This is a genomic window from Nocardia sp. XZ_19_385 (assembly GCF_015355755.1).
Lineage (GTDB): Bacteria > Actinomycetota > Actinomycetes > Mycobacteriales > Mycobacteriaceae > Nocardia.
Genome location: NZ_JACVEE010000005.1, coordinates 170,545 through 285,887 on the forward strand (window position 1 = coordinate 170,545; position 115,343 = coordinate 285,887).

Sequence of the window (115,343 nt, forward strand, 5' to 3'; positions counted from 1 at the left end):
TGATCGGCCTTTTCGTCGACGCCATCCCGGTGCGGATCCGGTTCACCGCCGACACCACGGTCGGTGCGCTGGTGGATTCCGTGCAGGCCGAACAGGTCTCGCTACTGGATCACCACCACCTCGGCCTGAGCGCGATCCAGCGCATGGCCGGACAGGGTGAATTGTTCGACACCATGCTGGTTTTCGAGTCCTACCCGGTCGATGTCGAAGGGCTGCGGCAGGCCGGGGGCGCGCTCGACGGACTCCGGGTCGAGGGCCTGCAGGGCGCCGACTTCACGCACTATCCGATCACCGTCCTGGTCTTCCTCGGCGCGCAGACGCTGGTACAGCTGAAGTACCGGCGCGATATGGTCGCCGACGCGACCGCCAAAGACGTGGCCGATCGACTACGCCGGGTGCTCGCGGGCATGGTGGCGCGGCCCGCGGCCCGGGTGATCGATGTGCCGTTGCTGGCCGGGAACGAGTACCAGCGGCTGACCCGGATGGGTGGCGGCACACCTGCCGATACCGGGTTGCTGCCCGAACTGCTCACTCGCGGAGTCTGTTTCGGGCAGGACCGGGTTGCGGTTCGCGAGACCGGGCGCTCGTACACCTACGGCGAGCTCGACGCGCAGTCGTCGCGTCTGGCGCGGGTCCTCATCGCGCGGGGGGTCGCGCCGGAAACCGTTGTGGCGCTGGCGCTGCGGCGTTCCTACGAGATGGTTGTCGCCGTGTGGGCGGTCGCAAAGGCAGGCGGTGCGTACCTGCCGGTCGATCCGGGCTATCCGGCCGATCGGGTCCGGTACATGCTCACCGATTCCACTGTGGCTGTGGGGATCACGACCGGCACGCCGGGTCAGCCCGATGCCGTCGATTGGCTGGTGCTCGACGACCCGTCGACCGAGCGGTTGTGCGCGGCACAATCTGCTGCGCCGATCTCAGATGCCGATCGCACTGCGCCCCTGCGGCTTTCGAATTCGGCCTATGTGATCTACACGTCCGGTTCGACCGGTCTGCCCAAGGGCGTCACCGTCACGCACGCCGGTCTCGGCGGCCTCGTCGCCTACTCGGCGAACCTCCTGGGGCTCGGCCCGGACCATCACATGCTGCACGTGTGCTCACCGAGCTTCGACCAGTCGGTGGAAGAGCTGTGCACTGCCTTCTACAGCGGCGCCACCCTGGTCATCTCGCCGCCGGACATCGTCGGCGGCGCCGAGCTGCACGACCTGCTGCGGGCGGAGCGCGTCACCCACACCATCATCACCCCGGCCCTGCTCGGCACCATCGACCCCGCCGGCCTGGACGACCTGGAAGTCGTCTCCGCCGGCGGCGAGGCCAGCACGCCCGAACTCCTCGCCCGGTGGCAGCCGGGCCGCCGCTTCATCAACGGCTACGGCCCGACCGAAGCGACGATCGGCGCCACTTACACCACGCTGGTTGCGGGACAGCGGGTCACGCTCGGCCACCCCGTGCCCGGGTTGTGGGCGGCGGTGCTCGATGCCCGGTTGCGACCGCTCCCCGCCGGTGCCACCGGCGAGCTCTACCTGGCCGGCCCGGCGCTCGCACGCGGCTATCAGGGGCGGTCCTGCGCGACCTCCGAGCGTTTCGTCGCCAACCCTTGGGGTGCTCCGGGGGAGCGGATGTACCGCACCGGTGACCTGGTGCGCTGGGTCGGTACCGACGCGGCCGCCTGGGAGCTGGAGTACCTGGGCCGCACCGACTTCCAGGTGAAGATCCGCGGTTTCCGCATCGAACTCGCCGAGATCGACGCGGTGCTCACCGCGCACCCGCAGGTCGACTACTCGGTGACCGTCGGCTGCGAAAACAACTGCGGTGCGACCGTTCTCGTCTCCTACGTGACCGGCGATGCGATCGACCCCGGCGAACTGGTGCGGTTCGCGGGCCGGACGCTCCCGCCGCACATGGTGCCCGCCACGGTCGTCGTCCTCGACGAAGTTCCGCTGACAGCTGTCGGCAAGCTCGACCGTAAAGCGCTGCCCGCACCGGCATTCGCGCCCCGGAACTACCGCGAGCCGGCCACGGCGGCGGAGCGGACAGTGGCTTCGGTCTTCGCCGAGGTGCTCGGCATCGAACGGGCCGGGGCCGACGACGACTTCTTCGCTCTCGGCGGTAACTCGCTGCTCGCGACCCGGGTGACCGCGCGCCTCGGCGAGGCAGTGCACGCCCGGATCCCGGTGCGCCTGCTCTTCTCCGCGCCGACCGTCGCCGAACTCGCGAGCCTGCTCGCCGACCGCACCGGGGGCCGCGAGCGCCGCGCCCTGGTGGCGGGTCCACGGCCGCAGCGCATTCCGCTCTCACCCGCGCAGCAGCGCATGTGGTTCCTCAACCGGTTCGACACCCAGTCGGCTGCCTATAACATTCCGCTCGTGCTGCGCCTGACCGGCGAGCTGAATGTGGACGCCCTGCGCCGGGCCTTCGCCGACCTGATCGAGCGTCACGAGGTCCTGCGCACCGTGTACCCGCAGACCGCCGACGGCCCGACGCAGGTCATCCTGCCGTCCGCGCACGCGGACGTGCCACAGCTGGAACTACGCACCGGTCCGCTCGACGTGGAATCCGCCGTAGCCGAACTGGTCTCGACGATCTTCGATGTCACCACGGAGGCGCCGCTGCGCGCGGTCCTGTTCCAGATCGACGAGCACGACCACGTCCTCGCTCTGGTCGTCCACCACATCAGCGGTGACGGCTTGTCAGGTGGCCCACTCACCCGCGACCTGGTGACCGCCTACGCCGCCCGCACGAAAGACGAAGCCCCACAGTGGGATCCGTTGCCGGTGCAATACGCGGACTACGCACTGTGGCAGCGCGAACTACTCGGCAGTGAGGACGACCCGGCCTCGGTGGCCGCCGAGCAGGTGGCTTACTGGCGTTCAGCTCTGGCCGACCTGCCCGACCAGCTGGAATTGCCGCGCGACCGGCCGCGCCCCGCCGTCCAGTCCTACGCCGGCGACCGCGTGGAACTCCGCGTCGACCCCGCGACCCACGCCGCGCTCGCGGAACTGGCTCGCGCCGAGGGCGCGACCCTGTTCATGGTTGTGCACACCGCGCTGGCCGTCCTGCTGGCCCGGCTCTCGGGTACCGACGACATCGCCATCGGTACCCCGATGGCGGGCCGCGGCGAGGCCGCCCTCGATGACCTCATCGGCATGTTCGTCAATACCCTGGTGTTCCGCACGCACTACGATCCGCACGCGGCCTTCACCGAACTGCTTGCTCGGCAACGGGAAGTCGACCTACAGGCCTTCGCCAACGCCGATGTCCCGTTCGAGCGTCTGGTCGAGCTGCTCAACCCGGCCCGCTCCACCGCCCGGCACCCGCTCTTCCAGGTCGGTTTGTCCTTCCAGAACCTGGACCGGTCGGCCCTGGCGCTACCGGGCCTGACCGTTGCGGGCCTGGACACCAATCGTCAACTGTCCCAGTTCGATCTGCACGCGATCGTCGCCGACGCCTACGACGCCGAGGGCGCACCCACCGGTATCCACGGTTTCCTCACCTACGCGACGGACCTGTTCGACCGCCGCACGGTGCAGGACTTCGCGGACCGTTTCGTGCGGCTGCTCACCGAGATCGTGGCTGCCCCGGGCACCGCCGTCGGCGACCTCGAACTCCTCGACGCCACCGAGCATGCGGCGCTGAGCCTGCGGAATGCGACCGCGCACCAACTGGATTCGGCGGCCACATTGCCTGCGCTGCTGGCCGCTGCGGTTGCCGCGGACCCGAAGGGGACCGCGCTGGTCACCGATGCGGGCACCCAGCTGACCTACGCCGAACTCGGCGCGCGGGTGAATCAGCTTGCCCGCCATCTGATCTCGCTCGGCGTCGGCCCGGAGTCGCGGGTTGCGCTGGCCATCCGCCGGTCTGTCGATCTGGTCGTGGCGATGTACGCCGTCAGCACCGCTGGCGGCGCCTATGTGCCGGTCGACCCGGATCAAGCCGCGGAGCGCACCGATTACATCCTCGAGGTCGCGGCACCGGTGTGCGTGCTGACCAACGCCGACACGGACTTCAGCACCGCCATGGTGCCGGTGGTGCGCCTCGACGAGGTGGACCTCTCCGCGTACGCCACTGCCCCGATCACAGACTCCAGGGCGGCGCAGCCGGAGCACACGGCCTACGTGATCTTTACCTCGGGCTCGACCGGTCGTCCGAAGGGTGTCGCGGTTACGCATGGGGCGATCGCGAACCAGTTGCTGTGGAAGGCAACCGAGTTCGGTCTCGATGCCGCTGATGCGTTCCTGTTGAAGACTCCCGCGACTTTCGATCTGTCGGTGTGGGAGTTCTGGTCGGCTGTTGTGTGTAGTGGTCGTCTGGTGATCGCGGTGCCGGATGGTCATCGCGACCCGGCTTACTTGAATGAGCTGTTGGCGCGGGAGTGGGTCACCACTTTGCATGTGGTGCCGTCCATGCTCGATGCCCTGCTCAGTGCCGGTGGGCTGCCGGATTCGTTGTGGCGGGTGCTGGCTATTGGTGAGGCTCTGCCGGGGGTGTTGGCTCAGCGGTTCCGGGGGGAGTTGCCGCGGGTGGAGTTGTTCAACCTGTACGGTCCGACCGAGGCTGCGGTGTCGATCACCAGCCATCGCGTCACCGATGCTGATGCGGTGTCGGTGTCGATCGGTGCGCCGGAGTGGAACAGTCAGGTCTATGTGCTGGATGCCCGCCTGCGGCCGGTGCCGGTCGGTGTGTCGGGTGAGTTGTACCTGGCGGGTGCGCAGTTGGCGCGTGGTTACTTCGGCCGCCCGGATTTGACTGCGGATCGTTTCGTGGCCAACCCCTTCGGTGCGGGTGAGCGTATGTATCGCACCGGTGACTTGGTGGCTTGGAACACCGCTGGTGAGTTGGATTATCGGGGCCGTACGGACTTCCAGGTGAAGGTCCGTGGTTTCCGGATCGAGCTCGGTGAGATCGAAGCCGCCCTGCTGGCGTTGCCGGAGATCGCGCAGACCGCGGTGCTCGCGAAGTCCGACCCGCGCACCGGTGATCGCCTGGTGGCCTATCTGGTGGGTACGGATATCGATGTGGCGCAGGTGAAGTCGGCGCTCAGTGCTGCATTGCCGTCGTACATGGTGCCCAGCGCTTTCGTGGTCTTGGACGCGCTCCCGCTCAACGTCAACGGCAAGCTGGATCGAAAGGCGTTGCCGGAGCCGGAGTTCGAAACGCAAGCCTTCCGTGCCCCGTCGACTCCGATCGAGGAGATCGTCGCGCAGGTCTTCACCGATCTGCTGGGCAGCGACCGCGTCGGCGCCGACGACGACTTCTTCGACCTCGGCGGCAACTCGCTGCTGGCGACCCAGGTCGCCGCGCGCCTCGGCGCAGCACTGGACACCAATGTTCCGGTGCGCACCGTCTTCGAGTCCTCCACCGTCGCCGGACTGGCCGTCAAGGTCGAACAGCACGCGGGCAGCGGACGCAAGGCCCTCACCGCCGGCCCACGCCCGGAACGCATTCCGCTGTCGCTGGCGCAGCAGCGCATGTGGTTCCTCAACCAATTCGATCCGGATTCGGCGGCCTACAACGTGCCGGGTGCGGTGCGTTTGATCGGTGAGCTGGATACGGCGGCTCTACAGCAGGCGGTCGCCGATGTCATCGCGCGCCACGAGACGCTGCGGACGGTGTATCCGGAACGTGACGGGATCGCGTACCAGGTGATCCTGCCCGCCGATCAGGCGGTGCCCGACCTCACTCCGGTGCCCGTGACCGCCGGCGAACTGGGTGCCGCGATCGGCGGCATGGTCGGCCTCGGGTTCGACGTGACCTCCCAGGTCCCGTTGCGGGCGAAGCTGTTCCAGGTCGCCGACGGCGAGTACGTGCTGGCGTTCGTGGTGCACCACATCAGCGCGGACGGCTGGTCCATGGGCCCGTTGACGCGGGATGTGGTGCTGGCATACGCCGCTCGCGCCGCGGGTACCGCGCCGGGCTGGGCGGCACTGCCGGTCCAGTACGCCGATTTCGCGCTGTGGCAACGCGAGGTGCTGGGCGCGGAAACCGATCCGGACAGCCTCATCTCGGCCCAGGCCGAATACTGGCGCAGCGCCCTCGCCGGGCTGCCCGACGAGCTGAACCTGCCCGCGGACCGGCCGCGGCCGCGGCTGGCCTCCTTCGCGGGCGGACAGGTGCAATTCGCTATCGGTAGCGAGCTGCACCAACGGCTGAAAACGGTTGCGCGCGAGCAGAACGCGACCCTGTTCATGGTCCTGCACACCGCGCTGGCGGTATTCCTGGCGCGTATGTCCGGCACCGCGGACATCGCTATCGGAACGCCGGTGGCGGGCCGCGGTGCGGCCGAGATCGACGATGTCATCGGAATGTTCGTCAACACGCTCGTGCTGCGCACCCAGGCGCCGGGGGACCGGTCGTTCGGCGAATTGCTGAGCGCCACAAAGGAAGCCGACCTGCAGGCGTTCGCGCATGCGGATCTGCCGTTCGAGCGACTGGTGGAACTGCTCAACCCGGAACGTTCCACCGCGCGCAACCCGTTGTTCCAGGTGTCGCTGGCGTTGCAGAACGTGCCGGAAAGTAGCTTCGAGCTGCCCGGGCTGCGGGTCGAAGCGGTCGAATCCGGCGTGCTGCCCGAGCAATTCGACCTGTCGCTGACGATACGGGAAACCGAATCCGGATTGTCGGCGCTGCTGACCTACGCGCGCGACTTGTTCGACGAGTCGACGGTCGAGGTGTTCGCCGAACGGTTCGTGCGCCTGCTGGAGGCGATCGTGCACCGGCCGGAACTTCCGGTCGGCGAACTGTCGCTGCTGTCCGGCGACGAGCATGCCCGGCTGACTCCGATCAGCGGCCCCGAGCCGATCGACCGTGGCCTGCTGCCGGACCTGCTCGCTCGCGGGCTGCGACTGGGCCCGGACCGGATCGCCGTGCGCTATCAGGGCCGTTCGATCAGCTACGGCGAGCTCGACGACTATTCCTCGCGGCTGGCGCGGGTGTTGATCGCGCACGGTGTGGGGCCGGAAACGGTAGTGGCCCTGGCGATCGCGCGTTCCTACGAGATGATCGCCGCGATCTGGGCAGTGGCCAAGACCGGCGGCGCGTTCGTGCCGGTCGACCCCGCCTACCCGCCGGACCGGATCCAGCACATGCTCACCGATTCCGGCGCGGTACTCGGTCTCATCGCGACCGCCGACAGCTCCGGACTCCCGGCGGATCTCACGTGGCTGACGCTCGACGATCCCGCGACCGAGCGGCTGCTGGCCGACCGGTCCGGCGCGCCGGTCACCGACGCGGAACGTACTGCGCCGCTTGATCTTCGGCATCCGGCGTACCTGATCTACACCTCCGGTTCCACGGGCCTGCCCAAGGGCGTCACCGTCACTCACAGCGGGCTCGCTGGTTTCATCGGCTACCTGGCGACCGAGGCCTATCGGATCGGCCCGCACCATCGCATGTTGCAGGTGACCTCGCCGAGTTTCGATCAGTCCGTGGAGGAGTGGCTCACCGCGTGCTACGCCGCCGCGACCTTGGTCGTTGTGCCACCGAGCATCATCGGTGGCGACGAGCTGTCCGAACTGCTGCGCGCCGAGGCGGTTACCCACGCGGTGATGACCCCGGCGCTGCTGGGCACCGTCGACCCGGACGGCCTCGATCACCTGGAGTTGGTGGCGGCCGGCGGCGATGTGACGGGTCCGGAGTTGCTGGCGCGCTGGCAGCCGGGCCGCCGGTACATCAACGGTTACGGCCCCACCGAGATGACGATCGGCGCGGTCTACGGCCCGCAGCAGGCCGGTACTCCGGTGACCATCGGTGTTCCGGTGCACGGTATTTCGGCGTTGATCCTGGACGCCCGCATGCATCCGGTGCCGCCGGGCGTGGCCGGTGAGCTGTACCTGGCCGGTGCCGCGATGGCGCGCGGCTACCACAATCGTCCGGGGCTGACCTCGGACCGGTTCGTAGCGTGCCCGTGGGGCGCCGCGGGCGAGCGCATGTATCGCACCGGTGACCTGGTGCGACTCGTTCCCGGCGCCGCCGGCGGCGATTGGGAGTTCGACTACCTGGGCCGCACCGATGCGCAGGTGAAGATCCGGGGCTTCCGCATCGAGCTGGGTGAGATCGACGCCGTCCTCGGCGCGCACGAGGATCTCGATTTCGTCACCACTATCGGCCGCGAGAACGACTCGGGTGCAACGGTTCTGGTTTCCTACGTGCTGCCCGTACCCGGTCGCGCCGTGGATCCGGCCGCGTTGACCGCCTACGCGGCGCGACGTCTCCCGCAACACATGGTGCCCGCGGCGATCGTTGTGCTCGACGAGATCCCGCTGACCCCGGTAGGCAAGGTGGATCGTAAGGCGCTACCGAAGCCGGAACTGGCCGAGCGGCACCATCGCGCGCCCTCGACCCCGCTGGAACAAGCCATCGCCGACGTCTTCGCCGAGGTCCTCGGCGTGCCGCGAGTCGGACTGGACGACGACTTCTTCGCCCTCGGCGGCACCTCCCTGGTGGCCACCAAGGCGGTCAGCAGGCTGCGCCGGGTGACCGGCACACAGATCCGCGTGCAGTGGTTCTTCACCGATTCCACCGTCGAGGCGCTGTCCCGGCGCATCACGGCTGCCCGCGTCGGCGACGACGCGGACGGCCTGGGGGTCATGCTGCCGATTCGCGCCGAAGGCGACCGGCCCGCCCTGTTCGCCATCCATCCTCTCTACGGATTGTCCTGGTGCTACGCGGGTTTCGCGCAGTACCTGGATCGCCCGATCTATGGCGTGCAGTCCCCGGTGCTGTCGGAACCGGACTATCTCCCGTCCGCGCTGGCGGACATGGTGCACCGCTATGTCGCCGAAATCCGCGCGGTGCAACCGGACGGCCCGTACCACCTGCTCGGCTGGTCCCTCGGCGGTGTCCTGGCCCACGGTGTCGCCGTTGCCCTGCAAGCCTCCGGCGCCGAAGTCGCCTCGCTGGTCATGCTGGACAGCAGGATCGGCGACGACATCGGCGACCTGCGCACCGCCCTCGCCGCCCTCTTCACCGAAATGGGCCTCACCGACTCCGCCGTGGTGGCAGACGGCGAATCCGATGACCTCACCGACGAGGCTTTGGCGGCTCTGCACGCCGCCATCCCCCCGGAACTGGCCGCCATCACCCCGGACCACCTGCGCACCATCTACCGCAGCGCGCTCCGCTCCGCACGTTTGGAATCCACCGCCGACTTCGGCGTCTACCGCGGCCGCCTGGACTTCTTCAGCGCCCAGGGCGCCGGCCTGGCCGCCAGCTGGGCCGAATATGTGGACGGCGAAATCGTCGACCACCCGGTCGACGCCCCGCACGACCTGCTCACCACCCCGGAAGTTCTGCGATCCGTGGGCCCGCGGATCGCGAGCCTGCTCGACTCAGGCGAGGAATCCCGGAGCAGTCGGAAGTCCCCGCACCGCGGCTGATTCGGGGCCGATGGCGAGGTCCGGGATGTGCTCGACGATGGTGCGGATGTCGGCGAGGTGGTCGGCGGTGGCGCGGAGTTGGTGTTCGGTGTGTTCGCTGGTCAGGAAGAAGCGCAGGCGTTCGGTCCCGGCGGGGACGACGGGGGAGAGGATGGCGCCGGCGTTGTAGCCGCGTTGCAGCATGGCGGCGGCGGCGTAGCCGGCGCGGACCTCGCCGGGGACGATGACCGGGACGATGGGGGTGGATTGGGAGTCGGCGAGGTCGAGGCCGTGGGCGCGCAGGGCGTCGCAGAAGAGGCGGGCATTGGACCAGAGGCGGGTCAGCCGGTCGGGTTCGGCGGCGAGGACGTCGAGGCCCGCGAGGACCGCTGCCACGTTCGAGGGTGACGGGCCCGCGGTGTACAGCGCCATCCCCGGTGCGGCGTATTTGATGGCTCGCACCAGGTCGGCGTCGCCGGCGATGAAGCCGCCGGTGCTGCCCATGGCCTTGGACAGGCTGCCGGCCCAGATGTCGACGAGATCGCCTGGGATGTCGAAGTGTTCGCGGCTGCCCAGGCCGTTCGGGCCGAGCACGCCCAGCGCGTGGGCCTCGTCCACCAGGACGGCGCAGTCGTATTTGCGTGCGACCTCGGCTATTTCGGCGACGGGACCGAGGTCGCCGTCCATGCTGTAGTGGCCTTCGATGATCACCAGGGCGCGATCGAACTGGTGCCGGGAGGCGCGCAGCAGGGCGGCCAGGGCTTCGGGGTCGTTGTGCCGGAAGGTGACCCGGCGGCAGCCCGCCCACTGGGTGCCCGCCACCAGGCTGGCGTGGGCGAGCGAATCGCACACCGCCACATCGCCTTCGGCGAGCAGGAACCCGATGACCGCGGCGTTGGTGAGGAACCCGCTGGCGGTGACCAGGGCGTCGCCGGTGTCGTAGATGCCGGCGAGCCGGCGCTCCAGCTGGGCGTAGAGCGGGATCTCGCCGGTGACGATGCGGGTCGCCGACGCCGAGGTGCCGTACTGCTCGGCGGCGGCGTTGGCGGCGGCGATGACGCGCGGGTGCTGCGCCAGCTCCAAGTAATTGTAGGAGCTGTAGTTCACCAGTTCCCGTCCGCCGGAGCGGATCACCGCGCCATTGGGCCCTTCGGGGGAGAGATACAGCGGATGCGGGAGCCCGGTGGTATCGACCAGATGTTGGATGGCGGCCTGCTTGCGCAGGGCGTCCACCACGGCGGGATGATCCGCGAACTGGCGGCCCGGCCCACGTCGCGATCGGGACGCCCGCACCGGAACCGGTTGCCGCCGCGTCGGTCCCGAGGGGGTCGGGATCCCGTTGGCGAGCAGGCGGCGAGCGATACCGCGTTCCGGCTCGGTCATCCGAGCACCTCCCGCTGCGCCGTGTCGCCGACGATGATGTCGGCGATTCGCGCACCCGCCTGCCCCAGGCTGAACGAGCGGCCCAACTGCATGCTGTTGAGCTCCACGCCGAGCGTCTTGGTCACCAGTGCACCCCATTCCACGGCCATCAGCGAATCCAGGCCCAGTTCCGGTAGCGGTACATCCAGGGCGATCGAATCGGCGGCCACCCCCATCACCTCGGCCAGTTGCTCGGCGAGCAGGTAGCCGACCACGGTGGACCGCTGCCCCTCGTCCAGCGCGCTGATTTGCTCGCGAAGCTGTGCTGCCGCCGAATTATTCTGTGCGGCAGCGGCAATCAGGTCGGCAACGCGCGCGGTGTAAGCGGCTTGCGGCGCGGCGAGCACGACCTTGCTCCAATCGACCGGAATGATGGCGGCCTGCCGGACCCCGAGTCGCAGTGCCGCACCGAGGTATTCGGTGCCTTGATCCATATCGATGGCATCGAAACCGGCGATGCGCAGATAGCGCTGCACCGTCTCGTCGGCATCGACCATGCCGCCGCCCGACATTGCGCCCCAGCCGATGCACAGTACTCGCTCGCCCCGGCGGGCCAGCTGCTCGGTGAACGACTGGAGCGCGAGATTAGCAGCGGTATAGGAGTATTGGCCGATTCCGCCCATGATGGCGCTGCCGGAGGAGAACAGCACGAACAGGTCGAGGCGGACACCGGCGCCGGTGAGCGCGTCCGACAGGGTGCGCGCGCCGTCGAGCTTGGGCCGGAACACCTTGGTGAGGCTGCCTCGATCCATGGTGGTGATGCGCTGATCGTCGAGCACGCCGGCGGCATGGAACACGCCACGTAGCGGATGCCGATCGGTGTGCACCCGATTGACAACGGCGCGAATGGATTCGGGGTCGGTGATATCGGCGCGCTCGGCCGAGACCTCGATCCCCTCGGCGCGCCACTGCGACAGCTGCCGCAGGGCCAGCTCGGTGGTCGCGCCACTGCGGCCGACCAGCACGAGATGCCTTGCGCCCCGGCCGATCAGCCAACGGCCGGTCGCCAGCCCGAACGCCCCGTACCCGCCCGTGATGAGATAGCGTCCGTCCGGGTCGATCGCCACCTCGGTGGGTTGTGGTCGCACCGACGGGTTTTCGTCGCCCAGGTGCAATGCGATACGGGCGAGCCGGGTCGAACGCAGCGCCTCCTCGAAGGCGCTCACCACGTCGTCGGTACCGAAGGACTCGACCGCCACCGGCCGGTAGACCCCACCGGCGAGCTTCCCGAACACCTCGGAAACTCGCGCCATGACCTCGGCGGTTCGCATGCCCAGCATGCGGTCCAGATCGAAGGAGTAGTAGCAGACGTTCTTGTCGAAGTTGCGCAGCTCCAGTACGCCACCGGAATAGATGTCGGCCTTGCCGATCTCGACGATCCGGCCGAATTCAGCCACCGCCTTGAAGTTCTGGTGGATGACCTCGCCGGGCGCGGTGCTGATGACGATATCCGCGCCGCGTCCAGCGGTCAGCCCGAGCACGTCGTCGACGAAGTTCAGCGACCGCGAATCCACCACCGCGTCCGCGCCCTGGTCCAGCACCCAGGCGCGGCGTTCGTCAGAGCCCGCCGCGCCGATCACGGTGGCGCCGTGCAGTTTCGCCACCTGGATCGCGCAGCTGCCCACACCGCCGGCGGCGCCGTGGACGAGCACGGTGTCACCCGCCCGCACGCGGGCCAGGTCGAGCAGCGCGTATTCGGCGGTCACCATGGACACCATCGAGGTGCACAGTTCCGGGCGGATGCTGTCGGCCACGGCTCCGATGAGCGCGGCATCGGCCACGTGATAGCGCTCGACCATGCCCGGCGACGCCAGGCCGACCCGGTCGCCGACCTGGAAAGCCTCGACCCCGGCGCCGACGCGGACCACGGTGCCCGCGCCTTCCATGCCCGGCGCGACACCGAAATGTGTGGCGCCGAGCTCGTTCTCGCCGAGCACGCCGAGAATCTTGAGCGGGTCCTTGAAACCGAGGCCGATGGCCTCCATCCGCACCTCCACCGCACCCGGCCCGGGCGCACGGCGCTGGGTGCGCCGCCAGCCGAGCTGGGACAGCAGCCGGGAACGGGGGATGTCTAGTGCGAAATTGGCTTCCGGATCGCCCAGCGGCTCGGGCTCGTCCAGCGCGGCCAGCCGCTCCGCCAAGGCCCGCGTCACGACGATCGACCAGCGTAATCCGTTGCGCAGGAACACCTCATCGGTGTCGCCGGGGGCAAATGCCCCGGGCACCGCGAGCTCGTCGAGCAGTTCACTGACCGTGGTGTCGGGATCGGTGTCGACCAGACGCCAGCGCACCGGCGGCTGTTCGTTGAGCAGCACGCGCCGGGCGCCGGCGAGGGCGGCGTGCTCGGGGTCGGGTTCGGCGGGGTCCTCCGGATGCACGATCGCGCGCTCGGTGACCAGCGTCGCGTAGAGCGAGCCGTCCCCCGTCAGCGGCAGCGGTTCCGGATTGACGCTGTCGGCGAATCCTTCGACAGCCAACGCGAGTTGGCTCAGCGTCCACAGTCTGCCGACGATATCGCCGGTACCCGCCACGACACACAGGTGCAGACGTTCGATGCCCGGCGCGGCATGTGCCGCACGCAGTGCCTCGAGCACCGGAGCTTCGAAACCCGGTGCACCCGAGTCGATTGCGACGAACCGCGCGTGTGGGAGCGCTCGGGTGATCTGCTCGGCGCGGCCCCCTCGTGCCGCGCCGAGCTCGACCACAACCGTCGCCGTCGTCTCGGCCGGGACCAGTGCAACCCGTTCGAGTGGCGCCCGGAGGACCCATCTCTCCTCGTAGTAGATCTGCTCGAGCCGCCGCAGCAGCCCGCCGCCGAACGGCACCGCCTGGAACCGCGCGTCCACGATCCGCAGCACCGGATTGTGATCGGTATCGAGGATGTCGATGTCGGCATGCAGCGCCTCGGTCAGCCGCGCCACCACCAGCACCTCGTCCGGGAGCGCCGCATAGCGCCGCACCGACTCCGCCCCGATGGGAATGACAGCGCCGTCCCGCGCGGGACCGCCCGCGTCGCCGAGTGAAACGACCTGCCAGGCCGCGTCGAGCACGCAGGGATGCGCCAGATGCCCGGAGCCCGCGGCCATGCTCGCGTCGATCCGGGCGACCACGGTGTCGCCGTCCACCCACGCCTGCCGCACCAGCTGGAACGACGGACCGTGCTCGACGCCGGTACCCGCGAGCTCCGCGTACAGCGCGGCCGGTTCGACCTCGGTCATCGCATCGAGGGCCGGAAAGTCGGTCTTGCCGGGTTCGTACCTGCCGTCGACCAGCCGGCCGGTGGCGTGCACCGTCCAGCTGCTGCCCGTGGCGGTGCGAGACCGAATCGTGAACCGCCGAGTCGAATCCTCGACGGTCAGCTCCAGTACCGGCACGTCGCCGGACTCGATGACCAGCGGTGCGACGAAGCGCACTTGCTCCACGGAAGTGCAGGGGCGCGAACCGAATTCGAGTGAGGCGGCACTGAGGGCGGCATCCAGGTAGGCGGCACCCGGCAGGATGCGGGTGCCGTCGACCACGTGATCCTCGATCCAGGGCAGAGTGCCCACCGCGATATCGACGGTCCACCGGCGTGGCTGCTCCAGATCTGGATCGCCGAGCATGGCGGGGATCTCGGAACTGCCGTAGCGGTGCTGACTGAATACCGGTATGTCGGAACGCAATCGAGTGCGTTGCCAGGGATAGCGCGGCAGCTCCTGATGCGGGCTGGTGACCGGGAACAGCGCCGCGATGTCCAGCGTGCCCGCGGCGTACAGCCCCGCGAGAAACTGCCGCATGCTCACCGGGTCAGGCTGCTTGCGTCGCAAAGTGGCTACGGTGGTGCCTTTTTCGCCCGCTTCGATCAGGATTTCCCGAATGTTGGCACCCAGCACCGGATGCGGGCCGACCTCCACGAAAACCCCTGCGCCCGAAGTGACGAGCGTACCGATGGCGTCGGCGAACCGGACGGGTCGGCGCACATTGGCACACCAGTATTCGGCGTCCCACTGCCCATCGGTCAGCGCCCCAGTCACGGTGGAGTACAGCGGAATCGATGCGGGCCGGGGCGCGAGCTCGGCTAGGGCGTTGTGCAACTCCTCGAGAATCGGGTCCATCAACGAGCTGTGATAGGGCACTTCCACGTGCAGCTGCTTGGCGAAAATGCCACGGGCGGTGAGGTCCTCGGCGATCTCGGCGAGGCGGTCCAGATCGCCGGAGAGGGTGCACGCATTCGGGCTGTTGACCGCCGCCAAATCGACGCCGACGTCCAGCCATGCCGCCGCCTCGGCAGCGGGCAGGCCGACCGCGAGCATCCCTCCGGTTCCCGCGGTGCGAGCCTGCAACCGCGCGCGGTGGTAGGCCACGGTCAGTGCCTCGCGCAGCGAGAGAACACCGCTGACATAAGCCGCGGACACCTCGCCGACACTGTGCCCGACGATCGCCGACGGTGTGACGCCCAGGGCGGTCAGCTTCTCGTACAGCGCCACCTGGATCAGGAAATTCGCGGGCTGAGCCACCTCGGTCGAGGTGACGCGCGACAGCTCTTCGGGTTTGCGCAGTTCGTCGAGAATCGACCACCCCGCGATCTCGGTGAACACGTCATCGATGCGGTGCGCGGTGGCCGTGAACTCGGGATCGGAGCCCAGCAGCTCGCGTCCCATGCCGAACCACTGCGGCCCCATCCCGGTGAAGACGAATACCGGTCCGTTCGAGGGGCTCGCGACGGTCCGAGTCGCGTCCCGTCCCGCGCCGTCCGCGAAATCGTCCAGGGCGTCCAGCAATTCGCCGGGGGAGCCGAAGGGGATGCCGATGCGGAACTGATGGTGATTGCGCCGAGTCCAGGCGGCAGCGGCGAGGCGATCCGCGTCCGCGCCACCGCGGAGCAGTTCGGCGTAGGCACCCGCGAGCTCACGCACCGCGCGTGCACTGCGCGCCGAGAGTGGCAGCACCCCGAAATGCGGTACCCCCGTGGTGGTTTCCGGCAGATCGGACCGATACTCCTGCACGATCGCGTGCGCATTGGTCCCGCCGTACCCGAAACCGTTGACCGCCACCGTCATCGGATCACCGGGGCCGAGCGCGCGGGCCTCGGTTTGGATTTCCAAGCCCAGCTCGTCCAGTCCCAGTTCCGGATTCGGCTCCTCGTCCAGCCAGCCCTGCGGTGGCAGCGTCCGGTGGTACACCGCCAGCGCCGACTTGATCACGCCGGCGATACCCGCTGCGGCCTCGGTATGGCCGAGCGTCGACTTTAGCGACCCGACACCGACCCGATCCGCGCGCCCGGTCGCGGCGCCATAGGCCCGGCCGATTGCCCTGAGCTCCAGCGGATCTCCGACCGGCGTACCGGTGCCGTGGGCCTCCACATACCGCACCTGGATCGGGTCGATGCCCGCCCGCCGGGTGACCGACTTGGCCAGCCGCTCCTGCGCGTCGGCATTGGGCACGGTGATCGCCGTGGTCCGCCCGTCCTGATTCGATCCGGTCGCCTTGACCACCGCGTACACCCGATCACCATCGCGCTCGGCATCGGCGAGCCGCTTGAGCAGCACCATGCCCGCACCCTCACCGCGCCCGTATCCGTCCGCGGACGCACCGAAGGACTTGCTGCGCCCGTCCGCGGCTAGGAACCCGCCCTTGCACATGGAGATGAACGTTCCCGGCTGCAGCATCAGGTTCACCCCACCGGCCAGCGCGGACTCGCAGTCGCCGTTGTCGAGGGCCGAGCAGGCGAGATGCAGCGCCACCAGCGAGGAGGAGCACGCCGTGTCGACGGTGTAGCTGGGCCCGGCGAGGTTGAGCGCGTAGGAGATTCGGTTCGACAGCATCGTGTAGGACGTGCCCGCCGACGAATGCATATCGATGTGCGCCAGCGCCGCACCCGTGAATCCGACCGCGAGTTGATCGAGCGTGAACGCACCCACATACACGCCGATCGGCGCACCGGAACTGCGTCCCGCGACGCCCGCGTCGTCCAGCGCTTCCCACGCGACCTCGAGGATGAGCCGCTGCTGCGGATCCATCGCCGTCGCCTCGCGGGGCGAGATGCCGAAGAAATCGGGATCGAAGGCCCACGGATCCCCGGTCAGGAATGCGGCCCGTTTGGTGTACATGCGTCCGGGCGTGCGCTGCTCCGGATCGTAGAAGCGCTTGTAATCCCAACGGTCCGCGGGGATCTCGGTGACCGCGTCCCGCTTGTCGAGAACGAAATTCCAGAAGGACGCCGGTGAATCGATGCCACCGGCGTACCGGCACCCGATGCCTACGATCGCGATGTCGGACAAGGGAGTGCTCCTAATCGAATGTCCCGTCGCGCAAACTGGACGGCAGCCACATCATGACGTTGACCTCGGGCCCCGACCGCCCGATCCGGACCTTGCCGAGCCGCTGACCCCCGAAAGCGGCGTAGAACCCCAGGTTCCCGTCCTTACACAGCCCCAGCAGCGGGACCCGGGCCCGTTCGACCTCCCCGAGAATGAACAGCGACAACGCTTTTCCCACACCGGACCCCTGGAACCGGGGATCGACTCCCAGGGTGATTCCCAAGAAGTGCGGTAGCCCCGGCGCCAGCTTCGCGAGCGCGGCCTCGGTCGAAAGCACCCGGGGCCCAGCCGAACCCATCGCCCAGGTGAACTCGGGTATGGAGCCGAGGTAGCGCAGCAGCCCCACCCGGTAACCCGGCGGCTGCCACAGCAGCGCCCCGGCCACCTGCCCGCCGACGACCGCGACCTGCGCGCCGCCCAGCGGCAGATACTGGTGCCGGATCATCGCCCGATACAGCCGGGGCTGAGCTCGCTTGCGCCGCTCCGGATTCGGGAACCAGTACTCCCCGAACGGATCGTCGGCGCCGAACGCCTGATCCAACGCCACCGTCATGCCCGGAATGTCCCGCCTGACAGCCGAGCGGACCTGCACCCTCGTCTCGATCTCAGGCACGGGCACTGATCCGCATGCGCAGGGGCTGCTCCGGCGAGCCGATGAACGACATCTGCCGGCGGATCGGCTCGTCGGAGGTGACGTCGAGCCGGAACCGCTGCGCGATGGTCGCCAGCGACAGCACCACCTCCATGGTGGCGAAGCTCTGGGCAACGCAAATCCGTTTGCCCGCACTGAAAGCCAGCGAAGCGTGCCGCCGCTCGGTGGTCATGTTCTCCGGGAGATACCGGCTCGGATCGAACTGCTCCGCCCGGTCCCACACACGCCGGTTGTAGTGCACCCCGTGCACGCTGACCACCACGGTGGTGCCCGCCGGCACGCGATATCCCGCGAGCACGTCATCGGTTTTGGCGACCCGGGTCAACCCGATCACCGGCGGATAGATGCGCATGGCCTCGAGGAAGACCGCCTTGCACCACACCAATTTGTCGACGTCGTCGGCGGTGGGGATGCGCCCGGCCAGCACCGAATCCAGTTCCTCGTAAAGCGTTTCGCGCACTTGCGGATGCTGCGCGAGCAGCGCCCACATCCAGGTCATCGCGGTCGCCGAGGTTTCCATGCCCGCGCCGATGAAGGTCATCAGCTCGTCGCGGATCTCGAGATCGCTGTAGCGGTGCCCCGTTTCCGGATCCCGCGCCGCCATCAGCAGTCCGAGCAGGTTGTCCTTGCGCGAGATCCGGCCGCTGCGATGATCGGCGATGAGCGAATCCACCGCGCGCTCCATGCCGCGTAGCTCGAACATGAGGTGCGGCGCCGAGGTCCAGGTCAGCGCCCGCATGGCCCGGATCGACAGGCGCGAACCGGCCCGCCGCTCCGGCGGCTGGGTGTGCTTGACCACCCAGGTGGACAGCGCGCGCAACGGCCGGCTCAGTCCTGAACTGAACCCCACCCCGTAGAACTGCAGCAGCCGCGTCAGGCTGATCTTCGAGATCGGACCCGACAGGTCGGTGCCGAACATGGTGCGCGCCACGATATCCAGCATCAGGCGGTTCATCTCGGGACCGATGTTCACGGTCTGCCCGGTGTCGGCGAGCTGCTGGATTCGAGCCGCCGCGTCCTGCGCGGCGTCGGTGATCGGCTCCGCGAACTGATCGATGTTGGTGCGCGCGAAGATCGGCCGCACCACCCGCTGGTTGCGCTGGTAGCGCTGCTCATCCATATCGGTGACCAGGCCCTGCCCGAAAGTTACCGCCATCATGTCGTATTCGGCGCTCTTGGCCCAGTTGTCCTGGTTCGTCACCAGGATGTGGCGGGCCAGCTCGGGGCTGCGCACCACCAGGTACTTCAGCAGCGGCAGACGGGTGACCAGCACGTCGTCCTGACCCGGCAGCTCCGCGGCCAGGTAGTGCACCAGCGTGCGATCCCGGTAGCGCGGCACCAGCGCCGCCGCCAGCCGCCAGGACTGCCCCCAGGAAACCCGGGTCTGGTGCCACCGCATCGGCGCGGGCAACCATTTGGGCGGATACAGCTTCGTTCCGCCGTCGGCAGACGCGGTCATCTGCCACCTCCACATTCACGAAAAGCCCTGGCCCCGATCGGGTTCATCGCGATGCTATCGCACAGTAATGGATTCCGCAGCATAATCTGCTCTGCGGTGTGGACGGATGTCCAGTTCGGGATTCGCGCCGGTCAGCGATGACTTTCCCAGAATTTCGTGCCTTCTAGACTTGAATGAGTCATAATACGGAATGTGTCCACCAATTCGGAGTTCGAGCGAATGCTGCGTGCGGCCGGACTGCGTGTCACGGCCCCGCGGCTGGCCGTGCTGAATGTGGTGCACAACCATCCGCACGCCGACACCGATTCGATTCTCGGGCTCGTCCGCGAGTCCGTCGGGACGGTGTCCCACCAGGCGGTCTACGACGTACTGCGCGCATTGACCGCCGCGAACCTGCTGCGGCGCATCCAGCCCATGGGCTCCGTGGCTCGCTATGAGACCCGGGTGGGGGACAACCACCACCACGTCGTCTGCCGTTCCTGCGGCGCCATCGCCGATGTCGACTGCGCGGTCGGCGACGCGCCGTGCCTGACCGCTTCCAACAACAACGGTTTCGTCCTGGATGAGGCCGAGGTCATCTACTGGGGCATCTGCCCCGACTGCGCGGCCGCTGAGTCGCGCACCCTGGCTTAGAACACAGCCCGACCCCATTTGAAAGGAAAGTTGCTGTGGCACAAGAACACCCGCCGATCGCCGAAGCCAACACCGAGCCCGCGGAGAATGGCTGCCCGGTCGGAGCCGGTCGGCTCAAGTTCCCGACCGAGGGCGGCAGCAACCGTGACTGGTGGCCCGATCAGCTCAACCTGAAGATCCTGCAGAAGAACCCGGCCGTGGCGAACCCGCTGGGCGAGGACTTCGACTACGCCGCCGCGTTCCAGACCCTGGACCTGGCCGCGGTCAAGCAGGACATCGTCGAGATCATGACGACCTCGCAGGACTGGTGGCCCGCGGACTTCGGCCACTACGGCCCGTTCTTCATCCGCATGGCCTGGCACGCGGCCGGCACCTACCGTGTCACCGACGGGCGCGGTGGCGCCGGCGCCGGCATGCAGCGCTTCGCGCCGCTGAACAGCTGGCCCGACAACGCCAGCCTGGACAAGGCCCGCCGCCTGCTGTGGCCGGTGAAGAAGAAGTACGGCAAGAAGTTGTCCTGGGCCGACCTCATCGTCTACGCCGGCAATGTCGCGATCGAAGACATGGGCCTGCCGACCTTCGGCTTCGGCGGCGGTCGCGTCGACCAGTGGGAGCCCGAGGAGGACGTGTACTGGGGTCCCGAGCGCGAATGGCTCGGCGATGAGCGCTACACCGGCAAGCGCGACCTCGAAAAGCCGCTCGGCGCGGTGCAGATGGGCCTCATCTACGTGAATCCGGAAGGCCCCAACGCCAACCCGGATCCGCTGCTCGCCGCCACCGACATCCGCGAGACCTTCGCGCGGATGGCGATGAACGACGAGGAGACCGCGGCGCTGATCGTCGGCGGCCACACCTTCGGTAAGACCCACGGCGCCGGCCCGGCCGATCACGTCGGCCCCGAGCCGGAAGCCGCTCCGCTGGAGGAGCAGGGCCTGGGCTGGAAGAGCTCCTTCGGCACCGGTGTCGGCAAGGATGCGATCACCAGTGGGCTCGAGGTCACCTGGACCCCGACCCCGACCCAGTGGGACAACACCTTCCTCGAGGTCCTCTACGGCAACGAGTGGGAGCTCACCAAGAGCCCGGCCGGCGCCCACCAGTGGGTCGCCAAGAACGCCGAGGCGATCATCCCCGACGCGTTCGACGGCCCGAAGAAGCTGCCGACCATGCTGACCACCGACCTGTCGATGCGGGTGGATCCGAGCTACGAGCAGATCACCCGCCGCTGGCTGGACCACCCGGAGGAGCTCTCCGAGGCGTTCGCCAAGGCCTGGTACAAGCTGACCCACCGCGACATGGGCCCCAAGGTTCGCTACCTCGGCCCGCTGGTGCCCGAGGAGACCCTGCTGTGGCAGGACCCGATCCCCGCGCGCGACTACGACCTCATCGACTCCGCCGATGCCGCCGAGCTCAAGCGGCGCATCCTGGACTCGGGTCTGACTGTGGCGCAGCTGGTTTCGACCGCGTGGGCGGCGGCCTCGTCGTTCCGCGGCAGCGACAAGCGCGGCGGCGCCAACGGCGGCCGGCTGCGGTTGCAGCCGCAGCGCGGCTGGGAGGTCAACGAGCCCGATCAGCTGACCCTGGTCATCCCGGCGCTGGAGTCGATCCAGGAGGCGTTCAACGCCGAGCAGGCCGGCAACAAGCGGGTCTCCTTCGCCGACGTGGTGGTGCTGGCCGGTAACGCGGCGGTCGAAAAGGCCGCCAAGGACGCCGGTTACGCCGTCGAGGTGCCGTTCACCGCGGGGCGCACCGACGCCACCCAGGAGCAGACCGATGTGGAATCCTTCGCGGCGATGGAGCCCAGCGCCGACGGTTTCCGCAACTTCCTCGGCAAGGGCAACCGCCTCTCCGCCGAGTACCTGCTGATCGACAAGGCGAACCTGCTGACCCTGTCCGCCCCGGAGCTGACCGTCCTCGTCGGCGGCCTGCGCGTCCTCGGTGCGAACCACAAGCAGTCCGCGCACGGCGTCTTCACTTCCGCCCCCGGCACGTTGAGCAACGACTTCTTCGTCAACCTGCTCGACATGACCACCGAGTGGAAGCCGTCGCCGGCCGATGACGGCACCTACTTCGGTACCGACCGCGTCACCGGCAAGGAGCGCTGGAGCGGCACCCGTGTCGATCTGGTCTTCGGCTCGAACTCCCAGCTGCGCGCGCTCGCGGAGGTCTACGCGGAGGACGATTCGAAGCAGAAGTTCGTCGACGACTTCGTCGCGGCCTGGACCAAGGTGATGGACCTGGACCGCTTCGACGTCTGAGGTAGTTCGAACGCAAAGCACCCCACGAACCGTTTCGGTTCGTGGGGTGCTTTGTCGTACGGGGCACGTGTTACGCGGCGAAGCCCAAGCCCATCGCCACCGCGACAGGGATCAGGTACAGCATGGGAAAGGCCACGGTCTTGTACGAGCGCGCCCGCAGCACGGTGATTACCGCGCCCGCGAAGTACAGGATCAGCCCGATTGCCGCGACGACCCCGATAACGGGGACGAACAGTCCGCCCAGTAGGCCGATCGATCCCGCGGCCTTGGCCAAACCCAGAGGGGTCCACCAGGATTCGGGGACGCCGTATTCGACCAGCGGTTCGACCACGAACGCGGCGCGGCGCAGCAGCGAGACGGCCGAGAAACCGACCCACAGGGCAGCGACAACGGTGACGACAAGGTAGGCGGTGTTCATCGGGTTCTCCTCGTGGATGGGGGTTCGTCAGGGAGACGACGTAGCGAGTTCAGGTGTGACATCCCGGATCGGCGCTGGTTGTGGAGGCCCGAAAATCGTTATGGAATGAATCATTCCGTTCTGATAGGCTGATCGAAGACGGACCGCGGGAGAGTGGTTCGCGGCGAGAGGCGAGACCGATGAGCGAGAACACCGTGACCGAATGGGCCATCCTGGATACCGCGCACGAGGCGCTGCGGACCGTGGTGCGCGGGCTGACCGAGGGTGACCTGGGCAAGCCCACGCCCTGTGTGGAATGGACTGTGGCGCAGGTGATTCAGCACGCGGCGGGGGACCAGGTCGGTTATGCCGCGTTCATCACCGGTGGGCCCGGACCGGAGGAGAACCCCTTCGCGCCCTCGGGCACGCTCGGTGAATCGGCCGACGTGATCGTCGATCGGGCGGTGGCCGCGGCCGCCGCGGCGTGGGCCACGGTTCCGGTTGACGCCGAGGAGGTGGCGGTGCCGATTCCGCCGAACAAGCTGACCGCGGAAATGGGGGCCGGGGCCTGCGCGCTCGACGCGGCGGTGCATGCCTGGGATCTCGCGGTCGCGTCCGGCCAGGCGTCGCCACTCACTGCCGAACTGTCGCGCCAGTTGCTGCCGGTCGCCCAAGCGCTCGTCGAGCCGCTGCGGGGGTTCGCATTCGCGGAAGCCTTGAGTGGCAACAACTCCGATGACGTCGACGCGCTGCTGCGCTACCTCGGCCGGGATCCGGAGTGGCGGGCCTGACCTGAGCGACGGCCAGTCGAACCGGCGGAACCGAATGTTTGCTACATAATTGCCAACATGACGCTTCCGATCAGTAGACGTAGGCTGCTCGGTCACGCCGGGGCGGTTTTAGGGCTTGGACTGCTTGCAAGCTCCGGCCGGGCGATCGCGCAGCCCGGTTTGCTGGCACTCCCGCCCCGGGCCGGGCAGACGGTTGCCATGAGCCTCAACGGATTCGGTAGCACGCTGGTCGTGACGATGCCGCCGCCGCTGCCGAAGGTCAATTTCCTCGGATCGCGGGTCGCCGAAGTGCTCGTCGGCGGAACGGATTTCGTGGAACTGCGGATTCGGGGTTTCACCGCCGAAGCCACACACCCGATGTTCGGCAAGATCACCCTCGGGCAACCCGACGTCGACGTCAGCCCGAACAGCATCCTCGCCCTGTCCCCGAGCGGTCTCGGCCTCATCGAAACCTGGCGGCAGAGCATGAATGTCACTTTCGAGCGGTGTGGCGATTGCCCCGGCCCCTTCCGCTTCAGCACCCTCGAGCCCGCGGAATGGACTGCCGAACTGTCGGAATTCCCGCCCGCACCGCAGCGCGCGAAACCGGACGGCGCACCCACCGGCGGCGCGCTCTACCGAATGACCCGCCCCATCCGCCTCGGCGCCCGCGCGGACGCCCGCAGCGCCGCCCACTCCGTCGCCCAGCCCGGCTCCGACCCCTGCCGTTGCGCCCTCGGAACCCCACTGCCCAGCAGCAATTCGCTGACCGGCACCGAATACGTGCGCATCGAAAACCTCCACTTCAACCAGGGCCAGCTCACCGCCTAGCGCCTGTTTTCAAGATCATCAGGCATTGCTGGAGGGCCAGCTCACCGCATTGGGCCTACTCCAAGATCATCAGGCAGTGGTGGCGGGCCAGCACACCGCATAGCGCGTACCTCCAAGATCATCAGGCATTGGTGGCGGGGCATCTCGGCGGATGCCGCCTACAGTGCCTGATGATCTTGATGGCGGTGCCGGGGTGGGGTGTGTGATACCTGAGAGGTACTTCGGAGACCACTCTCGCGCTGGATGTGGCTGTGGGCCTTTGGCTCTAGCGTTGGTGGGGTGCGCGAACACTGGGGACAATGGGGTGCTCGGTGGCCGGGCGTGTCTGGGTGACGGGGTACGTCGTGATCACCCGGAGGTTCGAGAACAGGGACGTATGAAGCGGATCGGCGAAGTCCTGACCGGCGCTCGGCCACTCGGTGGAGTATCGGTGCTGGCCGCCGTGGTCGTTTTCGCGGTGGCGGTGTTCGCGATCGTGCTGCACACGCTGCAATCGGATACCGAGCTGTCGGATCGGCAGGCGATCGGGCTGGCCCTGGCTCAGGGGCTGGCCTTGGTGCTGGTGCTGCGGGCGCCGCATGCCGGGTGGGCGCTGGCGCTCGGTGTGGCGGCACTGTCGGCGCTCTGGGTCGGCGACGGGTTGTGGGTCGACGCGACGCTCAACAGCTACCTGATCGTGCTCGGCTCGGCCGCGCTGCGGGTCTCGCCGCGGGCCGCCGCCGGGCACTGGCTCGCGACCGTGGCGGTGTGCGCGGTACTGGCATCGGTTCTGCGCCCGGCGGATTGGCTGTCGGCGTCGATCACCGTGGCGCTGCTGGCCGGGGTCGTGCAGCTCGCCGGCTCGTCGCTGGGTGGATTGATCGCCGCTCAGCACAGCCTGCGCGAACAGCGTGCCGCCACGCGCCGGGAACGGGAACGCAGCGCGCTGCTGGCGGAGCGCGCCCGCATCGCCCGGGAGCTGCATGACGTGGTGGCACACCACATGTCGGTCATCGCGATCCAGGCCGAAGCCGCGCGCCACCGCGATCCGGAGACGATGCCGGATACCTTGGCGGCTATCCGCTCCAGTGCGGTCACCGCGATGGGGGAGATGCGCCGCATCCTGGAGGTGCTGCGTTCCGGGGATACCGGCGTCTCGCCGCAACCCGGCCTCGGCGACCTCGGCACCCTGGTGGAAGCGGTGCGCGCCACCGGAACTCGGATCGAGCTCGACCTACCCGCTCCCGCGCCGGAGCTGCCCCGAGGCGTCGGTCTGACCGTGTATCGCCTGGTTCAGGAAGCCCTGAGCAATGCCGTGCGGCATGCCCCGGGAGCTCCGGTTCGAATCCGAATCATGCGTAACGGCACCGATATCGGAGTAACGATCGAGAATCCGCACGACACCGCATCCGTCGAGCCCGGGCATGGATTGACCGGAATGCGTGAGCGTGCAACAGCTCTCGGCGGCACCTTCGACGCCGGGCCGGCCGGCGACGGCACCTTCCGTGTCACCGCCACACTCCCGGTCGAGGTCCTGCGATGACCATCCGGGTCGTGATCGCCGACGACCAGCACCTGGTCCGCGAAGGTCTCGCCGTGCTGCTCGACAGTCAGCCCGACATCACCGTCGTCGGCCACGCCGTCGATGGTCAGCAGGCCATCGACGTGGTCGCGGAGCTGCGGCCCGACATCGTCCTCATGGATGTCCGCATGCCCGGCGTCGACGGCTTGGCTGCGACCCGCCGGATCACCGCGGCGGGCAGCCCGGCCCGCATCATCATGCTCACCACCTTCGACCTCGACGAATATGTCTACGCCGCACTGACTTTCGGAGCGAGCGGCTTCTTGCTCAAAGACGCGTCCACGCAAACCCTGGGCGATGCCGTCCGCGCCGTCGCAGGCGGCGACGCCATGCTCGCGCCCTCGGTGACCCGACGGCTGCTCGAACAGTTCACCCGACCGAGCGGATTCACCTCGCCGACGCGCAGTACCGGCCTGACCGCCCGCGAAACCGAGGTTCTCATCCTCATTGCCCGCGGGTTCTCCAACGCTGAAATAGCCGCGGAGCTGGTGATTTCCGAGCAGACGGTGAAGACCCACGTCGGGCGCGTGCTGGACAAACTGCAGCTGCGGGACCGCACCCAGGCTGCCATCTATGCCTATGAGACCCGTTTGATCGAGCCGCGGTGAGCTCCGCCCGTCCCGGTGAATGTGAAACGAATATGTTCACGCCCCTTGTGTCCTCCTCGTCCGAATGTGATCCTGGCCACCACGTCCTTTCCGGGACGGCCAGAGGATGAGGAGCTTTCGTGAAGTTGACGCACTGCTTACCGATAATGGCGATCGCCGCGGTGATGACGGTCGGCGCGGGCCCGGCACAGGCGGCCGGGCAACCGTATGTCGCACTGGGTGATTCCTACGCTGCCGGTGTCGGAATCCCGGCGATCATCGATCAGGCCTGCGACCGCTCCGATCGCAACTACGCGCATCTGGTCGCCGCCAAGCAGGGCTACCTCCTTACCGACGTCACCTGTGGCGGCGCGACCACTTCCGACGTCGCCGCCATTCAGATGTCGGCGGTCAGCGCGAGCACCGAGGTCGTCACGCTCGGAATCTCCGGCAACGACATCGGTTTCGGCGAGATCGTGCGCAGCTGCGTGATCCTCACCGGCGGCGCCGGCTGCCGCAACAAGTACCCCGATATGCCCGCGCGCATCGCCAAAGCGGGCACCGCCGTCGGGAACCTGCTCGACACCATCCGCGAGCGTGCGCCGAAGGCGAAGATCCTGCTCGTCGGCTATCCGAAGATCGTCCCCGACAACGAGGCGAGCTGCGCCGGTGTGCAGCCGTTCGCGGCCGAGGATCTGGCGTGGGCGCGGGACACGGTGATCGAGGGACTGAACTCGATGCTGCAGGGGCACGCGGGCGATCGCGTCACCTATGTCGACACCCAGGCGGCCACTACCGGGCATGACATGTGCCAGCCCGCCGCGCAGCGCTGGGTCAACGGCGTACAGGTGGAGGCCGGCAGCGACGGTCGCACGATTCATCCGAATCGCCTGGGGCACGAGGCCATGGCGAGTCAGGTGCTGGCGAGCCTGGGTAGCGGGCCCGGCATTCCGACCGGCAGCTTCGGGGGCTGAGCGTCAGCCGCTGATACTCGCGGCGAGCTTTTGCAGGGCGCGCAGGAAGGCCTTGCGGTCGGCGGGTGACAGTTGACCCAGCAGGCCTTCCTCTTGCTCCTGGATCTCGTGCTGGGCCCGGTCGCGGACGGTACGCCCGCGGGGCGTCACTGCGACCAGGTTCACCCGGCGGTCGGACGGATCCGGTCGGCGCTCGATCAGCCCGCGTTGCTGTAGCTCGTCGAGCACGCCGATTATCCGGGTCTTGTCGGCGCCGATCGCCTTCGCGAGCGCCGCCTGGGTGTAGACGGGTTCGGCGCCGAGCCCGAGCAATACCGCGTAGCCCCACATGGACAGTCCGTGGCGTTCGAGGATCGGCATTTCCGCGGCCATGAGCGCACGGCCGAGTGGTGCGATCATCGCGGCCAGGTCTGGTCGGCGGGTTTCCTCCATGTCTAGAAAATACTGCCTCGGCAATAATAATCTGTTGCATATAGTAGGCATGAGCGTACGATCTGAGGGACGGCGACTTCGCGCCGAAACGAAAGGATCGCCATGACATCGGATTCGACGGTGCAGGCCGACCTGCGCACGCTGCACGCCCGGGTCATCGAGACCAGCATCGATGTGGTCGACGAGATCGCTGTCGCGGACCTGTCCAAGCCCACCCCGTGCGCGGACTGGACCCTGCACGGCCTGCTCACCCACATGATCGCCCAGCACTACGGCTTCGCCGCCGCGGTCCAGGGCAACGCCGACTTGGAACGATGGAAGCCGCGTCGCCTCGGGTCCGATCCGGCGGCGAGCTACCGTGCCGCCGCCGAGCACGCCCGCGCGGCGTTCGCCGAGCCGGGCGTGCTGGAGCGGCAATGCCCGCTACCGGAGTTCGGCCCCGACGTCCGGGTTGCCGGGGCCCAGGCGCTGAGCTTCCACTTCGTCGACTACGTGGTCCACTCCTGGGACGTCGCGAAGACTTTGGGATTTGCCGTGCACTTCGACGACGAAGTGCTGGCTGCCGCACGACAGGTCGCCGCGGCGGTTCCCGGTGGCGAGATGCGCTCGGCTCCCGGTGCGGCTTTCGGGCCCGAGGTGCCCTGGCCGGACGCTGTCACCCTCGACTCGATCGTCGCCATGCTCGGTCGATCGCCGTCCTGGCCGGACGTGACCGCCTGATCTTTCAGGCTTGCCGGATCGGCCCGAGCTCGCCGAAGAACCCGACGATGCGGCGAATCCGCCCGTCTTCGGAGAACTCGACCAGATCCAGGCCCTCGGGCAAGGCCGAGCCGTCCGCGAGCACCACATGCCAGGCGAAGCGAGCCACAGTGTGGTGGGTATCGATCGCGCTGGTGCGCTGCACGGTGGCGCCGGGACGCCGGGTGAGCACCGCGGCTATGTGGTCGAGCAGGCTGTCGAGGCCGACCGCGTGCACCGTCGGATCGGTGTAGGTCGCGTCCTCGGCCCACACCTGGCTCAGCAATGCACGTCGCCGCTCCGGATCGGACTCGCTCCACGCCGCGCAATAGGTGTTGATGAGCTTCTCGTAGGACATGTCGGGCCTATCAGGGTGTGGCGGTGCGGGCATTCGGGTCGAAGCCGCCGGGGATCTCGAAAATCGCGCCGGTGAAGGTCGCGCCGAACAGGCGGCCCGCGCCGAAACCGCCGGTGCCGCGCCCGTAGCTGACCACGCTGGTCATCGCGCCGGAGGTGCCGAGCAGGCAGGACTGGCCGGGGCCGTCGATGCGGAGGATCTGGCCGGAGGTGTTGAGCGGCACCACCGGTCGGTCCAGCGAGTCCAAGGTGAGGCCGTCCGGGGCTGCGCCGGGGAGGTCGAGCAGCGACTGCGGGGCGTTCGGGCGGCCGACCGGAATCCGGCTTACGCCCGGATCGACGAATGTCCGCGAGACATAGAGGTATTCGTCGTCGGAACTCAGCACCGCGCCGTTCGCGCTCGGCAGGTTCGCCCAATCCGCCTGCACGACCCCGCCCGGGTACACCCGGCCGATCAGGTTCGCGAAGTCGTTGGTGGCGTAGACGATTCCGTCCGCCGCGACATCCATCCCGTTGGCGGCGCTGAGCCCGGCCGCGTAAGGCGACGTCGCTCCGGTGTCGGGATCGACTCGCACGATCCCGGCATGGCGCAGGCTGTCACCGGCTAGGACCCGGGCATCGGCCCCGTAGCCCACCAGCAGCGCACCATCCGGACTCCACGCCAGCGCGCCGCCACCACCGCTGGGCACCGTCGCGATGGGTACCGCGGGCGCTCCCGGGGCATCGATGCGATACACCCGCCCGCTGAGCAGATCGGTGGTGAAGGCCCGTCCGCGCGCGTCGACGGTCAACCCCTCGAGGGCGGTCCCGGGAAGCGCGGCGACCTGCACGGCGGGCTGACCGCCGCCCGGGCATACCAGGGCGGCGCTCGCGCTGGGCGCGGTGGCCGTGGTGAGTACCGCGAAGGCCGCGGCGGCCAGTGCGGCCCCCACCTTGTCGATGGTGTTCATTGCCCGGTGAGCAGGCCACGCCGCTTCAGCAGCGGCCGGATATCGGGGGCGCGGCCGCGGAAGGATTCGAAAGCCGCCATCGGGTCCACCGCGCCGCCGCGGGAAAGCAGTGCCTGCCGGAAGGTTTCGCCCTTCTCGCGAATCGAGGCAGCTCCGTCTTCGAACCAGTCGACGGTGTCGGCGTCGAGTACCTCGCTCCAGATGTAGGAGTAGTACCCGGCCGAATAGCCGATGCCGGAGAAGATGTGGGCGAAATAGCCTGTGCGATAGCGGGGCGGGATCGCCGCCAGGGCGACACCGGCTTTGCGCAGCGCTTCCGCTTCGAAGGCTTCGGCCCCGGTCTCGACGGGAGCCGAGATGCGGTGCCAGGCCCAGTCCAGCAGAGCCGCGCCGAGATATTCGACGGTGCGGAAGCCCTCGCCGAACTGCTCGGCCGCGGCCATCCGCTCGATCAGTTCGACCGGGATGGGCTCGCCGGTTTCCACGTGCTTGGCGTAGTTGGGCAGGATCTCCGGGCGGGTCATCCAGATCTCGTTGACCTGGGACGGGAACTCCACGAAATCGCGCGGCACCTCGGTGCCGGAGAAGCTCGGGTAATGCACGTTCGAGAACAGGCCGTGCAGGGCGTGGCCGAACTCGTGGAAGAGGGTGCGGACGTTGTCCCAGGTCAGCAGGGCGGGCTGGCCGGGGGAGGGCTTGACGATATTGAGATTGTTGACGACCACGGCCATCGTGCCGAAAAGGCCGGATTGGCTGACCAATTCGTTCATCCAGGCGCCGCCGCGTTTGGATGGCCGCTTGAAGAAGTCGCCGAGGAACAGGCCGAGTTCGCTGCCGTCGGCATCGAAGACCTCGAAGACCCGGACCTCCGGGTGGTAGCCGATGAGGTCTTTCCGTTCGTGCAGGGTGATGCCGTAGACCTGTTCGGCGGCGTAGAACACACCGTCGCGCAGGACGCGTTCCAGTTCGAGATAGGGACGCAGGGCGTCGGCGTCGAAGGAGAACTGCTGCGAGCGCACCTTTTCCGACCAGTACTGCCAATCCCAGGAGTGCAGGTCACCGGCCTCGGGATCGGCCGCGTGCATGGCCGTTGTCAGCTGCGCCTGTTCGCGTTCGGCATTGGCGACCGCCAGCGGGGCCAACCGGCCGAGCATCTCCTCGACCGCCGCGGTGGTCTTCGCGGTCTGGTCCTCCACGGTGTAGGCCGCGTGGTCGGGGTAGCCGAGCAGTTCGGCCCGCTCCGCGCGCAGGCTCGTAATCCGCACGGCCAGCGCGGCATTGGGCTGCTCGCCGAAGCCACGGCCGAGCGAGGCGGACATCATCCGCCGCCGCACGTCCCGGTCTGCCAGCTCGGCCAGAATCGGCTGGTTGGAGACGTTCTGCAGGCTCAGCGCCCACTTGCCCGGGTGGCCCAGGGATTCCGCGTTCTCGGCGGCCGCCGCGATTTCCGCGGGCGCCAGCCCGGCCAGTTCTTCGGCCCGGTCCAGCAGCAGCGTGGCGGCGTTCATGGCGGCCAGGTTGTTCTGCCCGAACTCGGTTCCGGCGGCAGCCAGTTCGGCGTTGAGCTCCCGGAGCCGGGCCTGTCCGGCCGGGTCGAGCCGGGCGCCGGCACGGACGAACTCGGTGTGCCGCTCCTCCAGCAGTCGCAGCTCCTCCGGCTCGAGGCCGAGCTCGTGCCGCTTTGCGTGCAGCGCTTCGACCCGGGCGAACAGGTCCGGGTTCAGCAGGATGGCGTCCCGGTGCGCGGCCAGCTTCGGGGAGATCTCCGCCTCGATCGCGTCGGTCCCCGGCGTGGAGTCCGCCCCCGCGACATTGAAGAAGACATTGGCCACCCGGGTCAGCATCGTGCCCGAACGTTCCAGTGCCGCCAGGGTATTCGCGAACGTGGGGGCGTCCGAACCGGCGGTGAGGGCCTCGATCTCGGCCAGCTGCTCGGACATGCCGCGCTGGAAGGCGGGCAGGTAGTGCTCCTCGCGGATGTCCGCGAACGGCGGCAGCTGGTAGGGGAGCATGCTGGGTTCGAAGAACGGGTTGCTGGTCACCTTTGAACTCTATGCCCGAACCCGGATGCAGCGGGCGGACCCGGCAATCGGATATCCATTGGATAAAGGTGGCCAGCAAATAACTGAAGCCGCTCCGATGGGTGGTTGCATGGGGGCATGACTTCGAGCGGTGATCTGCCCGGCAGGGTCGATGGTTTGCGGCCCGAGCTGACAAACCTGTTGAAACAACTGGTCTCGATCCCGTCCATCGCATTTCCCGGTTATCCGCCCGAGAATGTGAAGCGCGCGCACGACTTCGTTGCCGATGAGTTGCGGAAGTCCGGTGTCGAGGATATGCAGGTGCTGTATCTGCCGGATACCTCCCCGGTGGTCTACGGGCGTATTCCCGCTCCGCCGGGCGCACCGACGGTGCTGCTCTACGGGCACTACGACGTGCAGCCCTCCGGCGACGAATCGCTCTGGCAGACACCGCCGTTCACGCCCACCGAGAAGGACGGCGCGATCTACGGCCGCGGCGCCGCCGACTGTAAGTCCAATGTGATCGCCCACATCGGCGCGCTCCGGGCGCACGGCGGCAAGCCTCCGGTCGGTATCACCGTGGTCATCGAAGGCCAGGAAGAGTACGGGTCGGTCCTCGACGACTATCCGGCTGCGCATCCCGAGCTGTTCCAGGCCGACGCGCTGCTGGTCTGCGACGCGGGCAATATCCGCGCGGGCACGCCGACGCTGACCACGGCGCTGCGCGGGGTCGCCGATGTCTTCGTCGAGGTCCGCACGCTCGCGGCTCCGGTGCACTCCGGCCAATTCGGCGGCGCCGCACCGGATGCGCTGCTCGCGCTGATGGCCGCGCTGACGACCCTGCACGACGCCGACGGAAACGTCGCGGTCAAGGGTCTGCGGCGGGACAAGTGGACGGGCGCCGACTTCACAGATCGGGAATTCGCCGATATCACGGGCATGGAGCCGGGTATGCCGTTGCTCGGCACCGGCCCGATCGGCGAACGCATCTGGTACGGGCCCGCGATTACGGTCATCGGCCTCGACGCGCCCCCGACCGCGACCGCCGCCTCCGCGGTCGTGCCCTACGCGAAGGCCGCGCTGAATGTGCGCGTGCATCCGGACCAGGATCCCGCCGAGGGCAGGCAGGCAGTCATCGACCATCTGGAAAAGGTGAAGCCTTACGGGATCGAATTGAAGGTCACCGGAGGCGAAGTCGGTGCCGGGTTCTCCGCGGCCACCAACGGCCCCGCCTACGCCGCGATGCGCGAAGCCATGCAACGGGCCTGGGGCGCCGAGGTTGTCGACTCGGCCATGGGCGGCTCCATCCCGCTCACCAATGCGCTGGCCGCGGCCAACCCGGGCGCCGAGATCCTGCTGCTCGGTGCCGAGGACGCCAAATGCAATCTGCACGGCTTCAACGAGCGCGTGCTGCTCAGTGAACTGTGCAACGTCGCGCTGGCCGAGGCCGAATTCTTCCAACTCTTCGCCGACAGGATGCGTAAATGACCGAGCCGCTCACCGCTGCGCCCGAGCGCAAGAAGAAGTGGTCTTTCCCGTCGACGTACACGATTCTCGCGGGCGTGATGCTGGGAGTGTGGCTGCTGGCGTTCATCATTCCGCCGGGCGCCTACGACACCGACGGCGAAGGGCGGCCCGTCGCGGGCAGCTATCACCGGCTCGACGAGGCGAAGAGTTTCGGGGCGCGGCTGCGCGACCTGTTCCTCGCGCCGATCAACGGGCTCTACGGCATTCAGGACGGTACGACCGGGCAGGTCGGTCCGGACAATGCGGGCGAGCTCTACGGCGCGGCCGCGGTGTTCCTGTTCGTCCTCGCGGTCGGCGCGTTCATCACCGTCGCCTTCGCCACCGGCGCGCTCGACCGCGGCATCGGCAGCCTCGCCTACCGCCTGCGCAACCGGTCCCTGCTGTTGATCATCGGCATCATGGTGGTCTTCGCGATCGCGGGCACCATCGAAGGATTCGCCGAGGAGACCCTGGGCTTCTACGCACTACTGGTGCCACTGACCTTGGCGCTGGGCTACGACCGGATGACCGCGGTCGGCATGATCATCTGCGGTGCGGGCGTGGGCGTGCTGTGCTCGACGGTGAACCCGTTCGCGACCGGTACCGCGTCCTCGGCGGCCGAGATCGCGCTCGGCGACGGCATCGTGCTGCGGCTGGCCATGCTGGTGGTGCTCACCGCCGCCACCATCGCCTACGTCCTCTGGTACGCCCGCCGCGTCCAGGCGAACCCGGAAAAGTCCTGGTCCGGCTGGTTGCCGGGTGACCGCGACGTGAAAGCCGAAGACCACGAACCGGATCCGATGACCGGCCGCCAGCGCCTCGTGCTCTGGCTGGTCGCACTCACCTTCGCCTTCATGATCTTCGCGATCATCCCCTGGGCCGAGGTGATCAGCGGCCCCGGCGCGAAATCCTTCCGGTGGCAGCTGGATTGGTTCTTCCCCGAACTCACCGCCCTGTTCCTGGTCGGCGCGATCGTGATCGGTCTGGTCGGCGGCCTGGGGGAGACCCGGATGGCCGAATCCATCGGTAAGGGCTTCAGCGACTTCGTCGGCGCCGGCATCGTGATCGTGCTGGCGCGCGGCGTCACCGTCATCATGAACAACACCCAGGTCACCAGCACCGTCCTGCATGCCCTGGAGGGCGTGGTCACCGGCACCTCCTCGGCCGTCTTCGCCGTCGCCGTCTACCTGGTGAACATCCCGCTGGCGCTGCTGATCCCGTCCACCTCCGGGCACGCCACCCTCGCCATGCCGATCATGGCCCCGCTCGCCGACTTCGCGAATGTCCCTCGCTCCCTGGTGGTTACGGCCTGGCAGTCCGCCTCCGGCTGGGCGAACCTCGTCACCCCCACCACCGCGGTGGTCACCGGCGGCCTGGCCCTGGCAAAGGTCCGCTACGACCGCTACGTGAAATTCGTCGCGCCTCTGCTGGGCATCCTGTTCGTGCTGACGTGCGCGTTCCTCGCGGTCGGCGCCTTGATCGGTTAGCCCGAACCGATCGGTATGAGATCGTAAATGGCGCAAGGGAATTCACAATTTCCAAGTCCCTGCGGCCGTCCGTTATGGCGGGATACGCTGGGCCGCATGGATACCTCGGTTCCAGTTCCGCATCCGCCCGTAGCTGTGTTCCGTGGCGTCCGGGACGGGGGCCGGGTACCGGACCTGAACGCCCGGGTTCGTGCCGAGGCGGAGCGCACCGCCACGGCGCTGGCCGCAATACCCACCCACTCCGGTCCCGTCGAACGGACAGCGGCGGTGCGGCAGGCGGCCGCCGCGGCGGGCGAGCTGGTCAGCGCGCTGTCGGCGGATGCTGAAGCTGTCCTGGGCGAGGACTTGCCCGCGGATTCGGCGAGTCAGTCGTTCTTCCGGGTCCGAGAGGTGGAACTCTCCGATCAACAGGCAGCCCTGCACGGTGCGCTGGTCGTCCAGCGCGGACTGTCGGACCTGTGCCGGGCCCCGCTCGCGGGCGCCGACCTGGCGGTGGAACTGTCGGGTATGCGACAGGCGGTGCTCGACCTCACGGGCGCTGACGAAACCGGCGGATCCACTCTCGAAAACCTCGACGTTCCAGCGACTTCCGAGGAGATATCGGTGGAGCGGGAGTGGACCGCGCGGTGGCTCGTCGGACATCAGGTGCATGTGCTGTTCAACATTTGCGCGGCGGTCGCGGTGACCGATGCCGCCCATTATCTGCGCCGGGGCGCGGCCGAGGCCGCATTGTCGCGGCTCGACCATGCGACCACGTATGTCCGGGGTTTCCCCGCCGCGATGATCCATGCCAGCACGATCCCGGTGGAGTACTACATGGCCGCCGTTCGGCCGACCATGCAGCCGCCCAAGACCGCGATTCCACTCAGTGGGCGACATCATCGGGGCTACAAGACTTTTCGGGCCGCCATGAAGGAACTGCTCGGGGTGGTGCCGGAGGACTACGAGAAGTTGGTGATCCGGGATCCGGAACTCGCCGCCGCCCGCGACGCGCTGCTCGAAGCCGACCTGATCGACGCCGAACGTCATGTCACGCTGGCCTATTCGATGGTGCGGCTGCGGCGTTCCATCGCGCAGTTGCCGACGGGGCCGGACAACGCAGTCGGTGAGCTGCGACTGATCCGGCATCGGCGGGCGGCCCAGTACGCGCCGCTGCTGCAATACGGCGACCACTACATCGCCGATGCCGTGTCGACGTTGCGACGCCGGTAATCGTTTTGCCCCTTGGGATTCGGGAGGACCCGTATGAACAAGCTCGCCGATGCAGACCTGAGCCTGGACCCGGCCGATACCACTGAAATCGACTATGTCGCGCGCACTTTGTGTTCCGATCCGCATGCCCGAGTGGACGATCCGGAGTGGATCGAACGCGCCCGCGACGGCTGGGAGGCGCTGCCACTACCCCTGCGCCGCAGCGTACGCCGGTTTCGGAGGCACTCCGGGCAGCGTGGAGCACTGGTTATCCACGGTTTGCCCGTGGCAGCGCAGGAGCTTCCCGCCACGCCTTCGGTCCCCGACTCGGTGCAGCGGGTGGCGACCGTTCCGGCGGCGGTACTCACCATGGTGGCCTGCGGAATCGGCGACCCCGCCGCCTATCTGGCCGAGAAGTCCGGCGCACTGGTCCAGGATGTCGTTCCGATCCGCGGCAAGGAGACCTTCTCCGGCAACGCGGGCTCGGTGCTGCTGACCTTCCACAACGAGAACGCATTTCACCTGCACGAACCCGACTACGTAGTACTGCTGTGCCTGCGGGCCGACCACGACCGGGTCGCTGGACTGCGCACCGCCTGCCTTCGTGAAGTGCTGCCGCTGCTGAGCGCGGCGAGCCGGAAAGCACTGTCCGAACCTGAATTCGTCACCGCGCCACCGCCTTCCTTCCCTGCGGACAATGGCGCACGCGACCCGAAGCCACTGCTGTCGGGGGAGCCGGACGACCCGGACATCCGAATGGCCACTATCGCGACCACACCGCTGACGCCCCGCGCCCGCGCTGCCCTGGCCGAATTCGGGGCGGCCTGCGACACCGCGGCACACACGACCAGGCTCGCCCCTGGCGACCTCGTCATCGTGGACAATCGGGTAACAGTGCACGGCCGCACCGCTTTTCGCCCGCGCTATGACGGCGCCGACCGCTGGGTGCAACGCACCTTCGCCATTGCCGATCTGCGCCGCTCGCGCGATCACCGCCCGGACGACGGGTACGTCATCACCCGCTGACCACCGTCGCGCCGGGATGGACATGCACCGGCACATCGTCCTCCCACGGCTGGCGGGTGACCATGTCCGCGACCCGGACCTCGCCGCGCTCGAACTCGCCGGTGGCGGCGTCTATCAGTCGATACTGTTGCGTCCCACGGTGAATGGGCTGGGCGTCCAGCAGGACGACGCGTACCTCCCCCGGCTCGAAGTGGCAGCGGCGCTGGATCGCGGCGATGAGTTGTTCGTTGTGCATGTGGCCGTCGCCGAAGTTCCAGCCGACGGCGGTGCTGCAGATGCGTTCGCCGTCGGTGATGATGTAGTCGCTTTCGCGGCCGTCGGCCATGGCGCGGTGCACGAGGGTGAACAGGGCACGGCCGTGGGTGTTCATGGCGCGGAAGGCGTAGCCCATGAACAGGGGGATCTCCATGCGGTCCTTGCCGTAGACGCGTTCGAGCTGGGCCTGCGGCATGCTGGCGATCGCGACCAGACCCTGCTCGATCTTCGCGGCGGCGGCGGGCTTGACGCACCACATGGTGGTATCCCAGTTGCCGGCGTAGTAGCGCATGCCGGGGAGGAACGAGATCTGGCGCGGGAACATGTTTCCCGCGATCACGATGCCCGCGATCACCACGAAAAGCAGCGCCACCGGCAGCGGATACTGCAGGTCGCCCAGGCCCAGATCGGCATGTGCGACAAACAAACTCAGCACACCGAAGATCATGAAGACGTTCCACTCCAGCGGCACGCCCATCGGGATGGCGGTCAGGATCACCAGGTGGAACAGCACCAGCACGGCGGCCGCGATCGTCGTCGGCCAGCCACCGGGGCTGAATAACAGCACCAGCGGCGCGAGCATTTCGACCGCGGTGCCACTGTGCGCGACCACGCGGGCCCAGCGACCCGGCCGCAGATCATCGGGGAACTTCTCGAAGAACTTGCGTTTCAACGGCTTCCAGCGCACCACCGGGCTGTTCGACATCATCGTCGACACCACGAACGGGAAGTGCTTGTTCAGCTTCGAGGTCGCCGCCCCCATCCAGATCACCACGAAAACCAGCTTCGCGGCGACGATCACGTCCGCGCCGAACAGGAACGCGACCGTCATCGTGGCGTACACCTCGCCGCGCGCCGCGAGGAAGATCACCTTGTCCCGCAATCCGAGCACCGCGAGCAGCGCGAGGATCACCACGACGGGACCCATCGGCAGCAGCCCGACGGTCGTATCCAACTCCGGTACCGCACCGGTGCCGTCGAGGAACAGCGTCACCGTGGTCGCTATCAAGAGCGCCGCGTACAGCGCCACGTCGACCAGCGTGCGCGCGTCGCCCTTGGTCAGCGGCACCCGCCCGGGCCACGGTGGCAGCCGAATCGTGCCGGGCCGCAACCAATACAGGATCGATCCCATCGGCGGAAAGAATCGGTTGTTCAACGGCCCGAACCCGCACCCGAGCCCGATCACCTCGAACAACAGCGTGTACAGCACGATCTTCTGGAAGACGATCGGCTCCGACCACCAGTCCCCGACATCGGTGAACCCGTCGATCCCCTTGGTGGAGAGCGCGATCAGCCAGGCGCCGAGCACATAGAGCAGGATCTTGACGACATAGAACAGGTGTAGCGCCACCGGCGTCCCGAACCCGACCTCGGCCCAGTGCCGCGCCATCGGCCGAATCCGTTGCCCGCGCGTACCTTTGCGCCACTCCACCATGTCGACCACCGGCAGGTCCGGCCGCAGAAACCCCATCGAGCACGCTCCGATCCGAAATCCCGGGCACACCGGTCCCGAGTTTTCGACACCGTGGCAGCGGCGTCGAACGCTGTCAACGACGAGTCCTGCACGGTGGGACCGGATCTTGCGTCGGCGATAGCGGCTGCGGTGCCGCTGGCTTAGGCTGCGGTCGTGCTGATCAAAGGGCAGAACGGGGCGCTGGCGACGGCCCGGGTGGTGGTCTCGTTCCACTCGGCCGCTGCCGCCGACCTCTCGGCGCTGTTGGTGACAGCGGCGGGCAAGGTTCGATCCGACGCGGACTTCGTGTTCTTCAACCAGCCGACTGCACCCGGTGTCGAACTGCGCACGGGAACCCCTGCCGTGCTCGTGGTTTCGCTTGACGAGGTTCCCGCCGAGATCGCCCAGCTCCGTGCGGTGCTCACGCTGGCGGACGCGGATGCCACCTTCGGGCAGTTCGGAGCGCCGGTTGTCGCGGTCGGTGATGACGCGGGAAATGTGTTGTATGAGTACCGGATCGAAGGCCTCGGTACCGAGTCGGTCGTGATCGCCCTCGAGCTCTACCGCCGCGATGCCGACTGGAAGGTGCGGGCCGTCGGCCAAGGATATGCGGGCGGATTCGCCGACCTCGTCACCGATCACGGCGTCAGCGTCGACGACGAAGCGCCACCACCGGTATTCGAGATCCGCACGGTCCCAGACGAATCCAGACTGTCCCTGAAGAAGCGTGAGCGTCTCGACATGCGCAAGCGCGTAGTCGCCGAAGTGCTGCACACGCGCGACGTCCTGGGTGTGCGGGCACGCGTGATCCTGGTGATCGACAAGACCAGCAGCATCTCCAAGCAGTACCGGAACAAGGTGCTGCACCGGGTCGTCGACCGAATGATCCCGATCGCAACGCAACTCGATGACGACGGCAGCCTGGAGGCCTACCTCTATGCCCGCGACTACGCGAAACTTCCCGACATCTCGGTGGCCGACAGCGATCGCTGGGCCGACACCTATCTGCACCTGACCGGCAAACACGAGGGCATCGACTACGACCGCCTCGGCATGCGCAACGACGAACTGCCGATCATGGGCTCGGTGATGAATACCTTCTACCCGGGCGACGGACCGGCTCTGGTGCTGTTCTTCACCGATGGCGGCTTCGCGCAGAAACGTGAGATCGCGGAGCTGATGCGGAAAGCCTCGCGACTCCCGGCGTTCTGGCAGTTCGTCGGCTTGGGCAAAGCCAACTACGGCGTGCTGCGCAATCTCGACGAGATGGACGGCCGCGCCGTCGACAACGCGGGTTTCTTCACCGCCGAAGATATCGACCGGATGGACGACGCCGAGCTGTATCAGCGGCTGCTCGGTGAGTTCGCCGACTGGTTGCACGCTGCCCGCGCGGCAGGCATCGTCGCCAGCTGACATCCGGTTGCCCCGTCCTGGCGCATACGCCACGATGCATCGATGCGATCAATCAAACTCGCCGTCACCGCCCTCGCCCTCGCCGCCGCCACGCTGACAGTCCCCGCCGCCGCGCAGGCCGCGGAACCCGAAGAGAACATCACCCTGGACATCAGCCTGCTGGGCTGCTCGCTCAGCGCGGGACTCGGTGGTGAGTTGCTGACGGCCTTCGGGACCGGGTCCACCAGCGGATCCAGCGGAAAGATTTCTTCCGGCTTGGCGACCCGGTTGCGCTTGGCCGGTTGCCTGCCCTGGGTCTGATCCGTCGCCGTTACGGTGCGGTTTCACGGGATGCCGAGCAGGTGGGGACTCGTGAAACCGGGGCCGGGGGCCGTTCGGGGCGGTCTGTTCGTAACCCCGGGACTTGTAAGTTAGGTTAACCGAACTTATCATTCAGGCGTATGAAGGTTTGGTTCCACCGTTTGCGGCGTGTCAGCTTGCGTGCGCTCGTCTTGACCATCGCCGCGTGCGCGACGCTCACCGCCTGCGGCAGCAGCACCGCACGCGACGGGAAACCGATGGTGCTGACCACGTTCACCGTGCTGGCCGACATCGCCCGCAACGTCGCCGGGGAGCACCTCACGGTGGAGTCGATCACCAAAGTGGGCGCGGAAATCCACGGGTACGAGCCGACTCCGGGTGACATCCGCACGGCGTCCAAAGCCGACCTGATCCTCGACAACGGGCTGAATCTCGAGGCCTGGTTCGCCCAGTTCGTGGGCGATGTGAAGGTCGAGCACGTGGTGGTCAGCGACGGCATCACCCCGATCGCGATCGGGGAGGACGCCTACCGGGGCAAGCCCAATCCGCATGCCTGGATGTCGCCGCTGAACGTGCAGATCTACGTCGACAACATGGTGCGCGCGTTCGAGAAGCTCGATCCCGCGCACGCCGCGGACTTCCGGGCCAACGGCGATGCCTACAAGGCCCAGCTCCAGCAGGTACAGACGGATCTGACCAGCACGCTGTCGAAGCTGCCGCCCAACGAGCGCGCGCTGGTCACCTGCGAGGGCGCTTTCTCCTACCTGGCGCGCGACGCGGGCCTGACCGAGAAGTACATCTGGGCCGTGAACGCCGAGCAGCAGGCGACACCGCAGCAGATCGCCGCCGCCATCGAATTCGTCCGCGGCAACAAGGTGCCCGCGGTGTTCTGCGAATCCACCGTCTCCGACGCTCCGATGCAGCGGGTCGTCGAGGCCACCGGAACCCGTTTCGGCGGAACGCTGTACGTGGATTCGCTGTCCGAGGCGGATGGCCCGGTGCCCACCTATCTGGACCTGCTCCGCCACGATGCCGACACCATCAGCGCCGCACTGACGGGAAGACAGCCATGACCCTTGCGATCGAAGTCGACGCCGTCACCGTGCATTACGGCGAGGTGCTCGCGCTGGAAGATGTTTCGATCACGGTGCGGCACGGCCGGATCTGCGGTCTGGTCGGCATGAACGGTTCCGGCAAGTCCACGCTGTTCAAAACCATTATGGGAATGGCGGATCCGGATCGCGGCACGGTCCGGATCGACGGCGGCTCGCATACCGCGGCCCGGCGGGCGGGCAAGCTCGGCTATGTCCCGCAGAGCGAGGACGTCGACTGGAGTTTCCCGCTGTCGGTGCACGATGTGGTCATGACCGGGCGCTACGGGCACATGGGTTTCACCCGCCGGCCCCGCCGCGCCGACCGCGAAGCCGTCGCCCACGCGTTGGAACGCGTCGAACTGACGGACTTGGCGCACCGGCAGATCGGGCAGCTCTCGGGCGGTCAGCGCAAACGCGCGTTCGTCGCCCGCGGTCTGGCCCAGGGCGCCACGATCCTGCTGCTCGACGAACCCTTCGCCGGCGTCGACAAGCGTTCCGAGGCCACCATCACGGGCGTGCTGCGCGAACTCGCCGCCGCCGGCGCGGCCGTCCTGATCTCCACCCATGATCTGCATTCCTTGCCGAATCTCGCCGACGACGCGATCCTGCTGATGCGCAGCGTGCTCGCGCACGGCGATCCGCGCGAGGTGCTGCAGCCGGAAAACCTGGCGAGCGCCTTCGGGATCGATGTCCTGGACCGCGGCGCCGACGACCTCCCGAAGGCCGGATAACCCATGACCCCTGCCGAATTCCTGATCGAGCCGCTCGGCTACGAATTCATGACCCGGGCGCTGATCACCTGCGTCATCACCGCCGTGGTGTGCGCGGTGCTGTCCTGCTGGCTGGTGCTGATCGGCTGGTCGCTGATGGGTGACGCGGTCTCGCACGCGGTGCTGCCGGGTGTCGTCCTCGCCTACATCGTGGGCGCTCCGTTCGCGGTCGGCGCGGTGATCTTCGGGTTTCTCGCCGTCGGCCTGATCGGGCTCGTGCGCAGCACCAGCCGCGTGAAAGAGGATGCCGCCATCGGGATCGTCTTCACCACGCTGTTCTCCTTCGGCTTGGTGCTGGTGTCGGTGACGCCCAGTCAGACCGACCTGAACCACATCATCTTCGGAAACCTGCTCGGGGTCAGCCGCCCCGAACTCCTCCAGGTCGCCATCCTCGCGGTAATCGTGCTGGCCGCACTGGTGCTCAAGCGCCGCGACTTCACCCTCTACGCCTTCGACCCCACCCACGCGCACGCCCTCGGCCTGCGCCCGCGCACCCTGGGCGCCGCGCTGCTGGCGCTGCTGGCGCTCACCTCGGTGCTCGCGCTGCAAGCCGTCGGCGTCATCCTGGTGGTGGCGATGCTGATCATCCCGGGCGCCACCGCGTACCTGCTCACCGATCGTTTCGGCCGGATGCTGCTGATCGCCCCCACGGTCTCGGCGACCTGCTCGGTGACCGGCCTCTACCTCAGCTACCACCTCGACACCGCCCCCGGCGCGATGGTGGTTCTCGTCCAGGGCGCGGCCTTCACCCTCGTCTACCTCTTCGCGCCGCGCCAAGGCGTTATCGGCAAGCGCGTCAACGCCGCTCGCCGCCGGAGCGCCCTTTCCGTCAAGGCGTGAACCGAGTCGGCCACGCGGCCTTACCCTTGGGGGACTGGCTGGGAGGTAGTCGTGCGCCGCTGGTTGTTCCGGTCGACCATGCTGTTGCTCACCGCGACAGCGACTTTGGCTGCCACCGCGCTGCCCGCCGGCGCCTGCGGGGAAAGTGACGGCCACGGCCCGCACGATTCGCCGCCGCGCGTCACGGGCACGCCCGGCGCGCAGCGCAACGTCGAAGCCGTCGGTCACGTCCCGGATGCGAAAGGCGCTATCTCGCTGCAGTTCCTGCAGTACGGCGAACGCGACGTCATGGTCGTCTCCGGCGAGTTCGGGCTGAAGACCTACGACCTCACCGCGAATCCGGTGGCGCCGAAGCTGATCGGGCAGCTCGACCTGCCCGGCCTGTGGGAAACCGAGGACACCGAGGTCGACCCGGAGCGCAAGCTGGCCTTCCTCGCCCGCGACCCGCGCGCCTTCGCGGGCCAACCGGGTACGGGCGAGTCCGGTGTCTACGTGGTGGACCTGGCCGTGCCGGAGCAACCGGCCACGCTGAGCTATGTGGCCGTGCCCGCCGGCCACACCACCACCTGCGTCAACGACTGCCAATACCTGTGGACCGGAGGCCCGGCCAAGGCGAACACCATGCCCGCCGACTGGGGCGGCCGGCCGATCTGGGTCACCGACGTCCGAAACCCCCGCGCGCCAAGGGTTTTCCCGGACCCGATCGAGCTGGCCCGCAACGACGGCAAGACCGACTACGTGCACGACGTCCAAGTGGACGCGCACGGCGTCGCCTGGGTGTCCGGGCGCGGTGGTGTGCGCGGATACTGGACCGAGGGCACGCACAAGGACCCGGTGAGCGGCGAACGCTATCGGGCCTGGCCGAACGACCCGATTCCCTATGCGGGCGGCGGACTCTCGGAATCGGCGGCCCCAACCCGGTTCATGCACAACAGCTTCCGCCCGGTCGGCGATCGCACGAAAGACGGTGGCAGCGATGGGAACCTCCTCTACGCCACCGAGGAAAGCTTCCGCCCCGGCTGCGCCGACGACGGCGCACTGGTGATCGCCTCGCTGCAAGGCTCCTACGACGGAGCCGGCTGGCGCTCCACCGTCTCGAACCCGTACCGCCTCACCACGATCGGCTCCTGGCGCGTCCACGGCCAAGAGGGCAGCGACCCGGCCTCCGACGACTGCTCCGCGCACTACTTCGACATCCAAGACAAGATCCTGGTCCAATCGTTCTACGCCCAGGGCACCAGATTCCTCGACATCACCGACCCCGCCGCCCCGCGGCAGATCGCCTACTACCGGCCCGCCGACGCCGCCGCCTGGGCCCCGTACTGGCACCGCGGCCTCGTCTACATAGCCGACAACACCCGCGGCGTCGATATCCTCGACCTCACGGTGTGACCAAAATCGCCCCGAAACTCATTGCGCGAGATAATGTTTCGCCATGCTCGACGTTACTGCCGAGGGAATCGGCGTGGACCGCAAATTACCCTGGGACTTCAGCGACCGGAACAAGGTAGCCGCCGCCGTCGCCTGGACCCTCGGCCTGTTCGGCGTCTTCTTCCTCGCCGTCCCCCTGGCCCTCTACATGCTCACCCGCATCCCGAAATCCGAACAGAACACCCGGGACCTGGCCATCGGCGCCCTCGTCACCGGCATCGGCTTCCCCCTGGCCATCTGGCTCTTCTACCTCCCCAGCTGAGGGCACCAGCCGCTATGTGCCACTCGGCGGGCTCGCATCGAGGACACTGGTGAGGTGGCGAACGAGCGGACTCAGTTGATCGTGGTGGATGCGGCGAATGTGGTCGGCGCTAAACCGGATGGCTGGTGGCGGGATCGGGCCGGGGCGGCGCGGCGGTTGCTGTTGAAGATCGCGACGTTGAATGAACGCCCCGGTGATGTGGTGGTGGTGCTCGAAGGGGCGGCAAAGGCAGCGATCGAGAGTGACGCACCGGAATTCGATGTGCTTCGGGTGGTGGCGGCCGACGGGTCAGGGGATGACGCGATTGTCGGGGTGGTGGCGAAAGCCGTGGAGGCGGACAGCAAGCGATCGATCATCGTGGTGACGGCGGATCGGGGACTCCGGGATCGCGTCGAAGCGCTCGGAGCGGCCACCGTGGGTCCGCACTGGCTGCTGGACCGGATCGAGCCCTAAGACAGCAGTCGGGCCTCGGTCACGAACTCGCGCATGAGCGCGTGATCCTTCACGCCCCGGCTGGACTCCACGCCGCTGGACACATCCACACCCCACGGTCGCGCGGCCGCGATCGCCGCGCGCACATTCGCGGGCGACAAGCCGCCCGCGAGCAGCCATTTCCCGCTCGGCCGGGCGGTATTGAGCGCGCCGAGATCCCAGCGTTCGCCGGACCCGGCCACGGGGGAGTCCAGTAGCAGCCACTCCTCGCCGTAGGCGCCGGTGCGCACATCCGTGTCCGAGGTCAGCGACGTCGCTCGCAGCAGCCGGAACTCGGCCAGTTCATCGAACGCCGCCCGCGGATAGGAACCGTGCAACTGCAACGCGCCGACTCCCGCCGCGCGGGCCAGCGCACCGGCCTCGGCCGCCGGAATACCGTGCACGACACCAACGGACAGCACCTGCGGCGGCACGCCCTCGAGCAACCGCCGCACCACCTCGACCGAGATCTGCCGGGCGCTGGTGGTGAAAACGAACCCCACCGCGTCGGCTCCGGCGTCCACCGCCGTGGCCACATCCTCCTCGGTGCGCAGACCGCACAGCTTCACGAACATGCCGAAAACCCTATGCGACGAGCTGTCGCCTGTGCCGGAAGCCACAGCCCGCACGCGAGACCGCCGGTGGTACTCGCGAATTCGACTCCGGCCCTGTTCGATCCGCTTGTGCTGCTAGGTCTGCTCGCGATAGCCATCTTGTCCTCGCTGGTGCCGCACGCACTCGAAATGACGGTCCTGCGGCAGATCACGGCCGCGACCTTCGGCGTGCTGATGAGCCTGATGCCCGCGGTCGCCGCCGCTGCCGGTCTGCTGCTGCTCGGTGAAGCGCTGCAACTCGCGCAAGGGGCCGGAATAGCCCTGGTGGTGCTCGCGGCGGCGGGTGCGGCGCGCAGCGGATGAGGCTTGATTGCTGATCATGTGCTGTTAGCGTGGCGCCGTGTCTAACAGCCGGAACCATTCGGCCTGGGCGATCCCGCTCGTTGTCGCGATGGGATTGCTGAGCCTGCTGGCGGTGTCGTATCTGGGCAGCGTCGTCAATTCCGAACAGCACCTGCGCGATTTCCCGCTGGTGCTGGTCAACGCCGATCAGGGCGCCTACGGCGCGCAGGTCGCCGGCGAAGTCACCGACGCGCTGGCGGGTCAGGTCGCGCTGCGGGTGACCGATACGGCGGAGGCCGAGCGACTGCTGTCGCTGGGAAATGTGTACGGCGCGGTCATGATTCCGGCGGATTTCAGCGACCGGCTGACTGCCCTGGGTCGCCCCGACGCCGATCTCGGCACACCGCCGGTCCTCGAAATCCGGACCAACCCGCGAGCGGGCGCGGTCGGAGCCTCGCTGGCCACCGAACTGGTCACTCCGGCACTCGCCCAGATCAATCGTCAGCTCGGCATCGACGCCACCACACGCGCCCGCGGCAACGGTGTCCAGCTGTCCGCCGCCGCACTGGTCACCCTCACCGACCCGGTGCGAGTGGCCGACACCCAGTACCGCCCACTGCCCACGGGCACCGGCAACGGCATCTCCGTCTTCTACTACACGCTGCTGCTGGTACTCACCGGATTCACCGGCAGCGTGCTGGTCAGCTCCGGCGTCGACGCCGCGGTCGCGGGCCGGCCGGACATCTCCGCTTGGCGGGTACTGGGATTCAAGTGGGCGCTCTTCGCGGTCGTCGCGCTGCTGATGGCCGGTATCTACCAGTTGATCGCCGCGCACCTCGGCATGCCGATCGAGCACCACCTCATGCTCTACTGCTTCGGCGCGTTCGCGGCCTTCGCTGTCGGCGTTACCGCACTGGGAATCTCGGCCACCACCTCCGCGCTGGCATCGGCGTTCCGGATGCCGATCCTCGCGATCCTCTCGATGCCGATCAATCTGCTGCTGTTCATCGCGCTGGGCATCCCGTCCTCGGGCGGTATCCGGCCGATCGAAGCGGCCCCCGGCGCGTACCACGTGCTGGCCACGTTCGAGCCGATGCGGCAGGTGTATCTCGGTGTCCGGTCGATCCTCTACTTCGATGCCCGCGCGGACGCGGGCCTGACCCAGGCGGTCATCATGTGCGCGATCGGCCTGGGTCTCGGGGTGCTCGTCGGCGTACTGGCCACCATCGGAAACGAACGCTTCCGCACGCGGGCGGCGTAACGTCGCTCCAATGTCGTACCAGGTACATGTTCAGCTGGATGCCGCGCCGGCCGAAGCCGCCCGCCGCGCAACCGATCTCGCCGCCTGCGGCATCGACGGACTCTTCACTTTCGAAGGCCAGCACGACGTGTTCTTCCCGCTGCTCGCTGCCGCGTCAGCGGTCGATGTCGCACTGTTCACCAACGTCGCGATCGCACTGCCGAGAAGCCCGCTACACCTGGCCCACGCGGCCTACGACCTCCAGGTCGTGAGCGGGGGAAGGTTCCGCCTCGGCCTCGGCTCCCAGGTGCAAGCCCACATCGAGCGCCGCTACGGCAGCACCTGGTCGCGCCCTGCCGCCCGCATGCGCGACACCGTCCGCGCCGTGAAAGCGATATTCGATGCGTGGGAAGGCAATTCGCGACTCGACTTCCGCGGCGAATTCAGCACTCACACCCTCATGTCCCCGTATTTCGATCCCGGCCCCAGTCCCTTCGGTCCGCCCCCGATTCAGCTCGGCGCGCTGGGGCCGGTGATGACCACCGCGGCGGCGGCCGTCGCCGACGGCTTGCTGGTCATGCCGTTCAACAGCAAACGCCACTTCGAGGAACGCACCCTGCCCGCGGTCGAACGCGGCTTGAACGAATCCGCCCGTACCCCTGCCGATTTCGAGATCATCCCGCAGGTCATCGTCGGCACCGGTCGCGACGACGCCGAATTGGCCGCCGCCACAACAGGAGTCCGCAGGCTGGTCGGCTTCTACGCGTCCACGCCCAACTACGTTCCGGTGCTGGAGGTCGAGGGCTGGCAGGACAAACAACCGACCCTCGCCGCCATGGCCAGACGCGGCGCGTTCAACGACATGGCCGCGCTGGTCGACGACACCATGCTCCACACCCTCGCCGTCATCGGCACCCCGGAGGAGTGCGCCCAGCAGATCGCCGACCGCTTCGGCGACCACGCCCACCAAGTCTGCTGCTACTTCCCGGGATACGACATCTCCTCGGCCAACCTGACCGACCTGGTTGCGGCACTGCACGCCACCTAGCGCCCGCCACTCTCTGGGGTGATTTTCGCACCCCTCCGGCGGCCGAGCCGCCGCCCCAGGGTGCCTTCTGGGCCAGTTGCTTTTGCTCGAACATTGTTCGTACAGGCAAAAGCCAGCAACTTCCCCCAGAGAGATCCGTCCTTGAGAAACTTCAGCAGCCGCGCAACAGCAGGACTGTTCATCGGCACCCTGACCGCCGCCGCCCTCGTCGCCGTCCCCGCCACGGCGCACGCCGAGCAAGCGGACGACGTCGTCACCATCCAGCAGGTTTCCAGCGGGCGCTATCTCGACGCCTGGGCCGACGGCACCCACGACTACAACGTCGTCACCCGGCCGAAGCAGGGGGACACCAGCCAGCAGTGGCGGATCAACTGGGATGACAGCGGCACCGGAACCGGCACCGTGCAGCAGGTCAGCAGCCACCGCTACCTGGACGCCCACGAGATCGAGTCACTGGACTACCGCCTGGTCACCCGCCCCGCCCAGAACAACAACACCCAGCTCTGGCACATCCGCGCCATCGGCGACGGCAAGTACACGATCCAGCAGGTCTCCAACAACCGCTATGTGGACGCCCACGAGATCGCCGAGAAGGACTACAACGTGGTCAGCCGTCCGGCACAGAACAATCCGACCCAGCAATTCGTGCTGGTAGTGGTCGGCCACTGACCCCGAGGTCCCCTCTGTTCCGCCGCATCTCCTTTGGATGCGGCGGAACAGTCGCGTGTTGGATGACCGCGCTGTCGCCGACCTCGTTCCGGTGATTGCCACCGGTCTGCTGAACCCAGTGACGCTGGCGCGCCTCGGTCCGGCGTGGCCCATAAAACAGCGCATTCTTCTGTGCTCTACTCGACTGTCGAGTCCTATTGCTATCCGATTGCTGTTGATTGATACCGGCTTCCGCAACGGCGGCATCGCCCGGTGCGCCGAGGGAAAGGGATGATGGGGATGGGTCACACATGGTGATGAGCCGACCGGCCACCGGTCCAGGCGAGACCGGCGAACTGCTGCTGCGCTCGGCGCGCTGGTTCCGTCCGGGCACGCCGGCGGCGGATCTGCACAGCGAACAGATCGAGGGCGGGCGCGAAGGCGATGTGTTCTACCGCGACCGGTGGAGCCACGACAAGATCGTCTACTCCACCCACGGTGTGAACTGCACCGGCTCGTGCCGCTGGAAGGTCTACGTCAAGGACGGCATCATCACCTGGGAGACCCAGGCCACCGACTATCCCTCGGTCGGCCCGGATCGCCCCGAGTACGAGCCGCGCGGTTGCCCGCGCGGCGCCTCGTTCTCCTGGTACACCTACTCGCCGACCCGGGTCCGCTATCCGTATATCCGCGGTGTGCTGCTGGAGCTGTATCGCGAGGCCCGCACCCGCCTCGGCGATCCGGTCCTGGCATGGGCTGACATCCAAGCCGATCCGGAACGCCGGCGGCGCTACCAGCAGGCCCGGGGCAAGGGCGGCCTGGTGCGCGCCACCTGGGACGAGGCGATCGAGATCGCCGCCGCCGCACACGTGCACGCGATCAAGAACTACGGCCCGGACCGGGTCGCCGGGTTCTCGCCGATCCCCGCGATGTCGATGGTCTCGCATGCCTCGGGCGCACGATTCATGGGTTTGATCGGCGCGCCCATGCTGTCGTTCTACGACTGGTACGCCGATCTGCCGGTCGCCTCGCCGCAGGTGTTCGGTGACCAGACCGATGTGCCCGAGTCCGGTGACTGGTGGGACGCGGCCTATCTCATGATGTGGGGCTCCAACGTCCCGGTGACCCGCACCCCGGACGCGCACTGGATGGCCGAGGCGCGCTACCGCGGTCAGAAGGTCGTGGTCGTCGCCCCCGACTATGCCGACAACGCCAAGTTCGCCGACGAATGGCTGCACCCGCATCCGGGCACCGACGGCGCACTCGCCCTGGCGATGGGCCATGTGGTGCTCAAGGAATGCTTCGTGGACCGGCAGGTGCCGTTCTTCACCGACTACATCCGGCAGTTCACCGACCTGCCGTTCCTGGTGACGCTGACCGAACGGGACGGCGCTTACGTGCCGGACAAGTTCGTGCGCGCGGCCGATCTCGGCGACACCGGGGAGGGCGCGCAGTGGAAGACGGTGCTGCTGGACGAGACCAGCGGGCAACCGGTGGTGCCGAACGGTTCGCTGGGCTTCCGGTGGACCGAATCCGGCGCGGGCCGTTGGAATTTGGATCTCGAGCAGGTCCGGCCGCTGCTGTCGCTGCACGGGCGCGGCAGCGGCGTGGAGGTGGTGCTGCCGCGCTTCGACACCGAGGGCGGCGAGCACGGCCAGGGCCGCGGCGAGACGCTGCGCCGCGGTGTTCCGGCGCAGCGGCTGACTGCGGACGGGCCGCTGGTGACCACGGTCTTCGATCTGCTGCTGGCCCAATACGGAGTGGCCCGAACGGAATTGCCCGGGGACTGGCCCAGTTCGTACGCCGACGCCGAAGCTTCCTGCACGCCCGCGTGGGCCGAGCGGATCACCTCGGTACCGGCGGCGCGCACTATCAAGATCGCCCGCGAATTCGCTGCTGTCGCAGAGGAATCCAAGGGCCGCTGCATGATTCTCATGGGCGCGGGCACCAATCACTGGTTCCACTCCGAGACGATCTACCGCGCGTTCCTCTCGCTGCTGCTGCTCACCGGTTGTCAAGGCCGCAACGGCGGCGGCTGGGCCCACTACGTCGGGCAGGAGAAGTGCCGCCCGGTGACCGGCTGGGCCACCCTGGCCTCGGCCAACGACTGGTCCCGGCCGCCGCGTCAAATGATCGGCACCGCATGGTTTTTCACCAACACCGATCAGTGGCGTTACGACGGATTCACCGCCGATGTCATGGCCTCGCCGCTCGGCACGGGCCGCTTCGAGGGCATGACCGGGGCCGATGTGCTGGCTCAGTCCGCGCGCATGGGCTGGATGCCGTCGTACCCGACTTTCGACCGCAACCCGCTGGACCTGGCCGACGAGGCAACCGCCTCCGGTAAAGCGCCCGCCGATTATGTGGTGGACGAGTTACGCAGCGGCCGAATGGGTTTCGCTTGCGAGGACCCGGACGCGCCGCAGAACTGGCCGCGCGTGCTCACGCTGTGGCGGTCCAACCTGCTGGGCTCCTCGGCCAAAGGCGCGGAATACTTCACCAAACACCTGCTGGGCACCCAGTCCTCGCTGCGCGCCGAACAAGCGCCCCCGGAGGCGCGCCCCCGGGATGTGGTGTGGCACGACGAGGCTCCGGAGGGCAAGCTCGACCTGCTGCTCACGATCGATTTCCGCATGACCTCCTCGACCATGCTCTCCGACGTGGTGCTGCCCGCCGCGACCTGGTACGAGAAGCACGATCTGTCCTCCACGGACATGCATCCCTACGTGCATTCCTTTGCCCCAGCGGTGAATCCGCCGTGGCAGGCGCGCACCGACTTCGACGCCTTCTACGATCTGGCGTCGCGACTGAGCGAGCTCGCCGTCGGCCACCTCGACACCCGGCACGATGTGGTGGCGACCGCGCTGCAGCACGACACCGTCGGTGAGACAGCGCAACCCGGCGGTGTCGCGCTGGATTGGCGTGCGGGAGACTGCGAGCCGATCCCCGGCCAGACCATGCCCGGGCTGACGGTGGTGGAGCGCGACTACACCGCCATCGCAACGAAATTCGCTTCGCTGGGCCCGCTGGCCGACAAACTCGGCTTACCGGCCAAGGGCATCATGCTGCGCCCCGATGCCGAGATCGACTATCTGCGCGGCGTCAACGGCGTAGTGGCCTCGGGGATCGCCGCCGGGCGTCCGGCGCTGGACACCGATCTCAAGGCCGCCAACGCGATTCTCGCGCTGTCCGGAACGACCAACGGGCGCTTGGCGGTTCAGGGTTTCGAGACCCTGGAGAAGCGCACCGGCCAGCACATGGCACACCTGGCGCTGGAGAAGGAGGGTGTGCGGATCACTTACGCCGACACCCAGGCTGCCCCGGTGCCGGTCATCACCTCGCCGGAGTGGTCGGGCAGTGAATCCGGCGGGCGGCGGTACGCGCCGTTCACCCTCAACACCGAACATCTCAAACCCTGGCACACGCTGACCGGGCGGCAGCATTTCTTCCTCGACCACGACTGGATGCACGAGCTGGGGGAGGCGCTGCCGGTGTACCGGCCGCCGCTGGACATGCGGCGGCTCTTCGGCGAACCCGCGCTCGGGCCGGATGGCCAGAACGAAGTGACCGTCCGCTATCTGACCCCGCACAACAAGTGGTCGATTCACTCGGAGTACCAGGACAACCTGTTCATGCTGTCGCTTTCGCGTGGCGGGCAAGGGATCTGGATGTCGGTGGAGGATGCCGAGGCCATCGGTGTCGCCGACAACGACTGGATCGAGGCGGTGAACCGCAACGGCGTGGTGGTGGCGCGCGCCATCGTGTCCCCGCGGATGCCGCGCGGGACGGTGTACATGCACCACGCGCAGGAGCGCACGGTCAACGTCCCGAAGTCCGAAACCGACGGCCGCCGTGGCGGTATCCACAATTCGCTGACCCGGGTGCTGCTCAAACCCACCCATCTGATCGGCGGCTACGCCCAATTGTCCTGGGCATTCAACTATTTCGGCCCGACCGGCAACCAGCGTGACGAGATCACCGTGATCCGCCGCCGCACCCAGGAGGTGACGTACTGATGCGCGTGATGGCACAGATCGCGATGGTGATGAATCTCGACAAATGCATCGGCTGCCATACCTGCTCGGTGACCTGCAAGCAGACCTGGACCAACCGTTCCGGCATGGAGTACGTCTGGTTCAACAATGTGGAAACCCGTCCGGGACAAGGGTATCCGCGTCGGTACGAGGATCAGGAGCAGTGGAAGGGCGGCTGGACGCTGAACCGGCGCGGCAAGCTCAAGCTCAAGCAGGGCTCACGCCTGTGGAAGCTGGCCAGCCTGTTCGCCAACCCGGTGCTGCCCACCGTGCGCGACTACTACGAGCCGTGGACCTACGACTACCGCAACCTCACCGACGCGCCGCTGGGCGACGACTATCCGGTCGCGCCGCCGCGCTCGCTGATCACCGACAAGCCGATGTCGGTGCAATGGTCGGCCAACTGGGACGACAACCTGGGCGGTGCGGCCGAGCACGGGCAAGAGGACCCGAACGTGGTGAAGATGCGCGAGGAGGTGGGCGAGAAGATTCGCTTCACCTTCGAGGAAAGTTTCATGTTCTACCTGCCGCGCATCTGCGAGCACTGCCTCAACCCGGCCTGTGTCGCGGCCTGCCCGTCGGGGGCGATCTACAAGCGCGCCGAGGACGGCATCGTGCTGGTCGATCAGGACCAGTGCCGTGGCTGGCGACAGTGCGTCACCGGCTGCCCGTACAAGAAGATCTACTTCAACCACAAGACCGGCAAGGCCGAGAAGTGCACCTTCTGCTACCCGCGCGTGGAGGTCGGCCTGCCCACCGTGTGCTCGGAGACCTGCGTCGGGCGGCTGCGCTACCTCGGCGTCATGCTCTACGACGCCGACAAGATCACCGTCGCGGCGGCAACCAAGGATGAAAAGCAGCTCTACCAAGCACAATTGGAGTGCTTCCTCGATCCCGCTGATCCGACTGTGCGGCGCGCCGCCGAACGCGACGGCATCTCACGCGAGTGGCTCGATGCCGCCCAGCGCTCCCCGGTGCACGCGCTGATCAGCAAGTACAAGGTGGCGTTGCCGCTGCATCCGGAATACCGGACCATGCCGATGGTCTGGTACATCCCGCCGTTGTCTCCGGTGGTGGATGCGGTGGCCGACAGCGGATTCGACGGCGAGGACGCGGGCAACCTGTTCGGCGCGATCGATGCGCTGCGCATCCCGCTGCAATACCTGGCCGAGCTGTTCACCGCAGGCGATACCGGCCCGGTGCGCGCCAGCCTGAATCGCCTGGCCGCCATGCGATCCCACATGGCCGACATCAATCTCGGACGCACCGTCTCCGAGGAGAAGGCAGCCGCTGTCGGCATGACCGCCGGTGAGATCGAGCAGATGTTCCACCTGCTCGCCATCGCGAAATACGAAGACCGCTATGTGATTCCGACCGCCGCCATGGCCGACGCGCACAGCTTGGAGGAGGCGGCGGTGGGGTCCGGTTGCAGCCTCGACTACGAGGGCGGACCGGGTATGTCCGAGGACGGCTCCTTCGGTGCCGGGTCCGGGCGGAAGTCGCTGCCGCTGGTGACCATCGAAAGCTTCCACGCCATGCGCAAACAGCAGACCGCGGACACGCCCGAGGAGACGCGGTCATGAAGCGGATCAGTGACGATATCGCGATCGTGTACCGGGTGGCGGCCGCGTGCTTGGCCTACCCGGATGCCGAATTCCGCACGGACATCGCCGAATTCGATCGGGCGCTGGGCCCGGTTCGGCATCCGGCCGCGGCCCGGCTGCGCGAATTCCTCGGCGCGACAGCGCAACTCGGTGATGATCAGCGCACCGCGGCGTACGTCGACACCTTCGACTTCACCAATCGGCACAGCCTGTACCTGACCTGGTGGACCGACGGCGACACCCGTAATCGGGGTCAGGCGCTGGTGCGGTTCAAGGACCGCTACCGCGCGCACGGTTTCGATTTCGACGGCGACGAACTGCCCGACTATCTGCCCGCCGTCCTCGAATTCAGCGCTCTGGCCCGCACCGATGCCCTGTTACTCGAGCATCGTCCGGCCCTGGAACTGCTACGAATCGCGTTGAGCGAGAAAGACAATGCCTTCGCCCCGGTACTGACCGGGCTGTGTGAAACACTGCCCGGCCCGTCGCCCACCGATCGTGCGCAGGCCCGCGCTATGGCGCGCAGCGGCCCGCCCCGCGAGACCGTGGGCCTCGAGCCCTACGGCCACCTCGGAATGCTTCCCCTGCTGACTGGAGACCCGCGATGAGCACCTTCCTGTGGGGCGCGCTGCCCTATCTGGTCATCGGCCTGCTGGCCACCGGCCTGGCCTGGCGCTACCGCTACGACAAATTCGGCTGGACCACCCGCTCCTCGGAGCTGTATGAATCCAGGCTGCTCAACATCGCCTCGCCGATGTTCCACTACGGCATCCTGTTCGTCTTCGTGGGGCACATCATGGGGCTGTTCATCCCGGCCGCGTGGACCGACGCGCTGCATTTCGACGAGCACGCCTACCACCTGGTCTCGCTGTTGGGAGGCACCGCGGCCGGTGTCCTGACGATCGCCGGCATCGGCATGCTGATCTATCGCCGCCGCACCAATGCTCCTGTTTTCAATGCCACCACCCGCAACGACAAGCTCATGTACGTGGTGCTGGTGGCCGCGATCTTCTCGGGTCTGTTCGCCAAGCTGACCCACTCCAGTCTCGACGAGGGCTACGACTACCGGGGCACGATCGCGCCGTGGGCGCGCAGTATCTTCACGCTGCGTCCCGAGGTCGACCTGATGGCGCAGGCGCCGGTGGCGTTCCAGGTCCACGCGGTGATCGGGATGGCGTTGTTCGCGCTGCTGCCGTTCACCCGGCTGGTCCACATCTTCAGTGCCCCGGTGCAATACCTGTTCCGGCCCTACATCATCTACCGCTCCCGCGACCCCCGGCAGCTCGGCGAGCGCGCGCCGCAGCGCGGATGGGAACGAATCGACTCCGGACGATGACCGACCAGCCCGGACTGCGGCGGCCGCACCCGGACGCCAATGCCGAACCCGGAGCCATCGGACCGAACGTCGTCTTCGTCGCCGCCGCGGCGGCCATGGGCGGCTTCCTGTTCGGCTACGACTCCTCGGTCATCAACGGCGCGGTCACCGGCATCCAGTCCGACTTCGGCGTCTCCTCGGCCACCATGGGATTCATCGTGGCCGCGGCGCTGCCGGGTGCGGCCGCCGGTGCGCTGAGCGCGGGCTGGCTGGCCGACCGCTGGGGACGCACCCGGGTGATGCAGCTCAGTGCGCTGTTGTTCGCGATCAGCGGTCTGGGCAGCATGTTCGCTTTCGGGGACACCGATCTGACGGTGTGGCGCTTCGCCGGCGGGGTCGCCATCGGCGCGGCCTCGGTGGTCGCGCCCGCCTACATCGCCGAGGTCGCGCCGCCGGCCTATCGCGGGCGGCTGGCTTCGTTCCAGCAGTTGGCGATCGTGCTGGGCATCGCGCTCTCCGCACTGGTCAACTACCTGATCAATATGGCGGCGGGCGGGTCGAACGACGCTGATCTGCACGGACTTTCGGCCTGGCGCTGGATGCTGGGCGCCGAGGTGGTGCCCGCCGTGGTCTACGGCGCCATGGCATTCCTGATTCCGGAGTCGCCGCGCTACCTGATCGCCAACGGGCGGGAGGACGAGGCCCGCAAGGTACTCGCGGATGTGGAGAACGACGATCCGGCCCACCTGGACAGGCGCGTGGACGAAATCCGTACCGCCATGACCGGTGAAGTCCGTTCGGGGCCAAAGGACCTGCTCAGCCATTCCCGTGGCGTGCTGCTGCCCATCGTGTGGATCGGTATCGGGGTGTCGGCGCTACAGCAGCTCGTGGGCATCAACGTGATCTTCTATTACTCGTCGCTGCTGTGGCAGCAGGTCGGCATCGATACCTCGAATTCGCTGCTGGTGTCGATGATTTCCTCGGTGATCAATATCGTCGGCACGTTGATCGCCATGGCCTTGGTCGACCGCGTCGGGCGTAAGCCGCTGCTGTTGGTCGGTTCGGTGGGCATGGCGGTGACGCTGGGTCTGTGCGCGTGGATGTTCTCCTATGTCGGTGGCTCGCAGGACCATCCGTCGATGCCCAAGGTGCCCGGGACCATCGCGCTGGTTTCGGCCAATCTGTATGTGCTGTTCTACGCGCTGTCCTGGGGCGTGGTGGTGTGGGTGCTGCTCGGTGAGATGTTCCCCAATCGCATTCGCGCCATAGCGCTTTCGGTGGCGGCGAGTGCGCAGTGGGTGGCCAACTGGCTGATCACCGTCTCGTTCCCGTCGCTGTCGGCGTGGAGCCTGTCCGGCGCGTACGGGCTGTACGCGCTCGCAGCGGTCGTCTCCATTCCGTTCGTGCGGCATCTGGTGCGCGAAACCAAGGGCCGCACACTGGAATCCATGGGTTGACCAGTCGAAGACAGTGGGGCGCAGTCCTATAGCTGCACCGCGACCTTGATGTCGTTGTGCCCGGGAGTGAAGGCGTCGGCGGCCTGCGTCAGCGGGAGCTGCCGGGTGATGAGTCCGGCCAGCCATTCCTGATCGGCGGCGGCCAGTGCTTCGGCCGCCTGGTGGTAGTGCCGCTTGTTGGCATTGACCGACCCGAAGATCAGGTCGTTCTCCAGCACGATGTTGCGGTTCGCGGCGCCGGCGTCGAAGGTGACCGGTCGCCCGACCGGGGAAACGCCGGTGAGACAGACGATTCCGGCTGCGGCGTTGTGCGTCATGGCATCCACGGCGACCTGCGCCGAACCGGTCGCCTCCACGATGACGTCGGGGTTGATCTTCGCGACCACCGCGGGCAGCGGGTCGCTGTGATAGGTGGCGCCCAGGGCACGCGCCATCTTCGGCTGGATCCCCTTGTCGCCCAGGGCGAGCACATGCACGTCGAGACCGCGCTGTTTGCCGATCATCGCGGCCAGCAGCCCGATCGGCCCGGCGCCGGTGACCAGCACCCGTCGATGCTCGTACCAGGCACGCGCACTGACCCGTTCGATCTGCTCCCACGCCTTGGCGACCACCGAGGCCGGTTCCATCAGCACACCCAGGTGCCCGAGCGAAGAATCCAGTTTCACGGCGTAATCGGACTCGACGGTCCACAGCTCCGAGGCGTAGCCGTCGATTTGCTTGATCCCGCGTTCGGTGTACTCGCCGTTGCGGCACATATCGAACTCGCCGTGCGCGCACGCGCCGCACGGGACGGGATCGGGGCGGCGCACGATGCCGGCCACGAGGTCTCCAGCGGCGAATCCGCTGCCTTCCGGGGCGGTCAGCACCTTCCCGAGCGACTCGTGCCCGATCACCAGACGCTCGTGTCCGGCGGGAGCCCAGCCGGACGCACCCGCGGCGATCTCACGGTCGGTACCGCAGACGCCGAAGGCGATACCTTGAACGAGGAGGTCGCCGGGTCCGGCCACCGGGTCGGGTACCTCGGTGACCGCCAGCGATCCGGCCTGCTCGGGAACGACGGTGAGTGCACGCATGAGACCTCGATTCCGTGTTGTCTACGCTATCGGTGGTCACGTTGTGATTTGCTGCAATATTGCCAGCTGCTCTAGGAGGATTCATGGCAAGTGACGCAATCCGGCCATGTATCGCTGTCGTAATGGGAGTGTCGGGGTCGGGCAAGACGACCATCGCGAACATCCTGGCCGCGCAGCTGGGCTGGGAGATGCTCGAGGGTGACGACCTGCATCCACCGGCCAACATCGCGAAGATGGCCGCGGAGCATCCACTCACCGACGAAGACCGCTGGCCGTGGCTGGAATCGATTGCCCAGTGGATCTCGCAGCGCGTCGAAACCGGCGGATCAGCCGTCGTCACCTGCTCGGCCCTGAAACGGTCCTACCGAGATGTCTTGCGGCAAGCCATGATCGGCCACCCCGAAGCCACGCTGCTCTTCGTCTACCTGCGCGGCGCACCCGAGGAACTCCATCGCCGGCTCGTCGCACGGCAGAACCACTACATGCACGCGTCCATGCTCGATTCCCAGCTCGCCACCCTCGAAGATCCCACCGGTGAGCCCGACACCGTCACCATCGATATCGGCGGCACGCCGAATGAGGTCGCCGCCGCGGTCGCCGCCGCGCTCGAATCCCGCCGGGACGCCTGAAACGCCTACTCCTTGACGGCGTCGAAATGCAGCAGCGCGCCGGAGCGGTCGAGCTGCCGGGCTTCGAGTCCGGCAGCTCGCAGCCAGCGACCGTAGTCCTCGAGGCTGCCACTCGGGCCGAAGATGCCGGCCATCCGGAAGGCCCGCTGCACGGCCTCCGAGCGCAGTCCGGCCTCGCGCACGACGCAGGTGCCGACCAGGCGACCCCCCGGTCGCAGGCAGCGCGCGACCTCGCGCACGGCCGCCGCGGGATCCGGAAGGCAGTGAAAGCCGTTGTAGCTCACACAGATATCGAATTCGCCGTCGGTGAAAGGCAAGTGCTCGATATCCGCGATCCGAGTTTCGACGCGCACGCCCAGGCGTTGGGCGCGTTGCTCGGTTCGTTCCAGCATGGCGGTGGAGATGTCGGCCGCCACGTACCGCAACCGCTGCTGCGGGCGCAAGGCGCGCAGGGCGATACCGCCACCGCAGGGCACGTCGAGCACCGCGGTGTCGTCGGGCAGTTCGCCCAGGAAGCGCATGCTGTCGTACAGGCGGCGCGTATCGGTGCCCCATAGCGCGAAACCGCCGGGCCGGGCCAGGTACTCCCGTTCGGCTACGGCATCGTAGAGGCCCGCGAACACCTTCCCGAACGCAGCGCCGCTCCAGGTTCCCCGTACATCCGCCATCGTCCGCTCCCGTGTTGTTGTTCGACTGTCAACTGCGGATTCTCCGGCTGTAGCGTAGGCGGATTCGGATGCCGGTGTGGAACTGCTCGGAATCAACGACGCGCACAGGCGTTGACTTGGACATGACCTCGGCGCTCTCGGGAACCCGCTTCTCCATCCTGGACCGGTCGCGCACGCGGCAAGGCCAGACCCATCCGGCGGCGCTGCGGGAGACCGTGGAGTTCGGGCAACTCGCCGAGCGCTGGGGATATCACCGGTTCTGGGTCTCCGAGCATCACAGTGTGCCGGGGGTGGCGGGCTCCGCGCCCACCGTGCTCGCCGGGGCGGTCGCCGCGGCCACCGCGCGGATCCGGGTCGGGACCGGCGGTGTGATGCTGCCCAATCATCAACCGCTGGTGGTGGCCGAACAGTTCGGTGTGCTGGAGTCGCTGTATCCGGGCCGCATCGACATGGGACTGGGCCGGTCGGTGGGGTTCACCGACGGGGTCCGGCGCGCGCTCGGGCACGGCAAAGGGGACGCCGAGGACTTCGACGACCAGCTGACCGAACTGCTGGGCTATTTCGACGGTGGTCAGCACGGCGTGCACGCCTGGCCCGCGGAAGGCCTGCGGGTGCCCGCCTTCCTGCTGGCCACCGGTTCCGGCGCGCAACGGGCGGCGCGTTTCGGGCTGCCGCTGGTGATCGCGGCGGTCACCGGCGAGGAAGCCATGGTGACGGCAATCGAGCAGTACCGCACCGACTTCCGCGCCGGGCCGCAGGGTGACGCTCCCTATGTCATGGTCTCGGCGTCGGTGGTCGTCGCCGATACCCGGGAGCAAGCCCGCAGGCTGCTCATGCCCGAAGCGTGGTCAGCCGCGTATTCGCGCACCCGCGGCGAATTCCCGCCGCTGCGCGCGCCCGAGGAGATCGAGCGCGAAATCATGACGGAACGTCAGCGCGGCCTCTTCGACGAGAGCATGCGCGGTCATATCCACGGCAGCGAAGACCAGGTCCTGCCCGCGCTGCGGGACCTGATCGGGCGCACCGGCGCGGACGAAATCCTGGTCCACACCAGCACTTTCGACCGCGCGGCGCGCCTCGAATCACACCGTCGGCTGGCCGCCGCGGTCGGACTGGGCGAGATGGCTTTCGGCGGCAGCGTTACCGGCCGTTCGTCGTAGCGGCCAGCCGCGCGGCCGCGTCGGCGACGGGGGTGTCGCCGCCGGTGAGTTCGACGATGACGCGGCCGAGGCGCGGCTCGTGCAGCGCGGCGGCGAGGAAAGCCGCCACGTCGTCGCGCGGCACGGTGCCGTACTCGATGGCCGGTCCCGCGGTGACCCGGCCGGTTCCGGGATCGTCGAGCAGGGTGCCGGGCCGGACGATGAGCCAGTCGAGACCGGTGCGGGTCAGATAGACATCGGCGGTCTTCTTGATCCGCATGTAGTGCTCGAACCCGGCCGAGGTCTCGCGGTCGCGCCCGGCATCCGGGAACACCGAGACAAGCACGAATCGGGAAACTCCGGCACGGGTGGCGGCCTCGGCGGCTTTCTCCAGGCCCTTGCCGTCGATCAGCGTGGTCTGGTCGACGCCGGTGCCGTGCGCTCCGGCCGAGAACACCACCGCATCGTGCCCGGCGATCTTGGCGGCCAGCTCGTCGACGGAATCCGCGATCAGATCCGCGGGCAGGGGAGTGGCTCCGGCCGCGCGGACGACGTCCGCCTGGCTCGGGTTGCGGTACATCCCGGTGACTTCGTCGCCGTGTTCGGTGAGCAAGCGGGTGAGCCTGCGTCCGATACCTCCGGCGGCGCCGATCTGGAAGACCTTCATAAGTTCCCACTCTAGGGAACTGGCTGGACAGTCGGCGGGATTGCCGCGATGATCGCCGGTACTTGCTATTCGATCTCGGGGTGTATTGATGTCGCTGTTGCGAAAATCCGCGCTGGCCATGGTAATTCCGGCGGCCGCCGCACTGATGGTCACGGGGGCGGGGAGCGCGGCGGCGGCCCCCGATCTGTACGGCGCGATCGCGGTGCGGACCAAGGGAGTCGGCGCGGCAGCCGACTATCGCACGCAGAAGGAAGCGGACGCGGCGGCCATCAAAGCCTGTGGTGATCCGGCGCTGTGCACGGTGATGGCGCGGTTCTACAACCAGTGCGGTGCGGTGTCCGAACGCGACATCGCCTGGCCGCTCGGTACCAGTCCGCTGTACTGGGCCGGAACCGGCGCCACGGCCGCCGACGCGCACCGGAACGCGATGTTCATGGCGGGCAATGAGCCGATCTCGGTGCCCGGGGTCTGGTGGGTCGCGCGACCGGCGTTCGTGCTGGACACCATCTGCACGTCGAACGCGGGGTGAGCAGATGACTCTGCTGCGAAAATCCGCGCTGGCCTTGGTAATTCCAGTTGCCGGGGCGCTCGTGGCCACGGCCTCCGGCTCCGCGCAGGCCGAGAGGTATCTCTACGGCGCGATCGCCATGGGCGTCAACCGAGTGGGCACGTCCTTCGACTTCCCGGACCAGAGCTCCGCGGACGAAGCCGCCCTGGAGGCGTGCGGCAAAGAGGCCGGCTGCTGGATCGCGGTCCGGATTCAGAACGAATGCGGCTCGGTCGCGCAGCTGGAGGTTAAGGCTTTCCCGTGGACTGTGCTACCGGAGGTCCCGGGGTTGTCGGTCCAGCCGCTGCACTACTACGGCACCGGCGCCACGGCGCGCGAGGCGGAGGCGGCGGCGATGCGGCTCGCGGACGCGCCCCGCATGCAATCGTGGACTTTCCAGATTGTGCGGGCGCCCTTCATCTTGGACACCATCTGCACCTCGAACGCCCGCCGCTGAGCGTCACCCCGGATATTGGTGTGCTCGCGTCTGCGGCACCACCGGCGGATCCCCGGCCGGAGGATTCGCCGGACGCTGGACGGGTGGCACGTACTGCTGGGTGGGCGGCGGCGCGCTGGCGACCGGCTCGTGCGTCTCGACCATATCGGCGGTCGGCGGTGCGCTGGCCGGGGCCGGGGCCGATGTAACCGACTGTGGCACAACGGTCGTCGACGTCGCGGGGCTGGTGGTGGGGGAGTCTTCGCGCATCGTGAATGCCGCGCCGACCACCACGCCGACACCGGCCAGCAGCAGACCCGACAGCATCGCGAACCGCTGCTTGCGCGCCGAACCGCCGGTATCGTCCGGCTCCGCGCTGCCCGGCAGCGGCGGGGTGGGATCGTTCCGACGCGGGACCGGTGCGCCACGGATGACGGTCGGTACCGCCGCCTGATTGATCGCTGGGGGGCTCGAAACCCCGACCGGCCGTCGCTTTTCCAGGGCCACCGCCGGTAGCAGGGCCCGGGCGGCGGCCTCGGCGAGGGCGGTGCAGGTGGGGTATCGATCCTGCGGCGACTTGGCCATCGCGGTAGCGATCACCGCATCCAGTTCGGCGGGTAGCTCTGGACGGTGATCGCTCGGCGCGGGTGGCGACGCGCTCAGGTGCGCGCCGATCACCGCGGCCTGATCCTTGCGCGGGAACGGCTGCTGACCGGTCAGCAGTTGAAACAGCGTGCAGCCCAGCGAATAGACGTCGGCGTGGCGGCCGGCGGGCGCGTTGGTGAAGCGCTCCGGAGCGGCATAGGCGAAGGTCGCGGCGATACCGGAGAGCGTGACGGTGTCGTCGAGGGTGCGGGCGATTCCGAAATCGGTGAGCACCGCCCGCTCACCATGCCGGGGACTGTTCTCGACCAGCAGATTCGCCGGTTTGACATCCCGGTGCAGGACACCCTGATCGTGCGCGTAATCCAGCGCGTGCGCGGCATCGGTGAGCAACCGCACCGCCCGCGCGGCCTCGAGTCCACCCGGATGCGCGGTCAGCAACCCGGCCGCGTCACCGCCGTCGATATAGCGCATCGCCAGCCACAGCGCCGGATCCTCGGCGGCGCTGCGGTCATAGACCGCAACGATATTCGGGTGATCGAGCCCCGCGGCGACGGTCGCTTCCCGATCGAAGGCGGCGCGCGTCTTCTGATCCGCGGTGAACGAGTTGGCGAGCACCTTCAGCGCGACCCGGCGCTGCAACCGTGGATGCTCGGCCAGGTACACCGTGCCCATTCCGCCCGTCCCGAGCACCCGTTCGATGGTGAAACCGGCGAAATGCGCCCCCGGCTGCAAACTCACGACCACCCTCCCCGGCACCGGCCGCGCACCCGAAATGTGCTGCGACCCTGAGACAATCTAGCCCAATCGGATGGCCCCGGCTCAGGCTTGCTCGGCGGCGGCGATGAGCGCGCGCAGGGCGGTCAGTTCGGCGTCGAAAGCGGCCCGGCCCGGGTCGGTGATCGTCAGCCAGGTCTTCGGCCGCCCCCGGCCGGTGCTGCGCCGGGCGGTGATGAGGGCGGCGTCCTCGAGGACTTTGAGGTGCCGGTTCAGGTTGCCGTCGGTGAGCCGTAGCTGATCGCGCAGCACCCCGAACTCCATGGCGACTCCGGAGCGGAGCAGCGCCAGGATGCCGAGCCGGATCCGTTGGTGCACAGTGTCATCCAGCCCGAGGATGGGGTGCGGCTCGGTCATGGCGTCGGCCCGGTCTCGGCGCGCATCAGCTCCGTAACCGCCGCCACCGCCGCGGTGAGGCCGACGACGAGCGCGATCCAGGCATACCCGTGCTCCGGCTCGATGACCGCCACGGCCACCGACACACCGATCGTGGCCAGCGCGACCACGGCCGTCGCCGCCGACCGCAGCGCCACGGCGAACACCGCCAGCCCCAACCCGACCGCCAGCCAGGGCGCGACCATGGCCCACGCGCCGTCGTACACCCAGCCGATGACTTCGGCGGCGACCACCATGGCGATCCCGGTAATCAGCACAGCTACCCCACGCACGTCGGGCAACTGCGCCGGTCGGCGCACGAAATACCAGCCGCAAACCACCGCAGTGAGCGGCGAGACGACAAGCCAATACCAGCCGACGCCGTTGCGGGCATTCAGCAGCAGCGTCGCCGGCACCGAGGCCAGCACCGCCACCGCCACACACAACAGGGGAAACCACATGGGAGCAGCCAACTTCCACCCCCGCTGGGTCAGCGTCGTCATATTGCCGAGAAGCTGTCGAGCATCCTCGGCACCCGGATTACTTTGTGATGCAGAGTTCATACCTCAACTCTGCGCTGCAAAGTCATCCCGCTCAAGCTTTTTCAAGCTGCCTTGACGTGCTCGTATGGCGGCATACCAGCATCTGGTTGCCTCCAGCCTGGAACTCGTAGGCGACAGTGGTGATGCGTCCCTCGATTCCGTGGGCTCTCAGCTGGATGAGCAGTTCGTCCATATCCGGGTAGCGCGTGCTGGCGCCGATTGCCACGAGCGGGAAGATCCGTAGCTCACCCGTCGTGACACGCATCAATTCGAGGATCGCGCGCAGGTGGAAGTCGTAGTCCAGGTCGTCGGCGTAGCTGAAGAGCAGGTGCGAGCTCAATACGAGCTCGAAGTCGTTGTCGGCAAAGGGGAGTGTGGGCAGGCGGCCGGCAACATAGCGTTCCGGATCCTGGTGGGCATGCGCAGCGAATCGTTGAGCCGCCTGCTGCCGCAATCTATTGTGTTCGTCAGGATCGGCGAAGAAGGTCCAGCGGTACTGACTCTGGTTGGCTCGGACATATCGATTGCCACGCTCGGCTTCCGCTACAGCACCCGCGGCAACCTCGCGGACGCCATTGCCGAAGTACGCGACGTCGCAGCCGGTGACGTCACCGCCACGACGACTTACCTCGGCGGTGAATCCCGCTGCGCCGCTGGGGCAGTCCAAGATCCGCCGCTCGAGGTCGGCGTCACTGAGACCGAACATCGCTCGATACTCGTCCAGCGAACGGGAACTGATCAGAATCCGACCGAAACTCTGCTCGTCCTGGTGGGTCATTGTTGGCGCTCGTTCCTCTATTCCAGGGCTACCTCACGCCCGGCTGAACGAGACGTCGATGAACGACGGGACCTCGGCCGCTGGTGAGGCGGCCACGACACACAGTTGTCAGCCGCTAGGAGTGCGGCCACCAGAGCTGCGCGAAGGTCATCACCAGCCAATTAGAGCACAGGCTCGCACCGCGAACGGGGCGCCAGAGCTATGTGTTACGGTTTGTAACGTCTATTTCGGGGCGGTTCGGCCGTCCATCGCCGAGAGGAATCGACCTCCGATGACGTGGTTCACCACCAGCCTGCCGCCCGCGCTGCGCAACGGCTGGGCGCTGACCTTCGGCGGCGGCATCGAAATGCCCACGCGCACACCGTCGACCGTACTCTACGACCTGCCGCACCGGCAGTTGCGCAGCTTCGACCGGGAGACCCCGGCCACCGGCAACCCGGTTCTGCTGGTGCCGCCGCTGGCCGTGGACGCCTTCTGCTACGACCTGCGACCGGGCCAGAGCCTGGCGCAGTTCCTGCTCGACAGCGGCCGGCAGCCCTACGTCATCGACTACGGCCGGATCACCGCCGCCGACCGCGACCTCGGGCTGGAGGAGTGGATCGACGACATCGTCCCGACCGCCGTCGCCCACCTCAGCGCCCGGCACGACGGCGCGGACGTCGACGTCATCGGCTGGTCCCTGGGCGGAATCATCAGCCTGCTCACCGCCGCGGACCACGCCGACCTGCCACTCGGCTCTGTCACCACCCTGGGCTCGCCCATGGACTTCGGCTGCAACATCCTGCTCAAACCGGTCCGGATGTTCGCCAAATTCACCGGCGGCCGCGAAATCGCCTACGCGACACACCTTTTCAACGGCATCCCCGGCTTCTTCGTGCAGGCGGGCTTCCGCGGCATGTCCCTGTCGCGGGAGCTCACCCGCCCGCTGTTCATCGCCCGCAACCTCCAGGACACCGAGGCCCTGGCCCGCATGGAAGCCATCGACCGCTTCATCGACGCCATGCCCGGCTACCCCGGCCGCCTCTACCGCCAGACCTACCGCCAGCTCATCGTCGCCAACGAACTCGCCCGCGGCCAAGTCCACCTGACCGCCGACCGCGTCATCGACCTGGCCAAACTCAGCTGCCGCGTCCTACTCCTCGGCAGCAACGGCGACACCCTCGCCCCCGCCGCCACCATCGCCCCCGGCGTCGAAATCCTCACCGGCGCAGCCGAAGTCGAATTCGCCAACGTACCCGGCCTAAACCACCTGGCGCTGATCGCCGGTCCGCAGGCCCGCACCACGACATGGCCGCTCATCGACGAATTCCTGGCGCACTAGACCCCTATCCCCAGGTCGCCTGATTGGGTACCGACGAGCTGAAGATGACGTAGAAGAACTGCCCGGGCACCAGCTCGTTCATGTCATGCCAACCACCCCCGGGATCCCGCTGGTAGAACCGCCGAATCCCGGTGCCGTCGTCAAAGCACACGATATTCGAGGTCCCGAACGGGCTCCAGTACATCGCTGTATTCGGCCGCGGCGCCTCGAGCGGCGTCCGGAACAAATGGCCGCACGGCGTGATCACCGGGTGGTAGATCGTCGGCTGCGCCGCGGCAACCGGCGCGAGCCCGGCGAGCCCGGCGGCGGCGACCGCGGCGGCGGTGAGTCCTCGGCGGATAGCGAAACGCATCATTCCTGCTCCTCACTGTCGGATTCGTCTTCGTGGTGCTGCCCGTGACTCTACGGAAACCGGCACAACAGATTCCGGCGCAACCGATGACAAGTTCATGGTCAACCGCACACACTGGTGAGGCAGTTGTACGGAGGGGCATCGATGAGAATTCGACCGCGGCAACAACTCCTGGATCTCTGGCGCGCACACCTGAAAACCTCATATCGCGACGACGCGTGGGTCTGGGGCGGACGCGACGGCAGCAATGCGATCAGCGACGCCGAGCAACTGATGTGCCTGCTGTACCCGGCGACCGAGCTGGCGAGTTTCGCCTTGGACCCCGACTCCATCGCGACGGCCGACGATGTCGCCTCGGTGCTGTCGGTTCTTGGCGACGACATCCAGATCGGCGGCGCCCTGGTCAGGATGATCGAAGAGTTCTTCGACCGCTACACCGACGCCGACGGCGAGCCGATCTTCGCCGGCGGCAGCTATTTTCGCGATATCGGACACGGCGAGCCCACCCCGGCGCAGCGTGAACTCGACGTGGTGGACGCCTACTCGATGTCGTTGAGCCTGTGCATCGCGGCACTGCGCTTTCTGCGCGGATTGCAGCGCTACCTGCATCAGGAGGTCCGCCGCGAAGCTCGGCGGCTGAACGAACAGATCAACGCGCTGACGCCGCGGGTGAGCTCCCGGCTGACCTCCGCGATGGTGGGCCTCATCCGCAGCTTCGTCATTCACACCCCACCCTTCGCATCCCCAGCCGGCCAAGAGATTCTGGCGCTGGTCAACCAGACCGGGGCGGACGCCAAGGACGTGATTGCCGACTTCTCCGCCGCGCTCGAACAGATCCGGGTTCAGGCAGCCAACGACGTTCGCACCAGCCAGGTCCCCGACATCGATCTGTACGACGACAGTTTGGCCTTCGAGTGTGGATGGAGCTGGGGTATCGATGCCAGGGCGGGTGACGTGGACGAAGTCGCGAGCCGGATCGGCAAGCAGCCGGGCTACGCGGTGTCCGAGCCCGACCTCTACTTCACACTCGTCGTCCTCGAAGGCATCAAGGACCTGTACTCGCAGCGCACCCAGGAGCCGGATCTGCTCGACGGTCACCAACTGCAGCTCGCCGAGTCACTCAAACGACGCGCGGAACTGACCCAGCGATTCTGGTCCACGATCTCCCGCTTCGGCACCGGGCGCTGGCCGCTGGAGGACCTGCCGTGGCGGACCTCCGACGCCAAGCAGTCCGACTACTACAGCCTGGTCGTGACGGCCTTCCTGATCCAGGATCTGCTGGAACGGGAGTCCACCACCGACCTTTCCCGCACCGTCGCAGTGCTCACTCAGCTGGCCCAGCGGGCGCGGATCATCAACCGGGAAGTTCCTGACGATCCGGCCGCCATCCTGCACTACCCCGGAATCACTCTGACGCTCAAGGGATCCGAGGGCGATATCGGTGGCCCCTTGCTGGGTTATCAGGTCGGTGACTTCAGCACGCTGCTGCTCAAGCGCAGCCTGCAGGCGGCCCGGCTGGCCCGTGATGTCGGGATTCGGGAACAGCTCTTCGACCTCGCCACCTCGGCTATGGCGCATATGCAATCCCGGGCCATCAGCCACGGACGCTCCGTCGGCCTGTGGGACAACCTCGCTCCGACCGGCAATTCGGCCGATCCCGCGCCGTCCTGGTTCCTGACCGAGCGGATGATGGAGTGCCTGGTTGTCGCGCACTACACCTTCTCCGGGCCCCCGTTGGCCACCCGGGCGATGGTGCACACCGTGATCGGCAAGATCACCGAGGCCGAGCACCTGTTGAATCAGGAGCTGCTTCAGATCAGCGACGCCGCCTACTCACCGAGCTTCGCGGAGCTGGCGGCGATAGAGCTGTCTCTGGACCGCGCGCGGGCCATCCTGACCAAACGGCCGCATACTGCGGAGAGCTTGGCCACCGACGCGTTGCTGCGCCTCAATTCGCTGGCCTACGCCCGCGAGGACGCCAACCGATGAGACTCCGGGGCAGTGAGCCGGTGCTGGTATTCGCAACCTCCGACAAAGGCGGTACCGGCCGGTCGGTCACCAGCTGCAACATCGCGTACCGGCTGCACCTGCGCGGGCACGATGTGGCCTATGTCGACTTCGATTTCGGTTCCCCGACGGCCGGCGCGCTATTCGAGATCGGCTGCGCCGTCCGCGGCGTCACCGAGGGGCGCGGAATGCACTCCTACCTGCTCGATCAGGTCGGTGAGGCATCGCGGCTGGATGTCACCCGGACCACCGACCGGCCGGTGCTGCGCCGCGTCCCGCCCGGAGCCGGCAAGCTGGTGCTCTTCCCGGGTGATGAGGGCGGTGCGGAGTTCACCCGCTGCGACGACGCCATGGTGGCGCGAGTGGGAGTGTTCCTGTCGTCGTTGCTGCGCGAATTCAGCGTGGTGATGGTCGATCTCAGTGCTGGGCGCTCGATCGCTCTGGAGCTCGCGCTGCGGGCCACCGCCTCGAATATGCTGCGGCACCAGCCGCATCGATGGCTGGTCTTCCACCGCTGGACGCATCAGCATGTACTGGCGGCCGGTGGCCTGATGCACGGATCGCACGGGCTGATCAAGACCGGGAGCGAGTGGGGACACGACCGGGACGCGCTGCTCGCGGCGACGCGCTGTGTGCGTACTGCCGTTCCCTCGGCGGCCCGGACCCGTACCGCGGGCCGCCCGTCCCAGGCCACGTGGCTGGACGAACAGGCCATCGCGCTGCGGGAACTGGCGATTGCCAACGGTATCGGCGCCGCCATGGTGCTCGGTCAGACACCGATCGAGCCGATGCTGCAGTGGCGCGAACAGCTGATCCTGGATGCCGATGTCAACGCCGGGCTGGCCAACGAGTCCACGGTCGAGGCGTACATACAGCTGGCGCGGCGATTGACCGACACGTCGACCTGGGATCTGGAGTGATGCGCTTGCCCACCTATCGTGAAGCCTCGGAGGAAGCGTCCATCGTGCCGCTGCCCACGGCACATCTCTCGATGGAGATCGGCCACTTCTCATTCGATGAGATCCTTGACGAGACCGAGCGGGTCCAGGCCGAGTTCCGTCGCGCTGTCCCGCTGGTCCAGGCCTTCACGGAAAGCGCTCGCGTCGAGTTCGGCCCGGATGCCACAGTGAGTACCTGTTACCTCTTGGACGATTACTTCCAGCCTGACGTCGAACCGGCCAAGGTGCTCGACCGGTTGCTCGCCGCTGCCGACGACGCCGGCCTGACCATCGACTATCTGGGCCGGGAATCCGGTTGCCACGAGGCCCCGGTCTTTGCGGGCGGCGTAGCGGTCGGCGACCCGATCCCGGTTGCCGAGATGGTGGCTGCCCGCCTTGTCGCCCAACCCGAGGACGAGGAAACGGCCAATGGCGGGCGGCCGCCCACGACCGAATCCGGTTGGTTGTGCAATGGCCGCCGGGAACGGAACGGCGGTTCCCGGCTGGCGATGCACCCGGAACCGTATCGGCCACCGCAGGAGTACGGCCGGCGCGAGCATTCGATCTTCCTCGACGTGGAACTGTGGCATAACCGGGGTGCCTCCCGGCGCTGGTCCTGCGCATTTCTCGCAGCGGTGTGGCAACTGTTGCGGTTGGGAATGCTCCGCTATCACGGTGCGGCGGTAGCGGAACCGCAGGAGTGGTCGACCGGCCGAGAGTGGCCGATCCGGTGGAAAGAGCTACCGCCGGTGATCCGGCTCAATCCGAGCGCGGAGCCCTTCACGGCGTACCGGACACTATCCATGCTGCCCAAGCGCTATCTGCCGATCGAGCACGCCGTGCGTGTCATCCTCGACCATCTGGCACTCGACGACGACGTCGCCGCCCATGCCGCGGCCCGCGGTCGTGCGGAGCAGGTTCCGTTGCCGGTCAAAGTTGTTGAACGCGTGGGACATCTACTCCTCGACGGGACGTGACGTTGACGAGAAATGACCAGCCGGTGTCTGATCCGCCGCCGCGTCGCACGGCACTGCGACCGCTGGTGGTACTCGGCGAGATTCGCACCTGCCTACTGCCACATTCGACGGCGCTGGACGGCGAGGCCACAGACGAACTGCTGGCCCTGGTGCCCGGCGCCTCAGTGCGCCGCCGCGAACGTCCAGGCCCCCTGGCCTTTTCGCCGTCCAAGGCGATCGGCGTCGACTGCCATCTGGCGTGGGGTTCGACCGACTCGGTGCGAATTGTCGGGACGGTGGCCTCGACGGCGGTCCTGGTGGGTGGCCGGTTGTCGCAGATGTCCTCGCACACCACTGTGGTGCGGGCCCCACAGCGGAAACGCCAGCCCTGGTCGCACTACACCAGTCAGATCGGGGTGACAGAGGTGATCGGCAAACTCCCCATCCCCCCGGATGCCGACCAGGAATTGATCGCCGGCTACCGCACCGCCCCGAGCCCAACGACGCTGGACCTTTCCTCGGTCTGCGCCCGCCAACTGGGCGACCTGCATCGTTCGCCACAGCTGGACCAGCGTCCACCGTTGCGGGCTCCCACCACGCGGCTGCGCTGGACAGCGCAGATCGGCGGCAACGCGGGACCGGCTGTGTCCTTTCGCGTCGAGGAAGAGCTGACCCGGACCGCGAACGTCATCGTGCGGGCTCCCGACGAGATCCCCGACGCGCTGCGGTTCTGCCAGGACGTCGCGGTGCACGACTGGCTGCTGACGGTGATCGACGCGAAAGTGCTTGCGGCAGAAGGGCTCAGTCACGGCCAGCAGGTCGCCGTGCTGGCCCCGATTCTCGAACATCTGGCCCACCTGTGGATGCCGGGTGCGCACGTACCCAGCACCATGCGGTCGCAGTGGCGGGACCTCCAGGCGGAGGCCAACTTCACCAAGCAGTGGACGACTCGTGTCGAACAAGTGGAACGCCGAATCGAGGTGGCGACGTACCACGCTGTCCGCGGCGCGATTTCGGCCGGTGACTGGTGATTACAGCCGGAACCACCGCCGGACGAGCAGTGCGAAGAAGACCGACATCGAGACCACGCCCAGCCACGCCTCCACTGCGAACAGCACCCGCGCCTGCGGGTCCATACCGTCGGCACTTGCCGGACCAAGGGGGCCGAGAAACGTGACGCCGCCCAGATAGAGCACCTCGGTCCAGGTCTTGTCGCCCGCCCAGAGCAGCCCGAGCGCGGTACACACCACGATTTGGACCACCACCCAACCGAGTAACCAGAAGGGACGATATCCATAGCCGCACAACAGATCTGATGCCATACCCAGGGCTCGGCGCCAGCCCAGCGGGGCGGCGCGCCGGCGGGCCCTGGCCAGCGCGAGTCCGCACCGGTCCTGCGCATCGAAATCCTTTGTGAGACGGTGTAACTCGAAGGCATGATGCCAGGCCAGCGCGGCGTGAGCGGGCAGCCCGCAGCGCGCCAGCTCGCCGGCCAAGGTCTCGAACTGGATAGCGAGCAGCATGTTCTGCGCCGGGCTCAGCCGCAGTGGGCCACGGAGCTCGACCTCGGCGGCGATCAGCCCGGCCACCAGCGGCGCACGCCAAGCCTCCTCGCCCGGCATCGCATTCGGCGCCCGCTCATACAGCGCGCCGAACCTCAGCTTGTTGCTCTGCCGCTCCAAGGCGAGGAGATCAGGTCGGTCGACCAGCATCTCGATATGGGTGGCCAGCTCGGCCAGCGCGGCAGATTCCGTAGCCGCGGCGCTGTCGAGCTGCTGGGTGTAGCGGAGTGCTCGATTGCTGATGTCGTCGATCACCGAATTCAGTCGCCATGTCCGCGGATCATCCCCATGCATGCGATCGCCCCCCTGTCGCACACTGGCAATCAGACTCCAGAGTAACCGCTTTCGCGAGTGGCAGCCGTTGCTGTTATCCTGATCGGCGCTCGGCCGTGGATCATTGCGGAAGACCAGCACCAAACCCGATGGTCCGATTGCCTGAGCGGCCGGAAATGTGTTGCGCGCCGCCGTCTTTGGCTGGATCGTTGCAGGGTTAGAACGGAATTCTCGGAGTGCCGCGTACCAACAAGGTGCGTGGTAAGTTCGGCACGTCACCGCTGTCGTGTTTGGATAGTGGTTCCGTGCGGCCTGGTGACGAAGGGCGGAGGACGGCGGCGTGAGAATCCAACCGAGGCAACAGATTCTGGACATCTGGAGTGCCATGATGTCCACGTGCTGGGACGGCCACGAGTGGAGTTGGGACGGCATCGTCGACCGCAACTCTATCAGTGACTCCGAGCAGTTGCTGTGCCTGCTCTATCCGGCTACCGAGATCAACAGCTTCGCGCTGGCAAATCCGGCTCGAATCGAGGGTGATGTCGGCGCGGCGCTAGCGCCACTCGGCATCGAGGAACCGATTCCGAGCGCGGTGGTGTCGCTGCTCGAACGGTATCTCCGTCAGAACACGCGAGAAGACGGCCAGCCGGATTTCTCGGCAGGTTCGTATCTGAGCTCCGGCGATCCGGCCAAGGAGCCGACCAAGGCGCAGCGCGAGATCGAGGTGGTCGACGCCTATTCGATGTCACTGACGCTGTGTATGTCCGGTCTGCGATTCGTGCGTGCCTATGAGATCGGTGTGAAATCCGAGAGCACCAGACAACGAATCAAATCCATCACCAATGGACTCAGCGCCCGGCTGACCGCGGCGATGACCGGGTTGATGCGTAGCTTCATCGTGAAAAAGGTTTCGCCGAAATCCCCTGAGGGACAGGTGATGATCGGCATGCTGAACCGGACCGGCGAGCCCGAGAAGATGGTGGTCTCGGGTATCGCGCGCAGCCTTGAGCATGTTCGCTCTCGGTTGCGTAGTGATATCAAGCTCGATGATGTCACCGTCGAGGCCTTGGACGACGAGAATATGCTCTTCGAGTGTGGTTGGAGTTGGGGGACGGTCCGCGGCGCGGCGCCTGTCGATTTCATCGAGGAATCGATAGCGCACAAGCCCGGCATCGCTGATCCGCGACCCTACTTGTACTTTACGGTAATCGCCCTCGACGGTATCAACGACTTGATGTCCCAGCGCACCGGCGAATTGGCGCTGCTCGATGAGAAGCAACACCGGCTCGCGCAGGCGCTTCGAACTCGCTGGGAATTGACCCAGACCTATTGGTCCACAGTCGCCCGATTCGGTTCTGGCGCTTGGCCGTTGGAAGACATTCCGTGGCGTACGACCGATGGTGAGCAATCCGACTACTTCAGTCTCATCGTTTCCGCCGTGCTCATTCAGGATCTGGTGGCGGGCACCGCTTCTGATGATGACCTGACCAGGGCGGTCGCCATCTTCGATGAGTTGGCCGGCCGCGGTCGGATTATTCGCAGGCCGTTGAGCGGCGACCCTGCCATCGCACTGCATACCCCCGGTGTCCGGCTGACTTTGAAAGGCACCGAGCGGGTCGACAACGGCCCGATCCTGCAGTGGGAGGCCTCCGATTTCGCGGCGGTGCTGCTCAAGCGCATGCTCCAGGCGGCACGGCTGTCGAACAACATTACCGCTCGAGCCAAATTGCTGGAACTGGCGAAGCTCACCATGGACCATCTGGCGGCGCGCCGCATCCACACCGGCCCGGCGAGGGGACTGTGGGACGACCCGGCCGGAATATTCAGCTCGGACGAAGCCGATCGAGTCGGCCAGCCTTCCTGGTACATGACCGAACGGGTCATCGAATGCTTGGTTGCCGCGGAACGGACTTTCCGCGAGTCGGCACCGAACTGGCCGGAACTGCAAACGGTAGCGAGGCTGCTGGTGAACACCGCCGAGCACCGGTACCACCAGGAAATGCTCAATGTGAGCGCCGACAATGTTCCGGACGCGCTCGAGCACGTGGAAGAGCATATCGACCAGGGCGAGGGGCAAATTCGCGAGGATGCCGCGACCGCCATTGTTCGTGCGATCGATGCGCTGCGTGAGCTGGACAAAGTCGCTACCGGACGCCGGGACGCGGCAAGGAGCGGGTGAGCGCATGATCGTATTCGCGACTTCCGACAAAGGTGGCACCGGCCGCTCGGTGACCAGTTGCAACATCGGATATCGGCTGTCTGTCCAAGGGCGGAGCGTCGCCTACCTCGATTTCGATTTCGGTTCCCCGACCGCAGGGGCCCTGTTCGAAATCGGCGAGGTAGGGCAGGGCGTTTCCGAGAACCAGGGCGTGCATTCCTATTTACTGGGTGATGCGACCAGTATCCGGCAGGTGGATGTGCGGGTACGGACGGACCGCGCGGAATTGAAGAAGACACGCGGAAAGGCCGGCGACCTCATCCTGTTTCCGGGGGACGAGGGCGGGGCGGAGCTGAAAGCGGTCGACAACGACATGGTCGATCGTTGCGTGCAATTGCTGCTGGAGGTCGATCATGAATTCGGCGTCTGCATAGTCGATCTCAGCGCGGGCCGTTCGATGGCGATGGAGTTGGCGCTGCGGGCTACCGCACGGTCACAACTGCTCGCCCGTACGGTGCGCTGGCTTGTATTTTATCGCTGGACCCGCCAACATATCCTGGCTGCCAACGGCCTGGTCCACGGCCAGTATGGATTGCTGACCAGTGGCAAGGAGGTCGGGCACGATAAAGACAGACTGCTCGACAATCTCCGATTCGTGCGCACAGCGGTACCCGATCCGAGTTCCATCAAAAGTGGAACCGGCGCGCAGGCCGCATGGTTACACGAGCAGGACGTGCAACTGAAGCGACTGTCCTCGACAAAGATCGGCGCCGACGTTCTCGGTGAGACGCCGGTGGAGCCGATGCTGCAGTGGCGCGAGCAGGTGGTTCTCGATGTCGATGTGCGCAGGCAGATTGCCAGCCCGGCCATCGTCGATGCTTTCACGCGGCTCGCTGACCAACTGATCGATCCCAGGGCCTGGGCGAAGATATGACTCGGACGATCGGCGGAACATCTTCCTGGAAAGGGGGTTCGAATCCTGTGGAAACCGTTACAGGCTATTTCGAGGCGACTGAGCATCCGCGGATCTCCGAGCTGCCACTCTCGCATGTCTCGATCGAGGTTGGTCACTTCTATATGCGCGATCTCGCCAATGGTATCGATCGGATCCGAGCTCAATTCCGCGAAGTCGCGTTGATCGTCGAAGCGCATATCAAGATCGCCCAGGCGAAGTACGGCGACGACGCGCGGGTCAGCACCTGCTTCCTGATCGATGATTACTTCCGGCTCAGCGGCTCGAGGCTGCTGGAGCGAACCGCTCCGAATGTCATCGTTCCCAAGTTGCTCGCCGCAGCCGAAGAATTCGGGCTCTCCATCGACTACCTCGCGCGTGAGGCCGGCTGCTGGCAGGTTCCGCCCACGGAAAAGGGCACCCCGCGAATCTATCTCGCGGAGATGGTACGCAAGCGGATCGTGCATCAGCCGTTGCGAGGTATGAACGGGCGCCGGCCACCGGCCGCGGAATCCGGGTGGTTGTGCAACGGACGACGCGAATCCGAGCACGTGTCGGGGCAGGCGTTGCATGGGCTGGACTATCAACCGGCAGAAGAACTCGGCCGTAATGAGCATTCGATCGTCCTCGATGTCGAGATGTGGAGCAAAGCGTCACCGAAGAAGGGAGCCACGCCACCCAGCGACCCGATCTCGTGGTCGTGCCCGTATCTGGCTTCGATCTGGCAGTTGCTTCGCCTGGGAATGCTGCGTTTTCAGGGTGGGGCGGTAGTCGAGCCGTTCCGTTGGCAGCCCGAGCTGCGGCCCAGCCGCCCGGGAAGCGCAGCGCCGGCGTTGAAGGTCTGGCCCGAGGAGTGGAGCGACTGGTGGGATATGCCCGCCGTGCTCCAACTCAACCCGCGAGCCAAGCCATTCGCGGCCTATCACTCGTTTTCGGTGCTGCCGCTGCGATACCTGCGTATCGAGAGTGCGGTGCAGTTGATCCTCGAACATGTCAGGCTCGATGCCGCCGTCATCGATCAGATCGTCGAGCGTGGTAAGAGCGAGGGCGTGGTCGTGCCTCGTGCGGTGACGGAACGGATGAAACACTGCATGGTGAGTGAATCCTGAGGTGCCGCCGCCGCACATTCCGATCTCCCGCCCGATTTCCGTAGACCGGGCGAGTCGAGCAACGCGTGAACAGCGCCGTGCCAGGCAGGTCCGGCTGCTTGCCCGCAGCGCCGGCAAGCAGCCGCGTACCCCTGCTCCAGAGGGGCCGCTCATCGAGTTCGGTGAGGTAGTCACCTGCCTGTTACCTAATTCCAGTGCTATGTACCGCGATTCGATCACCGAACTGTTCGGGCAGATGTCTGACGAGTATGGGGTCGCCTGGCGGGAACGGCCGATCCCGCTCGCGACCTCGCCGGATATCACTGAAGGTGTGGACTGTGTTCTGGTTACGCCGAGGAAAGCGGAGATGCGCGCAATTGGGACCGTGGCGATTCGCGCGGTGGTCTATGGCGGGCGAATACTGCAGAGTTCCGCGCAGACCCGCGTGGTTCGGGCCGCGAGCGACAAACGGCACCCCTGGGGGCACTACATGGATCGAGACGGGGTGCTGGAGGTGGTTTCCAAGATAACCGCCACGACGTCGGACGATCTGGTCGAAGGTTTCCTGTCCAATAAGTCGCTGCCGAAATCGCTGGATATGAAGGCGATCTGCGATCGGCTGCTCGGTCGTATCAGGATGGACCAGCAGCTCGATCAATCTGCAATCCTGCGCACGCGTGCCACCCGGTTACGCTGGGCAGCGCGGATAGGACATGCGGATCAGCCACGGTTGATATTCAAACTTGGCGCGGATCGGATTCGTACGGTGATGATTTCGGCGCGCAATGAAGCCGAACTCGCGCGGGTGCCGCGGTTCTGTGAGGACCTCGGTGTGCACGATTGGCTGTTGACTCTCGGATCCGCGGCGCTGGCCGACACCGATCTCTTCGCGAAGGACAGCCGGCAGCGCATCGACATAATTGCCCCGATGCTCACCCAGCTCGTGCACTTGTGGATGCCGGGCGCGCACACCCCAGCAGACCTGAGTGACCTGTGGGATGACCTGCAGGAGAACCCGGGATTTACCAGGGAGTGGCAAGCGGTGGTCGGCCAGTTGCGCGACCGGATGTCCCTGGCGCTGTACGAGAGCCTGCGAGACAACGTGATCGGGCCGGCGTAGGCCGGCTGATCAGAGCCGGAACCAGCGACGCACCAGCAGGGCGAAGAACACGGAGATCAGGACGATTCCGGTGTAGGACTCGATGATCAGCAGGACCCGCCCGATCGTATTCACGTCGTGCAGATCGCTCCTGCCGATCGGGTTGAGGAAGTTGACCAGCGTCAGGTGCACCGCCGTACTCACCGCCAGCGCCGTTGTCGTGCACAGTGCCACAGCGAATATCAGCAGCAGCGCGGCCATCCAGCCGAGCAGGCGGAACGGCCGGAAGCCGTAGCCGCACAATAGATCCGACAGCCAACCCGGTACTCGCCGCCACTTCGGGAAGACGGCGTTTCGCCGGGCCCTGGCCAAGGCCAATCCGCACTGGTCTTGGCCGGAGAAGTCTTCGTTCAGCCGATGCAATTCGGTCCCGCGCAGAAAGGCGAGAGCCGCATGGGCGGCCAATCCCATCGATTGCAGCGCCTGACCGAGTAGCTCGTAGACGCCGGCCAGCCGGGCGCTTTGGGTCCGGCTCAGGCGCCGCGGACCACGCAATTCCACCTCGGCGGCGAGCAGGGCACTCAACTGCGGTTTCAGTTCTTCGATGATCGGCAGGTCGGGTTCGGAGCCATTGTCCAGTTCTTTCGCGGCGGATCGGTACAGACCTTCGAAAACCGTATGGTCGCCTACAACTGGAATGCGCGCCTTCTCGTACTCGTCGATCAGAATTTCCACATGCGTGTTCAAGCTGTCCAACAGCAGCTTTTCGTCGGGATGCACCGAACTCGTGTTGACCTTATCGAGGTACCGTCCGACATCGGGTGCATACGACTTTTCGCAGTGTCGCTTGATCAGATCTGACATCGAATCCACGGCTCGTGATGACACTGCGTGTTCTTGGGATTCGATCATGGTAGTTCCCCCAGGTGTTGCGTACATCGAGACTGCCGATGTGATACCCACCATAGCAATGTATTTCAGCTACTGACCGGAGGATCGTTTCGTCCACCGGGGATCGGCGCTCTCCGACTTCGCGGCGGGGCGGAGTTCGCGGACTAGGACATCGCGGGGCTCCCCTGCGCCGAAGTACTGGTCCTCGTGCCGCAGGTGCCGGAAATCGCAAGCCGTGTACAGGCTTTTGGCGATCGGGTCGGAGGGGCGGACGGTGAGATAGACGGTATCGGCAAGCGCCGCGCGGCAGTTCGCCACCGCTCGTTCGAGCAAGTCGCGGCCAAAGCCGTAGCCCTGATGGGATTTCGAGATCGCCAGCGTCATCACCCAGCAACGGTGACGCGGGGCGACTCCGATGCCGACAACGGCATAGCCGAAGATCGCGCCGCTCTGTTCGGCGACTACCCAGTGGGATCCATTGAGGTCGAACAGCTGGCGCAACACCCAGTACGGGTATGCGTCGTGCCCGAACAGCTCGTGCTCCAGATCAATGATCGCCGCCAGATCATCGGACCGCGCGCCTCGGAACACCACCCCCGGCCCCGGCCCGATATCCAAAGCTCACCTCTGTCTCCCCGATGTGAGTCTTCTTCCAGCGTAAAGCGTTGGTGCGAAACAGGGTTCAGAATCGGGGGACGCGGGTGACCGGCCTGGACAGATCATAGGCCAGGACATCGCGGGGCTCGTCGTCGCCGAAGTACCGCTCGTCGTGTTCGCGGAGCATGAATCCGAAACTTTGGAACAGTTCGTAAGCAGGTTTATTTTTCGGGTCGACGGTCAGCAGGACCTCATCCACCCCCACCCGCTCGCGGCATAGCTCGATACTGCGTTGGAGGAGTCCCCGCCCGTAGCCGTATCCCCGCCGGTCCGGGGACACAGCCAGGCTGATCAGCCATGCCCGCGGCCCTTCCCCGATGGTCAGTGCATAGCCCACCACCTTGTCCTCATAGTCCGGGCCGGGTTCGACGGCGACGACACTGCGGCGACTGTGTGCGTCGAGGAGCTGGCGGAGTACGAAGAATGGATAGCGGTCAGGGAATGCCGCCGCATCAATTAACTGGATGTCAGGCAGATCGGCCCGCGTCGGCTCGCGATAGCAGGCTGCAGACCGAACGTCCGTTGGGGTGCTGGTCATCTGTTCCCTTGCGTTCGTACACAAGTCCTTTGAGATCGAGCGTAGAAAGTCGCCCTGGAGCAATACTGCGAGACCAACGACAGGCGGGCGACTGACTATCAATCTACCCGATCTCCGCGATCGGTTCAGGGCCTCAAACGTCGAATTGAGAATCGTTCCAGCACATCGGCTTTCACATTGCCGAATGTCGTTGCTGGACAAAGTGATCGTGTCAGCGGCACCCCGCATCGCCTGGGCTGGTCACCCCGGCCTCCCCGGGGCATCGGTTCGGACAATTCCGCATCCAGCCGTTCGAGCACGGGCTGGGCAACCGAGGACACCGGGGTGCGGCCAGCGCGTCCAAGGCCTGGCGGGCGATGAGTTCGCGCGGAAACGGTGATCGTGAATAGCCGGACGTCCGCTGGGTACTGCGTGGTTATGGAACTACTCGTGATCATCTGCCTGGTAGTGATCGTTGCTGTGGTCCTGCTGAAGCGGAAACTATCCGGTAACCGGGACACCTCGCTGTCGACCGGCAACCCGTCGGCCAATGAAGGCGACGACAAGATCTGAACCGAGGTCTTGGCCCGCCACTCGGCAGTGATTGCCGCAACTTCGGTATGGGGTGTGACAAGTGGGACTACCGTGGCCGGGTATGGCAGCCAGGGATATCACGGTGACGGTGTCCATGGACGACGACCAGTGGCACAGCCTGGCCGACGCGGCCGAGTGCGCGGGCATGACCTTGGAGGCATACCTTTGCTGGGGTGTTCGACTGATGGCGGCGCAAGCGCGGCCCGGTAAGAACCTCACCGGCGGGCATCGCACGCCGATCACGGCCCCGCGGAAGGGCGTGCAGGGTGTCGAGGAGCCGGATTCGGCCTGGACCGAGACCTTCACCGAGCGGCTCTCGCACCGCGCCGAGCAGTACCGCGAGGTATGAGCCGGGACGAGGCGTGGAACCGCTCGGGAAGGAACCTCAGGTCGTGGCGTGCTCGCGTTCCTTGGCAGGTTTGTAGGTCTCCCAGAAGGTGGCGCCGGTGATATCGAGCGCGCGCGGGTCGAACACCGGATCCAGACCGGATTTCTGCTGACGTTCATAGTCCCGCAGCGCCTTGTAGGCCGGTCGCTGGAGCACGATGATGCCGATGATGTTGAGCCAGGCCATCAGGCCGACGCCGATGTCGCCCAGCGCCCACGCGTCTTTTGCGGTGGAGACCGCGCCCACCGCGACCGAGATCAGAATCAGCGCCTGCAGCACCATGGTGCTGTTCGAGCCGACGGTGCCGCGCAGGAACGGGACCGGTCTGGGCGCGAATTTGCCGAGCAGGAACCGCAGATTGGTTTCGGCCATGTAGTAGTAGGCGATGATCGTGGTCAGGCAGAAGAAAGCCAGCGAGATCGCGACGAAGCTGGAGCCGGCGCCACTCCACAGGGTGTCGAAACCCGCCTGGGCGTAGCCGGGGCCGACCGCGACATCCGACGGCAGCGCGCCGCCGTCAGCGCGCAGCGCGCCGGTGGCGGACTCACCGTCGAACACCCGGTAAGCGCCGGTGGACAGGATCAAGAAGCCGGTCGCGCTGCAGACGAACAGGGTGTCGATGTAGACCGCGAAAGCCTGAACCAAGCCCTGCTTGGCCGGATGGGACACCTCGGCCGCGGCAGCGGAATGCGGTCCGGTGCCCTGCCCGGCCTCATTGGAGTAGACGCCGCGCTTGACGCCCCACATGACCGCCGAGCCGATGATCGCGCCGAAGGCCGAATGCACGCCGAATGCACTCGCGAACACCATGCTCAGCACGCCCGGAATGGCCGAGGCGTTGGCGACGACGATAACGAGCGAGACCGCGATATAGCCGACCGCCATGAACGGCACCACCACGCCCGCGAACGCCGCGATGCGCTTGACGCCGCCGATGATCACGAACGCCAGCACGATGATGATGCCGACGGCTACGCCCCACTCCGGCAGACCCCACGCCGATTGCATGGCCGAGGCCATCGAGTTGGATTGCACACTGGGCATCAGCACACCGCAGGCGAGAATGGTGACCGCCGCGAAAATGATGCCGTAAACCTTGAACGCCGAAGCGGCGCGGGTGTGCGCCATGGCCCGGCTGAAGTAGTACGCGGGCCCACCGCGGTATTCACCGGTCTGCCGATCCTTGGTCTTGTAGATCTGACCGAGGGTGCACTCGACGAACGAGGTGGAAGCACCCAGGAACGCCATCACCCACATCCAGAACAGCGCACCCGGCCCACCGAAGGCGATCGCCGTGGCGACACCCGCGATGTTGCCGGTGCCGATCCGGCCGGACAGCGACATCGCCAGCGCCTGGAACGAGGACACCCCCGCGGCGGACTTCTCGCCGTTCAGCATCAACCGGATCATCTCCGGGACCTGCCGGATCTGGACGAACCTGGTCCGGATGGAGAAATACACTCCGGTGGCCAGACACAGGTAGATCAGGCCTTTGCTCCAGATATAGCTGTTGGCCGTATCGAGAAACGCGCTCACTAACAAACTCCATTCAAGGGATCACCTATCGCCGGAGATCCTTGCACGGGGATTGTTACGCCTTGTTACCGACTGCTGTCGACGGTGTAATAGATGCGGCTCAGCGGGGCATGCGGCGGCAGAATTTCGGCGGTGGCCACGCCTGGGCCGGTGCGGTTACGACGCCGGAGCGTCCCTCGGCTGAGCGCCGCGTGGTGCAAGCCCAAATAGAGGCGATCGCCTCATACCGCCGTGAGCCGTCTGTTCATACGCTGCTTTTCGCTGCCACCATGAACAAGGAGAACCATGCTCACCCCCATCGCTGTTGGTCTCGCTGTCCTGCTGGACCTGCTGATCATTTTCATCGGACTCCGGTTTTTCTTGGTGCCCGATGCCGCTGCCTCGGCATTCGGCGTACCCGCGAGCTCAGCCGGTGACGCCGGCGCCTTCTTGACCGTCAAGGGCCTGCGCGATATCACCTCGGGCGTCATCGGACTTGCCGTGCTCGCTTTCGCCGGAGCACATCCCGCGGGCCTGGCCATGCTGGCCGTTGCCCTCACACCGCTGGGTGACACCGTCATCGTGCTACGCAATGGTGGGACAAAGGCCGTCGCCTTCGGTATTCACTTCGCGACCGCGGTGGTCGTTTTGATCAGTGCCGCTCTGCTACTCGCTGCCTGATGTTCAGAAGGCCGGATTATTCCAATGGGAGGCGCGCCAGCTCGACTCGACTGTTAACGCCGAGTTTCGGGTAGGCGCGATAGAGGTGGTTGCCAACGGTTTTGGGGCTCAGGAACAGCTGGGCGCCGATCTCCCTGTTCGTCGCACCGGCGGCCGCCAGCCGAACCACCTGGAACTCTTGGGAAGTGAGTAGGGCGGCCAGATCCGGCCTGGTTCGTTCGCCGGTACCGCTGCTGATTGTGCTCACACCCGCCGCGCGCAGCTCGTTGCGTGCGCGTTCAGCCCAGGGGTGGGCACGAAGTCGCTCGAATATTTCCAATGCCGTTCGCAATTGCGAGCGTGCCTCGGTCAGCTGCCGTTCGCGGCGCAAGAATTCGCCGTAGAGCAGTCCGGTTCGTGCTTGATCGAACCAATGATGTTCGGCAGCAGCGACTTTCAGCGCCTGAGCGAACAGCTCGCCGTCATCGGCCAGCATGGCCTGACACCGCAGAAGGTGTGCTTGCACCCATGTCGATCCGGTGGCCGTCGCCCAGCGTTCGAGCACTGCCATCGGTTCTCGGGCACGCTGTGGGCTGCGTAGCCGCACCGCGGCTTCCACGCTGTCGCTCATCAGGTGAATCCATTGGCCGAGAGCTTGATTCGGGCTCCGATAGATCGCCTCCATTCGATCCAGCGCCTCCTCGTGCCGGCCATACCCCAGATCCAGCAGCGCCAATGCCCAGCTGCCGCGTGCGGCCGCCGCCGTGTTGAAGCCGCGATTCGCCTGCCGCAGAGCATGTTCGGCGAAGTCCCTGCAGTCTTGCTCGTCGCCTCGGATGGCAGCGAGGATGGACAGGATGGACTGGGCTTGGCCGATCGGGCCCGGTTGGCCGATATCCTCGGCGATCCGCAGCGCGTCGCTCAGCGCCAGCTCCGCCTCATGGAACTCGCCGAGCAGTACCTGCGTCATCCCGAGGCCGCAGCTGACAATAGGTAGCCAGCCGATCATTCCGCGCTCCCGGCATTCGATCACCAAGGCCGCCAAGAGTTCTCGCGCATCGACGAGGTCGCTGGCGATAAACGACTGGACTGCCAGCTTGAAGCGCATGGCCGGCGCCGCGTCAGGCACCGACTTGATGTGCGCGACATTCGCACGAATCAGCTGAACGCCGGCCGCGGGCGCCGGTGAGTGCAATTGGAGTGGGCCGTCGATCATCGCGGCATGCGTTGGGTCGGTGGCTATTTCGACCAGTCGCGTTCGCGCCTGCGTGACCCGGGCCAGATCACCTGCGGTCCAGGCAATGTGGGCGGCCTCGACCAGCATTCGCGCCGCCATGTCCGGCGCTGCCGCGCCAACTCGCACGGCAGCGACGAAGAGCAACTCGTAGGCGAGCGGCGGCGAACCGTTTTCGAGTTCGATCCTGGCCTGCACACCGGCCAGCCGTGCGGCGGCGATCGGCTCCGCCGTCAGCTGTTCGGCCTCGGATATCAGTCGGAGCGCGCGTTCCGGGCGGCCCGCGTCCGCGGCGGCCTCGACTGCGAGTACCAGACGGCGAACGCGCTGGGCTGGGTCCGGGGTGAGCCGCGCCGATCGTTCCAATGCGACAGCGGCAGTGGCATAACCGGTTCGGCCCCGCGCACGTTCAGCGGTCGTCTCCAACGCGGCGGCGACGTGTTCGTCCGGTCCGCTCGCGGCACCGGCGAGGTGCCAGGCCCGGCGATCGGGATCACCGGTGATGGCGGCGGCGATCGCGGCATGTACGGCGCGGCGCTCGGTGAAGGTTGCGGATTCGTAGATGGCTGCGCGCCGGAGTGGATGCCGGAAGGTGATCGTCTGCTCCGAAACGGTCAGCATGCCGGTCGGTTCCGCTGCGGCGAGCACCTCGTCGGTCAATCCGAGTCCGGCAAGAACCCGCAGCACCAGTGCCAGATCGCCGGTCTCCTCCGCCGCCGCCACGAGCAGTGCGGTGCGGATCGAGGCGGGCAGGTCCGCAATGTGGGACTCGTAACCGCGGCGTAGCCGATCCGGCAGCGGCAGCGGGCCGATGGGAAGCAGATCGAGGTCCATTTTCGGCATTTCCAGCAGCGCGAGCGGATTGCCAGCCGCCTCTGCCAGAACCCGGTCACGCAGTTCCTGCGACAGGTCGGGCATGTCGGCTGCCAACAGTTCTCGCGACGCTTGCGGATCGAGCGAACTCAGCCGTAGCTCGGGCAACCCCTGTGCCGCGAAGTTCGCACGTGCGGCGAACAACACGACAATCCCTTCGGCCCCGAGTCGGCGCGCGGTGAACAACAACGCTTCGATCGAGGGCTGATCCAGCCACTGGGCGTCGTCCACCAGCACCAGAACCGGTCCAGCGGTGGACAATTCGGCCAAGAGCGACAATGTTGCGAGGCCGACCAGGAAACGATCCTCGGCGAGCTGGGCACCGCGCAGTCCGAATGCGCCACGCAGGGCGTCGGCTTGCCTTGGCGGCAGCGCGGCGAGGCAGCCGATCGCCGAGGAGGTCAGCAGTTGCAGCCCGGCGAAAGGCAGTTCGGACTCGCACTCGACGCCGGCACAGCGCAACACTCGCCAGGTGTCGTCGACCATGCTCGCGGCTCGGTCGAGCAGCGCTGACTTCCCTGTCCCTGGATCGGCAACGATCACCAGAGCACCACTCGAGCCCGCGCCAGCATCTTCGAGCAACTTGCTGATCTGGCGTTCTTCGCGGGCTCGACCAATTAACACCGCGTCAACCTAGGTGGGCGACGTCGTTTCAGCAAGCGAGGGGCGAACTTCGCGATACCGGCGGCCCGCTGGTGGAGTCGGTATCGTGTCGTGGGATCGAAGGGAAATATCGCGCTGTGAACGAGCTTCCGCACCCTTCCGGCAGGCTTCCCGTGCTCGGTGATGTGCTGGCGATCAATCCTCGCAAGCCGGTTCAGTCGATGGCGAAACTTTCGGAGCAGGTCGGCCCGGTCTACGAGCTGCGTTTCGGTCCGACGCGGATGGTGATCGTGAACAGCGCGGACCTCGCCGACGCGGTGCAATCGGACTTGCTGTGGGAGAAGGAGTTCGGGCCGCCGATCCGGCTCCTGCGGGCGGTGGCACGGACCGGGCTAATAGTCGCGCCCACGAAGGATCCGCAGTGGGGCGCCGCGCATCGTGTACTCATGCCGGGATTCACTCGCGAGGCGATGCGCGGGTATCACCCGGTGCTGGTGGAGGTGATCGGCGAGCTGATCCGCAAGTGGGAAAGTAGCCGCGAACTCGTCGATGTAGCGGGCGAGATGAACTCGATGGCGCTGGAAGTCATGGCCCGTGCGGGATTCGGGCACAGCTTCACGAAGCTCGATGAACCGTCCGCCGCGCAGAGTCCACCGGTCGTGAAATTGATGCTCGATGTACTCCGGTATGCCAGTCGACCGGTGGCAATCAATTTTGTAGACGCCACAGTCGGTCGATTCGCCCTGCGGTGCCACCAGCACAACGTCGCGGAGCTACAGCGCATCGCGGATGCCATGATCGACAGTTACCGGCCCGCAGCCGCCGGGCCCCCTGATCTTCTGCAGCGCATGATGGAAACGCCGGACCCGAAGACCGGGCAACGGCTGTCACGGACTGTCGTGCGGGACCAGATACTCACCTTCTTGATCGCCGGCCACGAAACGAGCGCGGGCACATTGACTTTCGCCCTCCACCTGCTGGCGGACCGCCCGGACATCGTCGAACGGGTGCGTCAGGAGGTCGTCACAATCGCCGGTGGTGACCCGGCGGCCCTCACCTACGAGCAGGTGGCGAAGCTTCAGTTCCTACGCCGAGTCGTCGATGAGGTCCTCCGATTGTGGCCGGTTGCGGGCGGGTTCTTCCGGCGGCCAAAGCAGGACACCCGCCTGGGCGACTACGACATCAGGCGCGGCGAATCGGTATATGTGAATCTCGTTGCCATCCATCGAGACAAAAGCGTGTGGGGACCCGACGCCGACCGGTTCGATCCGGATCGATTCGCACCGGAGGCAACCCCGCACCGTACGCCGGGCGCGTTCAAGCCGTTCGGCATCGGATTGCGTTCCTGCATCGGTCGCCAGTTCGCTATCCACGAGATCGTCCTGACCCTGGTACACGTGCTGTACGCCTTCGATCTGGAGCCGGATCCGAAGTACCACCTCGAGGTTGATGAACTCGTCACTTTGAAGCCGGCCGGACTCAGGATGCGGTTGCGCTCCCGGAACTGAGTCGTCGGCGGATGAGCACCTACTTCCGCCGCGAGGCGACGACGATGTTTGCTGTCAAATAACTACTGTGGGTCCAATGACAGGTAAAAGGGTGCTGACGAAGAAGATCACCGCTCTTGCAGTGGCCACCGCAGCCGTCGGATTACTCGGTGCCTGCAGCAGCGACAACAACGACGGTGCGAGTTCGAGCACCGTTCCGACATCCAATATGACACCTTCGAGCACCGTCTCGACTTCCGCTGCGACTGCAACGGAGGTGGTACCGGGTTCCGCCGCAGCAGCACTGGCCTCCACCCCATGGGAAACCACCTCCGCGACCGGTGCCCAAGGGGCCGAGGTGCCACTGACCGATGACAACGTCAAGAACTACGTCGGCTTCGCCTACTTCAAATCCGACGGCACTTTCACCATGTTCAACCTGGACGACACCCCCAAGATGCACGGCGACTGGTCGGTGTCCCCGGACGGCAAAACCCGCACCATAATCGCGAAAAATGATGCGGGCGAGGAACAATCCCGCCGCGTTGTCGACATCGTCACCCTGAACGATAAGGAATTCACCTACCGCGTCTACCCCAACCCCGACGACAAAGCTGTCTACTACGACATCATCCATACTCCGACGACCCATCCGGAGCCGACCAAGTAGGTCGGGCGAATGCCGGGCCCTCCGCGAAAGTGGAGGCGCTCGGCAGCTATCGCTGTGCGTCAGGACCTGCTGAGCATGCGTGCCAGCCAGCTTCGGCGGGCCTCGACGGTCGCCTGTGAGACTTTCGCGGTGGGGGCGATGCCGTCGAAGATATGGAACCCACCCGCCCAGACGTGCAGTTCGGCGTCTATGCCGGCAGCCCAGAGGCGGTGCGCGAAGGTGGTGTCCTCGTCGCGGAAGATCTCGGCCGACCCGACATCGATGAAGGTGCTCGGGAGACCGGACAAGTCGCCGGCCCGAGCGGCCGCTTCATCGCTGGAGAGGTCTGCGCCGCCGCGGCGGTCACCGAGCAGCGCCGACCACCCCGTGCTGTTGCTGATCCCGGTCCACGAGCCGGATTCGGCGTATTGCGCGGCCGAGAGGGTGTTGTCGCGATCGTCGAGCATCGGACTCATCAGCAACTGCCCGAAAATCGTTGGGCCACCGGCGTCCCGGGCGCGCAGCACGGTACTGGCGGCGATCCCAGCACCCGCGGAGGTGCCCGCGACCAAGATTCGAGCGGGGTCGATCCTCAGCGCGCGATGCTGGTCCGCGAGCCAGGCCAGGGTGAAGAACGCGTCCTCGACAGCGGCGGGGGCCGGGTGCTCGGGAGCGAGTCGGTAGTCGAGTGTGACTGCGACCAGCCCGAACTCGTCGACCCAGTCGAGCACGGGAGCGATGCCGGTGAAACGGTCGCCGATGATCATGCCGCCACCGTGCAGGTACAGCATCGCCGGGGCCGCGGGCACGGCCCGGGCCGGCCGCAGCACGGTGACCGGCAGCGGGCCGCCGGGGCCGTCGAGTTCGATCTCGTCGTAGCTGATCGGCCGCCCGCCGATGAGGTCATCGAGCGGCGGAGTGAACGGCGCCGACCGTAGCAGCGGGATCATCTCGGCGGTGATCGTGTGCGGGATCGGACTCACGGCGAGCGCATCGGCGAGTTCGGGATCGAATGGCGGGGTGGTGATCATGTCAGGTCCTCGGGGTAGCAGCGGTGATAGCTCGGGCGGCCAGTCGTCGAGAGCGGGGTAGTCGGTGTAGCCGCGGTGATCACCGCCGTAGAAGGTGGCCGGGTCGGGTTCGTTGAGTGCGGCGCCGGCGCGGACCCGCGCGGGCAGGTCGGGATTGGCCAAGGCGGCGGCACCAACGGCGATGACGTCGGCTGTGCCGTTGTCGAGGTCGGCGATGCGTGCGTCGAGATCGGCACCGGCGCGGTTCACCACCAGGCGCTCCGGCCAGATCCCCCGGATCGTCCGCAGGAGCTGTTCGTCTCCGGCGTGCACCAGGTGCAGATAGGCGAGGTCGAGATCGGCCAGTTCGGCGGTGAGGTGGGTGTAGAGCGCGTGGGTGTCGGTTTCGGTGATGTCGTTGAACGGGTTGGCCGGGGAGATCCGGAATCCGGTGCGGGCGGCGCCGATTTCGGCGGCCACGGCCGCGGCGACTTCGAGGGGGAAACGCGCGCGGCCGGTGATGGAACCGCCGTAGCGGTCCGTGCGCTGGTTGGCGTTCGCGCTGAGGAACTGGTGCAGCAAATAGCCATTGGCGCCGTGGATCTCGACTCCGTCGGCTCCCGCGTCGATGGCCATGGCCGCCGCCGCACGGAACTCCTCGACGGTGCGCGCTATGGCGTCCTCGTCGAGTGCCACCGGCTGGGCCATGGGTTGTGGCCCGGTGGCGGTGAACATCATCGCGTCGGCCGCGATCGGCGACGGCGCGACCGGCAGCCGGCCATGGGGAGTGTTGGCGGGATGGGAGACTCGGCCGACGTGCATCAGCTGGATGACAAACGAGGCGCCGGCTTCGTGGACCGCGGCGGCGACTGATTTCCAGGCATCGACGTGTGCGGGTTCATGGATGCCGGGAGTGTTGAGATAGCCCTGCCCGTCGGGAGAAGGCTGGGTGCCCTCGCTGATGAGCATCGAGAACCCGGACCGCTGCTGGTAGTAGGTCGCGGTCAGCTCGGTGACACTGCCGTCGGCGGCGGCGCGACTGCGCGTCATCGGCGCCATCGCGAGGCGGTGCGGCAGGGTGATGCTGCCCAGCTGTGCAGGTGTCCAGAGGATCTGGTCGTTCATGATTGTGTGCTCCTGAAAGAGGTTGTGCGGGTTGAGGTTCAGGCGTTGATCTGGATGACGGTCTTGCCGCGTAGCGCCCCGCGCGCACCGAGCTCGTGCACCCGGGGCAGGTCGGCGAGTAGGTAGCGCTCGCTGATGTCCAGGCGCAGCGCGCCGCCGTCCACCAGCGCCGCCAGGTGGGTGAGCTGCTGGGCGTCGCTGCGTGCGAAGACGTTGGCGGCGCGGACTTTCCGGTCGGCATCGGGCTCCGCCGGAGTCGTGGTGGAGACCAGCACGCCACCGTCCGCGATGCGGTCACGCAGGGCGACCAGCTCGGTGGCGGAGTTGCGAACCAGATTGATCACGACGTCGACGGGCTCGGGCACCGCCTCGGTGACCGGGGTGCGGGTGTAGTCGATGATCTCGTCGGCGCCCGCCGCGCGAACCGCGTCGCGGCTGCGCGGGCCGGCCGTCGCGAGGACGTACGCGCCGAGGTGTTTGGCGAGACCGACCACGAATCCGCCGACGCCGCCGCCGGCTCCGTTGACCAGTACGCGTGCGCCCGAATGCACGCTCGCGTGCTCGACCAGTGCCTGCCACGCGGTCAGCCCTGCCGAGGGCAGCGCGGCGGCATCGACCAGCGCGACCGAGGTCGGGGCGAGCGCGAGCAGGTTCGCCGGGGCGGCGACATAGTCGGCGGCGGCTCCCGCGGCGTTCATCGGCAGAAACGCCAGCACCGTGGTGCCTACGAGCGAACGGTCGACGCCCGCCCCGACTGCGGTGACGACGCCGCTGACGTCGATACCTGGAATGTGCGGCAGGTCCAGCGGGAATTGCCGCTGGAGATAGCCGGCCCGCAGGGTGGCGTCGACCGGGTTGAAGGTCGTGGCCGCGACGCGGATGAGGGCCTCGCCCGGTCCTGGCGTCGGCTCCGGGATCTCCGCGAGTTCGAGGACCGTCGGGTCTCCGTAAGTGGTGAAACGAATGGCGTGCATGGCTGCCTCCTAGAAGATGCTTCGAATTCGAAGCGTATCAGCGATCGTCAGTTACTTCAAATTCGAAGCGAATGGTATGGTTGCGTCATGTCCCAGCCGCCGGCCGAGTTCGACGCCTATTTCGCCTTGCTCGAGGTCGGATCCCTGGTGCAGCACGGTGTCGAGCAGCAACTCCGCGACACGGGCGGGCTCAGCTTCGTGCAGTTCCAGATCCTGGCCGTCCTGGCCGAGTCCGCGGATGGCACCCAGACCATGACCACCGTCGCCGACCGCCTCGTGCACAGTCGCAGCGGTCTCACCTATCAGGCGCAGAAGCTCGAAGCCGCCGGGCTGCTCACCCGATCACCCGCGCCGGGGGATGACAGGACCACCGTCCTCGCGCTCAGCGTTCAAGGGCGCGAGCTACTCGCGCGAGTCTTGCCGGGCCACATCGACGTTGTCCGTGACGTCCTGCTCGACCCACTCGATGCGGGCGACCGCGCAGAACTCACCCGAATCCTGGACAAAGTCCGGCTACACATGCGCCGCCGCCCTCCGCGTTCCGCCAAGCGCTGAGTAATAGTCCCTGGCCACTACTTCGGCTGCCGTCCTGACCAGCATCGAAAGCTGATCCGGGGCTTGTGGTGAATGTCGATGTCATGACTATGAAATTACGAAGCCAGGCACCCCTGCCGAATCCGTCGAACGACTGCGAACCCGACTGCACCGCATGGCTTACACGCCTGGCCGTGCAGTGGGAATTGCTCGACCGCGCGGTCGCGGTTACGACTTCGGGCGACATGGAGGTGGAGGCGGCCCGTGCAGCAGTGCTGGAAAGGGCGGCGCGGTGCGACGTAGCAAAAAATGCTGCGGTTTTGTGTGCGCGAGAGGGGACTTGAACCCCTCAAACCGGCGAATTCGCTGACGGTGCGTGTTCGATCACATCGAACAGTAGGTATCCCATGTGGCGATATCAAGCCGCTACCAGCGGATATCCCACGAGTCGCAGCGCTCGCGATTCTGCTGCACACGGCAGAACCGAGAACCGCCCGAGCCCGCACCGATTTCAGGATGCGATTCGGCTGGCCCACGTAGTCCCCGAGCGCACCATATGCCGAGTGGGGACCGCTCACGGGAACGCAGGAAACGCGGTCGTTTCCGCAGTTCAGAACCCTGGATCCGCTACAGGGTTAGGTTTCCGCTGTGGCAGATAAACCGGAGTACTCCGAAATGCTCTGCTTGTTGAAGGAGTCAAAGCCGTCCCTCGCGCATGCTCTGATCTTGGCGGAGCGACGGCGCTCCGAGCGGCTCGCGGGCTACCTTGAGGGGAAACGCCTTCGCGGTCTTGAGCAACTCTTCTCCTACCTTGAGGCCGCAGAGAAGGCATACGGTGAAACGCCTGCGATAGCGGGCGCGGCGTTCCTTGTCGGGCGCGTGAGATCGGATTACCAGACTGCGCTGGAAGCCACGCTTTCCGGCTACCAGGCAGTCGCGTCAGATGCGATGCGCGATGTGATGGAGATCGAGTGCCTGTTGCTGGACTTCGCGGCGAGTCCAGAAAATCTAGATGAATGGCTCGAATCCGACGCGAGTTTGAGGCGGACCAAGTATTGGCCGGTGAAGGTTCGCACACGGCTACAAAGCCTTGGGGTGGAGCCGTTCGCCCACGATGATTTCGAGCCAATTGACTACAACGCTCACAGTGAATCACTCCACGTGACCCCGGGACAAACGGTACCCGTTCGTGGCCCAGATCCGCTGAACGATCTGCTGCCGTTCTACGGAGATATCGGATTCATGGAGATGTTCGAGCATGGCCGTCGAGTACTGCGAGCCATCGAACTGCTGCGCGGAGTGGCGATGGAATCCCTCGACGATTACGTGCCTTTAGCGCATCGCGACGAATTCGATAGTGCACATTCGCGCACCTACGAGATGCAGGTGATGATGATCGGATTCATGGAAGCGCCCGCAGTTCTCCGAGGGCGCCTGGGGCGCGAGTCAACCACGGCCGAGCGTCTCCAGTATGTACTTGAGGAGCTTGAGACCAAGTGCTGGCCATCCGGTCCGGGGAAGGAGAAGAGCGACGATTGACATTCGGCCGCCTCCTACTCACTGCGTCTATTGACTGTCGTCGGTGGGGCCCAGTCCCGACACCGGGATAGACGTCGACCACTAGGACAGCGATCATCTGCGCGTGTCCTACGGATGCCGTTCATCGGCACGCTCCATGATTTGGGTCTCGATGCCTCTGAGACCGACGTCCGGAAATGCGCTGTCCGCTCGTCCGGAAGCGGGCGATTCACCAACGGAGCCACCCCTCGTCGCACTCTTTGGGATCATGTGGTTGGGAGCGTGTGAGTCTCGGGACAGATCGTCTCGATTCCGGCTCCCGGGTGGGGAGAAGCCACGTGGTGTCTCAGTATTTGCCGTTGGTCGGGGTTCTGGTCGGTGGGATGCTCACGTTCACCGGCGGATTCGTGGCTGAGCGGGTGCGTTGGAATCGAACTCAAGCGGTTCGGTGGGATGAGCGTCGCCAGGCGGCGTATGCGGATTACGCGTCGTCGGTGAAGGCGGAAGCGATCCTCTACCTGAAGATCGCGAACGCGAAGGGTGTGCGCGATCGGCCCAACGTGGGCATGCCGGAGCTTTCCGATCTGATTGCCTTGGCGGCCGGCGTCGAGCACACACGCATCGAGCGCTTCGCGGTCGTACAGCTGATCGGCTCATCGCGCGTAGTTGATGCTGGTCGCGAGTGGCAATCGTCGGTCTGGCGCCTCGGAACAGTACTCGCCCCTGACTTCACCGGAGGGCAATCGCATTTCGAGGCACTGTACGACGCCGCGGTCGAAGCACGTTACGAGTTCTACAAGCAAGCGAGATTGGACCTCGGGGTCGCGGGCGATTTGACACCGCCGATCTCGCTCGCGGACTGGACTGCTCGTTGGTCACTGCGTGGTCCGACCTGAACCACCCTGCGTTGTCATCTGATCCAAGCTGAGCGGCCGCGGTCGCCCGAGGCTTTCGGTTAGCGGGGAGGGCGCGATCGTTGCCCATAGGGTCCGCGCTCTTGCACCTTGCTGTGTGGCAGCGGTGACAAGAGTTTGGGCGCAGAAGGGGACTCGATCGCATCGAGTCGGCGAATTCGCTGACGAAGGGTGTTCGATCACATCGAATACTAGGATTGCGATGCCACGATATCAAGCCGCTATTGGCGGCGTATGCGAATAGGTGGGGCGTCGGGACCGCCCCGAGCCGCAGCGATACTCCTTGTGCCGAGCCAGGGCAAAACCGTGAACCGCCTGGCCCGGACCAGAAGCGAGATGCTTTCGCGAACGCACTGTAGTGCTGCGGGTTCGTACCACTGGGGCACAACCGATTTGGGTTCGCTGGGATCTTCGTCATGGGAACCTCTCAAGCGGTCGGCACGAGGTCGGCCTGGATCAAGGTCGAGCCAGCGGCTAACCCGCACGAGATCTCTTCGCGCTCAGCCAAACTCGGCCGCACAACGCCGGTCCGTCGATGTGGTAGCGCTTGAGCTGGTCACGCACTGCGGATGGATGCCGATGCATCCCGCCAGCCAGCACTTTCACCGCTTTGCCCGCACTGCCACCACACCTCATCGATCGCAGGATCGGACAACGCCGTTTTTGGTCGTCAGACACCACATCCCGAGTCATCGCGAGAATCCAGTGTTGCTCTGAACCTATTGAGTGGGCGCCGTGATTCCGGGGCGGCTGGGCATGAAGGTCTCTAGGCTGGTGCGCATGCGGCGGCCGAGTCGAGGAGATCGGGAATGCGCGATGGCGGCGGACGAGTCGGCTGACCGGCAGAACACGCAGATCGCGGCGCTGCAGGTAGCGATCGAGGGCTGGCTGCAGCGGGCAGAATCGGGTGACCGGGAGGCGGTCCTGCATCCGGAGGCCGCGAGGCAAGCGCAAGAGCTGTTCGCCTTGATACATGACGACGATGGCGCGGATGTCGGAGGGCTGTGGCTGCTGGGTTGGCTGCACTGGTACCGCTACCTGGCCTTACCTGAAGGCCGGAACGGGCCAGACCTGCACGCCGCGGTGGAGATGCTAACCGCGTGTTTCCTCGCCGGAGCCGAGCCGCTGCCCGCGCCGTTGTTGCCCATTCTCGCCGAGCAGGCGAGTCCTATCGTGGTCGGGCTGCTACAGCACGCACTCAACTCAACCGACGTGGACGCCGTCAGCGCTGCAGTGCAAGGGTTTCGGCGAATCCTGGTAGCGACCCCGGCTGGCCATCCCGCTCGAGCAGGGCATTTGGCCAACCTCGGAGGAGCGCTGCAGACCAGGGCCGAGCGCACAGGCGCGCTCGAAGATTTGGACGAGGCCGTGCAGGTCGGGCGTGATGCCGTGGCCGCCATCCCCGCCGACCACCCCGACCGGGGCGGGTATCTGTCCAACCTCGGGAACTTCCTGCAGGCTCGATTCCGGCGTACGGGGATGCAGAAGGATCTAGACGAGGCTGTGCGGATTGGGCGTGTTGCGGTGGCCGCCACGCCCGCCGACCACCCCGCCCGAGCCTGGTTCCTGTCCAACCTCGGGGGAGCCCTGCAGACCAGGTGTGAGCGTGTAGGCGCGCTTGAGGATTTGGACGAGGCCGTGGAGGTGGGGCGTGATGCGGTGGCCGCCACGCCCGCCGACCACCCCGACCGGGCAGGGTATCTGTCCAACCTCGGGACATCCCTGCTTACCAGGTTCGAGCGTGTGGATGCGCTTGAGGATTTGGACGAGGCCGTGGAGGTGGGGCGTGATGCGGTGGCCGCCACTCCCATCGACCATCCCTCCCGAGCGAGGCGCCTGTCCAACCTCGGACACGCCCTCCGGGCTCGGATCGAGCGTTCGGGAGCACTGGAAGATATCAATGAGGCCACTCGAACAATGCGCTATGCAGTAGCCGCGACCGCATCCGACCACCCCGACTGGGCGACGCACTTGTCCAGCCTTGGGATTACCCTCCAGACTCGTTTCCAGCGGGCGGGGACGCTCGAGGATTTGGACGAGGCCGTGCAGGTGGGGCGTGATGCGGTGGCCGCCACCCCAACCGACCACCCACTCCGAGCGAACTTCCTGTCCAGCCTGGGAAATGCACTGCAGACCAGGTACCAGCGTGTGGGCGCACTCGAGGATGCGGACGAGGCCGTGCAAGCAATACGCGACGCAGTAGCTGCGACCCCGATCCACCACACCGACCGAGCCAGGCTTTCGTCCCTCCTCGGGGCATCTTTGCTTGTCAGGTTCAAGCGTGTGGACGCGCGCGAGGATTTGGACGAGGCCGTGCAGGTGGGGCGTGATGCGGTGGCCGCCACGCCCGCCGACCACCCCGACCGGGCCGGATACCTGTCCAACCTCGGGGCAGCCCTGCAGATCAGGTACCGGCGTGCGGGTGCGCTCCAAGATTTGGACGAGGCCGTGCAGGTGGGGCGTGGTGCGGTGGCTGTCACCCCTACAGACCACCCTGACCGGGCCGGATATCTGTCCAATCTCGGGGCGGCCCTGCTTGCCAGGTTCGAGCGTGTAGGCGCGCTCGAGGACTTGGACGAGGGCGTGCAAGCAGTGCGCGACGCTGTGGGCGCGACCGCCACCGACCATCCCGACCGGGGCGGGAACCTGTCCAATCTCGGAGTAGCCCTGAGGACTCGGTTCCAGCGTCTAGGGATGCGGGAGGATCTGGACAAGGCGGTCGAGGTATTTGAGCAGGCGTCGAATCTGGCTGTGGCGGGTGCGTCGGTTCGGATTCGGGCTGGGCGCGACGCCGGTCGACTGGTGGCGTCGCGGGAACCTGCACGTGCGGCCCGACTGCTGGCTGCGGCAGTGCGGTTATTGCCGCAGGTAGCTCCGCGCCAGTTGCAGCGGACCGATCAGCAGTACGCCCTCGGTGGATACGCAGGGCTGGCCGCCGACGCTGCCGCCCTGGCACTGGGCGACCCCTCAACACCTGTCGACCAACGGGCAGGCGCGGCATTGCAGTTGCTGGAAGCTGGCCGTGCGGTGCTGCTCAGCCAGGCAATGCATGTCCGTAGTGACCTCACCGAACTTACCCGTCACCACCCCGAATTGGCCGACCGATTCATCCGGCTGCGCGACCAACTCGATCGCACCCCCGACGCCGTCGCTGCCACCACACTTGACGACAACGCCGACATGTCGTCCGCTGTCGAGCCTAACGGGCGAGATCGGCATCGGCTCGCCCGCGAGTTCGACGACCTGCTGGCCCGTATCCGTGCGGCGGACGGGTTCGCATCCTTCGGGTTGCCACCCTCGCGTGAGCAGTTGCTTACTCAAGCTGCACACGGACCAGTCGTGGTGTTCAACATCAGCCAATACCGCAGCGACGCTCTGCTACTCACCACCGCGGGCATCACCGCCCTGCCACTGCCCGACTTGGCCCTGGACACGGTCACTGACCAGGTGAACACCTTCCACGACGCCCTCACCATCACTAATAGCCCGGACACGACCTTCGCCGAGCGGAGCGCAGCCCAACAACAGTTGAACCGGGTCTTGGAATGGTTGTGGGACAACGCCACCGGCCCCGTCCTGAATGCACTCGGCTACCACGGCGGACCGGCACCAGGCATGTCATGGCCGCGGGTGTGGTGGATTCCTGGCGGAGTCCTGGGCCTTCTCCCCGTCCATGCCGCCGGCTACCACGCTCCCGGATCCCGACCCACGATGCGAACGGCGTTGGACCGGGTCGTGTCGTCCTACACTCCCACCATCACTGCCCTCCGTCACGCCCGCCGCGACCCACCTGCCGGAGACCCCGCCACCACACGGCGTGCGTTGGTCGTGGCGATGCCGACCACTCCCGACCTCCCTGGCCAGAACCTGGACTATGTGTCCGTTGAAGCTCGCAGAGTAGCCGCCCACCTGCCCGGCGCGCTCATCCTCACCGAACCCGGCCCCGCCGATCACCCTGCCGATGGAAGCGCGCCCACGACAGCCACGGTCCTGGAACTGTTGCCCACACATGCGATCGCGCATTTCGCCTGCCACGGCCTTAGCGACCCCACTGACCCCTCCCACAGCCGCCTGCTTTTACACGACCACACCAGCGATCCCCTCAACGTCGCCGCACTCGCCCCCCTGCACCTCGACCACGTCCGACTGGCCTACCTCTCAGCCTGCGAAACTGCCCTCACCCGCCACACCCGGCTCCTCGATGAATCCATTCACCTCACCACAGCATTCCAACTCGCCGGCTACCCCCACGTCATCGGCACCCTCTGGGCCATCAACGATCACATCGCCGCCGACATCGCCGACACCTTCTACACCACGCTGAACCCCCACGCCACCATGAACACACGCCACGCTGCCCGGGCGCTCCACGACACCATGCGAGCCGTCCGCGACCAACTCCCGGTCACGCCCTCCCTCTGGGCCGCCTACCTCCATTGCGGCGCGTGACCCCGATCGCACACACCCCAGCCAGCAAACCGGAACGACTCGGTATCCGGTTTGATCACACCCGATCACTGCGTCTTGTAGTAGCTGTGGACAGGTCAGCAGGCTGACAATGGATCAATATAGCGAGCTATGTTTCAGCGAAAAGGGTACCTCGGGACGGGAGCGCGCCGATTGATTCTGGTGGCGCACAGCATGGGCGGACAGCGTCCGGCGACGTACGCCCGTCAGTGAAATCGAGATCCTCGTAGAGGGTGTCGTAGTCGGCCAACTCGGCACCAACCAGTGACGCGACATGCAGTTTCGCGTCTTTCAGCTTCGCGCCGCCAAGTTTCGCGTGATCCAGGATGGCACGCTGCAAGCGGGCGTCGGACAGATCCGCACGGAAGAGGTTTGCCCGGCTGCGACGCCCCGCACAGATGACCGCGCCAAGAAGCAAACACTGCGGCGGTGGGCAGTAGAGCCCGTTATCCCACGGCCAACGCCGACGGTAGGCGCAGCACTACTCGGGAGCACTCGCTCGATATCGCCGCCACCATCGATAAAACGATCAACGATGGGGATCAGGAAATGCAGCAAGACATAGGACCTGAGTTTGAGCCACGCAACAATATTCGATCCCGGGTCTCTGGGGGGCGCTTGCACACTCTGGACAGGGCTCCCACATCCACGGGCGGGGCGTGGAACGCTGCAGCCAGGCTCGGGCGGATGCTCTGGGCGCCGCCACCGCGGCGACCCGTGTGGTCGGCGCTCTTGCTGAAGGTCACTCGCCGCCGCCAGAACTGACAGTCACCAATGCCGAGCCGATGTTGGATGGCTGGGAGCACATGTCGGCTACTGAACCGCGAAAATGGCACCCTGCAGTGGAGCGTCGATGTCAGATCGTGCCGACAATCCTTGGAGGGACGTGCCCTTGGCATCTGGTGTCGATTGCGGTGTCGGCACGGACCTTCTTCAGATCCCCTAACAATCCCCAAACCTTCTGGTCTGCTCTTGTTTTCGCTACCGGCGGCTCCGCAGATAGGAGACAATTGCGCGATTAGCGGAGAAGTGGCGTGGAGGACGCTACCTGCACAGGGCAAGAGTTGATGGGTGCCAGATGCGTGCCGGAAGACAGCGTGGCGGGCGGAGCTCTGGGGTGGACTTGGACACTGCAATCGCGCACCCAGCGACGGTCGGGGGCTATGGCGGATCCAGCCGAGGGCCGGTCGGAGATCCTGCCAGCAGTGGAAGCAACTACCGCGGCCGACATTCCACGACGCTACGAGCCGGTATCACCCGAACAGAACCTTGGCAGTGAGGAGACAGACCAATGTCGAGCACGGATGGTCGAAAGCTGGCGTGGTGTGTGGCTGTTGCGTGCCTGATTGTGGTCGCCGGGCTCGTAGCCGCAGCTCTTCTCAATTTGGAGTTCGCCGACCATACAGCGAGCGTTGTAGGTGCATGCGCTGCGGCCCTAGGACTCGCTGTATCTGTCGCGACACTGGTGGCAAGCAAGACGAGTACCCACTCGGTTCGCGCGTCCGGAGGCCGATCCGTCGCTGCGGGTGGAGATGTAAGAGGCAACGCTATCGGGCGAGACTCATTGATTAAGGGAGTGTTGCCTTCAGTGCACCCGGTGACGCCGCAGGCCTCCGGTGCCGATATTTCAGCTGAGGGTTGGGAAGCCATCGCCGCGGGTGGCAATGTTGCGGACAACGCGATAGGTGAGGGAAGCGAACGATGATTTGGTCCAGGCAGCGCGACCATCATGGGAGCACTGCCAAGCAGCCTGCGGCCCGAGTAGTCGACTTAACCAAGACCATCCCGTACGCACCAAGCCGAGTTTCTGCTGAGCGTAAAGGATCTCTCGCGGCCGGAGGCAATGTCGCCGGCAATGCGATTGGGGAGGGAAGTCAAGCTACCTATATCGAGAAACTCGTAGTAGGCAACAGTCCGACGGTGCACTCCACCTACGCCCGGGACCTGGCTCCTCCGCCTCTGGGTCATATCGCCGACCGAGTCGCTCTGAGAGCCTCGATCGAAGATCAACTTCTCAAAGACAATTCCACAATCGTATTTCTCGAAGGGGCAGGGGGGGTCGGGAAGACGACGTTGGCTGCTCAAATGTGTGCTGACGAGAGCATTCGCCGCCGATATCCCGGAGGAATAATCTGGACCTCCCTCGGCCAGGATCGGTACGGCGCGGCACTCGCCGATCATATAGGCGACCTTTGCGAGTACTTAACTCATCACCGCCCGACTACGGCGGACCCGACCATGGCTGCCGCCGCGCTCGGCGAGGCACTGGGCGGCCGGAGCCCAACTTTGATTGTCCTAGATGATGTTTGGGTAGAGGAACAAATCCGACCATTTCTCTTAGGGGCTCCAAACACCTCAAGGCTATTTACCACCAGGAATAAGGGCTTGGCTCCGAAGACAGCAGCGATCGTGGAGATCGGTCCGATGTCGGAAGAGGAGGCCCGCGCAACCGCTTCCGAGGGGCTGCCAATGGTCGGTGCGAGCTCAATCGACAAAATTATCCAATCGGCAAAAGGGTGGCCGGTCCTACTCGGGCTGATGAATGCCTCCCTGAAGGAACACATTAAGGCAGGCGGGCCGCCGAGCGAGGTTGTGGACTGGATTCTGCAGTTGGTAGAGGATGATGGGCCTTTCGCCCTCGATTCTGCTGCGCCCAATAGCCTCAACCGGACTTTAGCGAAGGTTCTTAGTACCAGCATTGATTTCCTTAGCCATTTTGAGCGTGAACGTTATCTAGATCTTGCTATTTTTCGCGAAGATGTATACGTACCCAGCTATATTGTATTGGCTCTATGGCAGAGTGCGGGCGGTTTGAGTCATGATGAAAGTACGCAACTATGGTCGAAGCTATCGGCGTTGCGCCTCGTATCCGAGCGCTGGGCGGAAGGTCAGCCGGCCCTTGCCGTCCACGACATCTTGAGATCATATTTACGTCAACGCCTACCGGCTGACGTTATGGCTAATCGCCACGCCTTTTTGATAGCCGGAATCAAGGCTCTCGCCATAGGGCAGGAGTGGTGGAGTATCCCGAGCAAATACAAGTACGCGCTGGAACACCTTGGGTATCACTTAGCGCAGGCCGACATGATCAAGGAGCTTGCGACCCTCGCTACGGATCTTCGCTGGGTTGAGAAGCAGATAGTGTGCTTGGGTTCAGTCGCACCAACCGTCGCTACACTTCGCGAAGTTGAAACCGAGAGTGCATCACTGCTCGCGAGCATTTTGGAAAACGACGCACACGTATATTCGGCAGACAACTCCGTCGGTGCGACATTGATTAGCAGGTTGCTATGTATTGAAGGCGTCGAGGCTCTGGCCCGGGCGCGCGTTCAGACTCTACCAAAACCAAATTTGCAGGCAATGTGGCCAGTCCCCGATGTTTCAACAAATCATTCTACAGGGCACATGGGCCCAATTGGCGACTGCGCGATCTCGCCCGATGGAACGATGCTTGCGACGGCATCGGACGACCGACAAGTAATTATTTGGGATTTCGAAACGAGAACGGTTCGGCATCTCCTTCGTGGTCATAGGCAACGAGCGCGGGCCTGCTCATTCTCGCCGGATGGCAACTACCTCCTGTCCGCAAGTATGGATGGAACGCTCCGCGTATGGAGTGTCCTTGACGGGGCGCTGCTGCAGACACTTGGAAATTCCTCTAATCGCATCCTCGGTTGTAGTTGGTCAAGGGACGGGTTGAGAGTGGCAGCTGTAGCAGACGATGGACAAGTATCGGTCTGGAACGCCGCCACTGGCAAGGCGGTATTTAGCGTCTACAGTGACAGCAAATACGAGTGGGATTGCTGCTTTTCACCCGACCAAGAAATACTGACGACGTGTGGGGAGGACGGCATTGTTAGACAATGGAATTCAACCACCGGCGACTTTGCTGGAGAAATTGCAGTGCACTCTGACAGAATACGATGGTGTACCTACGACCCGGCTGGCCGTCTGATCGCGACTGCTAGTAGCGACGGCACTGTAAAGCTGGTGGAAGCTCATTCCGGTTCTGTCCTGAGGACTTTAGAGACTCACACAGATCGTGTGCGTGCTTGTACCTTCTCGCATGATGGTATGTATCTTGTCAGCGTATCCGAAGACAGACGGGTCTGTTTGTGGGAAGTCGTCAGCGGCAAACTTATACACACCTTTGTCGGGCACACCGATTGGGTGGGCGGATGCGCCTTTCAGGTCGACGATTCGCGCCTAGTGACTTGTAGTGGAGATGGAACTCTGCGTATCTGGGATATGTCGGCGTTAGTTTTGGAAGCAGTTGTAGAGGCCCCACGGGACGCAGTAGGCTGCGTCAGCTTCACCTCAGATGGATCTAGATTCGTCGCCGGCGGGAGAGATGGAAAATTGAGTGTCTTCGATCTCGAAAATCCGACGCCCACGATGTCAATAGATGCCCACTCAGGCCGCGTACTCTGCTGCGTAGCACACGTGGAGGGCGTGCTGAGCGGAGGGTCCGACGGAAACGTTCACTTGTGGGACCCCCGCACGATGGCACTCAAGCGTAGCTTCACCAGACATTCCGGCCGAGTATGGGGAGTAGCAATCGCGGCGATGGGAAATCTGGTGGCATCGGCTGGAGAAGACGGCCGGATCATGGTACACGAGCTCGACTCGACGGATTTGGTGCATGTCCTCCATAGCCATAATGGGCATGTCCTGAACTGCGCGTTCGCTCCCGATCGAGCCATCCTCGGCTCAGTAGGAGACGATGGAATATTCCGAATTTGGGATGGGTCTTCGGGGGCTCTTATACGCGAGCTATCGGCGGGAGCCGACACGAAAGTCTGGGTTTGCGACTTCTCGCCGGATGGAAAGTTTGCTGTTACTGCGGGTGAACCCAGTGGCTACGCAGCGTTGTGGAACATGAGGGACTACAGCCTTGTATCGCTAATTAAAATCGGACAAGGGCGCACTACCGGATGCTCTTTCTCCCCTGACGGGAGGTTTATAGCTGGCTGTGATGACGATGCTTTTCTGGGGGTGTGGGAAGTCCAGACAGGGCGCCAGATTTGCGGAATCCGGGCCGGATATCCGCTGCAGAAATGTTGCTGGACCATTAAGGGCGGTCAGCTCATCTTGGTCGCAGGTGGCGCTGGCGGCGTGTATGTCTTTAAGCTCGAGTTCGGCGAGTAACCGAATTTTTGGCGACAACCAATAGGTTCTCAATGGCCGGATCCGCACCGCGTGCTTGGACCCCGGCAAAGGAAAAGGCTCGCCCCAACTACAGAATTCACGTCTGCATAATTCATGTCTGCATATCAGCTCCATCCGCCGAGCTTCGCTTCTAAAACCGGCTGGTCTGCCAGAATTTCGGCCTTAATGGTTGAAACCCTCAGGTCGCTGTATTGACAATCGCGCCAACTCGCCTGCCATAATGCTTGCTGTCGGCTGATCGCAGGCAGAATCCCGACGCTGCAGCCTCGAAGCGCATCGCGGAGGCTTTCGGCCATCGAGACGTAGCCGCTATCGCAGTGGATTAATGTGGCTTCGGCGTGCCGAGTGGTAGGTTTTCGGATGTTATGCACACAAATTGAGCGCTTGGTTGAAATCATCTGACCTATGTGGGGCCCTGTGGGCGGAATTGGCGAACCTAAACTCAGCTACTTGTAGAATCTGTGCACCGCAAGGGGTTACGCTTATCCCATGGACTCTGCAGAACGAGCTACAAATGATCTTCCAAAATCGCTGTTCGCCGATGATGTAGCAATAAGTCGAGTTGGATTCGGGGCATGGGCTATCGGTGGGCCATACGAAAATGGATGGGGGCCGGTGGACGATGATGTTTCTGTCCGTGCGATATTGAGGGCGGTGGACCTCGGCGTAAATTGGATTGACACGGCTCCCGCCTACGGGCACGGGCATTCTGAATCAGTTGTTGGAAAAGCACTTAATGCCGTGGGCGGTAGCGCTCGACCTCTCATTTTCACCAAGTGTGGCCGAACCTGGCCCGGCGGTAAAATAACTTCAGATCTGCGGCCGAAGTCGATCCGTAAGCAATGCGAAGACAGTTTAAGGCGGTTGTCGGTCGAGCGAATCGACCTTTATCAAATTCATCGGCCAGATTCGAACACCGGTACTCCAATTGAAGAATCATGGGGTGAACTCGCGCATCTTGCAGACGAAGGCAAGGTTCGGTGGATTGGTGTCTCTAATTGCGACCAAGAGTTTATCGAGCGTTGTGACCGGGTGCGAGCGGTGGACTCGTTTCAGCCGCGGATCAGCATCGTAGATCAGTCAGCTCTCGCCCTGGCTGGATGGTGTCGGAAGCAAGGGATTGCTGTGCTTGGCTATTCCCCGCTCGGATCCGGGTTGTTAACTGGAAAGTTTAGTCCGAAAAATCTTGCTCCAGGGGACTGGCGGATAAATTCGAGTCGGTTTAACGGAGCTAGCCTGGATCGAGGACTGGCGCTAGTCGACACGCTGGAATCTGTCGGCGCCAACAAGGGCAAGTCTGTTATCGATCTAGCCCTTGGCTGGGTGCTTGCCCGGGACGAAGTTACTGCCACGATTGTCGGCGCACGTCGGAGCAGCCAAGTCGATGAATGGGTTCGAGCAGCAAGTAATCCACTTTCAAAAGAAGTAATTGAGATACTCAACACGATATGATGAGAAATGAAATCATAGCAAATGACCATGCGCAAACTGTGTTGGTTAAACATTTGCAGGATACTGAAGTGTGCTTGCGCGCTGCGTTGCGTAGAGTCGACCCCAAAGCAGATTGCCAAATATGCCCTGCAGCGGACCTCGGTATTCCATACGACGTGATTCGACTGGCGGGAGGGTTTGCCACGGGCTGCGTAGTCGACTGGTCATGTCGAGTTCCGGCAATTCCAATCGACATTACAATGAATATTGATACGTCATCAATCTTCTGGCTGAGCGGCGCATCTGAATACTCGTTCTCCGAGCATGCCTTGCGATGTCTAAAGGCCTCTATCGATGAGCGTAGTAGCTATGAGTGGAACTTCAATGGGGGCAATCACTTCATTACGCATGCACGGGCTTCTTCGGGGGATGACGTACTGATCATCCATAGCAATGAAAAGGAATTTAAGAATCAATATAATGGCCTGTTTCCAGAAGGCGGTAACTGGTATTCTGACGATATTGTCTGTACTCTACATAGCGGGAAGCCTTTAAGACTTTTAGTCGGCAGCAAGGCTGAACTATTTGCCCAGACGGCACGTATGCTTGAGGGGTACAATATTGTAAGACATCGGTTTGTCGCGGAGATGCTCACGGGGAAGTTGCATCGCATTGTGAGAGAATCTCACAATCACCACTATTATATGCCAACCTTCACTTCGGCGGCTATCGGGTGTTTCGTGCTTGAACCTGGCGATTGTGTACCGATCTTCAGTACGGTCGGCGAAGATATTCTGATGTTCCGAGCGATTGCAGGAGGAGCGAATGCAATTGCATTGTCGGGGGGAGTGGAACGGCTGATCGTGCCGCATGGCTGGGGGATGACGCTATCGGAGCCGGCGGAGATGGTATATGAAGGTGGCTACTTTTGCTTAAACGGAGGGAGATATCTAATGGAGAATGGAAATTCTCTATTTCAGAATCCGAAGGTGGTTCAGCGTTCGTTTCCGCTTGGACAGAAGGGCTTTATAGAGGCGATTTCCGACCACACTCCCGGTGAGATTGTGGAAGTATTTGAGCAAGTATCGTCGTATTCCCGCCATGGCTTCGTCAGGCATTGTTAGTGTGGTTCACGGACAGTTGGAGAGGCTCTGGTAGCAGTCGGCCTATATGCCATCGATGTCGCCAAGGTTGCTCCGATAGAGCCCGCCGGATCTTATCGTAGGAACGGTTAGCGGCTACCGTTCGTCTGTCGTCTCGTTTGTCGTCCCATTGTGTGGGCCACTCGGCGGGTGAGGCGCTTCCTCGTCATGCTGTCATGCTCACAAGGAAAATTTGGCTATGCAAAAAAGTGCCTTTCGGAATCGGGTGCGAGAAGCTTGGGATACAGGAACTGTTGTCGCCATTAGCGGCATCGACGGGTCCGGCAAGTCGACATTGCTTGAGGCGCTCGGGCGAGCCTTGTCCGAGGCGGGTATCGCTACCCATTGTACGAGACAACCCACTGACTTCTACCGTCGATTGGAACCAGTAAAGAGATACCACGAAGGGTCCGCCGGTGTTATCCCGTCTGAGTGCTTGGCGTTGTTGTCCGCTGCAGATAGGCTGTTGCATCTAGCGGTAGATATAGTACCCGCACTGGAAACTGGTGAGGTTGTTTTATGTGATCGCTTTATGCTTGCTGCGAGTGCAGTCTTCTCTACGCGCGGGATCGCGGATGCATGGTTCCAGCAAATTAACGAATTTTGCCCCGAGCCGCATGGTCAGATATTGCTTGATATTCCAGGAAAAGTCGCGGCTGCCCGGATCGTTGCCCGAGGAGGGGACATCGCGCCGGTGGAGCGATCGAGCGCTACTTTAGAAGCGCTCCGGGCGGCCTACCACACCCGTAAATATGATAATTGCTTGCAATTGGACGGAACGAAGTCTCGTGAAGACCTCCTCGGTAGTTCATTTGAGTACGTTATCGGCATTATTCGAGGCCGGAAGAATTAGGTTAGCCCTGGCTCCGCTGCCCTAAACCGTTGATTCGTGTGGCGGCGAGCCACGCGATCGGTGATATCGGCAACAGCCGGCGCGATGGCGGCGGTCCGCGGATCCCGTTGCAGCGCAGGCTCTCGTGCCGTTCGACGGCACTGGGGTCTGCCTCGGGTGGTTCGAAAGGAGGGCCCCGTCATCTGGTTCGCTGGGTGTCCGGCCGTTCTCGCGTTGCGTCACTGATTTCCCAGCACGGCCGGCGAGCTTTCGTTGTTCCTCGACCTGCTTGCAACGCATCGCCCGAGGTTTACCGTTCGGCTGATCCGTATAAGACTTCTGGCAGTCACGACTGAGATCGGGTTGGCTCGTGCGGTGGGGAGGACCGTAGCGATTGGGTAAGGGCGGTGCCGAGTTCCTTGGTGAGTGAACCGGTGTGGGTGATGCCGAGTTCGGTGGCCAGGGTGGTGGCGTAGAGACGGGTGGTGGCTTCCATGACTTCGGCGTAGGTGTTCACCGAGACACGGATGCGATGGCGGGCGGCGACGGCGAGTGTGATCGTGATGACGGCGGCAGGCCACCAGCGTGGGGTGAGGGTGAGGTAGAGGAGTGACCAGCCAGCGAGACCGGTGGCGCGGGTGAGGCTCGAGCGGGTCTGTACGACTTCCTCGCGCGCGCGATCGGGTAGTACCAGCCAGGTATAGGGCCAGACGGTGGCGAGGTCCAAATTATAGTCGCGGTGGAGGCGCAGGGCTGCGGCGTGGATCCGGTCGCCGCTCCAAGTAGGGCGTTGCGGGCGCTCGGCCGCGATGCGGGATCGGTCGCGGGCGGCTCGAGCCAGCGTGGTCAGCGTGGGACGGTCGCGGGCATGCGGCGCCATGGCCTGTTGATCAGTGCGATGGTAGTGCTCGTGCGCGGCGTCCCAGAGTGTGCGGCGACGACGGACTCTGTCGGCGGCAAGTGTCGACAGCGGACGCGGCCAGGTCTCCCACTCCGCGGCCAGGACGATCCGCTCGATCACCGTGGCCAGCGCCTGTACGAGCAGACCCGCCATCGTTGCGCCAACTAGGATCGCGCACAGCACGATAGCTTGGCCGCCCGTGGTGGAGACGGTCGGATTCTTGGCGGTTTCGCCGATCTTGCGGACCAGGACGGCGATGTCGAGGGCACGCGCTTGCCCGAGGTGGATCGCTGCGGCGGTGATCGCCAAATAGAGCGCACCTGGTAGTGCCAGCAGGGACACCCATCGCTCGGCGAGCTTCTTGCCGAGTTCGCTCCACATGCCGCCCATTCAGCGCTTGATGTCTTTGATCAGCTCACATCCGGTGATGGCGCACAGGGGGTTCTGGCTGCCGACCTCGTCGTCACGGCGGCCGGTGCACATCGTCTCGGGGCATCGGTACACGATCTCGATCGGACGCAGACCCGCACCTGTCATACCGCGCAGGTTGCCGAAGATTCCGCGTGCGTCGCCTGCCCGCTGGAGAGCGGTATGCAGAGCGTCGAGCGCGGACGAAATCGCCTGCGTATCGCGGGATCTCATCCGGATGAGTAGCTGCTGTAGTGGCGTCGTCGGATCGGCGCCGGTATCGCGGAGCAGGCGACGGATCTCGTCGAGGCTTCCGCACGCGTACGCCAAACCTGCGCTTACTCGAAGAGCTTCCCGCTGTGCAGGCTCCACACCCTGCCTCCCCGTCCGCGTCATCCGTTGTCCGCGCTCGATGGAGTCTCAACGACACCGAAATGCGGTCGCATATCGAGATAAATCTACACTGCGGCAGACCCTGACGCGTGTCGTGAGCCGAAAGCTGCTCGAACACAGCGATTTCGGGCCTGTAGAATCGCTCGCTTTCGGCTCGTCAGGCGTCGGGTGTCGCGGCCTTCGATGGTCGGATCAGACACCGATTACGCCTCGCAACTGTCGAGGTAGCGCCGCCCAAGCTACCTCCTAGCCGACCGCGGCTCCGACTACGACAAGTGCTGGGCAAGGCTTCGCGCTCGCGGTATCGATCCCAGGATCGCACGCTCCGGCACCCGCCCCCGGTTCCGGACCTCAGCACCCGTCAGTGAATGTAGACCACCCCCGCGCGAGCTCGGCGACGACCCGCTCGGCTGTGATCGAACGTCCACCGGATACAACAACGACTCACGAGTGCAATCTTCACCGCCCGTCGTTGGTAAAACCGGACTGGAAGTCTAACGCTCAGACCACCTCATCACGTTGGCGTCGATCGGCATCGATGAGACACCGCGCGCTTGCCGGGGCGATTGTCGCCCACATGATAGCCCTTCCTCGCGTCACAGCTGATGCATTCACTTCAGATTCACCGGATCACGTTGGCAACGCCGTCCGACGCGACACGCCACCAGGGCCCAATGGTGCGCCTAAGCTCTCAGGTGACTGAGCCAGGTTTATAGGGGGTGTAGGCGATGGGGGCAGACCGAGAAGGCGTCGGGGACACCGAATGGCATCAAGCACTTCACGCGGCGGTGGTATCGCGAATCCAGCAGTTCGAGCAATCGTCGGAGCCCCAGGCAATGTTCGGTCCTGATGTCGATTCCGAGATTGGACAGCTGTCCGCCGTGATCGGAGCCAATCCTTCAGATCTGTATTCGCGGATCCTGCTTGGCTGGCTGTATTGGCATCGATTTAACGTTCTTCCGGAAAACCTTCGTCAGCCTTCGCTGGAGGCTGCCGTTGATGTTCTCACCTTGTGCTTTCTCACTCTTGATGTCAGTGACCTGGCTCGGCTGCCGAGCCAATTGCTGCCAGACCTTGCAGACAATGCGCTATCCCCCGCACTCTCGGTGCTTGAGAACGCCCTTGCCTCGTCCGACGCCCACCTCGTCGCTGTTGCGGTCGAGTCGTGGCAGCGAATCGTCAATGCGATTCCCAGCGAGGACCCCGACCGCGCCAGTATGCTCTTCAACCTCGGAAATGCCCTGGTAGCACGGTTCAAGCTGACCGGCGCATTGGAAGATCTCAACGAGGCGATCGTCAACCGACGGCAAGCAGTCGATGCCAGCCCCGCCGACAGTCCCGACCATGCCACGATACTGACTTATCTCGGCCTGGATCTGCGAGAGCGGTTCAACCACACCGGCAGTCTGCAGGATCTCAACGACGCTATCGCCACTACACGCGAAGCGATCGTTTCCACCTCCACAGACAACCCCGACCGTGGGGCGATGCTGGTCGATTTCGGGGACGATTTGTATGTACGGTTCAACCGGACCGGCGCACTAGAGGATCTGAACGACGCGATCGACGTCGCACAGCAGGCCGTCGACACCATCTCCACCGATGATCCCGCCCGCGCAGCTGTACTGACAGACCTTGGTGAACGCTTGCGAATGAGGTTCATGCGGACGGATGTATTGGAGGATCTCGACCGCGCCCTCGATATGTTCCGCGCCGCAAGCAACACCAACCGAACAGGACGCCTCAGTCGCGGAATGTTGCTATCCAACCTAGGTGGCGCTCTCCGGGCACGGTTCAAACGCACAGGTGCGCTCGCAAATCTCCACAACGCGATCGACATCGGACGGCAGGCCGTCGCCGCCATGTCCGCCGATGATCCCGCGCGCGCTACAGCGCTTTCCAACCTCGGCGTAGCTCTTCACGAGCGGTCGATGCGGACAGGCGACACGCAGGATCTGGACAACGCAATTGGTATGCTCCGCGCGGCGGACGAGATCGCCTCAAGCGGACAGTCTGGTCGCGGGACGCTGCTCTCCAATCTCGGGAGCGCCCTACAGGACAGGTTCACCCGGACTGGTTCCATAGAGGATCTCAACGACGCTATCGACATCGGACAACAAGCCCTCGAGGTCGCTTCCGACGACCCCATGCGCGAGGTGTTGCTGTCCAACCTTGGAAGCTCCCTGGTCCACAGATTCGAGCGGACAGGTAAGTTAGCGGATCTCAGCAATGCTATCCGCATCTACGGCGCGGCATGCGACACCGCCCCCACCCACGGCTCCCGCCGCACCACGACGCTGTCCAACTTGGGAGCCGCTCTGCGGGCACGGTTCGTGCAGACGGGTGCTTTAGAGGATCTCAACGATGCAATCGACGTCGGACGGCAGGTGGTCCACACCATCTCCCGCGATGATCCCGCCCGCGCCACAGCGCTTTCCAACCTCGGTGTTGCCTTGCGGGCGCGGTTCGAACGGACAGATGCGTTGCAGGATCTTGATGACGCAATCGAAATCCTCCGCGAAGCAGTCGATCGCATCCCCCCCGACCACCCCAACCGGGCCACCGTAACGCACAACCTCGGTGTGGCCATGCGGGCGCGGTTCGAACGAACAGATGCGTTGCAGGACCTCGATGATGCGATCCAAATCCTCAGCGAAGCAGTCGATCACATCCACCCGGGCAAGCCCGGTCGAGCGACTTCGATGACCAATCTCGGTATCGTCCTGCGGAAGCGGTTCGTGCGGACCGGCGTGCTGCACGACCTCAACGATGCCATCGACATCGAGCAGCAAGCGGTCGCTGCCACTCCCCAAGACGACCCCGCTCGCGCCGCACGGTCGGCCAACCTCGGTTTCGCCCTCAGAGAGCGGTTCGACCACACGGGTGCATCGATCGACCGTGACGCAGCGATTGCTGCCTTCGAGTCAGCGCTCGATATTGAATTTGCCAAACCATCGATTCGCATCAAAGCAGCGCGCGCTGCGGCGGGCATGGCCGCAGAGACAGAGCGGGTACGGGCAGCGCGATTGTTGGAGCGAGCGGTGCGGTTGCTGCCGAAAATCGCTCAACGGGAGCTCGAACGAGCAGACCAACAATATGCATTGGGTGATTACGCTGGACTCGCCGCCGATGCTGCGGCGCTGGCGCTCGACAACACGGCCATCCCGGAGAGGGCACGGGCAGAGGTGGCGCTACAGCTACTAGAGTCCGGTCGCGCAGTGCTGCTCAGTCAAGCCTTGCACGTTCGCAGCGATCTGACCGACCTCCACAATCAATATCCAGACTTGGCAAGACGATTCAGCTTCCTGCGCGACCAACTCGACACAGTCGGCAGCACCATTCCGGCCCCCCCGGCGGAACTTGCCGGGCGCCTCGTCAACATCAATCACAGTGCCCAGGACCACCGCCGGCAAATCGCAGCCGAACTCAACGACACCCTCGCCAATATCCGTGCCATAGACGGGTTCGCTTCCTTCGGACTGCCGCCATCTCGTGACGAACTGCTCGCCCAAGCCGCCCGAGGTCCGGTCGTGACATTCAATATCAGCGAGTACCGCAGTGACGCATTGCTTCTGACCACGGCAGGTATTGCGGGCATACGCCTACCCGGACTCTCCCCTGAGCGGCTCGTCCAGAAGATAGTCATTTTCCAAGGTGCCCTGCACGCCGCCGACCACCACGTGGACCCATTCGAGCGAGTCGCTGCCCAGGGGGTGGTGACCGAGATCCTGCAGTGGTTGTGGAACAACGCCACCGGTCCGGTTCTGGATGCGCTCGGCTACAGGCAACCATCCCCAGCAGGGGCGACGCCGCCTCGCATCTGGTGGATCCTTGGGGGACTGCTCAGCCTGTTGCCCATCCACGCGGCCGGCTACCATACCGAGGCTCCCAGCCCACGTCGCAGGACCGTCATGGATCGGGTTGTCTCCTCCTACACCCCTACCATCACCGCCCTTCGGTACGCGCGCCAGCATCCACCGACAAGGCGGCCCGACACCGCCCTTCGAGCACTCATTGTTGCCCTGTCCAGCACCCCGGGTATCGAAGGGCGCCTGGATTTCGTTGGCGACGAGGCTGCAGCACTGGCCGCTCGTCTGCCCGGATCGCTCCTACTTTCCGGACCCGACGGATCGAAAACGACACGGCCCATAGGCAGTCTGCCGACGAAACGCAACGTCATCAACAATCTTTCCGACTACCCGATCGCACACTTCGCTTGTCACGGCACTAGCGACCCCACCGATCCATCCCACAGCCAACTGTTGCTGCACGACCACCGTAGCGATCCACTCACCATCGCCTGCCTCGCCCCGATACGCCTCGAACAGGCACAGCTGGCCTACCTATCTGCCTGCGAAACCGCGCTCAACAAGAACATCGAACTCATCGACGAAGTCATCCACCTCACCGCGGCTTTCCAGCTCGTCGGATACCCACACGTCATCGGCACCCTATGGCCAATCAACGACCCCTACGCTGCTCAGGTCGCCGAGCACTTCTACGCCGCTCTGCTACCTGCCCGCGCTGGCGACTCCTACGAAATCGAGTACGCCGCCCACGCGCTGCACTTCGCCGTCCGCACTATACGTGACGTCATCCCAGCGACCCCGACACTGTGGGGCGCCTACCTTCACGCCGGCGCATAACCAAGGCCACTCCGCACACCGCAAAAGCAAACAATCCGACCCATCTCTCTGATTGGAACGTCCTCCTGCTCTTGCCATTGCGACACCAAGCCCGACAAGCGCGTCGGGGGGACGTTCCCCACGTCACGGAAACCGAGGCACTAAGCGCGTCTTTCTATGCCGCCTATCGGGCGGCACGGCGTCGTCTCGGTTAGGGCCTGTGGAAGTCGACGACCAGGTGAGGGGTGCGGCCACCCTGTCGGTTAACGTTCGTTAGCAATGGTTCCGTCTATCTCGGAGGGCAATTCAGCATGGCGCGCAAGGTCGTTGTGACACTGGTCGATGACTATGACGGCAACTCTGCAGCGGAGGAGACTGTGTCCTTCGTCTTCGATGGGGTTGCCTATGAGATGGACCTTTCCACGCTCAATGCCAAGCTGCTGCGCGGTGTATTCGAGCAGTGGATTCCGTACGCGCGCAAGGTAGGTCGCGCGCCGCGCAGGACCGGTAGCCGCAAGCGTTCGGTGGTCGACCGTGACCAGACCGCGGCCATTCGAGCGTGGGGGCGTGAGCAGGGGCGCGATGTTTCCCGGCGGGGGCGTATTTCGGCTGGGCTCGCCGCGGCCTACGCCGAGGCGAATCGGTAGCGCTGCTGGACAGGTGACGGCGCTGGTGAAAGCCTGAGGGGATAGGTGAGCTGAGGCCCGCAGCAGAAGAGGAAGCCGGGTCCCCTTCGGTTTCGGCGGCGCGCGATCACGCCGCCATCGGCGGTCTCTTGGACTCGAATTCGGCAGCAAGAGGATGTTTTTCACCGGTGAGTGCCGTTAGCGCGGCGGCCACTTCGTGCAGCGATGCTTTGACGTAGGTGAGGGTCGCGCCAACGTTGCCTCCGATTTCGGCATGACCGGCGTAGGCGCGGGCGACTGCGTATCCGTAGTGCCGCTCGACCCAGGTCAGGGTGGTGTGGCGTAGCCAGTGGGCGGTGATTTGCTGGGTGGACACGGGGGGAAGGTGTTTGCCGATGCGTTTCCAGATGTGGTCGTAACGTCGGCCGGTAATGGGTCGCCCATTGCGGTAGCGCAGGAGTTGTTCGGAGTTGGCGGCACCGCGGTCACGATGCCGGAGCAGCGCCTGCATCAGGGTGGGGGAGACAGGCTGCCAGCGGACCGCGTCACCCTTCTCATGGAGTTGGATCAGGCATTGTTCGGCGTCGAGGTCTCGCGGACGAAGCGCTAGAGCGCCCCCACGCCGGCATGCGGTCTCGATGTGGAGTCGCAGGATGAGGGTATCGAGTTCTGGGTCGTTGCCTGTCGTGGCGGCGACTCGGTTGATATCGGCGATAAGGCGATCTGGTAGAGCTCTCCTGTTATTGGGCAGACGTCGCGGCTTGATGATGCGGTTCGCTGGGTTCTCTGCTGCAGGAAAGTGGCCGTCGGCTTGCCCTTGGCGGTATAGGGCGC

The 115,343-nt window shown here is 65.7% G+C and carries 91 protein-coding genes and 1 pseudogene (2 of these 92 only partly in view); 60 read left to right on the top strand and 32 right to left on the bottom strand.

Annotated features, from left to right (window positions below):
• Positions 1-9,374, top strand: partial view of a non-ribosomal peptide synthetase gene (locus IBX22_RS32880; protein WP_194819698.1) — the 3' end only. It extends 9,376 nt beyond the left edge of the window; the window shows 9,374 of its 18,750 coding nt (coding positions 9,377-18,750); its start codon lies off the left edge, out of view; the stop codon is at positions 9,372-9,374.
• Here the strand turns inward: IBX22_RS32880 and IBX22_RS32885 are convergent.
• The 4 genes from IBX22_RS32885 to IBX22_RS32900 are packed head-to-tail and all read right to left on the bottom strand — an operon-like array spanning position 9,327 to position 19,185.
• Positions 9,327-10,736, bottom strand: coding sequence for an aminotransferase class I/II-fold pyridoxal phosphate-dependent enzyme (locus IBX22_RS32885; RefSeq protein ID WP_194819699.1), 1,410 nt, complete (start codon positions 10,734-10,736; stop codon positions 9,327-9,329). The two genes, IBX22_RS32880 and IBX22_RS32885, sit on opposite strands and share 48 nt — an antisense overlap.
• On the bottom strand, positions 10,733-17,035 hold the full coding sequence (locus IBX22_RS32890; RefSeq protein WP_194819700.1) for a type I polyketide synthase: 6,303 nt from the start codon (positions 17,033-17,035) through the stop codon (positions 10,733-10,735). Before IBX22_RS32890 ends, IBX22_RS32885 begins: the two co-directional genes overlap by 4 nt.
• A 10-nt stretch (positions 17,036-17,045) precedes the next feature.
• Positions 17,046-17,627: a GNAT family N-acetyltransferase gene (locus IBX22_RS32895; protein WP_194819701.1), complete on the bottom strand. Its 582-nt coding sequence runs from the start codon at positions 17,625-17,627 to the stop codon at positions 17,046-17,048.
• 52 nt (positions 17,628-17,679) lie between these two features.
• On the bottom strand, positions 17,680-19,185 hold the full coding sequence (locus IBX22_RS32900; RefSeq protein ID WP_194819702.1) for a cytochrome P450: 1,506 nt from the start codon (positions 19,183-19,185) through the stop codon (positions 17,680-17,682).
• A 219-nt stretch (positions 19,186-19,404) separates the two neighbouring features.
• On the opposite strand from IBX22_RS32900, the gene IBX22_RS32905 reads away from it, so the two are divergent.
• A complete protein-coding gene (locus IBX22_RS32905; protein WP_228540028.1) occupies positions 19,405-19,818 on the top strand; it encodes a Fur family transcriptional regulator in 414 nt (137 codons plus the stop codon).
• Between the two features lie 35 nt (positions 19,819-19,853).
• A complete protein-coding gene (gene katG, locus IBX22_RS32910; RefSeq protein WP_194819704.1) occupies positions 19,854-22,073 on the top strand; it encodes a catalase/peroxidase HPI in 2,220 nt (739 codons plus the stop codon).
• A 70-nt stretch (positions 22,074-22,143) separates the two neighbouring features.
• Here the strand turns inward: katG and IBX22_RS32915 are convergent, their stop codons facing one another.
• Positions 22,144-22,491 carry a DoxX family protein gene (locus IBX22_RS32915; protein WP_194819705.1) on the bottom strand — a complete coding sequence of 116 codons (348 nt, stop codon included), beginning with the start codon at positions 22,489-22,491 and terminating at the stop codon, positions 22,144-22,146.
• Positions 22,492-22,670: 179 nt separating this feature from the next.
• On the opposite strand from IBX22_RS32915, the gene IBX22_RS32920 reads away from it, so the two are divergent.
• The 5 genes from IBX22_RS32920 to IBX22_RS32940 all read left to right on the top strand — a co-directional run bounded on the left by IBX22_RS32920 (position 22,671) and on the right by IBX22_RS32940 (position 27,193).
• Complete coding sequence (locus IBX22_RS32920; RefSeq protein ID WP_194819706.1) at positions 22,671-23,261, top strand: TIGR03086 family metal-binding protein; 591 nt, start codon at positions 22,671-22,673, stop codon at positions 23,259-23,261.
• A gap of 198 nt (positions 23,262-23,459) precedes the next feature.
• On the top strand, positions 23,460-24,071 hold the full coding sequence (locus IBX22_RS32925) for a hypothetical protein (protein WP_194819707.1): 612 nt from the start codon (positions 23,460-23,462) through the stop codon (positions 24,069-24,071).
• Between the two features lie 376 nt (positions 24,072-24,447).
• Entirely contained in the window at positions 24,448-25,593 is a 1,146-nt protein-coding gene (locus IBX22_RS32930; RefSeq protein ID WP_194819708.1) for a sensor histidine kinase, read from the top strand.
• Positions 25,590-26,240, top strand: coding sequence for a response regulator transcription factor (locus IBX22_RS32935; protein ID WP_194819709.1), 651 nt, complete (start codon positions 25,590-25,592; stop codon positions 26,238-26,240). The genes IBX22_RS32930 and IBX22_RS32935 overlap by 4 nt, the downstream gene beginning before the upstream one ends.
• A gap of 119 nt (positions 26,241-26,359) precedes the next feature.
• Positions 26,360-27,193, top strand: a complete 834-nt coding sequence (locus IBX22_RS32940) for an SGNH/GDSL hydrolase family protein (RefSeq protein WP_194819710.1) — start codon at positions 26,360-26,362, stop codon at positions 27,191-27,193.
• 3 nt (positions 27,194-27,196) lie between these two features.
• Here IBX22_RS32940 and IBX22_RS32945 read toward each other — a convergent pair whose 3' ends face one another.
• On the bottom strand, positions 27,197-27,625 hold the full coding sequence (locus IBX22_RS32945; RefSeq protein ID WP_194819711.1) for a MarR family winged helix-turn-helix transcriptional regulator: 429 nt from the start codon (positions 27,623-27,625) through the stop codon (positions 27,197-27,199).
• A gap of 102 nt (positions 27,626-27,727) precedes the next feature.
• Between IBX22_RS32945 and IBX22_RS32950 the strand changes: the two genes are divergently transcribed.
• On the top strand, positions 27,728-28,345 hold the full coding sequence (locus IBX22_RS32950) for a TIGR03086 family metal-binding protein (RefSeq protein WP_194819712.1): 618 nt from the start codon (positions 27,728-27,730) through the stop codon (positions 28,343-28,345).
• 4 nt (positions 28,346-28,349) lie between these two features.
• Here IBX22_RS32950 and IBX22_RS32955 read toward each other — a convergent pair whose 3' ends face one another.
• The 3 genes from IBX22_RS32955 to IBX22_RS32965 are packed head-to-tail and all read right to left on the bottom strand — an operon-like array spanning position 28,350 to position 31,712.
• Complete coding sequence (locus IBX22_RS32955) at positions 28,350-28,721, bottom strand: nuclear transport factor 2 family protein (RefSeq protein WP_194819713.1); 372 nt, start codon at positions 28,719-28,721, stop codon at positions 28,350-28,352.
• Positions 28,722-28,731: 10 nt separating this feature from the next.
• Positions 28,732-29,670 carry an SMP-30/gluconolactonase/LRE family protein gene (locus IBX22_RS32960; RefSeq protein WP_194819714.1) on the bottom strand — a complete coding sequence of 313 codons (939 nt, stop codon included), beginning with the start codon at positions 29,668-29,670 and terminating at the stop codon, positions 28,732-28,734.
• Entirely contained in the window at positions 29,667-31,712 is a 2,046-nt protein-coding gene (locus IBX22_RS32965) for a M3 family metallopeptidase (RefSeq protein WP_309234887.1), read from the bottom strand. The genes IBX22_RS32960 and IBX22_RS32965 overlap by 4 nt, the downstream gene beginning before the upstream one ends.
• A 117-nt stretch (positions 31,713-31,829) precedes the next feature.
• On the opposite strand from IBX22_RS32965, the gene IBX22_RS32970 reads away from it, so the two are divergent.
• The 4 genes from IBX22_RS32970 (at position 31,830) to IBX22_RS32985 (ending at position 36,901) form a co-directional block, all read left to right on the top strand.
• Positions 31,830-33,179, top strand: a complete 1,350-nt coding sequence (locus IBX22_RS32970) for a M20/M25/M40 family metallo-hydrolase (RefSeq protein WP_194819715.1) — start codon at positions 31,830-31,832, stop codon at positions 33,177-33,179.
• Positions 33,176-34,684, top strand: a complete 1,509-nt coding sequence (locus IBX22_RS32975; protein ID WP_194819716.1) for a YfcC family protein — start codon at positions 33,176-33,178, stop codon at positions 34,682-34,684. Before IBX22_RS32970 ends, IBX22_RS32975 begins: the two co-directional genes overlap by 4 nt.
• Before the next feature lie 96 nt (positions 34,685-34,780).
• Positions 34,781-35,896, top strand: a complete 1,116-nt coding sequence (locus IBX22_RS32980) for a hypothetical protein (RefSeq protein ID WP_194819717.1) — start codon at positions 34,781-34,783, stop codon at positions 35,894-35,896.
• 33 nt (positions 35,897-35,929) lie between these two features.
• Entirely contained in the window at positions 35,930-36,901 is a 972-nt protein-coding gene (locus IBX22_RS32985; protein ID WP_194819718.1) for a TauD/TfdA family dioxygenase, read from the top strand.
• Here the strand turns inward: IBX22_RS32985 and IBX22_RS32990 are convergent.
• Positions 36,891-38,627, bottom strand: a complete 1,737-nt coding sequence (locus IBX22_RS32990) for a DUF3556 domain-containing protein (RefSeq protein WP_194819719.1) — start codon at positions 38,625-38,627, stop codon at positions 36,891-36,893. The two genes, IBX22_RS32985 and IBX22_RS32990, sit on opposite strands and share 11 nt — an antisense overlap.
• Before the next feature lie 156 nt (positions 38,628-38,783).
• On the opposite strand from IBX22_RS32990, the gene IBX22_RS32995 reads away from it, so the two are divergent.
• From IBX22_RS32995 to IBX22_RS33030, 8 genes are all read left to right on the top strand, one after another.
• Positions 38,784-40,022, top strand: coding sequence for a VWA domain-containing protein (locus IBX22_RS32995; protein ID WP_309234888.1), 1,239 nt, complete (start codon positions 38,784-38,786; stop codon positions 40,020-40,022).
• 42 nt (positions 40,023-40,064) lie between these two features.
• Entirely contained in the window at positions 40,065-40,322 is a 258-nt protein-coding gene (locus tag IBX22_RS33000; protein ID WP_194819720.1) for a hypothetical protein, read from the top strand.
• A gap of 140 nt (positions 40,323-40,462) precedes the next feature.
• Positions 40,463-41,395 (top strand): metal ABC transporter substrate-binding protein, encoded by a 933-nt coding sequence (locus tag IBX22_RS33005; RefSeq protein WP_194819721.1) that lies wholly within the window; start codon positions 40,463-40,465, stop codon positions 41,393-41,395.
• Positions 41,392-42,147 (top strand): metal ABC transporter ATP-binding protein, encoded by a 756-nt coding sequence (locus tag IBX22_RS33010; RefSeq protein WP_194819722.1) that lies wholly within the window; start codon positions 41,392-41,394, stop codon positions 42,145-42,147. The genes IBX22_RS33005 and IBX22_RS33010 overlap by 4 nt, the downstream gene beginning before the upstream one ends.
• A 3-nt stretch (positions 42,148-42,150) precedes the next feature.
• The gene (locus IBX22_RS33015) at positions 42,151-43,026 is read left to right on the top strand and encodes a metal ABC transporter permease (RefSeq protein ID WP_194819723.1); all 876 of its coding nucleotides are present in this window, start codon (positions 42,151-42,153) and stop codon (positions 43,024-43,026) included.
• Positions 43,027-43,077: 51 nt separating this feature from the next.
• On the top strand, positions 43,078-44,418 hold the full coding sequence (locus IBX22_RS33020) for an LVIVD repeat-containing protein (RefSeq protein WP_194819724.1): 1,341 nt from the start codon (positions 43,078-43,080) through the stop codon (positions 44,416-44,418).
• Between the two features lie 43 nt (positions 44,419-44,461).
• On the top strand, positions 44,462-44,719 hold the full coding sequence (locus IBX22_RS33025) for a hypothetical protein (RefSeq protein WP_194819725.1): 258 nt from the start codon (positions 44,462-44,464) through the stop codon (positions 44,717-44,719).
• A gap of 54 nt (positions 44,720-44,773) precedes the next feature.
• Complete coding sequence (locus IBX22_RS33030; RefSeq protein WP_194819726.1) at positions 44,774-45,172, top strand: hypothetical protein; 399 nt, start codon at positions 44,774-44,776, stop codon at positions 45,170-45,172.
• Here the strand turns inward: IBX22_RS33030 and IBX22_RS33035 are convergent.
• Positions 45,169-45,765 carry a phosphoribosylanthranilate isomerase gene (locus IBX22_RS33035; RefSeq protein ID WP_194819727.1) on the bottom strand — a complete coding sequence of 199 codons (597 nt, stop codon included), beginning with the start codon at positions 45,763-45,765 and terminating at the stop codon, positions 45,169-45,171. The two genes, IBX22_RS33030 and IBX22_RS33035, sit on opposite strands and share 4 nt — an antisense overlap.
• Positions 45,766-45,831: 66 nt before the next feature.
• Here IBX22_RS33035 and IBX22_RS33040 point away from each other — a divergent pair, with 66 nt between their 5' ends.
• The 10 genes from IBX22_RS33040 (at position 45,832) to IBX22_RS33085 (ending at position 57,432) form a co-directional block, all read left to right on the top strand.
• Entirely contained in the window at positions 45,832-46,107 is a 276-nt protein-coding gene (locus IBX22_RS33040; RefSeq protein WP_194819728.1) for an EamA family transporter, read from the top strand.
• Positions 46,108-46,144: 37 nt separating this feature from the next.
• On the top strand, positions 46,145-47,347 hold the full coding sequence (locus tag IBX22_RS33045) for a YhgE/Pip domain-containing protein (protein ID WP_194819729.1): 1,203 nt from the start codon (positions 46,145-46,147) through the stop codon (positions 47,345-47,347).
• A gap of 10 nt (positions 47,348-47,357) precedes the next feature.
• Positions 47,358-48,374 carry a TIGR03617 family F420-dependent LLM class oxidoreductase gene (locus tag IBX22_RS33050; protein WP_194819730.1) on the top strand — a complete coding sequence of 339 codons (1,017 nt, stop codon included), beginning with the start codon at positions 47,358-47,360 and terminating at the stop codon, positions 48,372-48,374.
• A gap of 141 nt (positions 48,375-48,515) precedes the next feature.
• On the top strand, positions 48,516-49,043 hold the full coding sequence (locus IBX22_RS33055; protein WP_194819731.1) for an RICIN domain-containing protein: 528 nt from the start codon (positions 48,516-48,518) through the stop codon (positions 49,041-49,043).
• Positions 49,044-49,098: 55 nt separating this feature from the next.
• The gene (locus IBX22_RS33060; protein WP_194819732.1) at positions 49,099-49,317 is read left to right on the top strand and encodes a hypothetical protein; all 219 of its coding nucleotides are present in this window, start codon (positions 49,099-49,101) and stop codon (positions 49,315-49,317) included.
• Positions 49,318-49,339: 22 nt separating this feature from the next.
• Positions 49,340-53,038: a nitrate reductase subunit alpha gene (locus IBX22_RS33065; protein WP_194819826.1), complete on the top strand. Its 3,699-nt coding sequence runs from the start codon at positions 49,340-49,342 to the stop codon at positions 53,036-53,038.
• Entirely contained in the window at positions 53,038-54,639 is a 1,602-nt protein-coding gene (gene narH / locus IBX22_RS33070; protein ID WP_194819733.1) for a nitrate reductase subunit beta, read from the top strand. The genes IBX22_RS33065 and narH overlap by 1 nt, the downstream gene beginning before the upstream one ends.
• A complete protein-coding gene (gene narJ, locus IBX22_RS33075; RefSeq protein ID WP_194819734.1) occupies positions 54,636-55,268 on the top strand; it encodes a nitrate reductase molybdenum cofactor assembly chaperone in 633 nt (210 codons plus the stop codon). Before narH ends, narJ begins: the two co-directional genes overlap by 4 nt.
• A complete protein-coding gene (gene narI / locus IBX22_RS33080; protein ID WP_194819735.1) occupies positions 55,265-55,996 on the top strand; it encodes a respiratory nitrate reductase subunit gamma in 732 nt (243 codons plus the stop codon). The genes narJ and narI overlap by 4 nt, the downstream gene beginning before the upstream one ends.
• Complete coding sequence (locus IBX22_RS33085) at positions 55,993-57,432, top strand: sugar porter family MFS transporter (protein ID WP_194819736.1); 1,440 nt, start codon at positions 55,993-55,995, stop codon at positions 57,430-57,432. The genes narI and IBX22_RS33085 overlap by 4 nt, the downstream gene beginning before the upstream one ends.
• A 26-nt stretch (positions 57,433-57,458) precedes the next feature.
• Here IBX22_RS33085 and IBX22_RS33090 read toward each other — a convergent pair whose 3' ends face one another.
• The gene (locus IBX22_RS33090) at positions 57,459-58,505 is read right to left on the bottom strand and encodes a glucose 1-dehydrogenase (protein ID WP_194819737.1); all 1,047 of its coding nucleotides are present in this window, start codon (positions 58,503-58,505) and stop codon (positions 57,459-57,461) included.
• Between the two features lie 83 nt (positions 58,506-58,588).
• On the opposite strand from IBX22_RS33090, the gene IBX22_RS33095 reads away from it, so the two are divergent.
• On the top strand, positions 58,589-59,134 hold the full coding sequence (locus IBX22_RS33095; RefSeq protein ID WP_194819738.1) for a gluconokinase: 546 nt from the start codon (positions 58,589-58,591) through the stop codon (positions 59,132-59,134).
• Between the two features lie 5 nt (positions 59,135-59,139).
• Here the strand turns inward: IBX22_RS33095 and IBX22_RS33100 are convergent, their stop codons facing one another.
• On the bottom strand, positions 59,140-59,802 hold the full coding sequence (locus IBX22_RS33100; RefSeq protein WP_194819739.1) for a class I SAM-dependent methyltransferase: 663 nt from the start codon (positions 59,800-59,802) through the stop codon (positions 59,140-59,142).
• Between the two features lie 122 nt (positions 59,803-59,924).
• Here IBX22_RS33100 and IBX22_RS33105 point away from each other — a divergent pair, with 122 nt between their 5' ends.
• Positions 59,925-60,962, top strand: a complete 1,038-nt coding sequence (locus IBX22_RS33105) for an LLM class flavin-dependent oxidoreductase (RefSeq protein ID WP_194819740.1) — start codon at positions 59,925-59,927, stop codon at positions 60,960-60,962.
• Here IBX22_RS33105 and IBX22_RS33110 read toward each other — a convergent pair.
• Positions 60,943-61,608 carry an SDR family oxidoreductase gene (locus IBX22_RS33110; protein WP_194819741.1) on the bottom strand — a complete coding sequence of 222 codons (666 nt, stop codon included), beginning with the start codon at positions 61,606-61,608 and terminating at the stop codon, positions 60,943-60,945. The genes IBX22_RS33105 and IBX22_RS33110 overlap by 20 nt on opposite strands.
• An 88-nt stretch (positions 61,609-61,696) precedes the next feature.
• Between IBX22_RS33110 and IBX22_RS33115 the strand changes: the two genes are divergently transcribed.
• Both IBX22_RS33115 and IBX22_RS33120 read left to right on the top strand, forming a co-directional pair.
• Positions 61,697-62,137 (top strand): DUF4189 domain-containing protein, encoded by a 441-nt coding sequence (locus IBX22_RS33115; protein ID WP_194819742.1) that lies wholly within the window; start codon positions 61,697-61,699, stop codon positions 62,135-62,137.
• A gap of 4 nt (positions 62,138-62,141) precedes the next feature.
• Positions 62,142-62,612, top strand: a complete 471-nt coding sequence (locus tag IBX22_RS33120; RefSeq protein ID WP_194819743.1) for a DUF4189 domain-containing protein — start codon at positions 62,142-62,144, stop codon at positions 62,610-62,612.
• 3 nt (positions 62,613-62,615) lie between these two features.
• Here the strand turns inward: IBX22_RS33120 and IBX22_RS33125 are convergent, their stop codons facing one another.
• The 4 genes from IBX22_RS33125 to IBX22_RS33140 all read right to left on the bottom strand — a co-directional run bounded on the left by IBX22_RS33125 (position 62,616) and on the right by IBX22_RS33140 (position 65,666).
• Entirely contained in the window at positions 62,616-63,935 is a 1,320-nt protein-coding gene (locus tag IBX22_RS33125; RefSeq protein WP_194819744.1) for a serine/threonine-protein kinase, read from the bottom strand.
• 81 nt (positions 63,936-64,016) lie between these two features.
• A complete protein-coding gene (locus IBX22_RS33130; protein ID WP_194819745.1) occupies positions 64,017-64,328 on the bottom strand; it encodes a transcriptional regulator in 312 nt (103 codons plus the stop codon).
• A complete protein-coding gene (locus tag IBX22_RS33135) occupies positions 64,325-64,909 on the bottom strand; it encodes a hypothetical protein (protein WP_194819746.1) in 585 nt (194 codons plus the stop codon). The genes IBX22_RS33130 and IBX22_RS33135 overlap by 4 nt, the downstream gene beginning before the upstream one ends.
• Before the next feature lie 31 nt (positions 64,910-64,940).
• The gene (locus IBX22_RS33140) at positions 64,941-65,666 is read right to left on the bottom strand and encodes a hypothetical protein (protein WP_194819747.1); all 726 of its coding nucleotides are present in this window, start codon (positions 65,664-65,666) and stop codon (positions 64,941-64,943) included.
• A gap of 271 nt (positions 65,667-65,937) precedes the next feature.
• Between IBX22_RS33140 and IBX22_RS33145 the strand changes: the two genes are divergently transcribed.
• A complete protein-coding gene (locus tag IBX22_RS33145) occupies positions 65,938-66,987 on the top strand; it encodes an alpha/beta fold hydrolase (RefSeq protein WP_194819748.1) in 1,050 nt (349 codons plus the stop codon).
• A gap of 4 nt (positions 66,988-66,991) precedes the next feature.
• On the opposite strand, the gene IBX22_RS33150 is transcribed toward IBX22_RS33145, so the two are convergent.
• Complete coding sequence (locus IBX22_RS33150) at positions 66,992-67,342, bottom strand: hypothetical protein (RefSeq protein WP_228539991.1); 351 nt, start codon at positions 67,340-67,342, stop codon at positions 66,992-66,994.
• 141 nt (positions 67,343-67,483) lie between these two features.
• Between IBX22_RS33150 and IBX22_RS33155 the strand changes: the two genes are divergently transcribed.
• Genes IBX22_RS33155 through IBX22_RS33170 form a run of 4 tightly spaced genes read left to right on the top strand, consistent with a single transcriptional unit; the run spans position 67,484 to position 72,271 of the window.
• Complete coding sequence (locus tag IBX22_RS33155; protein WP_194819749.1) at positions 67,484-69,328, top strand: SCO2524 family protein; 1,845 nt, start codon at positions 67,484-67,486, stop codon at positions 69,326-69,328.
• Positions 69,325-70,266: an SCO2523 family variant P-loop protein gene (locus IBX22_RS33160; protein WP_228539994.1), complete on the top strand. Its 942-nt coding sequence runs from the start codon at positions 69,325-69,327 to the stop codon at positions 70,264-70,266. The genes IBX22_RS33155 and IBX22_RS33160 overlap by 4 nt, the downstream gene beginning before the upstream one ends.
• The gene (locus IBX22_RS33165; protein WP_375540306.1) at positions 70,266-71,261 is read left to right on the top strand and encodes an SCO2522 family protein; all 996 of its coding nucleotides are present in this window, start codon (positions 70,266-70,268) and stop codon (positions 71,259-71,261) included. Before IBX22_RS33160 ends, IBX22_RS33165 begins: the two co-directional genes overlap by 1 nt.
• 23 nt (positions 71,262-71,284) lie before the next feature.
• Entirely contained in the window at positions 71,285-72,271 is a 987-nt protein-coding gene (locus IBX22_RS33170; RefSeq protein WP_194819751.1) for an SCO2521 family protein, read from the top strand.
• Here the strand turns inward: IBX22_RS33170 and IBX22_RS33175 are convergent, their stop codons facing one another.
• Positions 72,272-73,057, bottom strand: a complete 786-nt coding sequence (locus IBX22_RS33175; RefSeq protein ID WP_194819752.1) for a hypothetical protein — start codon at positions 73,055-73,057, stop codon at positions 72,272-72,274.
• A gap of 358 nt (positions 73,058-73,415) precedes the next feature.
• Between IBX22_RS33175 and IBX22_RS33180 the strand changes: the two genes are divergently transcribed.
• Genes IBX22_RS33180 through IBX22_RS33195 form a run of 4 tightly spaced genes read left to right on the top strand, consistent with a single transcriptional unit; the run spans position 73,416 to position 78,393 of the window.
• Positions 73,416-75,254, top strand: coding sequence for an SCO2524 family protein (locus IBX22_RS33180; RefSeq protein WP_309234889.1), 1,839 nt, complete (start codon positions 73,416-73,418; stop codon positions 75,252-75,254).
• A 4-nt stretch (positions 75,255-75,258) separates the two neighbouring features.
• Positions 75,259-76,167, top strand: coding sequence for an SCO2523 family variant P-loop protein (locus IBX22_RS33185; protein ID WP_194819753.1), 909 nt, complete (start codon positions 75,259-75,261; stop codon positions 76,165-76,167).
• Positions 76,164-77,294 (top strand): SCO2522 family protein, encoded by a 1,131-nt coding sequence (locus tag IBX22_RS33190; protein WP_228539995.1) that lies wholly within the window; start codon positions 76,164-76,166, stop codon positions 77,292-77,294. Before IBX22_RS33185 ends, IBX22_RS33190 begins: the two co-directional genes overlap by 4 nt.
• The gene (locus tag IBX22_RS33195) at positions 77,284-78,393 is read left to right on the top strand and encodes an SCO2521 family protein (RefSeq protein ID WP_194819754.1); all 1,110 of its coding nucleotides are present in this window, start codon (positions 77,284-77,286) and stop codon (positions 78,391-78,393) included. The genes IBX22_RS33190 and IBX22_RS33195 overlap by 11 nt, the downstream gene beginning before the upstream one ends.
• 9 nt (positions 78,394-78,402) lie before the next feature.
• Here the strand turns inward: IBX22_RS33195 and IBX22_RS33200 are convergent, their stop codons facing one another.
• From IBX22_RS33200 to IBX22_RS33210, 3 genes are all read right to left on the bottom strand, one after another.
• Entirely contained in the window at positions 78,403-79,245 is an 843-nt protein-coding gene (locus IBX22_RS33200) for a hypothetical protein (protein WP_194819755.1), read from the bottom strand.
• A 108-nt stretch (positions 79,246-79,353) separates the two neighbouring features.
• On the bottom strand, positions 79,354-79,881 hold the full coding sequence (locus tag IBX22_RS33205; RefSeq protein ID WP_194819756.1) for a GNAT family N-acetyltransferase: 528 nt from the start codon (positions 79,879-79,881) through the stop codon (positions 79,354-79,356).
• Between the two features lie 64 nt (positions 79,882-79,945).
• On the bottom strand, positions 79,946-80,458 hold the full coding sequence (locus IBX22_RS33210; RefSeq protein ID WP_194819757.1) for a GNAT family N-acetyltransferase: 513 nt from the start codon (positions 80,456-80,458) through the stop codon (positions 79,946-79,948).
• Positions 80,459-80,875: 417 nt separating this feature from the next.
• Between IBX22_RS33210 and IBX22_RS38050 the strand changes: the two genes are divergently transcribed.
• The gene (locus tag IBX22_RS38050; protein WP_255526525.1) at positions 80,876-81,010 is read left to right on the top strand and encodes a hypothetical protein; all 135 of its coding nucleotides are present in this window, start codon (positions 80,876-80,878) and stop codon (positions 81,008-81,010) included.
• An 82-nt stretch (positions 81,011-81,092) separates the two neighbouring features.
• Positions 81,093-81,380 (top strand): hypothetical protein, encoded by a 288-nt coding sequence (locus IBX22_RS33215; protein WP_194819758.1) that lies wholly within the window; start codon positions 81,093-81,095, stop codon positions 81,378-81,380.
• Between the two features lie 36 nt (positions 81,381-81,416).
• Here the strand turns inward: IBX22_RS33215 and IBX22_RS33220 are convergent, their stop codons facing one another.
• Positions 81,417-82,955: a sodium:alanine symporter family protein gene (locus tag IBX22_RS33220; RefSeq protein ID WP_194819759.1), complete on the bottom strand. Its 1,539-nt coding sequence runs from the start codon at positions 82,953-82,955 to the stop codon at positions 81,417-81,419.
• 285 nt (positions 82,956-83,240) lie between these two features.
• On the opposite strand from IBX22_RS33220, the gene IBX22_RS33225 reads away from it, so the two are divergent.
• Positions 83,241-83,615, top strand: coding sequence for a DUF4267 domain-containing protein (locus tag IBX22_RS33225; protein WP_194819760.1), 375 nt, complete (start codon positions 83,241-83,243; stop codon positions 83,613-83,615).
• 16 nt (positions 83,616-83,631) lie between these two features.
• Here IBX22_RS33225 and IBX22_RS38410 read toward each other — a convergent pair whose 3' ends face one another.
• The gene (locus IBX22_RS38410) at positions 83,632-86,325 is read right to left on the bottom strand and encodes a helix-turn-helix transcriptional regulator (RefSeq protein WP_194819761.1); all 2,694 of its coding nucleotides are present in this window, start codon (positions 86,323-86,325) and stop codon (positions 83,632-83,634) included.
• A 116-nt stretch (positions 86,326-86,441) separates the two neighbouring features.
• On the opposite strand from IBX22_RS38410, the gene IBX22_RS33235 reads away from it, so the two are divergent.
• Positions 86,442-87,812: a cytochrome P450 gene (locus IBX22_RS33235; RefSeq protein ID WP_194819762.1), complete on the top strand. Its 1,371-nt coding sequence runs from the start codon at positions 86,442-86,444 to the stop codon at positions 87,810-87,812.
• 76 nt (positions 87,813-87,888) lie between these two features.
• Entirely contained in the window at positions 87,889-88,461 is a 573-nt protein-coding gene (locus IBX22_RS33240; RefSeq protein WP_228539996.1) for a DUF4822 domain-containing protein, read from the top strand.
• A gap of 59 nt (positions 88,462-88,520) precedes the next feature.
• Here the strand turns inward: IBX22_RS33240 and IBX22_RS38415 are convergent, their stop codons facing one another.
• Complete coding sequence (locus IBX22_RS38415) at positions 88,521-90,575, bottom strand: alpha/beta hydrolase fold domain-containing protein (protein ID WP_194819763.1); 2,055 nt, start codon at positions 90,573-90,575, stop codon at positions 88,521-88,523.
• A gap of 38 nt (positions 90,576-90,613) precedes the next feature.
• Positions 90,614-91,549, bottom strand: coding sequence for an NADP-dependent oxidoreductase (locus IBX22_RS33250; RefSeq protein WP_194819764.1), 936 nt, complete (start codon positions 91,547-91,549; stop codon positions 90,614-90,616).
• 87 nt (positions 91,550-91,636) lie between these two features.
• Here IBX22_RS33250 and IBX22_RS33255 point away from each other — a divergent pair, with 87 nt between their 5' ends.
• The 4 genes from IBX22_RS33255 to IBX22_RS33270 all read left to right on the top strand — a co-directional run bounded on the left by IBX22_RS33255 (position 91,637) and on the right by IBX22_RS33270 (position 98,964).
• Complete coding sequence (locus tag IBX22_RS33255; protein WP_194819765.1) at positions 91,637-92,104, top strand: MarR family winged helix-turn-helix transcriptional regulator; 468 nt, start codon at positions 91,637-91,639, stop codon at positions 92,102-92,104.
• Between the two features lie 627 nt (positions 92,105-92,731).
• A complete protein-coding gene (locus tag IBX22_RS33260) occupies positions 92,732-93,622 on the top strand; it encodes a hypothetical protein (protein ID WP_194819766.1) in 891 nt (296 codons plus the stop codon).
• Between the two features lie 362 nt (positions 93,623-93,984).
• Positions 93,985-94,497, top strand: a complete 513-nt coding sequence (locus IBX22_RS33265; protein ID WP_194819767.1) for a hypothetical protein — start codon at positions 93,985-93,987, stop codon at positions 94,495-94,497.
• Between the two features lie 753 nt (positions 94,498-95,250).
• Positions 95,251-98,964 carry a CHAT domain-containing protein gene (locus IBX22_RS33270; protein WP_194819768.1) on the top strand — a complete coding sequence of 1,238 codons (3,714 nt, stop codon included), beginning with the start codon at positions 95,251-95,253 and terminating at the stop codon, positions 98,962-98,964.
• A 127-nt stretch (positions 98,965-99,091) separates the two neighbouring features.
• On the opposite strand, the gene IBX22_RS38610 is transcribed toward IBX22_RS33270, so the two are convergent.
• Positions 99,092-99,400 (bottom strand): pentapeptide repeat-containing protein, encoded by a 309-nt coding sequence (locus tag IBX22_RS38610; RefSeq protein ID WP_194819769.1) that lies wholly within the window; start codon positions 99,398-99,400, stop codon positions 99,092-99,094.
• A gap of 1,283 nt (positions 99,401-100,683) precedes the next feature.
• Here IBX22_RS38610 and IBX22_RS33280 point away from each other — a divergent pair.
• Positions 100,684-104,130: an NB-ARC domain-containing protein gene (locus IBX22_RS33280; RefSeq protein ID WP_194819770.1), complete on the top strand. Its 3,447-nt coding sequence runs from the start codon at positions 100,684-100,686 to the stop codon at positions 104,128-104,130.
• Positions 104,131-104,255: 125 nt separating this feature from the next.
• On the opposite strand, the gene IBX22_RS33285 is transcribed toward IBX22_RS33280, so the two are convergent.
• Positions 104,256-104,549, bottom strand: coding sequence for a hypothetical protein (locus IBX22_RS33285; RefSeq protein ID WP_194819771.1), 294 nt, complete (start codon positions 104,547-104,549; stop codon positions 104,256-104,258).
• Between the two features lie 91 nt (positions 104,550-104,640).
• Between IBX22_RS33285 and IBX22_RS33290 the strand changes: the two genes are divergently transcribed.
• The 3 genes from IBX22_RS33290 to IBX22_RS33300 all read left to right on the top strand — a co-directional run bounded on the left by IBX22_RS33290 (position 104,641) and on the right by IBX22_RS33300 (position 107,577).
• Entirely contained in the window at positions 104,641-105,603 is a 963-nt protein-coding gene (locus IBX22_RS33290; RefSeq protein WP_194819772.1) for an aldo/keto reductase, read from the top strand.
• Positions 105,600-106,706: a hypothetical protein gene (locus IBX22_RS33295; RefSeq protein ID WP_194819773.1), complete on the top strand. Its 1,107-nt coding sequence runs from the start codon at positions 105,600-105,602 to the stop codon at positions 106,704-106,706. The genes IBX22_RS33290 and IBX22_RS33295 overlap by 4 nt, the downstream gene beginning before the upstream one ends.
• A 217-nt stretch (positions 106,707-106,923) precedes the next feature.
• The gene (locus IBX22_RS33300) at positions 106,924-107,577 is read left to right on the top strand and encodes a hypothetical protein (protein ID WP_194819774.1); all 654 of its coding nucleotides are present in this window, start codon (positions 106,924-106,926) and stop codon (positions 107,575-107,577) included.
• A gap of 325 nt (positions 107,578-107,902) precedes the next feature.
• On the opposite strand, the gene IBX22_RS33305 is transcribed toward IBX22_RS33300, so the two are convergent.
• A complete protein-coding gene (locus IBX22_RS33305; RefSeq protein ID WP_228539997.1) occupies positions 107,903-108,847 on the bottom strand; it encodes a hypothetical protein in 945 nt (314 codons plus the stop codon).
• Positions 108,848-109,237 (bottom strand): hypothetical protein, encoded by a 390-nt coding sequence (locus IBX22_RS33310; RefSeq protein ID WP_194819776.1) that lies wholly within the window; start codon positions 109,235-109,237, stop codon positions 108,848-108,850.
• 249 nt (positions 109,238-109,486) lie between these two features.
• On the opposite strand from IBX22_RS33310, the pseudogene IBX22_RS37730 reads away from it, so the two are divergent.
• From IBX22_RS37730 to IBX22_RS33320, 3 genes and pseudogenes are all read left to right on the top strand, one after another.
• Positions 109,487-109,588 (top strand): annotated as a pseudogene (locus tag IBX22_RS37730) (IS5/IS1182 family transposase); the annotation flags it as partial.
• A gap of 398 nt (positions 109,589-109,986) precedes the next feature.
• Complete coding sequence (locus IBX22_RS33315) at positions 109,987-113,904, top strand: CHAT domain-containing tetratricopeptide repeat protein (RefSeq protein WP_194819777.1); 3,918 nt, start codon at positions 109,987-109,989, stop codon at positions 113,902-113,904.
• Positions 113,905-114,194: 290 nt separating this feature from the next.
• Entirely contained in the window at positions 114,195-114,530 is a 336-nt protein-coding gene (locus tag IBX22_RS33320) for an Lsr2 family protein (RefSeq protein WP_194819778.1), read from the top strand.
• A gap of 106 nt (positions 114,531-114,636) precedes the next feature.
• Here IBX22_RS33320 and IBX22_RS33325 read toward each other — a convergent pair whose 3' ends face one another.
• A protein-coding gene (locus IBX22_RS33325) for a site-specific integrase (protein ID WP_194819779.1) crosses the window boundary here: on the bottom strand, positions 114,637-115,343 show its 3' portion. Its footprint extends 328 nt past the window's final position; 707 of the gene's 1,035 nt are visible here — the last part of the coding sequence; its start codon lies off the right edge, out of view — the gene reads right to left on this strand; it ends in the stop codon at positions 114,637-114,639.

Coding starts and splice junctions, on each gene's coding strand:
- narJ (WP_194819734.1), top strand. CDS start 54,636: ATGAAGCGGATCAGTGACGATATCGCGATCGTGTACCGGGTGGCGGCC.
- IBX22_RS33300 (WP_194819774.1), top strand. CDS start 106,924: ATGCAAAAAAGTGCCTTTCGGAATCGGGTGCGAGAAGCTTGGGATACA.
- IBX22_RS32900 (WP_194819702.1), bottom strand. CDS start 19,185: ATGACCGCGTCTGCCGACGGCGGAACGAAGCTGTATCCGCCCAAATGG.
- IBX22_RS33130 (WP_194819745.1), bottom strand. CDS start 64,328: ATGACCGAGCCGCACCCCATCCTCGGGCTGGATGACACTGTGCACCAA.
- IBX22_RS32970 (WP_194819715.1), top strand. CDS start 31,830: ATGACTTCGAGCGGTGATCTGCCCGGCAGGGTCGATGGTTTGCGGCCC.
- narI (WP_194819735.1), top strand. CDS start 55,265: ATGAGCACCTTCCTGTGGGGCGCGCTGCCCTATCTGGTCATCGGCCTG.
- IBX22_RS32980 (WP_194819717.1), top strand. CDS start 34,781: ATGGATACCTCGGTTCCAGTTCCGCATCCGCCCGTAGCTGTGTTCCGT.
- IBX22_RS38050 (WP_255526525.1), top strand. CDS start 80,876: ATGGAACTACTCGTGATCATCTGCCTGGTAGTGATCGTTGCTGTGGTC.
- IBX22_RS33185 (WP_194819753.1), top strand. CDS start 75,259: ATGATCGTATTCGCGACTTCCGACAAAGGTGGCACCGGCCGCTCGGTG.
- IBX22_RS33250 (WP_194819764.1), bottom strand. CDS start 91,549: ATGCACGCCATTCGTTTCACCACTTACGGAGACCCGACGGTCCTCGAA.
- narH (WP_194819733.1), top strand. CDS start 53,038: ATGCGCGTGATGGCACAGATCGCGATGGTGATGAATCTCGACAAATGC.
- IBX22_RS33280 (WP_194819770.1), top strand. CDS start 100,684: ATGATTTGGTCCAGGCAGCGCGACCATCATGGGAGCACTGCCAAGCAG.
- IBX22_RS33315 (WP_194819777.1), top strand. CDS start 109,987: ATGGGGGCAGACCGAGAAGGCGTCGGGGACACCGAATGGCATCAAGCA.
- IBX22_RS33085 (WP_194819736.1), top strand. CDS start 55,993: ATGACCGACCAGCCCGGACTGCGGCGGCCGCACCCGGACGCCAATGCC.
- IBX22_RS33000 (WP_194819720.1), top strand. CDS start 40,065: ATGCGATCAATCAAACTCGCCGTCACCGCCCTCGCCCTCGCCGCCGCC.
- IBX22_RS32935 (WP_194819709.1), top strand. CDS start 25,590: ATGACCATCCGGGTCGTGATCGCCGACGACCAGCACCTGGTCCGCGAA.
- IBX22_RS33150 (WP_228539991.1), bottom strand. CDS start 67,342: ATGATGCGTTTCGCTATCCGCCGAGGACTCACCGCCGCCGCGGTCGCC.
- IBX22_RS33140 (WP_194819747.1), bottom strand. CDS start 65,666: ATGACCCACCAGGACGAGCAGAGTTTCGGTCGGATTCTGATCAGTTCC.
- IBX22_RS33015 (WP_194819723.1), top strand. CDS start 42,151: ATGACCCCTGCCGAATTCCTGATCGAGCCGCTCGGCTACGAATTCATG.
- IBX22_RS33160 (WP_228539994.1), top strand. CDS start 69,325: ATGAGACTCCGGGGCAGTGAGCCGGTGCTGGTATTCGCAACCTCCGAC.
- IBX22_RS32990 (WP_194819719.1), bottom strand. CDS start 38,627: ATGGGGTTTCTGCGGCCGGACCTGCCGGTGGTCGACATGGTGGAGTGG.
- IBX22_RS33145 (WP_194819748.1), top strand. CDS start 65,938: ATGACGTGGTTCACCACCAGCCTGCCGCCCGCGCTGCGCAACGGCTGG.
- IBX22_RS33155 (WP_194819749.1), top strand. CDS start 67,484: ATGAGAATTCGACCGCGGCAACAACTCCTGGATCTCTGGCGCGCACAC.
- IBX22_RS33255 (WP_194819765.1), top strand. CDS start 91,637: ATGTCCCAGCCGCCGGCCGAGTTCGACGCCTATTTCGCCTTGCTCGAG.
- IBX22_RS33190 (WP_228539995.1), top strand. CDS start 76,164: ATGACTCGGACGATCGGCGGAACATCTTCCTGGAAAGGGGGTTCGAAT.
- IBX22_RS38415 (WP_194819763.1), bottom strand. CDS start 90,575: ATGAACGACCAGATCCTCTGGACACCTGCACAGCTGGGCAGCATCACC.
- IBX22_RS32920 (WP_194819706.1), top strand. CDS start 22,671: ATGAGCGAGAACACCGTGACCGAATGGGCCATCCTGGATACCGCGCAC.
- IBX22_RS33305 (WP_228539997.1), bottom strand. CDS start 108,847: ATGGGCGGCATGTGGAGCGAACTCGGCAAGAAGCTCGCCGAGCGATGG.
- IBX22_RS33215 (WP_194819758.1), top strand. CDS start 81,093: ATGGCAGCCAGGGATATCACGGTGACGGTGTCCATGGACGACGACCAG.
- IBX22_RS33120 (WP_194819743.1), top strand. CDS start 62,142: ATGACTCTGCTGCGAAAATCCGCGCTGGCCTTGGTAATTCCAGTTGCC.
- IBX22_RS33295 (WP_194819773.1), top strand. CDS start 105,600: ATGATGAGAAATGAAATCATAGCAAATGACCATGCGCAAACTGTGTTG.
- IBX22_RS33265 (WP_194819767.1), top strand. CDS start 93,985: ATGCTCACGTTCACCGGCGGATTCGTGGCTGAGCGGGTGCGTTGGAAT.
- IBX22_RS33090 (WP_194819737.1), bottom strand. CDS start 58,505: ATGCGTGCACTCACCGTCGTTCCCGAGCAGGCCGGATCGCTGGCGGTC.
- IBX22_RS33165 (WP_375540306.1), top strand. CDS start 70,266: ATGCGCTTGCCCACCTATCGTGAAGCCTCGGAGGAAGCGTCCATCGTG.
- IBX22_RS32960 (WP_194819714.1), bottom strand. CDS start 29,670: ATGAACACCATCGACAAGGTGGGGGCCGCACTGGCCGCCGCGGCCTTC.
- IBX22_RS33225 (WP_194819760.1), top strand. CDS start 83,241: ATGCTCACCCCCATCGCTGTTGGTCTCGCTGTCCTGCTGGACCTGCTG.
- IBX22_RS32925 (WP_194819707.1), top strand. CDS start 23,460: ATGAGCCTCAACGGATTCGGTAGCACGCTGGTCGTGACGATGCCGCCG.
- IBX22_RS33290 (WP_194819772.1), top strand. CDS start 104,641: ATGGACTCTGCAGAACGAGCTACAAATGATCTTCCAAAATCGCTGTTC.
- IBX22_RS32905 (WP_228540028.1), top strand. CDS start 19,405: ATGCTGCGTGCGGCCGGACTGCGTGTCACGGCCCCGCGGCTGGCCGTG.
- IBX22_RS33025 (WP_194819725.1), top strand. CDS start 44,462: ATGCTCGACGTTACTGCCGAGGGAATCGGCGTGGACCGCAAATTACCC.
- IBX22_RS33135 (WP_194819746.1), bottom strand. CDS start 64,909: ATGAACTCTGCATCACAAAGTAATCCGGGTGCCGAGGATGCTCGACAG.
- IBX22_RS32885 (WP_194819699.1), bottom strand. CDS start 10,736: ATGACCGAGCCGGAACGCGGTATCGCTCGCCGCCTGCTCGCCAACGGG.
- IBX22_RS32895 (WP_194819701.1), bottom strand. CDS start 17,627: ATGACGGTGGCGTTGGATCAGGCGTTCGGCGCCGACGATCCGTTCGGG.
- IBX22_RS33320 (WP_194819778.1), top strand. CDS start 114,195: ATGGCGCGCAAGGTCGTTGTGACACTGGTCGATGACTATGACGGCAAC.
- IBX22_RS32915 (WP_194819705.1), bottom strand. CDS start 22,491: ATGAACACCGCCTACCTTGTCGTCACCGTTGTCGCTGCCCTGTGGGTC.
- IBX22_RS33115 (WP_194819742.1), top strand. CDS start 61,697: ATGTCGCTGTTGCGAAAATCCGCGCTGGCCATGGTAATTCCGGCGGCC.
- IBX22_RS32975 (WP_194819716.1), top strand. CDS start 33,176: ATGACCGAGCCGCTCACCGCTGCGCCCGAGCGCAAGAAGAAGTGGTCT.
- IBX22_RS32955 (WP_194819713.1), bottom strand. CDS start 28,721: ATGTCCTACGAGAAGCTCATCAACACCTATTGCGCGGCGTGGAGCGAG.
- IBX22_RS33065 (WP_194819826.1), top strand. CDS start 49,340: ATGAGCCGACCGGCCACCGGTCCAGGCGAGACCGGCGAACTGCTGCTG.
- IBX22_RS32945 (WP_194819711.1), bottom strand. CDS start 27,625: ATGGAGGAAACCCGCCGACCAGACCTGGCCGCGATGATCGCACCACTC.
- IBX22_RS32985 (WP_194819718.1), top strand. CDS start 35,930: ATGAACAAGCTCGCCGATGCAGACCTGAGCCTGGACCCGGCCGATACC.
- IBX22_RS33240 (WP_228539996.1), top strand. CDS start 87,889: ATGACAGGTAAAAGGGTGCTGACGAAGAAGATCACCGCTCTTGCAGTG.
- IBX22_RS33050 (WP_194819730.1), top strand. CDS start 47,358: ATGTCGTACCAGGTACATGTTCAGCTGGATGCCGCGCCGGCCGAAGCC.
- IBX22_RS33005 (WP_194819721.1), top strand. CDS start 40,463: ATGAAGGTTTGGTTCCACCGTTTGCGGCGTGTCAGCTTGCGTGCGCTC.
- IBX22_RS33010 (WP_194819722.1), top strand. CDS start 41,392: ATGACCCTTGCGATCGAAGTCGACGCCGTCACCGTGCATTACGGCGAG.
- IBX22_RS32950 (WP_194819712.1), top strand. CDS start 27,728: ATGACATCGGATTCGACGGTGCAGGCCGACCTGCGCACGCTGCACGCC.
- IBX22_RS33285 (WP_194819771.1), bottom strand. CDS start 104,549: ATGATTTCAACCAAGCGCTCAATTTGTGTGCATAACATCCGAAAACCT.
- IBX22_RS33110 (WP_194819741.1), bottom strand. CDS start 61,608: ATGAAGGTCTTCCAGATCGGCGCCGCCGGAGGTATCGGACGCAGGCTC.
- IBX22_RS32930 (WP_194819708.1), top strand. CDS start 24,448: ATGAAGCGGATCGGCGAAGTCCTGACCGGCGCTCGGCCACTCGGTGGA.
- IBX22_RS33210 (WP_194819757.1), bottom strand. CDS start 80,458: ATGACCAGCACCCCAACGGACGTTCGGTCTGCAGCCTGCTATCGCGAG.
- IBX22_RS33100 (WP_194819739.1), bottom strand. CDS start 59,802: ATGGCGGATGTACGGGGAACCTGGAGCGGCGCTGCGTTCGGGAAGGTG.
- IBX22_RS33095 (WP_194819738.1), top strand. CDS start 58,589: ATGGCAAGTGACGCAATCCGGCCATGTATCGCTGTCGTAATGGGAGTG.
- IBX22_RS33105 (WP_194819740.1), top strand. CDS start 59,925: ATGACCTCGGCGCTCTCGGGAACCCGCTTCTCCATCCTGGACCGGTCG.
- IBX22_RS33035 (WP_194819727.1), bottom strand. CDS start 45,765: ATGTTCGTGAAGCTGTGCGGTCTGCGCACCGAGGAGGATGTGGCCACG.